This is a genomic window from Isoptericola cucumis (assembly GCF_014635665.1).
Classification (GTDB): domain Bacteria; phylum Actinomycetota; class Actinomycetes; order Actinomycetales; family Cellulomonadaceae; genus Isoptericola; species Isoptericola cucumis.
The window spans coordinates 1-114,243 of the sequence record NZ_BMDG01000014.1; the positions used below are offsets into that span (position 1 = coordinate 1).

Here is a 114,243-nt window from a genome sequence, read left to right on the forward strand (position 1 = left end):
GGGGTGGGTGCGGTCGGGGTGGGTGCGGTCAGCCGGAGGCCGCGAGCCGCGCGACCTCCGCGACGGCGGGCACGGCCTCCTGCGCCCCTCGGCGGGTCACCGCCAGGGCGCCGGCGGCGGCGGCGAGCCGGGCCGCGTCGGGCAGGCTCCGGCCCTGGGCGAGGCCGGCGGCGAGCACGCCGCAGTAGGTGTCGCCCGCGCCGGTGGTGTCGACGGCGCGGACGGAGAACGCCGGCACGCGTACGGCCGGCTGGCCACGACGGGCGACCAGGCTGCCCGCGCCGCCGAGGGTCACGACGACCGCCGGGACGCGCTCGAGCAGCCCCGCGGCGAGCGCCTCGGGGCCGCCGCCCGCCGCCCGGCCGCTCGGGCCGCTCAGGTCCGCCGCCTCGTGCTCGTTGACGACGAGCACGTCGACGGCTGCCCACAGCGCGTCGGGCAGCGATCGGGACGGCGCCGCGTTGAGCACCAGGAGGGCGCCCGGCCGCCGCGCGGCGGCCGCCGCCAGGACGACCTCGACCGGGACCTCCAGCTGGGCGAGCACGACGTCCGCCGCGGCGATCCGCCGCTCCTGCGGTTGCTGGACCTCCAGGTGCGAGTTCGCGCCGGGGGCGACGACGATCGCGTTCTCGCCGTCGGGCGACACGGTGATGAGCGCCGTGCCGGTGGGCACGTCGACGCGCCAGACCAGGTCGGTGCGCACGCCCGAGCGCTGCAGCGACGCGAAGAGCAGCTCGGCCGACTCGTCCCGGCCGACGGCGCCCACGAACGTGGTCTCCGCTCCCCCGGCCCGCGCGGCGCCGACGGCCTGGTTGGCGCCCTTGCCGCCGGGGCTGCGGCGCAGGTCGCCGCCGAGGATCGTCTCGCCGCCGGCCGGGTGGCGCGGCACGGCGACGACGAGGTCGACGTTCGCCGACCCGACCACGACCACCCGTCCGTCGCTCACGACCGGCCTCCCTCGTGCGTCGGCCCGGTGCCCGGGACGCCTCCCGGGTGCTCCGCGTGCGCGAGGCTCACCGTCCGGGCGGCGAGGTCCGCGATGCGCCGCTCGCCCCCCGGCAGCGACGTCGCGATCCGCCCGTCGAGCGGCGCGGTCCACGCCTCGCCGATCCCGGCGACGCCGCGCAGCGCGCCCACGACCCCGCCGACGGTGGCCGCCGCGGAGTCCGTGTCCCAGCCTGCCGTCACCGCGACGGAGACGCTCGTGGTGAAGTCCCCGCGCCCGGCGGACAGGGCGTAGGCGACGACGGCCGCGTTGTGCAGGACGTGCACCCAGTGCAGGTCGCCGTAGGCGGCGTGCAGCCGGTCCAGGTCGGCACGCACGGCCGCCTCGCCGCCGTCGGACGCGGCGCCGAGGTCGCGGCCCAGGGCCAGGGCGCCCGCCAGGCGGCTGCCCGGGGGCACGACGGCGCCGGCCGCGTCGAGCACCTGCTCGACGTCGTCGCACACCGTCGCCGCGGAGGCGAGCCCCGCGGCCCACATCGCCCCGTACACACCGTTGCGGGTGTGGCTCAGCCGGGCGTCGGTCCACGCCAACCGGGCCGCCTCCCGCACGTCGCCGGGGGTGACCCAGCCGAGGACGTCGGTGCGGATGAGGGCCCCGATCCACTCCCGGAAGGGATTGTGGTGCGTCGCCGTCTCGGGCACGGGCCGCGCGTCGAGGACGTTGCGGTACGCCGCGCGCTCGGCCGTGAACGACCGCCCGGCCGGCATCAGGTCGAGCCAGAGCTGGGCGACGTCGTCCGTCGTGAAGTCCCGCCCGCGGGCGGTGAGCAGCTCGAGCGCGAGGATCGGGTAGTTGAGGTCGTCGTCCTCGGGCATCCCGTCGATGTTCTCCTCGAGGGACGTCGGGGCCGAGCGGCGGTTCCACGGCCACCGGGCGGCGACGTCGTCGGGCAGCCCGACGGCGGTGAACCACCGGTCCAGGGGCCAGCGGCCGGTGGCGCGCAGGATCTCCTCGATGCCCTCGCGCGGGATCTTCTCGACGGGCTTGCCGAGCAGGCAGCCGGCGGCCCGGCCCGTCCAGGCGCCGAGCACGCGGTCGTGGAGGCCGGCGCCGGGGGCCGGCAGCGGGGGCGCGGGCGCCAGCAGCGCGACGATCGCGTCCCAGTCGTCGGGCTCGTCGGGGGCCGGGGCCGCGGGCCGGGCGTCGAGCTCGTCGAGCAGGGTCCGGGCCAGCGCGCGCAGCGCAGGCGTCGCGGGCACCGGCCCGGCGCCGCTCACCGCGGGCTCCGGGTCTCCCCCGGCGGCCACCCAGCGCTCGCGCACGTCCGCGGTCTCCTTGCCCTCCGCGGCGGACTGCACGAGCTCGTGCGCGAGCAGGTCCTCCGGCTGCGCCCAGGTGAGCCTCATGCCGGCTCCCCCACGGAGTCGCGGCCCGCGTCCGGGACCGCGTCGCCGAGCGCGTCGACGGCCGCGAGGCGCGCGCGGGCCCGGTCGGCGTCGGCGCGCACGATGTCGGCCGCCGCGGACGCCATCAGCCGCCCCGTGGCGCGGACGTCCATCTTGCTCGCCTCCTCGATCTCGTCGAGCCACTGAGTCGGCACGACGCCGCTGCCGCCCAGACCGGCGGCGACCGCGCCCGCCATCACGGCGATGGAGTCGGCGTCGCGCCCGTAGTTGACGGCGGCGAGCACCGACCCGCGATAGTCGCCCCGGTGCGCCAGCAGGAGCCCGAGCGCCACCGGCAGCTCCTCGATCGACTTCGTCCGCGACGGCCGGCGGGCGTCCATCGACATCTGCCGGTACTGCGGGCCGACCGAGTCGAACGGAGCGACGGTCTCGCGCACCATGCGCGCCAGAGCGCGCTCCTCCTCGTCGGTGGTGGGCGGCGTCGTCCAGCCGTCGAAGGCCTCGACGACGGCGTGCAGCGCGGCGGCCGTGCCGTCGTGGGCGACGTCCAGCGCGGCGGCCACCACGTCGTCGAGCGTGGCGCCCGGCGCGACGGCCGCCGCGACCATCGCCGCGAAGACGCCGGCCGCCTCGCGGCCGTAGCTCGCCTGGTGCGCGCCCGTGAGGTCGATCGCCTCGGCGTACGCGCCGCGCGGATCGCCCGGGTTCGCGAGCCCGACGGGCGCGACGTACATCGCAGCTCCGCAGTTCACGACGTTGCCCACGCCCGCCTCGCGCGGGTCGACGTGCCCGTAGTGCAGCCGCGCCACCATCCACTTCTCGGCCAGGAACACGCGCTGCAGCAGCAGCGCCGTCGTCTCCAGCTCGGGGATCCAGCGCGGCTCGCCGATCATCAGCGGCACGAGGTCCTCCGCGACGGCGTAGGCGTCGAGGTGGCTGCGCCGCTTGGCGTACACCTCCACCACCGCCCGGGTCATGAGGGTGTCGTCGGTGATGTGCCCGTCGCCCTTGTGGTACGGCGCGATGGGTCGGGCGTCCCGCCAGTTCGGGTACCAGGGGCCCACGATGCCGGTCACCCGGCCGCCGTGGCGCTCCTCGATCTGCTCGGGGGTCCAGCCCTCGACGGCGCCGCCCAGCGCGTCGCCCACGGCGGCGCCGGTGATCACGGCCACCGATCGGTCGTCCAGCCAGGTCACGGGTCTCTCCTCGTCGTCCTTGCGGGGCGCGCGTCTCGCGCCCCGGGGGCCCGCACCTGATGAACGGGTGCGGGCCGGTCTCGGGTGCGGGCGGCTCGTGCCCGCACCCGGCGTCAGCTCGTGATCTCGTCCCACCCGCTGGTCAGCTGGTCGGCGAGCTCGTCGGCGTCGATCTCCTGCGCGAGGTAGCGCTGGTAGGCGGGGGTGGCCACCGTGTCCTTCCACTGCGCGTACGCGTCCACGAACAGGTACGGCGCCGAGGAGAAGTGCTGGCCCGAGGCCAGGATCGTGTCCCAGCCGTTCTCGTCGCCGAGGTTCTTCCGCATCAGCTCTTGGGCCGAGGTCGTGGCCGGGATGAGGGCGTCCGCCTCGTTCAGAGCCGCGAGGTTCTCCGCCTCCGTGAAGAACTCGATGAACGCGGCCGACTCCTCGACGTGCTCGGAGTCGATGTTGACCGACAGGGTCTGCGGGTTGGCCGCCTGGCCCGAGCCCGCCGGGCCCTCCAGCGGCGGGAGCACCACCCAGTCCATGTCCTTCGGCGCGTCCTTGGCGATGTTCGCCGCCTGGTAGGAGCCCTGCACCGTCATCGCGGTCTGGCCGGCGTAGAAGGACGCGATCGACTCGGAGCCGGACTGCGTGAGGGTGACCGGCAGGATCGACTCGTCCTCGTACGCCATCTGGTCGACGAGCTCCGGCAGGGCCATCTCGCCCTCCCCGACGGTGATCTGCGCGTCGGCGCCGGAGCCGGTGAAGAACTCGCCGCCGAAGCCGGGCGCCATCGTCATGAACGTCGCGGTCGGGCTGGACAGCCCCCAGCCGAGCCCGTAGGTCTCGCCCTTCGTGGTGGCCTTGGCGATCTCGCGCAGCTCGTCCCACGTCATCGTCTCCCCGGTGGGGATGTCGACGCCCGCGTCCTGGAGCAGCTTCTTGTTCGCGAAGACCATGTAGGACTGCAGCTCCGTCGGGTAGGCGACGACCTGGTCGTCCACCGTCACCGAGTCGAGCACGCCTTCGGGGATGTCGGCGCGGCGCTCGTCGGACATGTGCTCCGACAGGTCCGCGAGGTAGCCGTCCCGGGCGAACGGGACGATGCTCGCGGCCTCGTAGTGGATGATGTCCGGCGCGGCGCCGCCGTTGAACTGCGTGATGAGCTTGTCGTAGACGCCGTCCCAGCCGGTCGGGACGATCTCGACCTGCACGTCGGGGTGGGCGTCGTTCCACTCCCCGACGATCTTCTCGGTCGCCTCGATGGCCGCCGGCTGGTCGGACAGCGACTGGAACTCCAGCGTCACGGGGCCGTCGTCCCCGTCGCCGCCGCCCGAGCAGGAGGCGACGAGCAGGGTCGTGACCGTGAGGCATGCGGCGATGGACACTCCACGAGTCTTCATGGGTCTGCCTTTCTCCGGAGGAGGTGGTGGTGGACTGCTGGGGTCGTGCGGAAAGGTGCGGGCAGGTGCGCTGGGCTCAGCCCTTGACGGCGCCGGCCATGAGGCCACCCGTGAGCTTCTTCTGCATGATCGAGAAGAAGACGATGCTGGGGATCGCGGCCAGGAAGGAGCCCGCCGCGAGCGGACCGAGCGCGACCTTGCCCTCGCCGCCGATGAACGAGGTCAGCGTGATCGGCAGGGTGTAGTTCTCGGGCGACTGGAGCAGCACGAGCGCGAAGAAGAACTCGTTCCACGAGGACACGAAGCTGAACATCGCGGTGGCGACGATCCCGGGCGCGAGCAGCGGGAAGACGATCCGGCGCAGCACGGACAGCCGGCTCGCGCCGTCCATCGACCCCGCCTCCTCCAGCTCCGTCGGGATCCCGGCGACGTACCCCTGCAGCATCCACAGCGCGAACGGGAGCGTGTACGTGGTGTGCACCAGGGTCAGGCCGACGAGGCTGTCGGTGAGGTTCATCGTCCGCAGGATGAGGAACAGCGGCAGGATGATGAGGATCACCGGGAAGACCTGGCTCACCAGGATCCAGCCGACGCCGGCGACCCGGAAGGCGCCCTTCAGCCGGGCGAGCACGTACGCCGCCGGCATGGCGATGAGGATCACCAGGGCCGTGGAGGTGAGTGCCACGACCGCGCTGTTCGCGGCCGAGCGCACGAGCCCCTGGCGGGCCAGCGCGTCGGAGTAGTTCTGCCAGTGCCACTCGGACGGCAGCAGGCTCACGGTGAGCGAGTTGAGCTCCCCGGACGACTTCACGGACGCGGAGATCAGCCACAGCAGCGGGAAGCCGAGGAAGACGATGTAGCAGGCCAGCGCCACGTACTGGGCGGGCCGGACCAACGGTCGGGCAACGGTGCGCATCGGCTCAGCCCTTCTGCACGGCGCGGTCGTCACGGAACTGCGACCGCAGGTAGACGGCGAGGAGGAGGACGACCACGACGACCAGGACGACGCCCATGGCGGCCGCGTACCCGATGTTGCGGTTCTTGAACGCCTCGAGGTACGTGAACAGCATCGGCAGCATCGTCCGGCCGCCCGGTCCGCCCTCGGTGAGGACGTAGACCAGCGAGAACGAGTTGAAGTTCCAGATGAAGTTCAGCGACGTGATCGAGGCGACGATCGGCCGCAGGCTCGGCCAGGTGACGGCGGTGAAGCGCCGCCAGGCGCCGGCGCCGTCCATGGACGCGGCCTCGTGCAGCTCGCCGGGGATCTGCTGCAGGCCCGCGAGCAGCGTGACCGTGGTCTGGGGCATGCCCACCCAGACCCCGACCACGATCACCGCGGGCAGCGCGGTGGAGAAGTCGGCGAGCCAGTTGATGTCGTCCGGCAGGCCCAGCGCCCCGAGCAACGCGTTGAGCGGCCCCGCGTTGGGCGAGTAGATCATCTTCCACATGATCGCCACGACGACCGGGGGCATCGCCCACGGGATGAGCGCCAGGACGCGCGTGAGGCTCTGCAGCCGCAGCCCGGAGTTCAGCAGCTGCGCGAGGCCGAGCGCCAGGACGAGCTGCAGGATCGTCACCGAGACGGCCCAGATCATGCCGATCCGGAACGAGTCCCAGAAGAACGAGTTGCCGGCGAGCCGCACGAAGTTGTCGACGCCGACGAACTCGTAGTCCGGGTGGCGCACGAGGCGGGCGTCGGTGAAGGCGAGCGCGATCCCCATGACGAGGGGGGCCACGCTGAGCACGAGGATCGGCAGCAGGGACGGCATCACGAGCGCCGCCGCCTCGCGGCGGCGGGCGCGCTCCATGCCGCCGCGCCGGCGCGTGGGGCGCACGGGCCCGCCCGGGGCGGACGCCGTCGTGGTGGGGGCCGGGGCGGTCATCACGCACCCTCCTTGGTCGGGCCGGTGGTCCCGGCGGTGGACTCGCGCACGAGCAGCCGCGGGCCGATGGCGACGTGCTGCGCCGCGGCCGCGTCGCCGGCGAGCCGGTCGAGCATCAGGCGCGCTGCCGCGCGCCCGCGCTCGGCGGAACCCAGGGACACGCTCGTGAGGCTGGGCTCGTACACCCGGCCGATCTCGGTGTCGTCCATGCCGGTCACCGCGACGTCCGTGGGCACGCCGAGGCCGCGCTCCCGGGCGGCCCGCACGGCGCCGATGGCGAGCAGGTCGTTGGCCGCCACGATCGCGTCGGGGCGGGCCGAGCCGTCCTGGGGGTCCAGCAGCCGCCGCGCCGCGGCGAGGCCGGCGGCGACGGTGAAGTCGTCGGCGAGCGCGCGGGTGCCCGTGCCGTCGCTCCCCTCGCGGCCGGTCGCCGCGTCGAAGCCGCGCTGCCGCGCCCGGCCGGGGGTCGTGTCCAGCGGGCCGTTGAGGAAGGCGATCCGCCGGCGGCCCAGGCCCTGCAGGTGCCGGACCGCCTGGCCGATGCCGCCCGCCGAGTCCGTGGACACCGAGTCGATGCCCTGCTCGTCGAGGGCCCGGCCGATGACGACCACGGGCACGGGGGCGCTGCGGATCTCCTCGACGAGGGCGTCGTCGGTGCGCAGGGGGCTCACGACGAGGCCGTCGACGAACCGGCTCCCGAGGCTCCGCACGAGCTCGCTGGTGGAGTCGACCGTGGGCCCCGTCGACAGGACGACGACGCGGAAGCCGTGCGGCTCGAGGACCTCGTGGATCGCCGTCATCATCTCGACGTAGACGGGGTTGCCGATGTCGGCCACGGCGAACGCGACCTGGAACGTCTTCTTCATCCGCAGCGAGCGTCCGGTCACGTCCGGGCTGTACCCGAGCTCGTCGGCCGCGGCGCGCACGCGCTCGACCATCGCCGGGCTGGCCCCGGTGCCGTGCAGTGCCCGCGACGTCGACGCGAGGGAGACCCCGGCATGGCGGGCCACCTCGATCAACGTGGCGCGTGTTGACGTCACTGTCGTTCCACCTCATCGTCGACGCTGAACTGGAAACGTTTCCAACACGGCCTGACCAGGAACGCTGGAAACGTTTCCGAATGGCGTCAGACTGGCACTCGGCACGATCGGCTGTCAAGCGTCCCGGTCGGGGACGACCGCGGAGGTCAGGCCCCGTGCCCGAGCACGGCGGCGACGAAGGCGCCGACCTCCGCGGACAGCTCGGCGTCCTCTGGCGCGTCGCCCCCGAACCCGCCGTGCGGCATCCCCTCGAAGACGTGCAGCGCGGCGTCCACGCCGGCCGCCCGCAGCCGCCGGTGCATCCGCACGGTGTTCGACAGGAACAGGTCCCGCGTGCCCGACTGCAGGAACGTGGGCGGGAAGCCCGCGAGGTCGCCGAAGAGCGGCGACAGGTACGGGTGGGCGAGGTCGGCCCCGGCGGCGTAGAGCGCGTTGACCTCGCGCAGGCTGCCCAGCGCCAGGTCGTGCGGGGCGTTCGTCGTGAACGAGTCGCCCGACTCCGTGAGGTCCACCTCCGGGGTGAGCAGCACCAGGGCCGCCGGCATCGGCAGGCCCTCGTCCCGCGCGCGCAGCAGCAGGGCGGCCGCCAGGTTCCCGCCCGCCGAGCCGCCGGCGACCACGACCTCGCGGGGCTCGCGCTCGGCCAGCAGGGCCCGGTAGACGGCGAGGGTGTCGTCCAGGGCGGCCGGGAACGGGTGCTCCGGCGGCATCCGGTAGTCCACGCCCCAGGCCACCAGGCCGGTGCGCCCGGCGGTGGCCGCCGCCGACGCGCGGCACACGTCGCCCGCGCCGTACAGGAGCGCCCCGCCGTGCAGGTCCAGGACGACCGGCCCGTGGGGGTCCGCGGCCTCCGGGTGCTGCACGTGCACCGGCACGCCCGCGACGTCCCGCTCCTCGCCGCCCGGCAGGTCGTCACCCACGACGGCGGTGCGGAACCAGTCGTCGACCTCGGCCACGTGCCGGAGCCAGCCCGCCCGGTCGTCGGGGGCCGGGTAGGTGGGCGGCCCGGACGCCGCCCGGGCGTCGCGGAGCCCGGCGAGGTACGTCCGCGCGCCGGCGCTCACGCTGGTGGGCAGCGTCGTCGGCAGGGGCTCGACCGGGACGGGCGCGCCGCCTGCCGCCGCGCCGCTCATCGCGGCCGGCCCGGCGTCCTGACGCCGACCCGCACGGCGCAGTCCCACGACTCCCCCGGCGCCAGGACGGGCGCGCCGCCGTGCGGCCCGTCGCGCTCGGGCCCGACCAGCGGGGCGTTGGCCGGCTCGACCCCCAGCACCCAGGAGCCCCGTGCGGGCCACAGCCACGAGTACAGCCGGGGCATCGTCGACGCCTGCCACTCGACGACGACCTCGGCTCCGCCGGCCTCGGCTCCCCCGTCGGGGCCCGCTCCGGCCAGGCCGGTCGGCGTGACGACGGCGCGGGCCCACCCGTCCGTGGACCGCACCCGCGGGTGCTCGGCGACGACCTGCCCCGCGCCTGCGGCGGCCTCCGGGAACGTCACGGCGTCCCGGCCCGGCGGCAGCGGCTCCGCCGGGACCGGTGCGTCGGCGTCGGCCACCAGCCGCGAGCCCGGCACGAGCACCGCCGCGCCGAGGTTGACGTGGTACAGCAGCGGCACGCCGACGGGCGCGTCGCCGACGTTGCGGACCACGTCGCGCACCTCGACCCACGGCCGCCCGGTGGCGACGACGACCTCCCGGTCCACCACGACCCGCGTGCCGTAGAGCGTGGAGTGCGCGACGGAGCCGGCCACGTGCACCTCGAGCTCGCCGGCCGCGCCGTCACCGCCTGTCGACCGCTCCCGCCACCAGCGCACGTCGTGGGCGGGCGTGACGTGGTGCGTGCCGTGCTGCCCGGCGCCGTCGCGCGGGGACCCGATGTTGTCCGGGCCGCACGTCGCGAGCAGGCCGCCGAGGAAGCGGTCCTCCCAGTCCCGGCCCGGGCCGGGGTCGCGCGGGTGGGGCGAGCGCCACGCGAGCGGGACGCCCGCCCACCAGGCCGCGCCGAGGTCCAGGCCGCGGTCCGGCAGCACGTCCACCGAGACGCCGCCCGCCACCCGCACGACGAGCGCCCGCTCGCCGCCGGCCGTGACCGCCTCGTCCACGGACGCGAGCGCCTCGGGCAGCGCCGCGCGCCCGTCGTCGAGCAGGCGGCCCCAGCCGGTGCCCGCGCCGGCCCCGACGCTCATCGCTCCCGCACCTCGCCGGCCAGCACGTCGTAGGTCCGGCCCTGCACGACGAGGCCCTCCAGGCGGGCGTCCGGGTCGAGGTCGTCGATGCACCCGCCGGCGGTCACGGTCCCGTCGAGGGCCACGTCGACGCCGAAGATGCCGGCGAGCACCAGCTCGCACCACGCGCCGGCCGACGAGCACGACCAGTCGATGATGTAGGGCAGCTGCGGCGGGGTCTTGCGCGCGCCGCCGCCGATCGGGGCGATCGCCTCCTCGACGAAGTGGGCCTGCCCGGGCGGGCCCTGGTTGGCGGTGCGGGCCAGGCCGGGCAGCCACTCGAGCACGGCCTCGGGGTGGCCGAGCGCGATCGCCGCGCGGGCGGAGTCCGCGGGCCACGCCGGGTAGGCGCCGTTCCACTGGTGGTCGGCGCGCAGCGACCAGCCGGCGTCGTCGTCGTGCGGCGAGAGCGCGCGCATCCACGACGGGGTGCGCAGCTCCCGGACGAAGAACTCGACCATGGCGTCGCGCTGGGCGGCGGGCACGTCGTCCGCGATCGTGGTGCCGACGGTGGCGAAGTCGTAGCAGTGCCGCGTCTCGACGAGCGAACCGTCGGGCTGGCGCGCGTGGAAGAAGCCCTCCCCCGGCACCGCCAGGTCGAGGACCTTCGGCAGCAGGTCGGCCGCCTCGGCGCGCAGCCGCGCGGCGTCCTCGGCGCGCCCCTGCAGCTCGCTGATGCTCGCGGCGGTGCGCAGGTTCCACACGTTGGCGGCATTGAGGCTCGCCACCTCGTGCACGTACGAGCTCACGCACTCCAGCAGGTTGTCGACGTCGCCGTAGTCGGCCAGGCCCGACGACGTGCGCAGCCGGTGCCAGGCGGTGGACCAGGCCCGCACCTCGTCGCCCATGGTCGAGGTGCGGCCGTCGGGCGTGGTGACCGGTGCGTCCAGGAGCGTGTGGTCGCCGTGCAGGCGCAGGTAGTCGTGCACGAGGCGGGTCATGGCGTAGTGGTTGACGGAGTACCAGTAGCCGACCGGCCCGCCCGTGAGCCACTCGGTGCCGAAGTGCCGCTCGATGTCGAGCCCCACCCAGTGCTCGACCTGCCGCCGCATCACCTGCGGGTCGAGCAGCGCGTGCACCATCGAGCTCAGCGAGTAGTCCCAGATGAACGTCGTCGTCTGCCAGTAGCGCGGCATGAGGGTGTCGTAGGTGCGCCCCAGCACCGACGCGGGGTTGTCGCGGCGGAACCACAGCACCCCCACGGCTCCCCACCAGTACAGGCGGCGCAGCGCGTCGTCGGTCGTGACGAGGCGGGGCAGGCAGCCGCCGAACTCGGCGTTGTCCGGCGTGAACAGCGCCTCGATCTCGGCGTCCCAGGTGCGCTGCGACGCCGCGACGGCGCCCGGCACGTCGGCGGCGACCCGGTCGAAGGCCGCGAGCGCCTCGGCCTCGGTGCGCGCGACGGTGTGCACGTAGCCGAGCCGCACGGTGCCCCCGCCGGGCACGGCCCGCACCGCCTCGACGACCCGCGTCGACGCGCCGTCGTCGACCCCGGCGCCGTCGGCGTCGAGCAGCCCCTGGACGCTGACGGCCGAGGCGTCCTCGGGCCGGCCGAGGCGGCGGGCCCCCTGCCGCACGAGCGCGTTCTTCGCCTGCGGCGGCGCCCCCTCCAGCCACGGCTCGCCCGCGCAGGTCACCGACGAGTCGAGCCAGGCGCCGACCCGCAGCTCCCGGTCGGTGCCGGTGGTGTCCGTGACCTCGACCTGCACGGCCACGCCCGGCTCCCCGGGCGGGCACACGGTGGTCGTGCGCACCTCCCAGCCGTCGACGACGGTGCGCCGCTCGACCCGGTCGGGTCGCCACCGCACCTCGACGGGCTGCCCGTACGACCGGGCCAGCCGGCCGCCCAGGTAGAGCTGGCCGCTGATGCTGTCCCCCTGGGAGACGGGCGGCACGTTGAGGGAGCGGACCGCGAGGACGTCGTGGTCCACCTGGGCCGTGGCCCAGTGGTTCGTCAGGCCGGGCGGGTTGATCATGTCGTCGAACGGGTCCGTGATCACGTCGGACGCGAGGTCCTCGACCGTCGGGACCGTCGGCGGGGCCGTGACAGCGGCGGTGCTCATCGTGTCGTTCCTCGAATCTGCGTCAGCGTCAGGTGGGGGATGCCAGGTGGGGGATGTCAGGTGGGGGGTGTCAGTAGGGCTCGCCGGCCAGGGCCGCGGGGCGCCCGGTGGCGCGCGGGTCGGCGAACTGCGTGCTCGGCAGCAGCGGGTACCAGTCGGGCCGGCCGGGGTCGCGGTCGTACGGGTAGGGCCCGAGCTCGCGGTAGAGCTCGGCGTACTCCGCCAGCTTGGTGCGGTCGAGCTCGACGCCGAGACCGGGGGCGTCGGGCACGGCGATGCGCCCGTCGCGGTAGGCCATCTTGCCGCCCACGATCACGTCGTCGCGCAGGTGGTGGTAGTGCGCGTCGGCGGCGAACGCGAGGTTCGGCACGACGGCGCCGAGGTGCAGCATGGAGGCGAGCTGGATGCCGAGCTCGCCCGAGGAGTGCACCGCGACGCCGAGCTGGAACGTCTCGGCCACGCCGGCTGCGCGCACGCAGGGCCGGATGCCGCCCCAGAACGTCGTGTCGAGCAGGACGACGTCGACCGCGGGCTGCAGCACGTTCGCGGCGAGCTGCTCGAAGTTCACCACCACGGTGTTGGTGGCGAGCGGGATCCGGGTGTTCTCCCGCAGGCGCCGCATGCCGTTCAGGCCGTAGCAGAAGTCCTCGGCGTAGTCGTTGTCGAGGTCCTCGATCGCGTGGGCGAAGCGGATCGCCTCCTCCACGGACAGGATCCCGTTGGGGTCGTACCGGAACCGGTCGCCCGGCAGGGAGTGCGCGAGCGCGCGGTAGCTCTCGAGCTCGTGGCCGGGGTCGAAGACGCCGCCCTTGAGCTTGTGCACGCGGAAGCCGTGCTCGGCCTTGAGCCGGGCGGCCTCAGCCACGAGCTGGTCGGGGGTGCGCACCTCGCCCGTGCCGTCGGCCGACGGGTACCGGAAGAACAGGTAGGAGGCGAACTCGACCTCGTCGCGCACGGCGCCCCCGAGCAGGGCGTGCACGGGCAGGCCCGTGTGCTTGCCCAGCAGGTCGAGGCACGCGAACTCGATCGCGGCCACGAGCTGGGTCCGGTTGTTGTAGAGGCTGGCCGTGGGGTTGGCCAGCATGAACCGCAGCGCCTCGGTGCGGGCCGGGTCGTGACCCAGCAGGTAGGGCTTGAGCGCCGCGACCGCGGCCTCGGCGCTCTGCCCGCCGCCGCCCATCTCGCCGAGGCCGACCAGGCCGTCCGCCGTCTCGACCTCCACGATCGTGCGCACGAACCTGCCCCAGTGGGCCCCGTTGGAGTGCCGCAGCGGCGCCTCCAGCGGCACCGTCACGGTGGTGGCGCGGACGTCGACGATCCGCATCCCGCTGCCCTTCAGCGCGCTCATGCGTCCGCCTCGGGCAGGGCCGCCGCGAGGCGGGCGCTGAGCCCGCCGTCGACCTTGACGTCGGCGCCGGTGACGAAGGACGCCCGGCCGCCGAGCAGGAACTCGACCACCTCGGCGACCTCCGCCGGCGTCGCGACCCGCCCGAGGGCGTGCGACCGGCCCCACTCGGCGACGACGTCCTCGGCGGGCCGGTCGCCGGCGAACAGGCCGGCCGCCCAGCGCAGCATCGGGGTGTCGACCGACCCGGGGCTGACGCTGTTCACGCGGATGCCGTCGGCGGCGTGGTCGACGGCCATCGCCCGCACCAGCCCCTGGAGCGCCGCCTTGCTCGTCGTGTACGCGGCGACGCCGCTCTGGGTGGCGAACGCCTGCACGGAGCTGACGACCACCACGGCTCCCCCGCCGCCCGCCCGCACGAGCGGGACCATCGTGCGGCAGGTGTGGAACGCCCCGCCGACGTTGACGTCCATCACCTCGGCGTAGGTCGCGACGTCGGTCTCGTCGACGGTGCCGTACCGCTGCACGCCCGCGGCGCAGACGACGCCGTCGAGGGTGCCGTGCTCGGCGCCGACGCGGCGCGCGGCGTCGTCCAGCGCCGCCGGGTCGGCGACGTCGACGGTCACCGGGACGAGCCGGCCCGGGGAGCCGACGTGCCGGGCGGCGGCCGCGTCGAGGGCGGCCGCGTCCCGGTCGAGCCCGACGACGGTGGCGCCGAGCCCCACGAGGAGGTCGGCCACGCCGCCTCCGATGCCGGCGGCCGCGCCGGTGACGACGACCGTCCGGCCCGTCCAGGGCTCTGCGGCGCGACCGGGCGCCGGGGTGTTCAGGTCAGGCATGGTGGTGCTCCAGGGTCGGTGGCGCGGGTCAGTACTGGCCGAGCGCGAGCCCGCGGGTGAACGCGCGCTGGGCGAGGAGGAAGAGGACGACGGTGGGGACGGAGACGATGAGCCCGCCGGCGAGCACGGTCGGCATGGTCGAGCCGCCGTAGGTGCTCTGCAGGGCCGACAGGGCCGTCATGACGGGCCGGGTCTCGGCCGACTGGGTCAGCGTGAGACCGAGCAGCAGGTCGTTCCAGATGAGCGTCGCCTGCAGGATGAAGATGGCGACGAGCGCGGGGCCCGCCATCGGCAGGTAGATGCGCCAGAAGATCCGCCAGGTGGAGGCGCCGTCCATCACGGCGGCCTCGAAGACCTGGTGCGCGACGCCCGCGAAGAAGTTCCGCATGACGAACGCCGCGAACGGCACCGAGATCACGGTGTACACGAGGATCATCCCCGTGCGGGTGTCGTACAGCCCGGTCTCGACGTACCCGAGGAACAGCGGCATGAGCAGCATCTGCATCGGGAACACGGTGGAGGCGAAGATGACCACGAACCAGGCGAACCCGTGCCGCAGGCGCAGCGCGACGATCGCGAACCCGGCCGCGGCGCCGACCACGACGGCGATCGCCGGGGCGGCGACGGCGTAGAGGCCGGTGGAGGCCATGCCCGCGGACAGGTCCCCGCGGGTCCAGGCCGCGACGGCGTTCTCCCACAGCCCGCCGAGCCCCGCCGGGCTCCACACGGACAGGACGCCGTACTGGTCGTTCGTCTTCGCCGCGTTGACGATCATGAGGTAGACGGGTGCGAGCCAGGCGAGGCCCAGCACCACGAGGACGGTCTTGCGCAGCCGGTCGGCCGTCACGGCACCCATCACAGCTCCTTCGCGCCGGACAGCTGGCGGCGCAGGTAGAGGACGGACGCCGCGACCGTGACGACGGTGAGGAAGACCGCGACGGCGGCCCCCAGCCCGTAGTCGTTGTTCACGAACGTCTCCTTGTACATGGTCAGGGCGAGGGTCTCCGACGAGACGCCCGGGCCGCCCTTCGTCATCGCCCAGATGATGTCGAACTGCTTGAGGGACCCGACGATCGACAGCCCCACGACGACCGTCGTCAGCGGCGTGAGCATCGGCCACGTCATCGTGCGGAACATGGTCCAGCCGGAGGCCCCGTCCAGCCGGGCGGCCTCGAGCGGCTCCCTCGGGATGGACTGCAGCCCGATCGTGAACAGCAGGGCGTTGACGCCCGCGCCCTGCCAGGTGGCGGCGCCGATCATCACGAAGGTGTTCAGCGGGGCGTCGAGCAGCCAGCGGGGCGGGTCCGTCACGCCGAGCAGCGCGAGCGCCTCGTCGAGCGCGCCGCCCGTCTGCAGCACGAACGTCCAGATCACGCCGACGGCGACGCCGGAGATCGCGTACGGCAGCAGGAAGGGCAGCCGGTACCAGAACGAGCCCTTGAGCCCGTAGGCGAGCACGGCGACCAGCAGCCCCAGCCCGACCGGCAGCACCAGCGTGCCGACCACCCAGTACACGGTGTTGAGCAGCGAGTTCAGGAAGCCCGCGTCGGTGAGCATCTCGGAGTACTTGGCGAGGCCCACGAGCTCGGGGTCGCCGAGGCCGTTGTACTCCGTGAGGCTCAGGTAGCTGGTCCAGACGAACGGCAGGTACAGCAGCAGCGCGACCACGAGCACGGCCGGCAGCGCGAAGCCGCGCGCGGACCAGCGGTACGTCGGCCGCGGACGACGGGCCGGGCGCGTGGCGCTCGTCGGTCGCCGCGGCGGCGCGACGGTGGCGGTCATGGTGGTCCCTTCTTCCGGCGCCGCCGGGGGCACGGGCTCTGCTGGCCCGGCGACCCCCGGCGGCGCGGTGGTGGTGGTGCGGCCGGGCATCAGCCCTGGTCGGCCCAGTACGTGTCGGCCTCGCCCTGCAGGCGCTGCAGGCCGGGCATCGGGTCGGGCGCGTTGGTGACGAAGTCGCCGAAGATCTCCGTCGAGAGCGTGTAGACGGGCAGCGGGTTCGCCTCGAGGTAGCGCTGCTGGACGGTGGTGTCGTCGGACGTCGCGGCGTCGACCAGCTTCTGCTGCTCCGGGTCGTCGACCTTGACGTGCGGGTTGAACGACACCTCACCACGCTCGTCCGACCACGTCTTCTGCGCCTCGTCGCTCATCCACCAGGCGCTGTAGTCGAGCGCCGCCTGCTCGTTCTCGGACCCCTTGCCGACGCACAGCGGGCCGGTCTCCAGCACCATCTGCCCGCCCGACGCCGGGTTCATGCTCGGCATCGGGAAGATGCCGTAGTCCTCGCCGGACTTGGCCCCCACCTCGGTGAGCTGCCCGCTGAGGAACGTGCCGAAGTAGGCCATCGCCACGTCGCCGTTCTTCAGGAGCGTCTGGGGGTCCGTGGTGACGCCCGGGTCGTTGTAGTACCCGTCGTCGATCATCTGCTTCCACTGGTCCATCACCTCGACGACCTCCGGGTCGAGGTACGAGGCGTCACCCGTCTGCAGCCCCTGGTAGGTGTCCGGGGCGTTCCCGGCCAGCAGGGCCTGGAACCAGGCGAACTCGAAGATGATGTTCATCTGGTGGAAGGGGGTGACGTCGGCGGCCTTGAGCTTCTCGGCGGCCGCCATCAGCTCCTCGAAGGTGGTCGGCACCTCGATGCCGTGGTCCGCGAAGACCTTCTTGTTGTAGTAGACCGCCCAGTAGGCCACGTTCAGCGGCACGCAGTACTGCTTGCCGCCGTACGTGTAGTTGTCCTTCAGGCCCTCGGGCACGAGCCCGTCCGCCTCCGCCTGGGTCCACAGGTCCGTGGTCTCGGCGACCAGGTTCTGGTCCACCAGCTCGCCGAGCGACGGGCCGGTGTGCCAGGTGAACAGGTCGGGCACCTTCTTGGTGCGGAACGACTGCTTGATGAAGCTGTCGTACGCCGTGGTGTCCGAGTAGCCGGTGAAGTCGAGGGTCTTGCCCTCGGCGCCCGACACCTCGTTCATCGCGTCGAAGCTGGGCTCCCAGGCCGCCTTGTCGGTGTAGAAGCCGAGCGTGGCGTCGCCGCCCTCGCCGCCTCCGTCGTCCGCGCTCGAACAGGCCGCGAGGCCGAGGGCGAGGGACGCCGCCGTGGCGCCGGCCAGGATCCGGGTTCTCTTCATGGGTCTCACCTCGTCGTGAAGGGGTGGATGTCGTCGGTCGTGCTGGGTCGTCGGTCGTGCTGGGTCGTCGTGGCTCAGTGCCGGACGTCGAGGGTGATCTCGACGAACCGGGGCCGGTAGATCGAGACGTCCTCGTAGAGGTCGTCCGGGTCCACCGAGTTGACGTTGTAGGTCACCAGGAGCGTGTCGCCGTCGCGCAGCTCCGGGTGCTCGTGGGCGTTGTAGGCGATGACGTCCGGGTTCCCGTAGCTGCCGCCGGCGCCGACCTCGGGCATCCGGTGCACCGTGGCGCCGCCGGTGAAGGGGCCCGTCGGCGAGCAGCTCGTGTACGCCTTGATCTCGCTGCTGAACGGCACCGAGGTGTCCTGCGTGACCAGGAGCCAGCCGTCCCGGTAGGGCGTGACGCTGTACTCGTTGGCGACGCCGGGCAGCACCCGGGCGGAGGCGGCCTCGTCGCGCACCCAGCGCTCGCCGTCCCAGTACCGCCACCGGTCGAGGTCGGCGAGGTCGCCGCCCGGCACCTTGGCGACGTGCATGAACTTCTCGGCACCCCGGTCCTCCACGCCGTAGACGAGCAGGTGCCCGCCGGCGCGCTGGTACCAGGACGCCCACTGGATCCCGGCGCCGTCCGGCAGCGGGCTGGTCTCCTCGACCTGGCCCGTGGCGGTGTCGACGGTCGCCACCGACGACCCGCTCCAGCCCCAGTCCCACGTGCCCTCACCGAAGCGGGCGAACTCGAGCACCCCGACCTGCAGGTCCCCCCGCCGGGTCTCGAGGCCGGCTCCGAACCAGTGCCAGGCCCCGTCCGGGTCCGGTCCCACGATGCTCTCGGGGGCGTCGGGGGTTCCCCCCGTCACCGTCGAGAGCTCGTCGCCGTCCTGCAGGACGATCGAGTTGTTGAGGAACGGCGTGCTCTCCGGACGGGTGCCGTCCGGGTTCACCGGGCCGAGGAACGTGTCGGAGAAGATCCACGCCAGCGACCCGTCGCGCAGCGGCACCGAGTACGTGCTGTCGGCGCCCGTCCAGCCCGCCCCCGAGTCGGCGTACGCGGTGAACGTCTCGGTCAGCGGCGAGGATGCGACGCCGCTCGCCCTGACGGTGGCGCCGTCCAGCGAGCAGGACCCGGCCCCGCCGGCGGTTCCGGCGCCGGCCGCGTGCGCGGCTGCCGGGCCGACGCCGGCGGCCGCGGCACCGGGCGCCGTGAGGGCGCCGCCGCTCAGCGCGATCCCGCAGGCCAGCACGCCCGCGAGGGCTCCCTTGCGTGTCGTGTGCATCGTCATCACTCCGTCGTGATCGTGGTCGTCGTGCGGGTGGTGGTCGTGCGGGTGGTGGTCGTGCGGGTGGTCAGTCCTTCGCCGGGCCGATGGCCCCGGCGACGTCGGTGAGGTGCTCGTGCATCCGCCGCGCCACCTCGTCGGCCTCCCCGGCCGTGATGAGCCGCACGAGCTCCGCGTGCTCCTCGTAGTCGGCGCGCGGGTCGCCGTGCAGCGTGAGGATCCGCCGCTGGTCCTCGGCGTGCAGCAGGAGGATCACGTCGAGCACCTCGGCGACGATGCGGTTGCCCGCCGCGTCGGCGATCGCGCGGTGCAGGTCGACGTTCACCCGCCACAGGCGGTCCTCGCCGGTGGTCAGGCACCGGTGCGCGTCCTGCAGCAGGTCGGCGAGCCGCGCGACCGCCGCCGGCTCGCGCACCGTCGCCGCCTGGTGCGCGATGGCGGGCTCGATCAGCACGCGCGCCTGGACGAGCTCCACGAGGCGCTCGCGGTCGGCGGGCGGCAGGACCGCGTTGGGCAGCACGCTCCGGTTGTAGTTCTCCCCCACGTAGATACCGGAGCCGTGGCGGAACGACAGGATGCCGAGCCCCTCGAGCCGGCGCAGCGCCTCGCGCATGGTGGGGACGGCGACGCCGAACCGCGCGGCCAGGTCGCGCTGCGGGCCGATCCGCTCTCCCGCGACGAGGCCCTCCTCGCCGATCATCCGGATCACGGCCTCGGCCAGGCTCCCGCTGAGCGTGGGGCGCGCGAGGTGCCCGGTCTCCGTCGTCATGGGAAGTGATCTAATCACTTGATCACCAGAATGTGAAGTGGGTCATGACGCGGGGCGCGGACGCGTGGCGGGCTTGTGGGCGAAATCGCGGTCGCCCCGCATCGGACCGACGGACGGCGCCTCTTTCCCAGGGCGGCCACCCCGACCGCCACCGTCCCCGAAAGAGGCACCGCCATGTCCGTCGCCGACCCGGTGCGCCGCACCAGCACCGCACCCGCACCGTCCGCTCCGACCACCGCCCCGGCCCCGACGCCGCCGCTCACCCGCTCGCAGCGCCTGGCCGGGCGGGTCGCCCGGTGGGCCGACACGGCCGTCACCGCGCTGGCCCTGTTCCTCACCCGGTGGTCCGTGCCCGCGCTCCGCGTGGCGCTCGGCCTCGTGTTCCTCGGGTTCGGGGCGCTGAAGCTCTTCCCGGGCGCCAGCCCCGCCGAGACCATCGCCGCACGCACGGTCGAGACGCTTACCCTCGGGCTCGTCCCCGGCGCGGCGGCCGTCGTGCTCACCGCGCTCATGGAGATCTTCATCGGGATCACGCTGGTCAGCGGCCGGCTCCTGAGGCTGGGGCTGCTGGTCCTCGCCGTCGCGATGGTCGGCATCCTGTCCCCCGTCGCGCTGTTCGGCGCCGAGCTGTTCGGCCACGGCGTGACGCTCATGGGCCAGTACGTCCTCAAGGACGTCGTCCTCGTCGCCGGCGCGGCCGTCGTCGCCGCCGTCGCCCTGGGCGCACGGCTGCGGCGCGAGGCCTAGCCCCGGGGAAGCACGCCGTGCGCGAACACGGGAGGGTCGCCGGAGGATCCCCCGTTACCGTGAGGGGCGTGAGCACGCACGCCGACAGCGCCCCCGGCCGCCCGGCCCCCGAGGCCGCCGAGATCCGCGCCCTCGTCGGTCAGCTGCGCCGCCTGGCCCTGACCTACAAGTTCGGCATCGACGAGGTCATGACCAAGATCGGGATCCTGCGCGACGAGTTCCGGCACATGCAGAACTACAACCCCGTCGAGCACGTCGGGTCCCGGCTCAAGTCGCTGGAGTCGATCGTCGCCAAGTGCCGGCGCAAGGGCATCCCGCTCACCCCCGAGGCCGTGCGGGAGCGGATGTTCGACATCGCCGGCGTCCGGGTCACCTGCAGCTTCGTGTCGGACATCTACCGCGTGCGCGACATGCTCGTCGGCCAGTCCGACCTGACGCTCCTCGAGGAGCGCGACTACATCGCCCACCCGAAGGCCAACGGCTACAAGTCGCTGCACCTCATCGTGCAGGTCCCGGTGTACCTCTCGGACCGCGTCGAGGACGTGATCGTCGAGATCCAGCTGCGGACCATCGCCATGGACTTCTGGGCGAGTCTCGAGCACAAGATCTACTACAAGTACTCCCGCGACGTCCCGCGGCACCTGACCGACTCCCTCAAGCTGGCCGCCGACGTCGCCGCCTCGCTGGACAGCTCGATGGAGCGGATCCACGACGAGGTGAAGGCCATCTCGGGCGAGGAGCAGCCGGTCGAGCAGCGCGACGACCTGCTCAGCCCCGAGGAGATGCTGCGCAGCTTCTGGACGTCCGCCGACGCCGCCGACGAGGTCGTCCGCGCCCGGCGCGAGTTCTGACCCGCCAGGGCGGGTGCAGTCAGCCCACCGACCGGCGGTGGCGCTCGGCGAGCTCCTGGTACTCGATCGCGTTGCTGCGCACGCGCTCCGCGCCGGCCTCGTCCAGCTCGCCGCGGACCTTGGCGGGGACGCCGACGGCGAGGTGGCCGGCCGGGACCTCCTGACCCTCGCGCACCAGCGCGCCCGCGGCCACGAACGCCCCCTCGCCCACGACCGCGCCGTTGAGCAGCGTGGCCCCCATGCCGACGAGGCTGCCGTCGTGCACGGTGGCGCCGTGGATGATCGCCCCGTGCCCGACGCCCACGCCGGCGCCGATCCTCGTGGGGACGCCCGTGTCCGTGTGGACCACGCAGTTGTCCTGGATGTTCGAGCCCGCGCCGAGCTCGATCGAGTCCATGTCGCCGCGCAGCACGGCGCCGTAGAAGACGCTCGCGCGCGGGCCGATGCGGACCTGCCCGACGATCGTCGCCGTCGGGGCGATCCACGCCGTGGGGTCGATCTCGGGGATATGACCGTCGAAGGGGAGCACCGTCGCCATGACTCGGGACCCTATCGCGCGCGGGCTGCGCCGGACGCGGGCCGCAGGCGCAGGCCCAGCAGGTACAGCTCGCAGCCGAGGCACAGACCCACGACCGCGTTGAGCGCGGCGGCCACGAAGGCGATCCCCGCCGCCCACGGCACCGCCACGAGCACCCCCGCCAGGCCGAGCGCCACCCCGACACCCGTCACGACCAGCCCCACGACCTGCGCGAAACGCGGCGGGCGCGGGTCCTCCAGGTCGGCCGCCGGCCCCAGCCGCGGGCGCACCAGCGCCCTGAAGAGCCACCCCTGCACGGTGCCCTGCGCCCCGCGCACGGCACCCAGCAGGAACCCCGCCGACACGACGGCGAGGAGCACGAGCCCGGCGGTCGTCGCCCCGAGCAGCACGACGACGGCGAGCAGCACCGCGGTGAGACCCGCTCCGACGCGCGGCCCGCGGGGGTCGATACCCGGCGGCGCCGGCCGTGCCGAGGTCGGGGGTGTCGCGTGCTCGTGGGTCATGCGCTGCTCCTCGGTCGCTTCGTCTCGGGTGGGCATTCGTGCGTAGGGCTCAGGCCCGCGCGACCGCGTCGACGGCGTCGAGCGCGCGTCGCGCCTGGGCCACCGTCATCGCCCCGCTGCTGCGCGCCGACTCGGCGCCGGCGGGGTCGAGCACGAGCACGGTGGGTGTGGTCAGGACGGCGAGCTCGCGCGTCAGGCCGAGGTGCTCCTCCACGTCGAGCTCGTGGTGCACCACGCCGTCCGCCCCGCCGGCGACGTCGGCCAGCGCCCGCGCCGTCGCCCGGCACGGCGCGCACACCCGGGCGCTGAGCTGGACGAACGTGGCCCGCTCACCGAGCGTGACGCCGTGCGCCGCCCAGTCGACGTCGCCGTTCCGCCGCACGGTGCGCACGCGGCCCTGCCGCGAGCGCCACACCAGGCCCAGGACGGCCGTGAGCAGCACCAGTGCGGCCAGCACCGCCGGCTGTGCGGCCACGCGTCGCCCCTCCGGTCCGTGGGACAGGTCCCGGGCCATCTTCGTCCGCCCCGCCGCGCGGGTCGACGGGGCGACCGGATGGCGGACAGGCGTGGGCACCGTCAGCGGCCGAAGAGCCGCGCGAGGAAGCCGCTCGGGCGGACGTCCTCGTGGCCGGGGCAGCGCCGGTTCGCGGGGACCGTGCGCATGACGTCGTCGACGTGCCGGCCGCAGCCGGTCCAGGTCGTCTTGCCGCAGGTCGTGCAGGTGGCGGGTTGGCACATGGGTGGTTCCTTCGTTCGGGGACGGGCGGGGTCGGGCGGGGACGGTCAGGCGAGCATGAGGAAGAGCTTCTCCAGCTCCCCGGTGGTGAGGCCCTGCTCGGCCTCCGCCGCGTCGGGGTCGCGCACGCAGTCCTTCATCGCCGTCGCGACGATGGCGAAGCCGGCACGGTCGAGGGCGCTCGTCGCGGCGGCGAGCTGGGTGACGACGTCGCGGCACGGCTTGTCCGCCTCGACGGCGGCGATGACGCCGTCGAGCTGGCCCCGCGCGCGGCGCAGGCGGTTGAGGATGCGGCGCTGGGCGTCGGCGTCGTGCGTCGCCGCGGCGGGCGTCGTGGCGGGCGTCGTGGCGGGCGTCGTGGCGGGCGTCGTGGCGGGCGTGGGCGTGGCTGGCGTGGTGGTCATGGCGCGTTCCTTCGTGGGTGCGGCGAAAGGTGGGCAGGTCGTCGTCAGGCGGGCCCGTCCGCGGTGAGGAGCTCGGCGGCGCGGGGCCCGAGCGCGGCACGCAGGGTGAGGGTCCCGCCGGAGAGGGACGCCGAGTCGAGACCCGACTGGGTGAGCACGCGGTGCGCGATCGCGGACCGGACGCCCGAGGCGCACAGGACGCGCACGGGCCGGCCGGCCGCCTCGGCCCGCACCTCCGCGAGCCGTTCGCGCAGCTCGGTGTGCGGGACGTTGAGGGCGCCGGGCAGGTGCCCGGTGACGAACTCCGCCTTGCTCCGCACGTCGAGCACGAGGGCGCCGGAGAGCACGGCGTCGACGTCCTGGGCGTACCAGAGCCGCAGGGTGCCGTCGAGGACGTTCTGGGCCAGCATGCCGGCGAGGTTCACGGGGTCCTTCGCCTGCCCGTACGGCGGCGAGTACGCCAGGTCGAGGTCGATGAGGTCGCCGGCGGTCATCCCGGCGCGGATCGCCGTGGCGAGCACGTCGATCCGCTTGTCGACCCCGTCGGCGCCCACGGCCTGCGCCCCGAGCAGCCGCCCGTCGTCGGCGCCGAGGTGGAGCAGCAGGTGGACCTGGCCGGCGCCCGGGAAGTAGCCGGCGTGCTGGTTCGGGTGCAGGTGCACCGTCCGGTAGGCGATGCCGGCGGTCTCGAGCGCGGCGCGGTTCGCGCCGGTCAGCGCCGCGGTGAGCGAGCCCACCCGCACGATGGCGGTGCCCACCGGGTCGGGGATCGGCCGGGCGGTGCCGGGCCGCAGGATGTCGTCGGCGACGAGGCGTCCCGCGCGGTTGGCCGGGCCGGCCAGCGCGACGGGGCGGCGGGCGCCCGTGACCGGGTCGGTGCTGACCGTGGCGTCGCCGACCGCCCACACGCCCGGCACGGACGTGCGCCCGTGCGCATCGACGACGACGGCGCCGCGCTCGCACGCCACGCCGGCAGCCTCGAAGACGGACGTGTCGGGCCGCACCCCGGTGGCCAGGACGACCAGGTCCGCGGCGAGCCGGGTGCCGTCCGCGAGGACGACGGTGTCGCGCTCCGCCTCGTGGACGACGGACTCCGCAGCGACGCCGGTGTGCACCGCCACGCCCAGCCGGCGCAGCTCGTCGGCGACGAGCTGCGCCAGCTCGTCCTCGAAGGGCGGCAGCGGGTGCGGGGCGAGCTCGACGACGGCGACCTCCAGGCCCTGCTGCGCCAGCGCCTCGGCGGCCTCGACGCCGATGAACCCGGCGCCGAGCACGACGGCGTGGCGGGCGCCGTCGCGCACCGCCCCGCGCAGCTCGAGGGCGTCCGGGACCGTCCGCAGCGTGCGCACGCGCGGGGAGTCCAGCCCCGGCAGGGGCGGCCGCGACGCCTGGGCGCCCGGCGCCAGGACGAGGGCGTCGTAGGCGACCTGCTCGGTCCCGGCCGTCCTGCGCACGGTGACGGTGCGCGCCCGGGGGTCCAGGCCGACCACGTCGTGCCCGGTCCGCACGTCGAGGGCGAGGGCGGCGCGCAGCGACTCCGGGGTCTGGACCAGCAGGGCGGCCGGGTCGGTGATCTCGCCGCCCACGTAGTAGGGCAGCCCGCAGTTCGCGTACGAGACGTGCTCGCCGCGCTCGAGGACGACGATCTCGGCGGTCTCGTCGAGGCGGCGTGCGCGGGCGGCCGCGCTCATGCCGCCGGCGACGCCTCCGACGACGACGATCCGCTTCGGGCCGGTGCCCGCTGCCGGGCGGTCGGACGGGGGGTTCTCTGTCGTAGCCACGCGACCACTATACCCCCGGGGGTATCTGCTGCCGCGCACGATCCCGCGGGAACCTCCTCGACAGCGACCGGGACGACGACGTGGGTCAGACGGCGCAGCCCTGGAGACCCGCGACGACGTACGGCAGGTAGACCGCGGCGCTCACCGCGCCGAGGATCAGCAGGTGCGCGGCAGCCACCAGGGCCGGCAGCGCGCCGACGACGCCCCCGACGGGCCGCACCAGGTGCCGGATGCGCTCGGGGCCGGCGGCGTGCAGCGCGCCGACGACGGGCCGGGGTCCCGCGAGCGAGGCCCGCTCGCCGAGCTTCAGCAGCGCCCCGACGAGCGCCGTGGTCCCGGCACGGCGCCGGGCCTGGTCGTCGGCGGCGATCTCCAGGTAGTGGCCCAGCGCACCCTCGACCGCCGCGATCAACGGGACCCACCGCAGGTGCCGGGCGACGCTCGCCACCACCGAGGTCGCCAGGTGGTGGCGCTGGGCCAGGTGGGCGCCCTCGTGCGCCAGGACGGCGGCGAGCTCGTCACTCTCGAGGAGGCGCAGCGCACCCTGTGACACCGCGACGCCCCCGTGCTTCGCAGGGAAGGCCAGCGCGAACGGGCGCGGGTCATCGACGACGAGCACCCGGTGGCCGAGCAGCGTGCGAGGGACCGCGCCGTCGAGCACGAGCGCGGCCGCGTCGCGGGAGCGTCGCGCGTGCCGCCGCAGCCCGCCAAGGATCCCGGTGACCAGCAGCGCCGCGGCGGCGGCGGGCAGGAAGACCAGGACCGCCGTCGGCACGCCCGTGTCCACCACGACGGCCGAGAACGGGTTGGCCGCGGCCAGGCACCGCTGACAGACGGCGGCCGCGCCCGCGGGCAGCAGCGCCGGCCCGGAGATCACCCAGGCCAGCACCGGCCCGAGCGCGAGCAGCGTGCCGAGCCAGACGACGACCGCACCTCCCAGCAGCGCGACCGCCAGGCGGGGCACCCGGACGAGCGCGGGCGCCGCCTGGCGCAGCAGCCACGGCCCGAGCAGCGCGGCGACCAGCAGGCCCGCCACCAGCAGCGCGACGACCGGCAGCGCGGTCACGGCGACCGCCCCGGCTCGCGGCGCGCCAGGTACTCGCGCAGCAGGTCGAGGTCGTCGTCGGGCATCGACTCGACGAAGTGCAGGATCGACGCGGCCCGGTCGCGACTGGCCTCGAGGACGTGCCCCATGAGGTCCGCGTCGTGCTCCTGGCGGCTGACGCGGGCGGCGTAGCGCGTCGACCGGCCCTGGCGGTCCACGGTCACGAGCCGCTTGCGGCCGAGATGCGTCAGCACGGTGGCGATGGTGGTGTACGCGGGGTCGGTCGGCAGGCGCTCGATGACCTCGCGGACCGTGGCGTCCCCGTGGTCCCACAGCACGTCCATCACCTGCGCCTCGAGCGCGCCGAGCCGCGGCGGCCCGTGGCGGTCCGCCCCCGGCGCGCTCATCGGGACGCCCCCACGGGCCGCGGGGCCGAGGCGGGTGCGCCTGCCGGCGGCACCGGGCACGCGACCTGCCCCTGCAGCCGCCACAGCAGGGCGGCTCCCGTCAGCACGAGCGCCGCGAGAGCCAGGAACGGCTGCACCGGGGCGAACCAGGTGACGGCCCCCGCGTACCCGAGCGCCAGCAGCGCGAGCTTGTTGCACACCGGGCACCCGACCGCGAACCACACCAGGACCCCGCCCGCGAGCCCCATCCGGCTCGACTGCGCCCCGTCGGCGTCCGTGCCGCGCACGTAGGTGGCCGCGAGCATGCCCGACAGCACCGACGTGACGAGCCACACGGGGTAGTTCCACCAGACGGGCGGGATCTCGCGGGCGAAGAACGGGTTCGGGATCAGGACGGTCGCCATGCCGACGAGCACGGCCACCGCCAGCCCGGACCCGAGCGCGACGAGCACCTGCCGGGCAGTCCAGCCCCGCAGCGCGCGCACGGCCAGGGCGGGACGCAGGCCGCGCAGCGGCCACGGGACGCGACGCAGGGATGACATGGCGCCACTATGGCACACGCCGACTATCCGTCGTAGTCGACTATGACGCATAGTCGACTATGCGTCATAGTAGGCACCGGCCCGCCGACCGTGGAGACGCCCGGGCGCGCGCAGGCCGAGGAAGCGAGGACCCCATGCCCCCCGACACCCACCGCCGGCCGGCGCCGGCGTGGCTGCTCCCCACCGCGGTGACCGCCGTCGTCGCCGCGCTCGTCGTGGTGGTCGTGCTGCTCAACCGCGACTCCGGCGCCCCGCCGGACGCGGCCGGCGCTCCCCCGGCGGGCCCCGGCGCGCCCGCCGAGGTCCAGCAGCCGCAGCAGCCGGACCTCACCGACGTCGAGCGCCGCGACGACGCCGACCTGCTGGCGGCGGGACCGACCGACGCCCCGGTGGCCCTCGTCGTCTTCTCCGACTACCAGTGCCCGTTCTGCGCGACGTGGAGCGAGGAGACCCTGCCGCTGATGATGGAGCACGTCGAGGCCGGTGACCTGCGCATCGAGTGGCGCGACGTGAACGTGTTCGGGGACGCCTCCGAGCGCGCCGCGCGGGCCTCCTACGCCGCGGCCCTCCAGGGGAAGTTCTGGGAGTACCACGACGCGCTGTTCGCCGGCGGCCACCCCCGCCCCGAGAAGGACCTGAGCGACGACGCGCTCGTCGCGCTGGCGGGCGACCTCGGGCTGGACACCGCCCGGTTCGCCGACGACCTCGGGTCCGACGAGACGGCCCGGCAGATCGCGAGCAACGCCCAGGAGGGCCTCGACCTCGGGGCCTACTCGACCCCGGTGTTCGTGCTGGGAGGCCGGCCCATCGTCGGCGCCCAGCCCTCCCAGGTGTTCCTGGACGCGTTCGACGCGGCCCTCGCCGAGGCACGGTAGCGATGGACGTCGGACTGGTCAGCGCCTTCCTCGGTGGCGCGCTCGCCCTGCTGAGCCCCTGCGCCGCGCTCCTGCTGCCGGCGTTCTTCGCCTCCACGGTCGGATCGGGGCCCCGGCTGCTGCTGCACGGCGGCGTCTTCTACCTCGGGCTCCTGCTGGTGCTGGTCCCGCTCGGCGTCGGGGCCGGCGCCGTCGGCGAGCTGTTCGTGGCCCACCGGCAGGCGGTCGTGCTCGTCTCGTCGGTCCTGCTGGTCGCGCTGGGCGCCGTCCAGGCGCTCGGGTTCGGCTTCGACCCCGCCCGCCTGCTGCCCGGCAGCGCCGGGCTGCAGTCCCGGGCCGCGGCGCGCACGGGCCTGGTCAAGACCCTGCTGCTCGGCGCCGTCAGCGGCACGGCCGGCTTCTGCGCGGGGCCGATCCTCGGCGCCGTCCTGACGCTGGCGGCCGCGCGCGGCGACAGCCTCTCCGCCGGCGTGCTGCTCGCCGTCTACGGCGCGGGCATGGTCGTGCCCCTGGTGCTCGTCGCCGCGTCATGGGGGCGTCTGGGCGAGCGGGGCAGGCGCGTCCTGCGCGGGCGGTCGTTCACCGTCCTCGGGCGCGAGCTGCACACGACGTCGGTCGTCACGGGCGTGCTCGTCATGGGGGTCGGCGTGCTGTTCTGGACCACCAACGGGCTCGTCGGCGCGCCCGAGCTCCTGCCGCTCGGCGCGCAGGCGTGGCTCCAGGGGGCCGCGGGGCTCCTGGCCGACCCGCTGCTGGACGTCCTCGCGGTCCTCGCCGTCGCCGCCGCCGTGCTGGCCGGCTGGGCGGTCCGCCGGCGGCGGGCCGCCGGTCGCACCGCGGCCGACGGGCACGGTCGGGCGGCCGGCCCCGGGACGGAGACGTCGTGAACCGCCGCGCCGGCGCGCGCCTGGCCGCCCTCCTGGCCGTCGCCCTCCTCCTCGCCGGGTGCGGGCCGGTTGCGCCCGAACCGGCCGCGCCCGAGCCGGACCGGACCCCGTCGGCCGGTGACACCGCGGTCCGCGAGGCCGACTCGGCCCGGCTGCAGCTACCTACGCCGTTCGAGGGGGCGCGGCTCGTCGACCCCGGCTGGGAGGTGCCGCCCCAGCACGCGGACGGGACGTTCCTGGCCGCCGCCGAGAAGGACGGCGTCCTCCGGTTCACCGCCGTCGACCCCCACGGCGACGTGCGGTGGCGGGCGGAGCGCCCCGTCAGCTGCACGGGCTTCGTCGTCACCGAGGACGCGCGGGGCCGTGCGGTCGCCGTCCTCACCGACACGGCGTCCACCGACGACGCCCTGGCCGGCACCACGGCGACCGCCTACGACCTCGCCACCGGCGAGGAGCTGTGGGGCCCCGTCGACGTGCCCGGGCCGCACCAGGGCCCCGGCCTCGTCTTCGCACGGCCGAGCACGGACCCCATGGGCGAGCCCGGGCCCCGCACCGTCCTGGACCCGACCACGGGGCGCGTCGCCGTGGCCGAGGGCCACCGCGGCGGGGACCGCGTGATCGGCGAGCACGACGGCACCGTCCTCCTCGTCGAGGGGGCCGCGCTCGTCGCGCGGGACACCGCCGGCGGGGACGCGCTCTGGCGGCTGGGGCTCGACGACCACGGCTGGACCGCCGGGTCGATCCAGCCGTCCACGAACGACCCGCAGGTCGCCGGGCGCGCCCTGGTCGAGACGTCGCCCACCACCGGCGCGCTGCTGGACCTGCGCGACGGCACCGTGCTCGACGACACCGCCCGCGACGCCCTCGACGACCCCGTCACGGGGACCCGCGTCACCCTCCAGGAGTCCGGGATCCAGGCGCGCGCCCCCGAAGGCCGCCCGCTGTGGTCCGTCTCGACCGGGCGGGACACCACCCTCGCGGCCGTCGAGGACGTCCTGCTCTTCGTGCGCGAGGGGGACGCCGTCCGCGTCCACAACGCCGTCACGGGCGAGGTCGCCCAGGGGTACCCGCCGGACGGCAGCGGCCGCATCGTCGTCCCCACACGGGTCGCCGGCGACGGAGCGACCGTCGTCCAGGACGGGCGGCGCTATCTCCTCGCGGCGCGCGAGGGCGACGAGTCGGGCGACGTCCCCGAGGGCTGACGGGCGGCGGGCGGAGTGCCGGGCTCACCTCCTCGGCCCGGTCGCGTCGCCTCACCCGCTCAGGTCGGACGGTTCCCGGAAGGCGCGGCGACGGGCGTGCTCGTGCAGACGGTCGAGCGTCGCGAGCTGTCGCTCGACCCGCTGCGCGAGATCTCCGAACGTGACGGGGTCGAGGCCGAGCTCGTCGGCGTGCTCCTCGAGCGTCTGCCAGCCGCCGAGCTTGCCCACCACCGCCGAGCGCATGAGCTCGACCTCCAGCACCACCGACATCGGCGAGCGGGTCGCCACGCGCCCGTTGAGCTTCAGCCGCCCGAGACGTTCCGCGATCCCCGCCAGCAGCCGGCGGGGCCGGCGGCGAGGCAGGCCGAGCACCTCCACGAGCCCCCGGTAGAGCTCCCGCTCGGCGCGGATCTGCTCCGCCAGCTCGACGAGCTCGGCGTGCAGCGGCAGGTCGCCGTAGTCGCCGACCATGCGTTCCACGCGGCCGAGACCAGCCGTCGCGCCGGCGAGGTGGTCGGCCACGTACAGCCCCAGCAGGTCCCGGTCCACCCGCGCGGGCACGGCCGCGCCGCGGCCCCGGACCGGCACCAGTCCCTCGTCCGCGGGCCGGGTCGCCGACGGCCGCAGCGGTGCCGAGCCGAGCCCCCGGCCCTCCGCCATCCCGCGGACCACCTCCGCGAGCGCCTCGTCCGCCGTGTGCCGTGGCGCCCAGTCGAGCTCCGACTCGGCACGGGCGGTGTCCATGACGGGGACCGCCATCCCCATGTCGAGCCAGCCCGGGTCGGACGCCACGACGCGCGCGTCGTAGGCGAGCGAGTGCGCCACCCGCACGACACGGGGAGGCAGCTCGACGACCCGGCCGTGGTCGACCACCTGCGCGACGTCCCGGCTGCGCAGGACGTCGCGCGCCGCCACGTTGAACGCACCGCCGGCCCGGCGCTTCAGCACCCGCAGGTAGGCGTCCGCGGCGTCGTCGGCGTGCACGGCCTGCAGGCGCAGCCCGGCCGGAACCGGAAGGGTCGCAAGGCGCCCGTGACGCAGCAGCCGCACCGGCAGGACCCGCCCGACGAACAGCCGCACCACCTCGGCCCCGGCGTCGCCCTGGAAGACCAGTGCCGTGCGCATCCGTGCGACGACGACCTCCGGGTGGTCCCGCTCGAGCTCGTCGAGCACCCGCTCCTGGGCCGCCTTGTCCACGCTGTAGTGCGACGTGGGGATGCCGCCGGCGGGCCAGTCCTCGCGGCGCGGCACGTCGTCGTCGACCGGTGAGTAGGCGCCCACCGACGAGGCGACGACCAGGTGCGGCACGCCGGCGCGCACCACCGCCCGGGCGACACGCCAGGTGCCCTCGACGTTGACCGTGCGCAGCAGGTCCCGGTCGCGGTTGGGCTGGACCAGCCAGGCGAGGTGCACCACGGCGTCCGCACCGCGGAACAGGGTCGTGAGGCGCGCGACCACGTCGTCCTGGGCGCCCGCCAGGTCGAGCAGCGCCCACGCGGCACGGCGGAAGGGCTCGGCGGCCCGGTCGGGCAGCCGCCGGGCGACGCCCAGGACGGAGGTGGTCGCCGGATCGGCGGCCAGGGACCGGAGCAGGGCGGAGCCGATGTTCCCGGACTGTCCGACGACCACGATGCGCATGCCTCACGGTGGCACCGGCGCCCGATGCACGCAGGACCGGCGGCCCGGGACAGGGCCGCGCGGCCCGGCGGGCGTGCATGTCGCGCCCCGCCCAGACTCGGCAGATGGCAAGCCCCGACACCCGGCCCCCCGGCCTGCGCCGGGCCGTCACCGGCCCCCTGCTGTACCTGTTCATCCTCGGTGACGTGCTCGGGGCGGGCGTCTACGCCCTCATCGGGGAGATGGCGGGGGCCGCGGGCGGGCTGGTCTGGCTGTCGTTCGCGGTCGCGCTGGCCATGGCGCTGCTCACCGCCTTCTCCTACGCCGAGCTGGTCACCAAGTACCCCCAGGCAGGAGGGTCGGCGGTGTACGCCGAGAAGGCGTTCCGCAGCCCGCTGGTCGCGTTCCTGGTCGGGTTCAGCATGCTGTCCGCCGGCGTGGTGAGCGCGGCCGGACTCTCCCTCGCGTTCACCGGCGAGTACCTGACCGCGTTCCTCGACGTGCCACAGGTGCCGGCCGCCCTCGTCTTCCTCCTGGTGGTCGCGCTCGTCAACGCGTGGGGCATCAAGGAGTCGCTGCGCGCGAACGTCGTGATGACGGTGATCGAGTCCGCCGGGCTGGTGCTCGTCATCGTCCTGGGCGCGTGGGTGATCGGGCGCGGCGACGCCGATCTCGGCGGGGCGTTCACCCCGCCCGAGGACACGACCGTCGGGCTCGCCGTGCTGGGGAGCGCGCTGGTCGCGTTCTACTCGTTCGTCGGCTTCGAGACCTCCGCCAACCTGGCGGAGGAGGTTCGCGACGTGTCCCGCGTCTACCCGCGCGCCCTGTTCGGCGCGCTCGCCACCGCCGGCGTGGTCTACATGCTGCTCGGCTTCGTCGCTCCGGCCGTCGTCCCACCCTCCGAGCTCGCCGGCTCCTCGGGGCCGCTCCTGGAGGTCGTGCGCGCCGCGGGGTTCGTCGCGCCCGACCTGTTCGCCGTCGTCGCGCTGGTCGCCGTCGCCAACGGCGCCCTCCTGACGATGATCATGGCGAGCCGGCTCACCTACGGCATGGCCCGGCTGCGGCTGCTGCCGGCACCGCTCGGCCGGGTGCTGCCGCGTCGCCGGACGCCGGGCGTCGCGATCGCGGTGACCACCGCCCTCGCCGCCCTGCTCGCCGCGACCGGGGAGCTGGTCGACCTCGCCTCGACCGTCGTGCTCCTCCTGCTCTTCGTGTTCCTCTCCACCAACGTCGCCGTGCTCGTGCTGCGCCGGGACCACGTCGACCACGACCACTTCCGGTCCCCCACCGTGGTCCCGGTGCTCGCCGTCGGCTCCTGCCTGGTGCTCCTGACGCAGCAGGAGGCGCAGCACTGGGTGCTCGCGGGCGTGCTGCTCGCCGTCGGGGCCGCCGTGCACCTCGTCACCCGGTGGACGGCGCGTCGCACCCCCGGACCACCGCCGAGCCGCTGAACCCTCCGGGCGCCGGCAGGACGCAAGAAGGCCCCCGGCCTGCATGCCTGCAGGTCGGGGGCCTTCTGTCACGGGTGGGCGATACTGGGTTCGAACCAGTGACCTCTTCGGTGTGAACGAAGCGCGCTACCACTGCGCCAATCGCCCGGTGCGTGGACGATATTAGCCACACAACACCCGGTGACTCAAACCAGCACCCCCGCGTGTGGCGCATCCGACGCCGCACGTCACCGCGCGGACGGGATCACGGGTCGAGCCGGTCCCGGCACAGCTTCTCGAACAGCTCCCGCGCCGCGGCGGACAGCTCGCCGACCGGCACGTCCGCGCCGTCGAGCCAGGTCACCGGCTGCACGTTGCGCCCCGACGACGTCAGCAGCAGCTGCGCCTCCCCCAGCGCCACCTCGTCGAGCACGGTGAAGGGCAGCTCGTCGGGCTCCGCCTCGCGCACGGGCAGGCCCGCCTCGGCGCCCCACTCCAGCAGGAGCGCCCGCGTGATCCCGGCGAGACAGCCCGCTTCCAGCGGAGGCGTCACGAGCTCGCCGCCGCGCTCGACGAAGACGTTCGAGCCCGTGCCCTCGCACAGCTGGCCCACGGTGTTGGCGAAGATCGACTCGTCGCCGCCCTTGCTCACGGCGTCCGCGAGCGCCACGACGTTCTCGGCGTACGACGTGGTCTTGAGCCCGGCCACCGCCGAGTGCTCGTTGCGGGTCCACGGCGAGCGGGCCGAGCGCGAGGTGGGCGCCATCGCGCTCTCCTGCGCGGCGACGACCACGGTCTGGGCGCCGGGCGTCCGGCCCGAGCCGAGCGGGCCGACCCCAGCGGTGACGGTGATCCGCAGCCGGCCGTCGAAGGGCCCGCCGCCGCGGACGGCCTCGTCGAGCACGGCGGTCACGCCGTCCCGGACCTTCTGCTCGTCGGGCGACTCCAGCCCGAGGCCGCGGGCCGACCGCCCGAGGCGCGCGAGGTGGCGCGTCAGCGCGAACGCCTGCCCGTCGAAGACGGTGCACGTCTCGAAGACGCCGTCGCCCACGGTGATGCCGTGGTCCACCGCGCTCAGCGCACCCTGCCCTTGCTCCACGAGCCGGCCGTCGGCCCAGATCACCATCGTCATGCGGCCAGTGTGCCCGAATCCGCCGGCGTTCGGGCCCTCATCCCCGGCCGTCACGGGTCGTGCTCAGCGCCGGTAGGTCAGGTGGGTGACCTCGGGCGTGCGACGTACGTGCGTCGCCGTCAGCCCGCGCGGCCCGACGCCGTCGAAGATCCGCACCCCGCCCCGGACGCCGAGGACGACCGGTGCCACGTGCAGCCGCAGCTCGTCGATCAGCCCCGCGTCGAGGAACTCGTTGATCGTCGTCGCCCCGCCGGCGACGGAGACGTTCCGCTCCCCCGCCGCCTCGCGCGCCCGCTCGAGGGCGGCCTCCGGGCCGCCGGTGACGAAGTGGAACGTCGTGCCGCCGTCCATCTCGAGCGGCTCGCGCTCGTGGTGCGTCAGCACGAACACGGGCGCGTGGTACGGCGGGTCGTCGCCCCACCAGCCCTTCCAGTCGAGGTCCCAGTCCCCGCGTCCCGGGGTGAACATGTTGCGCCCCATGACGAAGGCGCCCGCGTCGACGATGGCGGCGACCTCGTCGGCGTGGTCGTCGCCGTGGTCGAACATCCAGGCGTGCAGCTTCTCCCCGCCGCCGACGCCGTCGCCGAACGGCTGGTCGAGCGACTGGTGCGGCCCGGCGGAGAAGCCGTCGAGGGAAATACCGAGGTCACAGGTCACGATGCTCATGCCGGGTAGACGGGCGCCGGACGCCGGACTCATCGCGGCGGGCGGTCCGGCGCCGGCGGGCGGCCCGGGAGGGCTGTCACGCGCCGTCGTAGGTGCCGAACGACCAGATGTTGCCCTCGGGGTCGGTCACGGCGGCCGTGCGCCCGTACGGCTCGTCGTGCGGGGCCTGCAGCGAGGCCCCGCCGGCGGCCGTGGCCGCGTCGTGCGCACGGTCGACGTCGTCGGTCATCAGGTAGGCGGACCCGGTGCCGGGCTGCTTCGGCCAGGTCGGCCGTTCTCCGGCGTACGAGCCGAACATGACGCCACCACCGGCGGGCCAGAGGTACTCGGCGTGGGCGACGTTCGACGGGTCGCCGTCCTCGCGATAGACCTCGTGCTCGGTGAAGCCCACGGCCCGCAGCCAGGTCATCGCCGTCTCGGCGTCGCGGTACGTCAGCGTCGCCCACAGTCCCACGGTCATGGTGGTGCTCCTTCGTCGCGGTTTTCTCGGTCGTCACCACCCTGGAGTGCCGTCGACCGGGACGTCTTGAACGAACGGGAACTCCTCGCGCACCCAGGTGCTCGGGGTGCACCCGGCCAGCGCCGCCCAGTCCCGGGTCATGTGGGCGTGGTCGGCGTACCCGGTGACGGCGGCGACGTCCGCGAGCGTGCCCCGCCGGTCCCGGACCGCGAGCACCAGTGCCTGCCGCGAGCGCGCCAGCCTGGCCACGCGCCGCAGGTCGCCCGGGGACAGACCGCACTCGGCGCGCACCAGGTCCTGCAGGCGCCGGCGGCTGTACCCGACGTCCGCCGCCGTCTCGGCCACGCGGGCACCGCGGGTGAGGCGGGCGAGCGCTCGGCCGACCTCGGCCCGCGCGGCCGGCTCGCCCCGGCGCGCGAGCGCGTCGAGGAGGGCACGGGCCGTGGTGGCGACGGCGTCCCCGGGGGCGTACGCGAGCGCCTCCGGAAGGTGCCGCAGCCCCGGGTCGACCTCGTCCAGGGTGGCGAGCTGCCCCGCGAGCTCTCCCGAGGGCAGGCCGAGGAGGGCGCGTGCCCCGGCGACCGTGAGGTGGACGCTCACGCCGTGCTGGCGCCCGTCGTGGTGGATCGTGGCCGCCCGGGTGTGGAGGCCCGACACGCACGACCACTCCCGCCTGCGCGAGGCCGGCCGGCCCGCCCACTCGACGTCGAGCGGCTGGTCGAGCGGGAGCTCGAGGGTGACCTCCGGCCCGGGAAGCCCGCGGTGGATCCCTGGGGCGCCCACGTCGACGTCGTACGCCACGATCGCGGTGACGTACGGCGCGAGCGCACGGGGCACCGGCGAGACGGCCACGCTGCCACGCTACGCGCGGCGCGGACCGCTCGCGCCGAGGCCGGCGCGACCCCCAGGACCTACGGGCGGCCCTCGTGCGACGCGAGCCCCACCAGCCGGGCGGCCTTCAGCTCCGTCTCCGCCCACTCGGCGGCGGGGTCGCTGCCCCAGGTGATCCCGGCGCCGGTGCCGAAGCGCAGCACGCCGGCTCCGGGGCTCTCTTCGCTCCACCAGAAGGTGCGGATCCCGACGGCCAGCTCGGCGCGCCCGGCGTCGGCGTCGACCCACCCCACGGCCCCGCAGTACGGGCCTCGCGGGACCGGCTCGAGCTCGGCGACGAGACGCAGCGCCGCCGACTTGGGCGCCCCCGACACCGAGCCCGGCGGGAACGTCGCCGCCAGCACCCGCCGCCACAGGTCGGGCGCCCGCCCGGTCCCGGAGCCGGACACGGAGCCCGCGAGGATCCCCCGCACCCGGGAGACCAGGTGCACCAGGCCGGGGTGCTCCTCGACGGCGAGCAGGTCGGTCACCGCGACGGAGCCGGGCCGGCACACGCGCTGCAGGTCGTTGCGCACGAGGTCGGTGATCATGACGTTCTCGGCGCGGTCCTTGCCGGTGAGGCCGTCCACCGTGCGGGCGGTCCCCTTGATCGGCCCCGACGCGAGCGCGTCGCCGTCGAGCGACAGGTACACCTCGGGCGAGGCGCTCACCACCCAGACCGGGTCCAGCCCGGAAGACGCCGGCACGTGCACCGCGGCCGCGTAGGGCGCGGGGTTGCCGACGGCGAGGCGCGCGGCGAGCGCGGCGGCGTCGGGCTCGACGGCCCCCGCGGGCGTGGTCGTCGCGGGCAGGGGCGCCGACAGCACCCGGCACACGTTGACCTGGTACACCTCGCCCGCACGCACCTGGTCGCGCACGCGCGAGACGGCGCGTTGATACGTCTCGCGGTCCATCGAGCTGCGCCACGCCGTCGGTGCCGGACCGCGCCACCGCCCCGCGTCGTCGTCCGGCGCCGCCGGGCCCACCTCGGCGAACCGCCAGGCCCGGGCCCGGCCGGGTCGCCCCCCGACGTCGCCGTCGACGCCGAGCGGCGCCTCGAAGTCGGCGACGACGAACCAGGTCCCGCCGGCGGCGAGGCGTTCGGGCTCGCGCAACAGGTCCACGCACTCCACGGCGTGGCGCGCGCGACGCCCCGCGAACGTGGCCCAGGACGGGGCCCGTGTGATCGGCTGCTGCACAGCAGCACGCTAGACGCTGCGACGCCGCGCCCCGCACGGGGAGGCGATTGGACGGACCGGAAGGCGTCCACTAATGTTTGGGGCGCGCCGAAACGCCGGTCACCGCAGGGTGGCCAGGTTCGGTCGCGCGGATGTGGCTCAGTTGGTAGAGCATCACCTTGCCAAGGTGAGGGTCGCGGGTTCGAGTCCCGTCATCCGCTCGGAGGCCCAACTCTCTGATCGACTCGTCACGAGCGTCGGGAGAGCACGTCTCAAGGTGGGTTGGCCGAGAGGCGAGGCAGCGGCCTGCAAAGCCGTATACACGGGTTCGAATCCCGTACCCACCTCGCAGCACGGGCGATTGGCGCAGCGGTAGCGCGCTTCCCTGACACGGAAGAGGTCACTGGTTCGATCCCAGTATCGCCCACCACCACGAAGGCCCCGGACCCTGGTCCGGGGCCTTCGTCGTCCCCGTGGACACCACCCCTCCGGTGCCGTGCGCACGGCACCGTCCTGGCGTCGCAGGTCACAGGCCCGCGATTGGACCTTCTCGCCTCTGGTCCAGTAATGTTCCTCAGGCGCCGGGAGCGCAGGGGAAGCCCGAAGGACCCGGTCGCGCGGATGTGGCTCAGTTGGTAGAGCATCACCTTGCCAAGGTGAGGGTCGCGGGTTCGAGTCCCGTCATCCGCTCAGTGCTCTGCACCCCTCGGAGCAGGGGCGCAGCAGCCGTACGGGCGATTGGCGCAGCGGTAGCGCGCTTCCCTGACACGGAAGAGGTCACTGGTTCGATCCCAGTATCGCCCACCACCACGAAGGCCCCGGACCCCGGTCCGGGGCCTTCGTCGTCCGGCCGGGCGTCGGCACCTCGGCGTACCGTCGAAGACATGTGCCGCAACATCACCACGCTGCGCGGGCTCGAGCCCGCCGCCACCGACGAAGAGATCCAGGCCGCCGCCGAGCAGTTCGTGCGGAAGGTCACGGGGGTGCAGCGCTCGGCGAGCGCACCCACCCGGGAACCCTGCGAGCGCGCGACCGCGGAGATCGCCGCGATCGTCACCCGCCTGCTCGACGAGCTCCCCGCCCGGCGCCAACCGCCCAAGACCGTGCCGCCCCTGCGGCGCGAGGAGGTCCAGGCCCGGATCGCCGCGCGGCAGGCCGCGCGCGAGGAGCACGAGCGGATGCACGAGCTCGGGATCGCCCACTCGCACTGACTCCCCACCGGTCACGGACGTCTCAGCCGTTAGGCTCGCCCGCGTGAGTTCCGCACGCGACGACACCGTCGGCCCCGTCTCCGCGACGATGCACCGCGCGAAGGCGCACGCCAGAGCCGCGCACGTCACGGTCGGGCAGGTCCGGCACGACGCGGGCGGCGGCACCCAGATCGACTGCTCCTGCGGGATGGTGCTGACCAACGGGCCGGAGTGGTCGCTCGACGAGCACATCCGGCTGCACCGGGCGGAGGCCCGCTACGTCGCGCTGAGCCGGGTCGCCCCCGCGGGTATGCCGCGCCTCGTCCCGGTCGGCGCCGACCGGCTGCCCCGCTGACCACGCCGACGGCGGTCGCGGGCCGGGCCGGTCGGGCCGGTCACAGCTCGTCGGGATCGTCCCACGACACCCCGCTCGACGCCTCGATCGGGTCGAGCTCCTGTGCCGTCAGCGACGTGGGCGCCTTGCTCGCGTCTCCCCCGGGCCGCGGGTCCGGGTGCGGGTCGCCCGCGGCGTGCCGGCGCGGCGCGATCCGCGCCTGGGACGCGATGGACTCCTCGAGCTCCTGACCCCACCGCTCCGGCTCGCGCGCGGACCCCCCGTCCGTCGTCGCCGACGAGGTACCAGGGGTCTCAGGGCTGCTCATGTACCAGAAGTAGCAGGCGGCGGGTCGACACGCCCTCGCTTGGCACACTTTTTTATCGCCACGAGGTCCCCTCATTCCCGGGACCGGTCCTCCACGACGGACAGCTGCCCGCGTGGCTAGAGTGTCGGCCGTGACCGCTGCCGATCCGGGCCTCGAGGTACCGCAGGAGCTGGGCCCTCCGCCGCCCGCCCCGCGCGCCCGGGACCGGTGGCCGGGAGCGCGACCGCTGGTCTGGGCGCCGCGCGCGCGGACGGTCGAGGTGGTCCTCCCCCACGCCGACGGCACGCAGGACCGCCGGCCCATGCGCCTCGTCGGGGCCCACGAGCCCGGGTACTGGCGCGCCGACCAGGAGCTCGACGACGGGACGGACTACTACTTCTCCGTCGATCACGCCGCTCCGGTCCCCGACCCGTGCAGCCCGCACCTGCCGGGCGGCCTCACGGGGCCCAGCCGGGTCCTGGGCCGGGACTTCGGCTGGACCGACCACGACTGGCACGGACGCGACCTGTCTCGGGCTCCCCTGCTGCACGTCGACGTCGCGACGTTCACCCCGGCCGGCACCCTCGACGCGGCCGCGCAGCTGCTCGACGACGTCGCCGCGACCGGTGTCGCCGGCGTCGAGCTGTCCCCCGTCTCGGCCTTCGACCCCGCCCGCGGACCGGCGGCCGGTGTCCGGCTCTTCGCGGTGCACGGGCCCTACGGCGGCCCGCAGGCGCTCCAGCGGTTCGTCGACGCCGCGCACGGCGCGGGCCTCGCCGTCGTCCTGGACCTCCCCCACCGCTGGGCCGTGGCCGACGACCTGGGCCTGCACGCCTTCGGCCCGTACGCCGTCGGGTCGCGCATCGGGCCACGCACGGGCGCCCGCCCCGGCCCCGCCGGGACCGACAGCCCTCGGATCAACCTCGACGGCGCGGGGAGCCGCGGCCCCCGCGACTTCCTCGTCGCCGACGCCGAGCGCTGGCTGTGCGACTTCCACGTCGACGGCCTGCTGCTCGACATCGAGGCGCTCGTCGACCGCTCCCCCGTCCCGTTCCTCACCGAGCTGGGCGAACGGGTCCACGCCCTGAGCGAGCGCCTGGGGCGCCCGTTGACCCTGCTCACCGACGGGCCCGGCCGCAGCGACCGGCTCATCACCGTCGTGCACGGCATCCTCGGCGCGCCCGGCGACGCCGGGCGGGTCGAGGACCTGCACCGCCTCGCACAGCTCGTCTTCCCCGCCGCGCCGGCGTGGCGGCCGCCGAGCCACCGCCGCGCCCGGCGGGCCGCCCAGCGGGCCGCGTCCGTGCTCGTCGAGGACCTCACGCGGCTCCCGGCCGCCGCCCGGGCCGTGCCGTGGTCCCACGACACCGTCCGGCCGGCGCCGACGACCGACGACGACCGCGCCTGCCTCCTCACGTTCGCCCTGCTCGCAGGCACGCCGCCGGTGCTGGACACCGAGCACGTCCCGGTCGGGCTCGACGATCCCGCGTCCCGGCGGCTCGTCGCCTGGACCGGCGCCCTGGTGGACCTGCGGCCCGAGGTGACGGCCGAGCTCGACGTCGAGGTCGAGATCCACACCGAGGGCGAGGTCCTCCTGTGCCGCCGGGGGTCCGCGGCGATCGCGCTCGCCACGGGCGCGTCGCCGGCCGTCCTCGACCTGGGCGCGCTCCCGTCGCACCTGGGCCCGTGGCGGCCCGTGGCCGCCTGGGACCCGGACGGGGTCCGGCACGAGGACGGACGGCTCACGCTGCCCCCACGGGCTCCCGTGGTGCTCCAGGCCTCGGACCGGGCCTGACCGGCGCGCGCGTCGCCACACGGACGACGCGGACGACCACGACGGCCGGCTACGCGGTGAGCCGGCGCCCCTCCTCGGCCAGCGCGCCGAGGCGCGAGAGCGCGCGGTAGTACTTCTTGCGGTAGCCGCCGCGGAGCATCTCGGGCGTGAACAGGTGCTGGCGCGCGTCGCCCCCCACGTCGCTCAGCAGCACGGGGACGTCGCGGTCGTAGAGCCGGTCCACCAGCACGACGAGCCGCAGCGCCACCTCCTGCCGGGTCACCGGGCGCACCCCGGTGAGCGCCAGGAGCTCCACGCCGTCGAGCAGCGCGCCGTACCGGCTCGGGTGCACGGTGGCCAGGTGCGTGAGGAGGTCGTCGAACTCGTCCAGCACGGCGCCGGGCCGCGCGGCGGCGGCCGCGGCGACGACGTCCGCGCCCAGCGGCGTCGTCTCGGTGACCACCGCGCGGTGCCGGTAGTCCTCGCCGTCGACGCGGAGCACCTCGAAGCGGGCCGAGAGCGCCTGGATCTCGCGCAGGAAGTCCTCGGCGGCGAACCGCCCCTCCCCGAGCGCGTCGGGCAGCGTGTTCGACGTCGCGGCGAGCGCGACGCCGCGGTCGGCCAGCTCGCGCAGCAGCCTCGACATCAGCACCGTGTCGCCCGGGTCGTCGAGCTCGAACTCGTCGATGCACACCAGCCTGCGCGTGGCCAGCGCCTCGACGGTGGGCAGGAAGCCGAGCGCCCCGACCAGGTTCGTGTACTCGACGAACGTGCCGTAGGCGACGGACCCGGCCCCGGCGTCGTGCGTCACCGCGTGGGCCAGGGAGGTGAGCAGGTGGGTCTTGCCGACACCGAACCCGCCGTCCATGTACACCGCGGGGGCGGGACGCCGGCGCCCCAGCAGGGCGCGCAGCCCGCCGCCGGTGCGCGCGGTCACCTCGCCGGCGACCTGCTCGAGGCGGGCCAGCGTGGACGCCTGGCTGGGGTGCGCGGGGTCGGCCCGGTAGGTGCTGAAGCGCGCGCGGGCGAAGTGCCGGGGCGGGACCAGGTCGGCCAGCAGCCGCTCGGGCGAGACGGCGGGCCGCACGGACGTCAGCGAGCTGACGCCGCCGCCGGCCTCGGCGGGGGCCCCGGCGGAGGCGTCGGCGGGGGCCCCGGACGGGCTGGTCGCGGGTGTCGGCACGGTCTCCTCGGGCGCGGAACCTGTCGCGCCGGTCTCGTCCTGCGTGAGCGTCACGACCGACAAGGCTACGCCGCGTCGTTACCCTGACCGCTGTGAGTTCCGCCACCGCACCGCTCGACATCGTCGTCCCCGCCCACGAGCACCTCGCCCCGGACGCCGCCGAGCGTCGCCTCGTGGCGCTCTACGGGCCCGGCGCGGCGGGGACGCCCGTCGGCCGGCCCCGCCCCCGGGTGCTCGCCAACATGGTCGCGACCGTCGACGGCGGGGCGTGGGGCCCGGACCACCTGTCCGGCTCCATCAACGACGAGGCCGACTGGCGCGTGTTCCGGGTGCTGCGCGCGCTGGCCGACGTCGTGCTGATCGGGGCGGGCACGGCGCGGGCCGAGGGGTACACGGCGCTCGGCCGGCCCGCGGGGATCGCGGCGGCGACCGGGCGCGCCCCGCTGGAGCTCGCCCTGGTGTCCCGGTCGGGGCGGGTCCCGGTGGCGCTGGCGGACGCCGAGCGGCCGCCGTTCGTCCTCACCGGCGCCGCCGGCGCCCAGGTCGCCGCGGACGCCCTGCCCGCCGACCGCGTGATCGCCGTGCCGGGGCCCGGCGACCCCGAGGACGTCGACCTGGCCGCGGGCCTGGAGGCGCTCGGCGGCCGCGGGCTCGGGCAGGTGCTGTGCGAGGGCGGGCCGCACCTGCTCGACGGGATGCTGCACGCGGGGCTCGTCGACGAGCTGTGCATCACGACCAGCCCGACGCTGGTGGGGCCCGGGCCCGGCCGGATCGTCGCGGCCACCGTGCCCGGGCCGGCGTCCGCGCCCCGCCCCGCACGGCTCGCGCACCTGCTGCACGCTCCCGCCACAGGGACGTTGCTCGCCCGGTGGGTCCTACGCGGCGCCGACGAGTAGCGTGCTGCCATGGCGACGACCATCATCCTCACCGAAGACGCGCTCACCGATGCCGACGTGCAGCACATCCAGGGTCTGCAGGTCGACCCGCCCGAGAGGTACCGGGTGCTGGTCCCCGAGGACACCGACGCCAACGTCGTGGCCGCGATCATCGACCACCTGTGGACCGGCGAGCTGCGGGAGGCCGGCGAGGACCTCGTCGGCCGGGAGCCGACCGAGGAGCAGGCGAAGGCCACCGCCACCGAGCGGCTCGAGCGCTCCCTCGAGCTCCTGCGCGCCGCCGGCGCCGTGGCCGACGGCCACGTGACGCAGGAGGACCCCCTGCCGGCGCTCACCGCGGCCGTCGCCGCCGAGGGCGGGCCCGAGGGCGTGCAGGGGGTCGTGGTGGTCACCTACCCGCACGTCGTCGCCGACACGCTGCGGCGCGACTGGGCCTCCCGGGCCCGCGAGGAGCTCCGCGCGCCCGTGCTGCACCTGTACGCGGGCACCAGCGCGATCGGCGACTGACCCGCCCGGCGTCGAGACGCAGATCGGGGTGAGCCCTTGCCAGGACTCACCCCGATCTCACGGCTCGACCTCCCGGTCAGAAGCCGGTGCCGGTGGGCTGAGGGTACCAGCGCCGGAACTTGCGCACCTGGTTGACCTTGGCCGCGGCGACGTACGCGCGCCGCTTGGCCCCGCCGTCGCCGGCCCAGTAGGCCAGCGGGTGCACGCTGTCGGGCGCCAGCCGCTTCACGGTCGCCGCCAGCCGCGGCTCGCGCACGTAGTGCAGCAGCAGGCGCGTGGGCACGACCGAGTACAGCACCTCGGCCGTGACGACGACGGGCTCGAGCGCGACGTCGTCCACGTGGTCCGCCACGACGAACCGGGCCACGTTCGCCCCGGCCGCGGTGACGTAGTAGTTGTTGCGACCGATCCGGGGGTTGACCTCGAAGAACGCGAACCGGCCGTCGCGCGGGTCGACCTTGACGTCGAAGTTCGCGAACCCGCGGTAGCCGGTGGCCTCGAGGAACGCCTTCGCCTGGGCGAACATCTCCCCCAGGTCGCCGGTGATCATCGCCGCCGGGTTGCCGAGGCCGTTCGGGGTGTGCTCCTCGAGCAGCACGTGCGCGCCGGCCATGAGGGTGACGACGCCCCGCCGGTCCACGTACGCCGTGATCGACCGCATCTGCGTGTCGTCACCGGGCACCAGCTCCTGCGCGACGAACCGCCCGCGGAACCCGGCCGCGCGCAGCCGGTCCCACAGGTCGTCGAGCTCGGCCTGCGTCGCGATCTCGAAGACCTTGCGCTTGCCGGGGAACTCCACGTCCTGGTAGTCGGCGCTCGAGGCGGCCTTCGCGATCAAGGGCCACCCGACGTCGACGGGCGCCGGCCGCCACTGCGGGTCGCCGGCTCCCGCGAAGTCCTGCACCACCGTGCGCGGCACCGCGATGCCGACCTTCTCGGCGACCTCCGCGAACGTCGCCTTGTCGGCGATCTGGTCGAGCAGCTCCTCGTCGAGGAACGGCACGACGTAGCCGGCGGCTTCCAGCTCGCCCCGGTGCCGCACGACGGTGCGCACCAGCCAGTCGGAGTTGGCCAGCAGCACGAGCCGGCGACCGGGGTCGGCGGCGAGGGCCTCGGCCGCGACGCGCAGCGCCGCGTCGACGAGCTGACGCGCGTCGTGGCTGTCCTCGACGGTCACGTTGCGCAGGATGCGCGAGTCGGCGATCGGCCCGGGCACGAGCCCGGAGATCACCGTGGACGTCACCCCGTACTGCTCGTGGAACGCCCGCGCGAACGCGTACACGCCGATGTCCCCGCCGAGGATCACGGGGAGCAGCTCGGCCCGCGGCTCGGCCGCGCGGCTCATGCCCGCACCTCGCCGGTCGCGGCGGTCGGCGTGTTCGTGGCGTGCACCCGGCGCAGCTCCTCCAGCGGGTAGTACGTGCGGTACTTGCGCACGTGGTTGACCAGCGCGGAAAGGACGTACGCCCGGCGCCGCGGCGAGGCGTCCGCGGAGTACTTCAGCGGGTGCACGGTGCGGCCCGACCTCATCAGCTCCCGGACGCGCCTGTTCAGGTCGGGGTCCAGGACGTAGCGCCGCAGCAGCGCGTGCGGCACGACGGCGTAGAGCACCTCGGTCTCGGCGGTGACGGGCTCGCGGCGCACGCCGTGCACCACGTCGTCCACGAGCACCTCGGTGGGGTTCTGCCCGCCCGCGGTGAGGTAGTAGTTGTTCCGCCCGATGCGCGGGTTCTGCTCGAAGAACTTGTACACGCCGTCGCGCGGGTCGAGCTTGACGTCGAAGTTCGCGAACCCGCGCCACCCCGTGTGCTCGAGGATCCGCTGCGCCGCGTCGAGGATCGGGTCGATCCGCTCGACGATCATCGCCGACGGGTTGCCGCGCGCCGCCGGCGTGCGCTCTTCGAGCAGCACGCGGGCCGAGCAGCGCAGGGTGACCCGACCGCTCGTGTCCGCGTAGGCGGTGACCGACCGCATCTGCGTGTCGTCGCCCGGGATCATCTCCTGCACGAGGAACCGGCCGCGGAAGCCGGCGTCGCGCAGGGAGATCATGAGGCGGTCGAGCTCGCCGGGCGTCGCGATCTCGAAGATCTTCTTCTTCCCCGGGAACGTCACGCCGTGGTAGTCCGCGCTGGAGGCGGGCTTGGCGATCACCGGGAAGTCGAAGCCGACGGGCGCCGGCTCCCAGCCGGGGGCGTCCGCGGCCGCGAAGTCCTGGATCACCGTGCCGGGCGTCGGGATGCCGAGCTCGGCGCAGACCGCCGCGAACTCGGCCTTGTCCGAGATCCGGTCGATGAGCGGGGCGTCGGCGAACGGCAGCACGTACGCGGGCTCGAGCCTGCTGCGGCGCTCCACCAGGTCGCGCACGACCCAGTCCATGTTGGTGAGCAGCACGAGCCGCTCCTGGCCGTTGCCCTGGGCGCCGGCCGCGGCCTGGCGCTGGGCGGCGAACCGCTCCAGGGTGGCGACGATGTCGTCCGGGTCGCTGCCCGACAGGACCGTGTCGATGATGCCGGAGTGGGCGATCGGGCCGGGCTCGGCGAAGGCGACGACCGTGGTCCGCACGCCGTAGCGCTCGTGGAACGAGCGCGCCAGCGCGTACACGCCGATGTCCGAGCCGACGATGACGGGGTGGAAGCCGGGGGCGGCCGCGGCCGCCCCCGGGGTGGTGGCGCTCACGGGTGCGGTCATGCCTCCTGCTCGGTGCGGTCGCCCGACCACTCGGTGTGGAACACGCCGTCGCGGTCGGTGCGCCGGTAGGTGTGGGCACCGAAGAAGTCGCGCTGCGCCTGGATGAGCGCGGCGGGCAGGCGCTGGGCCCGCACGCCGTCGTAGTAGGCGAGGGACGACGAGAACGCCGGCGTCGGCACGCCGTTGAGGGCAGCCCGGGACACCACGCGCCGCCAGGCGGGCAGGCCGTTCGCCACGGCCCCGGTGAAGTACTCGTCGGCGAGCAGCAGCGGCAGCGCCGCGTCGCGCTCGTACGCCTCGGTGATCCGGTTGAGGAAGCGCGCGCGGATGATGCAGCCGCCGCGCCAGATGCGGGCCATCGCGCCCCGGTCGACGTCCCAGCCGTACTCGGCGGACGCGGCCGCGATCTGGTCGAAGCCCTGCGAGTAGGCGACGACCTTCGACGCGTACAGGGCGAGGCGCACGTCCTCGACGAACGCGTCGCGGTCGGCGACCTCCCACGTACCGGCGGCCGCCGGCAGCGCAGCGGCGCCCGCCTCGCGCTGGGGCACGGAGCCCGACAGGGCGCGCGCGAACGTCGCCTCGGCGATGCCGGTGATCGGCACGCCCAGGTCGAGGCCGTTCTGCACGGTCCAGCGCCCGGTGCCCTTCTGCTCCGCCTGGTCGAGCACGATGTCGACGAAGGCCTGGCCCGTGGCGGCGTCGACGTGCTGCAGCACGTCGGCCGTGATCTCGATGAGGAACGACTCGAGGTCGCCCGAGTTCCACTCGGAGAAGATCTCGCCGATCTCCGCGGCCGAGGCTCCGAGCCCCTGCTTGAGCAGGTCGTAGGCCTCGGCGATGAGCTGCATGTCGGCGTACTCGATGCCGTTGTGCACCATCTTGACGAAGTGCCCGGCGCCGTTCGGCCCCACGTAGGTGCAGCAGGGCGTGCCGTCGACCTTCGCCGAGATCGCCTCGAGGATCGGGCCGAGGGACTCGTAGGACTCGCGGGTGCCGCCCGGCATGATCGACGGGCCGTTGAGCGCGCCCTCCTCGCCGCCGGAGACCCCGGTGCCGACGAAGTGCAGGCCGCGGGCGGCGAGCGCCTCCTCGCGGCGGATGGTGTCCGGGAAGTGCGCGTTGCCGGCGTCGACGACGATGTCGCCGGTCTCCAGCAGCGGCAGCAGCTCGTCGATCACGGCGTCGGTGGCCGCGCCGGCCTTGACCATGATCACGACCTTGCGCGGCCGGGCGAGCGACGCCACGAAGTCCGCCATCGACTCGGACGGCACGAAGTCGCCCTCGTGCCCGGCCTCGTCGATCAGCGACTGCGTCTTGGCGTAGCTGCGGTTGTGCACGGCGACGGTGTAACCGTGGCGCGCGAAGTTGCGCGCCAGGTTGCGCCCCATCACCGCCAGGCCGGTGACGCCGATCTGGGCACGAGCTGTCATCGTTATCCTGCTTCCCTCGGGGTCGGAGGGGGCACGGCGGACGCGACGTGCGAGCGCGCTGCACGCTCGGTGCACGCACCTCCACGCGCCGTCCGCGGGCCCCGGGAGCCTCGACCAGCGTAGTCGGCGCCGGGCGCGGGGGCGGACGGATCATCACGATCCGGACACGACCGGCGCCCCGCGCCGCGTCGTGCCTCGTCCGGCGCCCCGGCGGCCGTACGGTGGCTGGCGTGACCGGTGAGCACACCGGGGACCGTCGTGAGGTCCCCGCCCCGTTCGCGGCCGCCCTCGCGTCGCTGCGCGAGCGCCGGCTGCGCGGCGACGTGCACCTCGCCGAGATCCCCGGCCCCAGCCGGATCGCCCCCTGGTCGGTCGCGCTCGAGGGCGACGTCGTGTCCCCGGACGTCTCCGACGGCCCCGCCGGCGACACGGACGCGGGCGAGGTCGCCACCGGCCGGTTCGTCGTCCTGCACGACCCGGACGGCCAGGAGACGTGGCAGGGCACCTTCCGCGTCGTGACGCTCGTGCGGGCCACGCTCGAGCCCGAGCTGGCCGCCGACCCGCTGCTCGCCGACGTCGCCTGGTCGTGGGTCACCGAGACACTCGAGGCGTCCCCCGCCGGCGCGCACGCTCTCGGCGGCACCGTGACCCGGGTGCTGTCGCAGAGCTTCGGCGCGCTCGGCTCCACGCCGGACGCCGTGGACCTCGAGATCCGTGCGTCGTGGACGCCCGAGGACACCGACCTCGGCGCGCACCTCGCCGTCTGGGCGGACCTCATGACCACCGCCGGCGGCGTGCCGCCGCTCCCCGACGGCGTCACCGCACTGCCGTCGCGGCCGCGCAGCGCCCCGTGATTCGCCCCGTGAGCGCGCCCGTGAGGCGCCCGGCGACCGCGCCCGCGAGGGGCGCCGCGACCGGCCAGGACACGCGTGCCGCCGGCGACGACCTCGTACCCTGGCCCTCATGAGCTCTACCCTCCCGCCGACCGCGCCCGACACCGTCCCGCTCACCGAACCCGCGGACGGCGTCGGCGACGTGGTGGGCACGGCGTCCGCCCTCGCACGGGTGGTGGAGCGGTTCGCCGCCGGGACGGGGCCGGTGGCCGCGGACGCCGAGCGCGCCTCCGGGTACCGGTACGGCCAGGCCACCTACCTCGTGCAGGTGCGTCGCGAGGGCGCCGGCACGGCGCTGATCGACCCGGTGCCGCTGCCCGACCTCTCGGCGCTCGGCGAGGCCGTCGGCGACGCCGAGTGGGTGCTGCACGCCGCGTCCCAGGACCTCCCGGGCCTCGGGGAGCACGGCCTGCGCCCGGCCCGCGTCTTCGACACGGAGCTCGCGGCCCGGCTGCTCGGCATGGAGCGGGTCGGCCTGGCCGCCGTCGTCGCGGAGGTGCTCGGGCTCGGTCTCGCGAAGGAGCACTCGGCCGTCGACTGGTCCACGCGGCCGCTGCCCACCGACTGGCTGCGGTACGCCGCGCTGGACGTCGAGGTGCTGGTCGAGCTGCGCGACCGGCTGGCCGACCGGCTCGAGGCCGCGGGCAAGACGGAGTGGGCCGCCCAGGAGTTCGAGGCCGTGCGCACGGCGCCGCCGCCCGCCCCCCGGCCCGAGCCGTGGCGCCGCACGTCGGGCACCCACACCCTGCGCGACCGGCGCCAGCTCGCCGTGGTGCGCAGCCTCTGGCTCGCCCGCGACGCCAGCGCGCGGGCACGGGACGTCTCCCCCGGGCGCGTGCTGCCGGACCGGGCGATCGTGGCCGCCGCACGCGCGCTGCCGCGCACGGCGGGCCAGCTGGTCACCCTGCCCGAGTTCACCGGCAAGGCCACGCGCCGCCGGGCCGCCGTGTGGCAGCGCGCCGTCGACGAGGCGATGGCGCTGCCCGAGGACCGGCTGCCCAGCCAGCGCGGCCCGCGGTCCGACGGCCCGCCCCAGCCCCGCACGTGGGCGGACCGAGACCCGGTCGCAGCGCGTCGGCTGGCCGCCGCCCGCGAGCTCGTCGCCGAGCTCTCCGAGGAGCTGTCGGTGCCCGTGGAGAACCTGCTGCAGCCCGACGCGCTGCGGCGTCTGTGCTGGACGCCGCCCGAGCCCGCGGGGGCCGACGAGATCGCCGAGTTCCTGCAGGGACGCGCGGCGCGCCCGTGGCAGGTCGACCTGCTCGCGCCGCGGCTCGCGGCCGCCTTCGCCGACCTCTGACGACACGGGCGGCCCCGCCCGGCCACGATGGTGATACCCGGTCTCAGGGTGGTCTACTCTTTTACCGGTACTCGCGGTAGCGTGTACCGCGGTGCGAGGCCGTCAGACCACGGCCGCACCGCGCAGAGCGGCGTCGCTCGTCGGACGCCGAAGTCCCGACCATCGCAAGCGGATGGAGCTGCCACGAACATGTCCAGCGAGACGGCCGGCGAGTCGGCCACCGAGAACTCCGCCGGGGCCTCCCCCGGCGCCACCAGGAACCCGGCCCGCCGCGCGCTGCGCGACGTCGTGTTCGTCGAGGGCGTCCGGACGCCGTTCGGCAAGGCGCGGCCCGACGGCCTGTTCGCCGAGACCCGTGCCGACGACCTCGTCGTCAAGGCCGTGCGCGAGCTGCTGCGCCGCCACCCGGAGCTGCCGGGCGAGCGGGTCGACGAGGTCGCGATCGCCGCCACCACCCAGCAGGGCGACCAGGGCCTCACCCTGGGCCGCACGGTCGGCATGCTCGCCGGCCTGCCCCAGACCGTCCCCGGCTTCGCCATCGACCGCATGTGCGCGGGCGCGATGACCGCCGTGACGACCACCGCCGCGGGCATCGCGACCGGCAGCGCGGACGTCGTCGTCGCGGGCGGCGTCGAGCACATGGGCCGCCACCCCATGGGGTTCGACGCCGACCCCAACCCGCGCTTCCTCTCGGAGCGGCTCGTCGACCCCGAGGCCCTCAACATGGGGGTCACGGCGGAGAACCTGCACGACAAGTTCCCGCACCTGACCAAGGAGCGCGCGGACGCCTACGCCGTGGGCAGCCAGGCCAAGTACGCCAAGGCCCTCGCGAACGGCGACATCGGCGCGGAGATCGTGCCGGTGGCCGTGCGGTCGGTCGAGCAGGGCTGGGGCCTGGCCACCGCCGACGAGCTCCCCCGCCCGAGCACCACCGTCGAGGGCATCGCGAACCTCAAGACGCCGTTCCGCCCGGGCGGCCGGGTCACCGCCGGCAACGCCTCCCCGCTGACCGACGGCGCCACCGCGGCCCTGCTCGCGTCGGGCGACGTGGCCGCCGAGCTCGGTCTGCCCGTCGGCATGCGGATGGTCGCGTCGGCCTTCGCCGGCGTCGACCCGTCGATCATGGGCTACGGCCCCGTGCCCGCCACGGACAAGGCCCTCGCCCAGGCGGGCCTGACCATCGACGACATCGGCCTGTTCGAGATCAACGAGGCCTTCGCCGTCCAGGTGCTCAGCTTCCTCGACCACTACGGGATCGCGGACGACGACGAGCGCGTGAACCCCTACGGCGGCGCGATCGCGGTGGGCCACCCGCTGGCCAGCTCGGGCGTGCGGCTGATGATGCAGCTCGCCCACCAGTTCGCCGCCCGTCCCGAGGTGCGCTACGGCATCACGACCATGTGCGTCGGCCTCGGCCAGGGCGGCACCGTGATCTGGGAGAACCCGCACCACGCCGACTACTCGGGCCACACGGAGGGCTGACACGATGACCACCACCACTGACGTCCGCGCCGAGCGCGTCACGCACTCCCGCGTGCGCGACGTCGAGCTCCCGGGCGGCGCGGGCACCCTCGCGCTGGTCACCCTGGACAACGGCCTCGACCACACCAAGCCGAGCACCCTCGGACCCGAGGGCATGGCCGAGCTCACCGCCGCGCTCACCGCGCTGCGCGAGCGCGCGGGCCGCGGCGAGATCGCCGCGGTCGGCGTCACCGGCAAGCCGTACTTCCTCGCGGCCGGCGCCGACCTGCTGCAGGTCTCGACGGTCACCTCCCACGACCAGGCGCTCGAGCTCGGCCGCTCCGGCCACGCCGCGTACGAGCTCCTGCACACGATGGGCGTGCCGACGTTCGCGTTCGTCAACGGGCTGGCCCTCGGGGGCGGCCTCGAGGTCGCGCTCAACTGCGACTACCGCACCGTGGCGTCCGACGCGCCCGCGCTCGGCCTGCCGGAGACCGGCCTCGGCCTGGTGCCCGGCTGGGGCGGCGCCTACCTCGTGCCCCGCCTCGTCGGCATCGAGAAGGCGGTCGACGTCGTCCTCACCCGGCCGGCCGCGCAGAAGCCGTTCAAGCCGCGCGAGGCCCTGGAGATCGGCCTGGTCGACGCGATGTTCGACGCCGCCGACTACCTCGAGCAGTCGCTCGCGTGGGCCGCACGCGTGCTGCGCGGCGAGACGTCGGTCCCCCGCCGCGAGCTCGACCCGCAGCCCGTCTGGGACGCCGTCGTCGCGGCCACCCGCCAGCAGCTCGACGCCGTCGTGGCGGGCTCGCGCCCGGCCCCGTACCGCGCGCTGGACCTCCTGGCCGCCGCCCGCACGGCGACCCGCGCCGAGGCCTTCGCCGCGGAGGACCAGGCCCTGGCCGACCTCATCATGTCCGACGAGATGCGCGCGAGCGTCTACGCGTTCCAGCTCGTCTCGGGCGGCAAGAAGCCCGTGGGCGCGCCGGACAGGTCGCTCGCCAGGCCGGTCACCCGTGTCGGCATCGTCGGCGCGGGCCTCATGGCCGCGCAGATCGCCCTGCTCGTCTCGCAGCGCCTCGGGGTCCCGGTCGTCATGCGCGACCTCGACACCGAGCGCGTGGCGAAGGGCCTCGGGTACGTCAAGGCCACCACGGACAAGCTCGTGGCCCGCGGCCGGATGACCCCCGAGGCCGCGGCCCGGATCGCCGCGAGCGTCACCGGCACCACCGAGATCGGCGACCTCGCCTCGTGCGACGTCGTGATCGAGGCCGTCACCGAGGTCATGGGCCTCAAGAAGAAGGTCTTCGCCGAGCTCGAGGGCATCGTCTCGCCCGAGACCGTCCTCGCGACCAACACGTCCGCGCTGTCCGTGACGGAGATGGCGTCCGACCTCGCGCACCCCGAGCGCGTCGTGGGCATCCACTTCTTCAACCCCGTGGCCCAGATGCCGCTGGTCGAGGTGGTGCAGGCCGCCGAGACCTCCGACGAGGCGCTGGCCACGGCGTTCGCCATCACCAAGAAGCTGCGCAAGACGGCGGTGCTCGTCGCGGACCGCCCGGGCTTCGTCGTCAACCGGCTGCTCGTGCTCGTCATGGGCAAGGTCGTCGAGGCGATCGAGAACGGCACGTCCGTCGAGGTGGCGGACACGGCCCTCGCGCCGCTCGGCCTCCCGATGCCGACCTTCGAGCTCTTCGACCTCGTGGGGCCGGCCGTGGGCCTGCACGTGCTCACGTCGCTGCGCGAGGACCTGGGCGACCGGTTCCCGACGTCGCCCGGCCTGGAGCGCCTGGTGGCCGACGGGACCCGCGTCGTGCTGGACCGTCCCGCCCCCGGGCTGCCCAAGCCCGTGGACCCGTCGATCCAGGCGGTCTTCGGCGAGGCCCTCGCCGCGGGCGCCACGGGCCGCCACGGCACCCCGGTGCTCGACGCGGCCGGCGTCCTGGACTCCGTGCTCACGGCCCTGACCGTCGAGGTCGGCCACATGCTCGACGAGGGCGTGGTCGCCGGGCCCCAGCAGATCGACCTGTGCATGATCCTGGGCGCCGGGTGGGGCTTCCACACCGGCGGCATCACGCCGTACCTGGACCGCGCGGGCTGCTCCGAGAAGGTCCTGGGCCGTCGCATCCTGCCCGACGGCGCCGCGAACGTCCCCGAGAGCGTCGCCTGACGACGACCACCTGACACCCTCCTCCTCGGGGCACGTGGCCGGGCACCCGCCCGCCACGCGTCCGACGGCCGGTCCTCGCCCGAGGGCCGGCCGTCGGCGTGTGAGACTGCCCCCATGAAGCGGACCATGGGTGTCGAGGAGGAGTTCCTGCTCGTCGGGGCGGACGGCCACCCGGTGGCCAAGGCGTCCGAGGCGCTGGAGTCCTCCGACGCGCCGGACCGGTCGCAGGGCACGCACGGCACGGGCGCGGGCGGGCTCGAGACCGAGTTCATGGAGGAGCAGCTCGAGACGGCCACCCACCCGCGGCGCGAGCTGTCCGACCTGGCCGACCAGATCCGCGCCGGGCGCGAGCGCGCCCAGGCCGCCGCCGACCGGGTCGGCGCCCGGGTGGCGGCGCTCGCCACGTCCCCGTTCCCGTTCGAGGGCACCACGGTGGCACGGGTGCGCTACCTCGAAGCGCGCGCGAGGTTCGGCCTCACGGCACGCGAACAGCTCACCAGCGGCTGCCACGTGCACGTCTCGGTCGACGACGACGCCGAGGGGGTCGCCGTGCTGGACCGCATCGGTCCCTGGCTGTCGGTCCTGCTCGCGCTCAGCGCCAACTCGCCCTTCTGGCAGGGCGGCGACTCGGGGTTCGCCAGCTACCGCTCGCAGGTATGGGCCCGCTGGCCCACGTCCGGCCCGACCCGCACCTTCGGCTCGCCGGAGGCCTACCACGAGGCGGTCGACGCGCTGGTCGCCACCGGCACCATCCTCGACCAGAACATGGTGTACTTCGACGCCCGGCTCTCCTCGCGCTATCCGACCGTGGAGATCCGTATCGCCGACGTCTGCCTCGACGCCGACAGCGCGACCCTCCTCGCGGGGCTCGCACGGGCGCTCGTCGAGACGGCGGCGCGGGACGCCGCGGCCGGGCGCCCCGCTCCCCTGCTGCGTACCGAGCTGCTGCGCACCGCCGCGTGGCGGGCCGGCCGCTCGGGCCTGGCCGACGACCTGCTCTCCCCGCTCACGTGGCGGCCCCTGCCCGCGCACGACGTCGTCGGGCAGCTCGTCGCGCACGTGCGCGAGGCCCTGGCCGACGCCGGCGACCTCGACACGGTCACCGAGCTCCTCGGCCGCCTGTGGGCCGCCGGCGACGGCGCGACGCGCCAGCGCGGCTGGCTCGCGGACGGCGACGGCGACCTGCGCCGCGTCGTGGAGCGCGCCGTCGCCGTCACGCACGCCTGACGTCGTCGTGGTCGCGCGGGGCGGGGACGGACGGGTCAGTCGTCCCAGCCCATGCGGAGCACCTCGAACGCGGTCGCGTGCCGGGTGCCGAACGCCTCGCCCGTGGCGGTGGTCATGCCGCCGAGGAACTCCGCGGGGTCGAAGCCGTCCCAGCCGAGCCCGTCCAGGTAGGCCGCGTGGGCGCGCAGCGAGGCGACGCCCGCGTCGAACGTCGCGGTGACGTCCACCGCGTGCGCGGCGTCCGGCGACCCGGACACCCACACCTGCCGCACGCCGCCCCACGGCTCGAGCCCCTCGGCCTCGAGCTGGTCGGTGAAGACCCACCGGTTCCCCGCGTCACGCACGGCGTCGACGACCGCGCGCCCCGTCGCCATGTGGTCCGCCTGGTTGAGCATCCCACCGGGGAACGTCTCGCGGTAGTTCCCCGTGATGACGACCTCGGGCCGGTGCCGGCGGATCGCGCCCGCGACCGCGCGGCGCAGCGGGAGCCCGTACTCGAGGAGGCCGTCGGGGAAGCCGAGGAACTCGACCTCGGCGACGCCGACCGCCCGCGCGGACGCGACCTGCTCCGCCTCGCGCACGCGCCGCGCCTCGTCGGGGTGCATGCCGTCGATGCCGGCCTCGCCGCTGGTGACCATGACGTAGGCGACCTGCTTGCCCTGCCCGGTCCAGCGGGCGACCGCCGCCGCGGCGCCGAACTCCATGTCGTCCGGGTGCGCGACGACCGCGAGCGCCGTGGCCCAGTCCTCGTCCAGCGGGCGCAGCGCTTCCGGGCCCTGCGGGTCTCCGTCTCCGGGCGTGGTCGGGGTGCTCGGCGTCGTCGGCGTGGTCATGACGGCCACGCTAGCGGCTCGGTGCTCGGCTCGGTGCTCGACTCGGTGCTCGACTCAATAGGTCGTGAGACCGCGGGCGCGGAAGACCTCGCGCACCGCCTCGGTCGCCGCCGGCGTCGGCGGCGGGGTGTCGGCGAGCTCGTACGTGCGGCCGAGCTCGGCCCACTTGTCGCGGGCCATCTGGTGGAAGGGCAGCACCTCGACCCGTTCCACGGTGCCGGGGCGCTCCGCCTCGATCTCCGCCGCGTGGTCGGCCACCCGCTCGACGTTGCGGGGGTCGTCCGTCAGGCCGGGGACCAGCACGAAGCGCACCCAGACCTTGACCCCGAGCTCCGCGAGCCGCCGCCCGAACCGCAGCGTCGGGGCGAGGGACCGCCCCGTGGTGCGGCGGTAGGTCTCCTCGTCGCCCGCCTTGATGTCGAGCAGCACGAGGTCGGTGTCCGCGAGCATCGCGTCGGTCGCGTTCGCCCCCAGGAACCCGGAGGTGTCCAGGCAGGTGTGCACGCCCAGCTCCTTGGCCCCGCGCAGGACGCGCGCCGCGAAGGCCGGCTGCATGAGCACCTCGCCGCCCGAGAGCGTGAGGCCGCCGCCGGTCGCGGCGAAGACGCCGCGGTACCGCCCCACCCGCGCCAGCAGCTCGTCGGCGAGCACGGGCTCGCCGTCCTTCATCGCCAGCGTGTCCGGGTTGTGGCAGTACCGGCAGCGCAGGGGGCAGCCGTTGAGGAACACGGTCAGGCGCGTCCCCGGACCGTCGACGGCGGTCACGAGCTCCCACGAGTGGACGGAGCCGAGCTCGCCCGAGCGCATCAGCGCGAGGCGCTCGGTCCGCTCCATGTCGGCGGTCGCGACCGTCTCGATGCCCCGCAGCCCGGCGCCGGCCCGGCGGCAGGCGGAGGGGGCGTCCAGCGTCGCCGGGCCGGCAGTCATCTACAGCTCCCCGTGGAAGGTGCGGGACAGCACGTCGAGCTGCTGCTCGCGCGTGAGCCGCACGAAGTTCACCGCGTAGCCCGACACGCGGATCGTCAGCTGCGGGTACTTCTCGGGGTGCTCCATGGCGTCGGTGAGCGTCTCGCGCACGAGCACGTTGACGTTCATGTGGTAGCCGCCCGCGCCGAAGGAGGCGTCGAGCAGGCCGACCAGGTTGGCCACCTGCTCGCCGCGGGTGCGGCCGAGGCCGGCGGGCACGACGGTGTTCGTCAGCGAGATGCCGTCCTGCGCCTCGCCGTACGGGAGCTTGGCCACCGACAGGGCGGACGCGAGCATGCCGTGCGTGTCCCGCCCGTTCATCGGGTTGGCGCCGGGCGAGAACGGCTCCCCCGCCCGGCGGCCGTCCGGGGTGTTCCCGGTGGCCTTGCCGTACACCACGTTCGACGTGATCGTCAGCACCGACTGGGTGGGCACCGCGTCGCGGTACGTCGGGTGCGAGCGGACCTTCGCCATGAACGACTCGACCAGCTCGACGGCGATGGCGTCCACCCGGTCGTCGTCGTTGCCGTACGCCGGCCAGTCGCCCTCGGTCTCGTAGTCGACGACGACGCCCCGCTCGTCGAACACCGGCGTCACGGTCGCGTACCGGACGGCCGACAGCGAGTCGGCGGCCACGGCCAGGCCCGCGATGCCGCACGCCATGGTGCGCAGCACGTCCTTGTCGTGCAGCGCCATCTCGATCCGTTCGTACGCGTACTTGTCGTGCGACCAGTGGATGCAGTTGAGCGCCTCGACGTAGGTCGCGGCGAGCCAGTCCATCGTCCGGTCGAACCGGGCGCGCACGTCGTCGTAGTCGAGCGGGAGGCCGGGGCTGACGGCCGGGAACGCGGGCGAGACCTGCTTGCCCGTCACCTCGTCGCGGCCGCCGTTGATGGCGTACAGCAGCGCCTTGGCGAGGTTGACCCGCGCGCCGAAGAACTGCATCTGCTTGCCGATCGCCATGGGCGACACGCAGCAGGCGATGCCCGCGTCGTCGCCCCAGGCGGGCCGGATCTCGTCGTCGGACTCGTACTGCACCGCGGACGTGTCGATCGACACCCGGGCGCAGAAGTCCTTGAACCCCCGCGGGAGGCGGTCGCTCCAGAACACCGTCATGTTCGGCTCGGGCGCCGGGCCGAGGTTGTACAGGGTCTGCAGCATGCGGAACGAGTTCTTCGTGACGAGCGGCCGCCCGTCGTCGCCCATGCCGCCGATGGTCTCGGTGACCCAGGTGGGGTCGCCGGAGAACAGCGCGTCGTACTCGGGGGTGCGCAGGAAGCGCACGATGCGCAGCTTGATGACGAAGTCGTCCATGAGCTCCTGCGCCTGCGACTCGTCCAGGAGCCCGGCCCGCAGGTCGCGCTCCAGGTAGACGTCGAGGAAGGTCGACGTCCGGCCGAGCGACATCGCCGCGCCGTTCTGCTCCTTGACCGCGGCGAGGAAGCCGAAGTACAGCCACTGGACCGCCTCGCGGGCGGTGGTCGCGGGGCCCGAGATGTCGTGCCCGTACGACGCCGCCATCTCCTTGAGCTCCGCCAGCGCGCGCAGCTGCTCGGCGTGCTCCTCGCGCTCTCGGGCGACCTTCTCGCTGAACGGCTCGGTGTCGAGCACGAGCTTGTCGTGCCGCTTCGCCTCGATGAGGCGGTCGACGCCGTACAGGGCCACACGCCGGTAGTCGCCGATGATGCGGCCGCGGCCGTACGCGTCGGGCAGGCCGGTGATGAGGTGCGAGCTGCGCGCGGCGCGCACCGACGGCGGGTAGACGTCGAAGACGCCCTGGTTGTGGGTCTTGCGGTAGGTGGTGAAGACCTTCTCCAGGTCCTCGTCGACGGGGTACCCGTAGGTCTTCAGCGCGCCGGCGACCATGCGCCAGCCGCCGTTCGGCATGATCGCGCGCTTCAGCGGCGCGTCGGTCTGCAGGCCCACGACGAGCTCGGCGTCTGCGTCGATGTAGCCCGGGCCGTGCGCGGTGATGCCGGCCGGCGTGTGCGGGTCGACGTCGTGGACACCCTTGGCCCGCTCCTCGGGGAACATCGCCGAGAGCTTGGCCCACACCCCGGTGGTGCGTGCGGTCGGGCCCGCGAGGAACGCCGCGTCCCCCTCGTAGGGCGTGTAGTTGCGCTGGATGAAGTCCCGCACGTCGATGCCGTCGCACCAGGATCCCGGGGTGAACCCGGCCCAGGCGGTGGTCGTGGTGGGTGCCGCGTCGTCGGTCATGTGGCCCTCCTTGAGGTCTGACCACATCCTATTCGTGAAGGACTTCACAAGCGATGCCGGGGCGCTGTGACGTTGCAGACACGCCCCTCGACGGGTCAGTCGACGACGGCCCCCTGCGGCGAGGCGGCGAGCGCGATCGCCTCGCGCGTCGTCGGCGCGACGACGTCGGGCCGGTCGGGGCCGTCCCACGCCTGGCCGTGCGACACCCAGGCGGTGCGGGTGCCCGCGGCGCGGCCGACCGCGACGTCGGCGTGCGCGGCGTCGCCGACCATCCAGACGCGGCGTCGGTCCGCGTCGGCGGCGCCGAGCCACTCCAGGGCGATCTCCACGATCCGGGGGTCGGGCTTCGCGACGCCCTCCTCCCCCGAGACGACGATCGCGTCCACGTGCGGCTCGATCCCGCAGCGCGCGACCTTGCCGCGCTGCTGCGCCGACGTCCCGTTGGTGACGACCGCGACCCGGTGCCCGGCGTCGCGCAGCACGTCGAGCGAGAACAGGACGCCCTCGTAGGGGCGCACGTGCTCCAGGATCCCGGCGCGGAACCGCTCGATCGCGGCGGGGAGGTCGTCGTCCCAGCCGAGGCGGTCGACGATCACCCGCGCCAGCGCCTCCTTGGACCCGTGGCCGCCCTCGTCCGCGGCGACGATCGCGGCGAGGTCGTCGCCGTCGCCGCCCGCGTCGGCGACGGCGGCCGACGCCCAGGCGCCGAACGCCTCCGCGCGGCCCACGAGCGTGTTGTCGAGGTCGAAGAGCCAGATCACCCGGCCGACCGTACCCGCGCACGGGACCCGTCCGGCGGCGCGTCTCATCGCGCCGACGGCGTCCGCACCCTCGACCCGCGTCAGCGCCCGGCAGGCTCCCACCACCGCAGGTGCCCCGCCGCCTCCGCCGCCGGCTCGAGGATCTCCCACGCCTCGGCGACCCGGCCGCGGTCGAACCGCCAGATGTCCACCCCGGTGACCGCGGGCCCGCCGGGCAGGCGGCGCACGGAGTGCATGACGACGTGGTCACCGTCGGCCAGCAGGTGCCGGACGTCCACCTGCACGCCGCGGGCCTCTGCCACCGTCTGCCGGACGGCGGCGACCCACTCGTCCCGGCCCCGCGACGTCCCGTCGGGGCGATGGTGCACGAAGCTCTTGTCGAGGACGGGCTCGAGCGCCCCGACGTCGCCCGCCCCGAACACCACGCCGAGCACCCGCCGCACGGTGCTGACGTTCGTCTCCCCGGCGCTGCCGGTGGTCGTGCCCTGCGTGGTCGTGCCTTGCGTGGTCGTGTCCTGTGTGGTCATGACAGCCACCGTCCCTCCGACTCCTGCCCGCTGTCGATGAAACGCCATGTCATGGCGCACCGCGCCGGCACGGTCTAGCGTCGACGTCCGTGCACACGGTCGGGGAGCTGCTGAGATCCTGGCGGCGCCGACGGCGCCTGAGCCAGCTGGACCTGGCCATCGCCGCCGACGTCTCGCCCCGGCACGTCAGCCTGGTCGAGACCGGCAGGTCCCGTCCGAGCGCAGCGATGATCCTGCGGCTCGCGGACCACCTCGACGTCCCCCTGCGCGACCGCAACCGCCTCCTGCTCACGGCGGGCTTCGCCCCGCGCTTCCCGGAGCGGCCCCTCGACGACGACGAGCTGGTCGCGGCGCACCGCGCCGTGGCGCGGGTGATCCGCGCGCACGAGCCGTACCCGGCGGTCGTCGTCGACGGCCGCTGGGACGTGATCATGACCAACCGCGCCGTCGAGCCGTTCTTCGCCCACGCCTCCCCCGACCTGCTGCGCCCGCCGGTCAACCTGGTGCGCCTCGGCCTCGACCCGCGCGGCCTCGCCCCGCTGGTCGTCAACCTGGCGGACGTGCGGGCCATGTTCCGGTCCCGGGTCGGCCGCCAGCTCGCCGCCGCACCCGACCCCGCGCTCACGGCGCTCTACGAGGAGCTGCTCGGGCCGGGCGCCGACGAGCCGCCGGCCCCGGGTGTCGAGTCCGACGTCGCGATCCCGATGCACCTGCGGGTCGACGGCCGCGAGCTGCGGCTCTTCTCGACCCTCACGACCTTCGGCACCCCGCGAGACGTCACCCTCGAGGAGATCGCGGTCGAGATGTACTACCCGGCCGACGCGGAGACCGCCGCGTACTTCGAGGCGGACGGCCCGCCCGGGGGCACCTAGTCGCGGGCCAGGGCTGCGAGCGCGGCACGCACCGCGTCCTCGGCGCGCATGCGCTGCGCCGTCATCACCTGGTCGCGGCTCGCGTGGTCGAGGAAGCTCTTCGACACCCCGCGGTGCACGAACGGCGTCCGCACGCCCTGGTCCGCCGCGCGCTGCGCGACCGTGGCTCCGACGCCACCGTCGGCGAGGCCGTCCTCCAGGGTGAGCACCAGGTCGTGCTCCCCGGCGAGCTTGACGAGCGCCTCCGGCACGGGCAGCACCCAGGTCGGGGCGACGACGTCCACCTCGAGTCCGTGCGCGGCCAGCGACTCCCCGGCCGCGAGCGCGGCGCCCGCCATCGACCCCACGCCGACGACGAGGACCCGCCTGCCGGCTGCTGCGCCCTCGCCCGGAGTGTGGCGCGCGACGACGTCCACCCCGTCGAGCGACTCGAGGGCGTCGATCGGGTCGGTGAGCGCACCCTTGGGGTAGCGCACCACGGTAGGGGCGTCGTCGACGTCCACCGCCGCGCGCAGCGCGGAGCGCAGCGTCGCCTCGTCGCGCGGGGCGGCCAGGCGCAGGCCGGGCACGATCCGCAGCATCGCCATGTCCCACATGCCGTTGTGGCTGGCGCCGTCGTCGCCGGTGACGCCCGCCCGGTCGAGGACGAACGTCACGCCCGCGGAGTGCAGCGCCACGTCCATGAGGACCTGGTCGAACGCGCGGTTGAGGAACGTGGCGTAGACGGCCACGACCGGATGCAGGCCCGCGAACGCCATGCCTGCCGCGGACGTCGCGGCGTGCTGCTCCGCGATGCCGACGTCGAACGTGCGGTCGGGGAACTCCTTCGCGAACGGGGCGAGGCCCACCGGGTTCAGCATGGCCGCCGTGATCCCGACGACGTCGGGCCGGCGGCGGCCGATCTGGACGATCTCGTCGGCGAAGACCTTGGTCCAGCCGAACCGCGAGGGCGCGACGGGCAGCCCGGTCTCCGGGTGGATGGCCCCGACGGAGTGGAACCGGTCGGCGATGTCCTCCTCGGCCGGCGTGTAGCCGCGACCCTTCTCCGTGATGGCGTGCACGATCACCGGGCCGCCGTAGGCTCTGGCGCGGCGCAGGGCGTGCTCCATGGCGACCTCGTCGTGCCCGTCGACCGGGCCGACGTACTTCAGGCCCAGGTCCTCGAACATGCCCTGCGGCGCGACGACGTCCTTGAGGCCCTTCTTCAGCCCGTGCAGCCAGTCGTAGGCGAACCGGCCGGGGGCACCCGTGCGCCGCAGCGTGCGCTTGCCCCAGTCGAGGAACGCCTCGTACCCGCGGGTGGTGCGCAGCGTGTCGAGGTGATGGGCGACGCCGCCGATCGTGGGCGAGTACGAGCGCCCGTTGTCGTTGACGACGATCACCAGGCGGCAGTCGTCGGCCGCGGCGATGTTGTTCAGCGCCTCCCAGGCCATGCCGCCGGTCAGCGCCCCGTCGCCGATGACGGCGACGACGTGCCGGTCGCGGCGGCCGGCCACCCGGTTGGCCTTGGCGATGCCGTCCGCCCAGGACAGGGCGGTCGAGGCGTGCGAGTTCTCGACGACGTCGTGCTCGGACTCGGCGCGCGACGGGTAGCCCGACATGCCGCCGCGCTTGCGCAGCGCCGAGAAGTCCTGCCGCCCGGTGAGCAGCTTGTGCACGTAGGACTGGTGGCCGGTGTCGAAGACGAACGTGTCCCGCGGCGAGGAGAACACCCGGTGCATCGCGATCGTCAGCTCGACGACGCCCAGGTTGGGACCGAGGTGTCCCCCGGTGCGCGAGACCTGGTCGACCAGGAACGCCCGGACCTCCCCGGCGAGCTGTGTCGTCTGCGCCGGCGTCAGCCGGCGCACGTCCTCGGGCGAGCGAATACCGCTCAGCAGACCCATGCGTTCCTCCCCGTTCATAGCCACACCACAATAGGCGCTCGCCGGGACCTCGCCGTCCAGGAACACGGTAGGTTCGAGGCTGTGCGCTTTCTCGACGGGCAGCAGCCCACCACCGACCTCACCTACGGCGACGTCTTCATGGTCCCGTCCCGCTCGGACGTGACCAGCCGCTTCGACGTCGACCTGTCCTCGGACGACGGCACCGGCACCACCATCCCCGTGGTCGTGTCCAACATGACGGCCGTCGCCGGCCGCCGCATGGCCGAGACCGTCGCCCGCCGTGGCGGCATCACGATCATCCCGCAGGACATCCCGGCCGACGTCGTGGCCGACGTCGTGGCCGGTGTGAAGTCCAAGGACCCGGTGATCGAGACGCCCGTCGTGGTCGACCCCGCCGACACGGTCTCGACCGTCCTGACGCTGCTCGGCAAGCGGGCGCACGGGGCCGCCGTCGTGGTCGCGGACGGGCGCCCGGTGGGCGTCGTCACGGAGCACGACTGCCTGGAGGTCGACCGGTTCGCCCAGGTGCACCAGGTGATGGCCGCCGACCTCGTCACCCTCGACGCGGCCCGGATCGAGGCCGACGGGCTCGAGGCGACGTTCGAGCAGATGCACGCGGCGAAGATCCACCTCGCGCCCGTGGTGCGCGACGGCGTGCTCGCCGGGCTGCTGACCCGCAAGGGCGCTGTGCGCTCCACCGTCTACTCCCCCGCGCTGGACCCGGCCGGGCGGCTGCGCGTCGGCGCTGCGGTCGGCATCAACGGCGACGTGGCGGCGAAGGCCCGCGAGCTCCTCGACGCCGGCGTCGACGTCCTCGTCGTCGACACCGCGCACGGCCACCAGGACACGATGCTGCGGGCCCTGGACGCGATCGCGTCCGTGCGCGCGGACCACCCGCAGGTGCCGGTCGTGGCGGGCAACGTCGTGACGGCCGACGGCGTGCGCGACCTGGTCGCGGCCGGCGCGGACATCCTCAAGGTCGGCGTCGGCCCCGGCGCCATGTGCACCACCCGGATGCAGACCGCCGTCGGGCGCCCGCAGTTCTCCGCCGTCCTGGAGTGCGCGGCGGCCGCGCGCGAGCTCGGCAAGCACGTGTGGGCCGACGGCGGGGTGCGGCACCCGCGGGACGTCGCGCTGGCCCTCGCCGCGGGCGCGTCCCAGGTGATGATCGGGTCGTGGTTCGCCGGGACGTACGAGTCCCCGGGCGACCTGCACGACGACGGCACCGGCCGGCTGTACAAGGACTCCTTCGGCATGGCATCGGCCCGCGCCGTGGCCGCCCGCACCGCCGGCGGATCCGCCTTCGGCCGTGCGCGCAAGGCGCTCTACGAGGAGGGCATCTCGACCGGCAAGATGTACCTGGACCCGCGCCGCCCCGGCGTCGAGGACCTGCTGGACGAGATCACCTCGGGCCTGCGCTCGAGCTGCACCTACGCGGGCGCCCGTACCCTCGCCGAGTTCCACGAGCGCGCGCTCGTGGGCGTGCAGTCCGCCGCGGGCTACGCCGAGGGGATGCCGGTCGCCACGAGCTGGTGACCGCCGCCCCACCTGCGCCGAGCACAACCTGGGGGTCGCCATCCGGCCGGATGGCGACCCCCAGGTTGTGCTCGGCGCCGGAGGTCAGTGCACCTCGACGACCGTCAGGGTCGTCGTGGCCCGCGTGAGCGCCACGTACAGGTCGCGCTCCCCGCACGAGCGGGCGGCCACGATGCCGTCCGGATCGGCCACGACGACGGCGTCGAACTCGAGCCCGCGCGCCTGCGAGACCGGCACCAGCCGCACGACGTCACCGTCCGCGCCACCGTCCGCGGCCCCATGGACCCCGAGTGCCGTCTCGAGGTCGCCCAGGGCGGCGTCGGCAGCGAGCACGCCGACCAGGCCGCCCGGCACGTCGGCCCTCGCGGCCTCGACCTCGCGGACGACGGCGCCGGCGAGGTCGCCCCGGGGCGCCGTCGCGCGCCGCGGCTCCTCGCCCCGGCGCACCGCGACGCTCGCCGGCTGTGCCGGGGCGATCCGTGCGAGGACCGGGCGGGCGACGTCGAGGATCTCGGCGGTGGTGCGGTAGCTCACGGTCAGCGTCCGCACCTGGGCGCGCCGCCACAGGTCGGGACCGACGACGTCGGCCCACGCCACACCCTCCGTCGTCGGCCCCGCCTGCGCCAGGTCGCCCACGACCGTCAGCGAGCGCGACGGGCACCGGCGCAGCACCGCCCGCCACTGCATCGGCGTCACCTCCTGGGCCTCGTCCACCACCACGTGCCCGTAGGTGCGCGGCGGCGGGCCGTCGAGCAGCTCCCCGGCCTCGTCCAGCAACGGCAGGTGCGCCTCGGTCCGCGGGCCGGCCGCGGCCCGCGCCAGGACCGCACGCTCCTCGTCGGTCCCGCCCGGCAGCACGCCCGGCGCCGCCGCCCGCTCGAGCGCGGCCGCCACCACCTGACCGGGCTCCAGCCGCGGCCAGAACGTTTCGACGGCCCGGTCCAGCACCGCGCCGCCGAGCAGGTCCTCGCGCAAGGCGTCGGGGTCCATCTCGTCCAGGGCGTCCGACCCCGACAGCGGCTCCAGCCCGAGGCTGCGCAGGCCGCCGGCCGCGATCGCGTCGAGATCACGCCCCGTCATGGCCTCGACCTCGGCGTCGATGCGCTCGAGGGTCTCGCGGGCGTCGACCTGGACCGCGTCGACGATCGCCTCCGCCACCTCCTCGAGGAAGACCGCGCGCCCGCCGTGGTGCGGCAGCCCCGCGTCCTGGGCGCGGGTGCGGGCGCCGGCGAGCACGTCCGGCGCCAGGCGCACCTCGTCGCCCCCGACCCGCACCACGAGACCGCCCGAGAGGCCGGCGTCCGGCGCCTGCCGCGCACGGACCGCGTCGGCGAGCACGCGGGCGAGGTCCGCCCGTCCCGCCACCCGCGCGAGCACGGGGTCTGCCGGTCCGGCAGCACCCGCCGGGGCCGCGCCGCCCACCAGCGCAGTCGGCGTGCTCAGCACCACGTCGTTCTCCCCCAGCGACGGCAGCACCTGCCCGATGTAGTCGAGGAACCGGGCGTTCGGGCCGAGCACCAGCACCCCGTCGTCCGCCACGCCGTCGAACGCGGCGAGCACGTAGGCCGCCCGGTGCAGCGCCACGACCGTCTTGCCCGTGCCGGGCCCGCCCTCCACGACCAGGACCCCGCGGTGCGGCGAGCGCACGATCTCGTCCTGCTCCGACTGCAGCGTGGCGACGACCTCCCGCATCCGGCCCGTGCGCCGCGCCGTGAGCGCCGCGTGCAGCGGGCCGTCCCCGACGACGTCGTCAGGGCCCGGCGCGCTGCCGTCCAGGACCTCGTCCGTGACGTCGGTGACCCGGCGCCCGTCGACGGTGAGGTGGCGCCGACGGCGCAGGCCCAGCGGGTGCACGGGGGTCGCCGCATAGAACGGTCGGGCGGCGTCCGCCCGCCAGTCCACCAGCAGCGGCGTCGTGCCGCCGTCGTCGCCGTCCTCGTCCTGCAGGCCGAGCCGGCCGACGTGCAGCACCCGGCCGTCGGCGGCGTCGATCCGCCCGAAGCACAGCGCGTGCCCCGCGGTGTCCAGGGCCTGCAGACGACGGGAGAGCAGGCGGACGCGGGCCTCGCGCTGGTGCATCACGGTGGTGTCGTCCGAACGGTCCCGCAGCGCGCGGTCCAGCTCGGCACGCAGATGAGCGGTGTCGGCGTCGACCCGCTCGTGCATTCGACGCACCGCCTCCTGCTCGGTCTCGATCTGACGGGCGGCCTGCGACGTACGGGCGTCGAGCTGCGGCAAGGATGCTCCTCGGGGCGAAGGGAGGGAACCGCCGCGCGGGCGGCGGCCCGGACCACAACGCCCGCCGCCGCAGAATCGTTCCCACCCGACCACCCAGGTCGTCCCCACCCGACCACCCAGGTCGTTCCCACCCGACCACCCAGGTCGTCCCCGGCGGGTAATCTGCCCGGGTGACCTCCCTCCCGACGGCCTCCGCCCGCGCGCAGCTCGCCGGCCTGGCCACGGACCCGACCTTCCCCGGCCCGTGGCCGTACGCCCGGGGCGCGACGGACCTGGCCGATGCACGTCCGGCGGCCGTCCTCGTCCTCTTCGGCGTCCTTGACGACCTCGACGCGGACCACGACGCCCAGGCCCTCGCCGTCGCGCAGGACCTCGACGTGCTGCTGCTGGCCCGCGCGACGACGCTGCGCTCGCACGCGGGACAGGTCGCCTTCCCCGGCGGGCGGGCGGAGGACGGCGAGGGCCCCGTCGAGGCCGCCCTGCGCGAGGCCACCGAGGAGACCGGGCTCGACGCGAGCGGCGTCGACGTCCTCGGCACGTTCGCCGAGCTGCCGATGCCGGCGAGCAACCACCGGGTGACTCCCGTGCTCGGATGGTGGGACCGACCGACACCGGTCGGCGTGGTGGACCCTGCGGAGTCGGCGCACGTCTTCCGCGCGCCGGTGGCCGACCTGCTCGACCCCGAACGGCGCGTGACGACGGTGCTGCGCCGCGGCGGCGAGACGTGGCGCGGTCCGGGCTTCCAGATCACCGACGGCGAGGTCACCCACCTGGTGTGGGGGTTCACGGCGGGCATCCTCGAGGCGATGTTCGACCACCTCGGCTGGACCGAGGAGTGGGACCGCGGCCGCGAGCTCGAGCTATGACGCCGACCCGCGCCCGCGCCCGCACCCGCACCCGCACCCGCACCCGGCGGGGATGATGGTCCCCGTGCCCGCCGCCGAGATCGACGTCGACGTCCCCCTCACCCGCGCCCTGCTCGCCGAACAGCACCCGGACCTCCTCGCCGGGGTCGACGGCGACGGGCTGCGCGTCGTGGCGAACGGCTGGGACAACGTCATGGTGCGTCTCGGCGACGACCTCGCGGTGCGGCTGCCCCGGCGCGCGCTGGCGGCGCCGCTCGTGGAGCACGAGCAGCAGGCCCTGCCCGCGCTCGTCGACCGGCTGCGTGCCGCGGCCCCCGATGTCCTCGTCCCGGCGCCCCTGCGCGTGGGGCGGCCGAGCGACGCGCTCGGATACCCCTGGGCGTGGAACGTCGTGCCGTGGGTGGACGGGGTCAGCGCCGAGAGCACCCCCGTGGCGGCCCGCACGGCGTGGGCACGCGCCTTCGGCCGCATCCTCGCCGCCCTGCACGTGCCGGCTCCCGACGACGCACCACCGAACCCGGTGCGCGGCGTCCCGCTGCTACAGCGGGCCGAGGCGTCGGAAGACACCGCACTCGACGAGCGCCTCCGCGCCGCACCGGCTGAGGTGCGCGCGGGGGCGCGACGGCTCTGGGGCCGCGCCCTGAACGCGCCCGTCCACGACGGCCCGCCGGTGTGGCTGCACGGCGACCCGCACCCCGCCAACCTTGTGGTCGCCCCGGGTCTCGACGGGCGGCCGGACCGCCTGGCCGCCGTCGTGGACTGGGGCGACGTCACCTCCGGTGACCCCGCCTCCGATCTCGGCGCGCTCTGGCTGTGCTTCGACGCCGCCGGTCGCGCGGCCTGCAGGGCCACGATCCAGGAGCACGCGAACGACGGCCGCGGGTGGGACGACGCCACCTGGTCCCGCGCGGCGGGCTGGTCCCTGCTGTACGCGACGAACATGCTCGCCCACCCGGACCTGCACCCCCGCATGGTGCCGATCGGCCGGCACGCGCTCACCGCGCTGCTGGCCCCGGACGTCCGGGAGCTAGCGTCCGAGTGATCGATCTGCTGCGCGCCCGCGAGGGCGGGCCGGGCTAGGGCCGCGGAGGGCCGGGCGCCGACGAACCCTCGGGGCCGGGCGCCGACGCCCCGGCCGCGACGAGGGCGCCGCGCACGGCCCGGCGGGCCCGGTCGTACGCCGCCGGGTCCGCCAGGAGCACCGACGCGAGGTCGGCGCGGTCGAGCGCGGCGTCGATCGAGAACACGAGCTGCTCGGCGTCGGCGCCTTCGGCGAGCTCCCTGCGCTCCACGGACTCCCGCACCAGACGCACCAGATAGACGTCCCAGTCGCGCAGCGCCGCCACGACGGCGTCCCGCACGGGGCCGGGCGTCCGCGCGTCGAGCTCGGTGGCCGCGGACCGGAAGAAGCAGCCGCCCTCGAAGATGCGGTCGCGGGAGTAGTCCAGCCACGCCAGCACGGTGCGCCACAGCCGGGCGAGCCCCGGCTCCTCGTCCAGCGCGGGCAGCACCACCGCCGAGCGGAAGACCTCGCGCGCGTGCGCCACCACCGCGAGCTGCAGCCCCTCCTTGGAGCCGAAGAGGCCGGCGATCCCGCTCTTGTTGACGGGCACGACGGCCGCGAGGCTGCCGAACGTGAGCCCGTCGAGGCCGTCTACCGACGCGGCGTGCACGGCCCGGTCGAGGACGGCGCGGCGGCTGCGGTCGCCGCGCAAGCGGCGGCCGTCGGTGGGGGCGGGGGCGGACGTGCTCATGCGGACGAGTGTACGACCGTTCGTTCGGTGATACTGTGCGAACGATCGTACAGTTACCCGCTCCTGGAGGTCGTCGTGCCCTACGTCCCCACCGCCGTCAGCACGGGCTTTCGCGTGCTGTCCGCCGTCGCTCCCCCGCTCGCCGTCCGCCTCGCCACCCGCGTCTTCTGGCGCTTCGGCCCGCCCACGCCGGTGCGCCCCGCCGACCGCGCGGTGCACGATCGCGCCGAGCGCGGCACGGTCGCCGTCGGCGACGAGCGCGTCGCCACCTACCGCTGGGGCGACCCCGCCGCCCCGACGGCCCTCCTCGCCCACGGCTGGAAGAGCCGGGCGTCCCGGTTCGCGGGGCTCGTCACGGCCCTCGAGGATGCCGGCTTCGCCGTGGTGTCGTTCGACGGCATCGCCCACGGCGACTCGACCGGCCACCGGATGTCCGCCCTCGACCAGATGGCGGCGATCCGCGCCGTGCACGACGCCGAGGGCCCGTTCACCGCCGTCGTCGGGCACTCCCTCGGCGGCCTCGCGGCCGGCCTGGCGCTGCACGACGGATTCCCGGCCGACCGGTTCGTCTCGGTGTCCACGATGACGGGCTTCGACGCGATCGCCGAGTCCTTCCTGCGGCTCGTGGGGATGCCACCGCGCCTGCACGAACGGTTCTGCGACCACGTCGAGCGCACCTTCCCCGGCGGAGTGCGCGACGTCCGCGCGCGGATCGACCTGGTCGCGCACCCCGTCCCGGCGCACGTCCCGACGCTCTTCGTCCACGACGACGACGACCGGATGTCCCGGCCCGACGGGGCGCGCCTGCTGCACGCCGCCGTGCCCGGGAGCGAGCTCATGGTCACCCGGGGTCTCGGCCACAACCGGATCCTCGACGACCCCGACGTTCTGGCGGCCGTCGTCGCCCACGTCACGGCGCCGCTGCCCCTGACCGTGAGGCGGTGACCGGGCGGGCCGGGTCGACGTCCTGACGGGCGCGGGCGTCGACGCGGGCCCTCGCCGGCGAGCGCTCCTGCGTCGTGCACCACGTGCTGGCAGCCACGCGGTCCTTCGGGTTCGTCGCCGCGGGCCTGGCCACGCCGGCGCAGCAATCGAGGTGGATCTGCTCACGACGCCGCCGACGGCGATGTACGTCCCGTCGGCGAGGTGGCAGAGCGCGGAACGCCCGGCGCCGGCGCGACGGGATCTCCCGGCCCACGCGGTGGATCCACGCTGTCCCGACGGTCGACCGCGGTGGGCAGGAGCTGGGTCGCCAGCGAATGAGCGGTGGCCGCCAGCGTCTCGACATCCATCCCGGCGCGGCCCATGAACGTCAAGCCCTGCTGCGTGGCCAGCAGCGCCCGGGCGAGGCCGGAGGGGTCGACAGAGGCGCTCAGGTCGCCCTCCACCTGAGCCCGTCGCACACCCTCGGCCAGCACCGCCGTGATCCCCTCGTAGGCTCGCCGCGCCTCCGCGGCGACGACAGGATCGGCGGAAGCCAGCTCGGTGGTGCTGTTGGCGAGCAGACACCCGCGCCGGGCAGCCCTGCCGGCGGGATCGCCCACCGGCAGCATCACGAACGAGCGCAGCGCGTCCACCGCGCGCGGAGCCGAGTCGATCGATCCACGCACCGCATGGTCGAGCGATGCCACGTACCGGCGCAGCACCCGGAGGAAGAGCTCGTGCTTGTCCCCGAAGGCGGCGTAGAGACTGCCCTTGCCCAGGCCGCTGACCCGCATGAGGTCCTGGAGCGACGTCGCCGCGTAGCCCGCGTTCCAGAACTGGTCACGAACGGAACACAGCACCGCGTCCTCATCGAACTGCCGTGGCCTTGCCATCGCCCCACCGTACCAATTCTTGACCGATCGGTCCACCATGAATATCGTGGACCGCGCGGTCAACAACTGGTCCCCACGCCATGCAACCGCCGGCCACCCGCCCACTCCGGCGGTTCACGCACCACATCGCAGAGGACGACTTCTCATGGGTCAGCTCACCGACAAGACAGCTTTGGTCACCGGCGCGAGCACAGGCATCGGATTCGCCACGGCGGAACGGTTCGTCGCCGAGGGCGCGCGCGTCTACCTCACCGGACGCCGAAAGCAGGTGCTCGACGCCGCGGCCCACACGCTGGGCGACAAGGCGATCGCGATCCAGAACGACGTCTCCGATCTGGATGACCTCGACAGGCTGTTCGCACGGATCGCCGCGGACGGGAATCGCCTCGACATACTCTTCGCGAACGCCGGCGGCGGCGAAGCGAGACAGCCCCTCGCCTCGCTCACTCCCGAGGCCTTCGACCACACCTTCGGGATCAACCTGCGCGGCACCGTCTTCACGGTCCAGAAGGCGCTCCCGCTGCTGAACGACGGCGGGAGCATCGTGCTCACCGGGTCCAGCTCGGCGCACCGCGGTATCGCCGGCTTCGGGGTCTACTCCGCCACCAAGGCGGCCATCAGGCAGCTCGGCCGGGTCTGGGCCGCCGAGCTCGCGCACCGCGGCCTGCGCGTCAACACGATGGTGCCCGGCCCCACCGACACCCCGGGGCTCCGCGGCCTCGCCGAGACCCCGGAGCAGGCGGGCGCGTTCCTCGACGAGATGGAGAGCAGCATACCCCTGCGACGCGCCGCCGATCCGGCCGAGATCGCCAACGCCGTCCTCTTCCTGGCATCGGATCAGTCCAGCTTCATCACGGGCAGCGAGCTGTTCGTGGACGGCGGCGAGGTCCAGGTCTTCCCCTGACCGGAAGGGCGCAGGGCGGCCTCCATCCCCCGCGTTTCCCTGCCGCCTCGCTGGGACGGGGACACGAGTGCGGCGGAGCGTCGCGATCGGCGTTCTGGCGACGCGCCTGCCCGCCGCCCCCTGAGCACGACGGCGAGCACGACGGCGCCCCGCCGCTCCGCACGGGAGGGACGGGGCGCCGTGTCTCGCTGGTCGAGCCTGTCGAGACCCGGGTCTCGACAGGCTCGACCGACGACGTATCGACCGACGACGTCAGGAGACGAGCGAGCGCAGCACGTACTGCAACATGCTCCCGCTACACGGTAGTTGGCAGGACATTGCACAATCAGCCTTGCGCGGCGCGATATTGGTGCCAGGACGGCTGCAGAGGCGAGAATATATCGGCCACGAGCGTATATCTCGCCGATTCTTCCTACCGCTACCGAAGCACGTTGCCCACTCGGGGATGCTACGGACGACATGCTTCGATAGCGGTACTCGCGACCACGATCCGACGATGATCCAGAGGTCGGCGTCTCAGCTCAGCAGGTGAGTCCTCGAGACGGTCTACGAGAGAGCACGAGCCATGTGATCTCGGCGTCGAACCCGTGCACCTGAACTTCGACCAGGGGCTGTCCGGGAAGAGGCGGAAGTGGCAGGAACTGGATGTCGCGCTAAGGGCGCTGCTGCCCGACAACGTGCACGTCGTGACCAAGTCTGGCGCGAGACGGCACGTTGATCGCGGTATGCCTGGGCTCGCCGCCGGCCGAAGGGCTGGACGAGGATGATGACGCTGCCGGCGCGGTCGTCGAGCGGCCCTCGCCCACGCGCAAGGAGATCCCATGGGAACCTTCACCCCGCGAGTGATGCGGCTGCTCTCCGACGAGCTGACGGCGACGTCGATGCGCGAGATCAACGCGCTGTTCGACGACCGGGGCATCGCGCTCGGCCCGCCGCAGCCGCGCGAGAACGATGAGAGCGTCCGACGAGAACTCATGCGCCGGTACCTCGTGACGCTCGATCTGGATGACCCTACCGATGCTCAGCGGCTCACCGCCGTCTTCAGCGACGTGCTGCAGAAGATCATCCACAGCAGCGCGACCGTCAGGGACAACAACGATCGGCTGCGCGACAAGTGGATCCGGATCTTGCGCGAGGACGGCTTCGACGTCGACGAGATCACCGACACCGTGCGACTCAACGGAGCCGCGGCCGGAGCGCGCCTTACCGAGCACGCGCTCAACGCCCTCCCCGATCCGCAGTCCATCCAAGATCACCTGCACAGGCTCGGCGACAGCGTCGACATGGATCCCCGGCTCGCGGTGAGCACCGCCAAAGCGCTGATCGAGTCCACCGCCAAGTGCGTGCTCACCGCCCGCGGGCAGAGCTACGCCCGTGCGGCAAAAGTGCCGACCCTGGTGAACGCCGCACAGGAATCGCTCGGACTCGCCCCCAAGTCAGTAGGCGACGAGGACCGCGCGCTCCGCCAGGCACTGCAGTCCCTGGTCACTCTCACCCAGAGCGTGACCGAGCTCAGGAACAGCGTCGGCATCGACCACGGGGCCGAGGAGGTGCCGAGATGGGTGCGTCCGCGGCATGCCCGCCTGGTCGTCGGCGCGGCCCAGGTCTGGTGCCAGCTCATGCTCGAGACGCTCGCTGATCCCGATGCACCCTGGCGTCGTTCGACATCCTGACCCCGGCCACCGCTGACTTCACCCGCTCAGCGCGTCGGCAGGTCACGCCATACTGGCAGCGTGAAGGAGACCACTGGGGCCGATGACGGCTCGGCGAGACGCGGCTGCACTCGCCTTGGGTGGCATGACGGTTCCTCCCTCATCCGTCCCGGCCGCCGTAGAGTCGATCGCAGGGAACGCTCCCGTTCCCGGATCAATCCCCAGGAGGCATCGCATGTCAGAGCTGGATCGACTGCTGACCGCCGATCGCGCTCCCGCCTGCTCCTCCCATCTACCCTGTGCGTTTTGAGCGTTTGACGACGTAGAATGAAGTCATGGCTGGAGCGATCGCGCATGACAAGGCACCGCAGCTGCGCGAAGCGGTGGACGAGGCGCTCCGCGGAGCGCCCGAGATCACGGACAGCGCCCGGGCGGCGTTCGCCCGGCTGCTCGACGTGCTCGAGTCCAGCGACGACGCGGTCGTGTTCCCGGCCGACGCGACGATCTCCACGAGCCAGGCGGCCGCGCTGCTCGGCGTCAGCCGGATGACCGTGGTGCGACTGGTCGACCGCGGCGAACTGGGAGCGGAGACCAGCGCCGTGCACCGGCGGATCCCGGTGTCCGAGCTGGCTCGCTACCAGGCGGAGACTCGGACGCGGAGGCGCTCCGCGATGGCCGAGCTCGCTGGTGACGTCACCGAGGCCACTCCTGCCGACCAGGTGATCGAGTCCCGGTGAGCGACGCTACAGCGGGGAGCATCCGAGCCGCCGTCCTCGACGCGTGCTCACTGGTTCCGATCAGACTGGCGACGACGCTGCTGTGGCTCGCCGAAGCAGGGGTCTTCGAGCCCCTCTGGTCGGACCAGATCCTCGACGAGGTGCAACGCAACCTCCCCAAGCTTGGCATCAGCGAGGAGAAGGCCAAGCACCGCGTGCGCACGATGCGCGACGCCTTCGGAGCAGCCGCGCTCGTCGACGACTTCGACCACCTGATCGATGACCTGACCTGCGACCCGAAGGACCGTCACGTGCTCGCGGCCGCGGTGCGGGCCGAGGCCGACACGCTGGTGACCTTCAACCTCAAGGACTTCCCGCCGGATTCCACGAGCGGCCGACAGATCGACGTCGTCCACCCCGACGCGTTCCTGACCGGCCTTCTCGCCGAGGACCCGATCAGGGTCGTCGAGGCCCTGAGCCGGGGCAGCGCCGACCTGAGGAACCCGGCGCAGACCGCCACCGAGTTCCTCGCCTCGCTGACCGCGACGGTGCCGATCTTCGCCAACCTGGCCGCCGACCAGGTCCGCTCCGTCGACGAGAGCCCCGACGCACCCTCCTCGCCGATCACGGCGCTCGTGAGCGCCGACCAGGACGAGGCCGTGGCCGCGTTCGGCGAGGCCGGAGACCTGACCGACCCCGCACAGGTCGTGCTCCAGTGGTGGACGGCGCTCGACGCAGAACCCGAGGTGGCGCGCGAGCTCACCTTCGCACCCCGCGCGTGGGGCGACTACCAGTGGGCCGTCGACATGCTCGCCGACAAGTCGCTCGCGTCACGGGTGATCAGCGCCGTCGACGAATCGGACCAGATCGCATTCATGCGCTTCATCCCCGAGGTCGCCGCCACCGCGCGGGCGTTCGCCGCCTACGCGACGACCGTCACATTCCTCACCCTGGTCAGGCTCGACGACGGTACATGGCGGGTGTGGGGCCTCGGCCCGGCGCTCCTGGCCGCAAGGGACATCATCGGCGACGCATAGATCAGGGATGCCGCCGCCGAGCTCGTGCACAGGGCTGGTCCCTCGCCCAGAGCGTCACCGAACTCAGGAACAGCGTCGGCATCGACCACGGAGCCGAGGAGGTGCTCAGGTGGGTGTGTCCGCGGCATGCCCGCCTCGTCGTCGGCGCGGCCCAGGTCTGGTGCCCGCTCGTGCTCGAGACGCTCGCCGACCCCGAAGCTCCCTGGCGTCGCGCGGAGAGCTGATTTCCGAAATCGTCGGACGCTGTCGAGCTGACTGCCACGCTTCCTCCCCCGCCCGTCGAAGGTCCCTAAGGGCTTGGCAGCGCTACGCGAACGGACGGCCAGGGACCAAGCGCTCCGACCGGTGGCGATGGAAGGAGGACGATGGAACGCACGCGCCCCGCCAGGCCGAAGCCTGACGGGGCGCGTTCTGTGGGACTCTAGAGCCGCTACCGAAGCATGCGGCTCGAGCAGCCGGACAGCCTCGTGTCCGAGCAGATCACTTGCTACCGACAAGTTGCCGAAGCACGTACTGCAGGATGCCGCCGTTGCGGTAGTAGTCCGCCTCGCCCGGCGTGTCGATGCGCACGACGGCGTCGAACTCGACGGCAGAGCCGTCCGCCTTGGTGGCGGTGACCTTCACCGTCTCGGGGGTCGTGCCCTCGTTGAGCGCGGTGACCCCGGCGACGTCGAACGTCTCCGTGCCGTCCAGGCCGAGCGACCCGGCCGACTCCCCGGCGGGGAACTGCAGCGGCAGCACGCCCATCCCGATGAGGTTGGAGCGGTGGATGCGCTCGAACGACTCGGTGATGACCGCCTTGACGCCCAGGAGCGCGGTGCCCTTGGCCGCCCAGTCGCGCGACGAGCCGGAGCCGTACTCCTTGCCGCCGAGCACGACGAGCGGGGTGCCGGCCGCCGCGTAGTCCTGCGCCGCGTCGTAGATGGTGTCCTGGGCGTTCTTCACGAAGTTGAACGTGTAGCCGCCCTCGACGCCGTCCAGCAGCTGGTTCTTGAGGCGGATGTTCGCGAACGTGCCGCGGATCATGACCTCGTGGTTCCCGCGGCGCGAGCCGTAGGAGTTGAAGTCACGACGCCCGATGCCGTGCTCGGCCAGGTACACCCCGGCCGGGCTGTCCGCCTTGATGGCGCCCGCCGGCGAGATGTGGTCGGTCGTGACCGAGTCGCCGAGCTTCGCCAGGACCCGCGCCCCGGAGATGTCCGCGACCGGCTCCGGCTGCGCGCCCATGCCCTCGAAGTACGGGGGCTTGCGCACGTACGTGGACTCGGGGTCCCAGGAGAAGGTGTCGCCCTCGGGGGTCTCGAGCGCCCGCCACCGGTCGTCGCCGGTGAACACGTCGGCGTAGTCCTTGGTGAACATGCCGCGGTCGATCGACGAGTCGATCGTGGCCTGGACCTCCTCCGGCGTGGGCCAGATGTCCCGCAGGAAGATCGGGTGGCCGGCCTCGTCACGACCCAGCGGGTCGGACTCGAAGTCGAACTCCATGGTGCCCGCCAGCGCGTACGCGATGACCAGCGGCGGCGACGCGAGGTAGTTCATCTTCACGTCGGGGTTGATGCGCCCCTCGAAGTTGCGGTTGCCCGACAGCACCGAGACGACCGACAGGTCGTGCTCGTTGACGGCCTCCGAGATCTTCTCGTCCAGCGGGCCGGAGTTGCCGATGCAGGTGGCGCAGCCGTAGCCGACCAGGTGGAAGCCGAGCTTCTCCAGGTACGGCCACATGCCGGCCTTCTCGTAGTAGTTCGTCACGACCTGCGAGCCCGGCGCCATGGACGTCTTGACCCACGGCTTGGACTCCAGGCCCTTCTCGACGGCCTTCTTCGCCAGGAGCGCCGCCGCGAGCATGACCGACGGGTTCGACGTGTTGGTGCACGAGGTGATCGAGGCGATCGCGACGGCACCGTGGAACAGGTCGAACTCCTTGCCCTCGCTGTCCGTCACCGGCACGGTGCGGCGCACCTGGGCGTGGGTCGACGGCGAGTCGGAGGCCGGGAAGGACTCCTTCTCGGCCTCGTCCACGGAGTCGATGACCTCGGACGCGTAGTTCGGCAGGTCGCGGGCGAACGCAGCCTTGGCGTGCGACAGCTCGATCCGATCCTGCGGGCGCTTCGGGCCGGCGATGGACGGCACGACCGTGCCGAGGTCCAGCTCGAGATACTCGGAGAACTTCGGCTCGACGTAGGTCTCGGCGCTCGGGTCCAGCCACAGCCCCTGCTCCTTGGCGTACGCCTCGACGAGCGCGACCTGCTCGTCGCTGCGGCCGGTGAGGCGCAGGTAGTCCAGCGTGACGCCGTCGATCGGGAAGATCGCGGCGGTCGAGCCGAACTCGGGGCTCATGTTGCCGATGGTGGCGCGGTTCGCGAGCGGCACCTGGGCGACGCCCTCGCCGTAGAACTCGACGAACTTCCCGACCACGCCGTGCTGGCGCAGCATCTGGGTGATCGTGAGCACGACGTCGGTCGCGGTCACGCCGGCGGGGATGGAGCCGGAGAGCTTGAAGCCCACGACACGCGGGATGAGCATCGACACGGGCTGGCCGAGCATGGCCGCCTCGGCCTCGATGCCGCCGACGCCCCAGCCGAGCACGCCCAGGCCGTTGACCATGGTGGTGTGCGAGTCGGTGCCGACGCAGGTGTCGGGATACGCACGAAGCACCGGCGCAGCACCGTCCACGGAGACCTCGCGCGTCATGATCGTGCGGGCCAGGTACTCGATGTTCACCTGGTGGACGATGCCGGTGCCCGGGGGGACGACCTTGAAGTCGTCGAACGCCGTCTGGCCCCAGCGCAGGAACTGGTAGCGCTCGTGGTTGCGCTGGTACTCGAACTCGACGTTGCGGGTGAACGCGTCCGCGCGGCCGGCGACGTCGATCTGCACCGAGTGGTCGATGACCATCTCGGCGGGCGCCAGCGGGTTGATCCGCTTCGGGTCGCCGCCGAGCTCGGCGACGGCCTCGCGCATGGTGGCGAGGTCGACGACGCAGGGCACGCCCGTGAAGTCCTGCATGATGACGCGCGCCGGCGTGAACTGGATCTCCGTGTCGGGCTGCGCGTCCGGGTCCCAGGACGCGAGGGCGCGCACGTGGTCGGCCGTGATGTTGGCGCCGTCCTCGGTGCGCAGGAGGTTCTCGGTGAGGATCTTGAGGGAGTACGGGAGGCGCTCCGCGCCCTCCACGGCGGCCAGGCGGAAGATCTCGTACGACTTCCCGCCGACCTCCAGCGTTCCCTTCGATCCGAACGTGTCGACGCTGCTCACTGCGGCTCCTTCTACGGGGCTGTCGGCGCGGACACCGCGACCGTGCTGCGACGAGGCTGCGACGAGACGGTCCGACGCCGTGGTGGTTCCGGGGGGCTCCGCCCAGCGTACGCACGCGCCGCCGGGCTACGCCCAGCATAGCCCATATATCTTGACGTCAAGATACTTCGCGGACGGTGCCCTCGGGCCGGGGGCCCGACCGCCCTCGGGAACACCGCAGGTCGCCGGGTCGTTGAGGCCCTGTCGCCCACCGGAAGGATGCTCGATGCCGACCGCCTCCCCCGCCACGCTCCCCGCCGCACCCCGCACGCTCCCGCCCCTGACCGCGCAGGCCGACCTGCTCGTCTCGCGCGGCGTCGTCGGACCCGACGTGCTCGCGCCCGACGCGCTGCGGTCCGCCGCCGCCGGGCTCGAGGCGACCGCACCCGACGGGGCGCTCCTGGTCGTCCACCCCCGCCTGCTGCCGCCGTCCGCGCTCGCCGGCCACCTGCGGCGCACGGCCACGGTGCGCCGCCGACCGGTGGAACGCGCCGGCTTCGTCGTGGTGGACATGCCGGACGTCGACGAGTTCGCGCCGGTGCCCGGCGTCGACGTGCCCGACGCCGACGTCTACGCCGTCGCCGCGCCGGACCGCGGGGACGACATGGCGAACTGGTCGCCCGAGGAGGCGGCGCCCGAGATCGCCGGCCGCGGCAGCAGCCCGCTCACCCTCGCCGAGGGCATCCACTGGGCGCTCCAGGCGCCAGCGGCCCTGGAGCGCAACCTGTGCTTCATGACGATCGGGTCGCGCCTGCGACGCGCGGACGGGACCTACGACGCGCGCACCCCGGCCGTCTGGATCTCGAACGGCACCGGGCGGGACGGCAGCGAGCGCCGCGGCGCGCCGAAGGTGGGCTGGTGCTGGTGGCGCAACCGCCACACGTGGCTGGGTTTCGCGTCGACGTCGGCGCGGACCTCCTGACCGCGGGCCACCGTCAGCGGACCTCCAGCTCCACGTCGATCCGGGCCGGGTCGACACCGCCGGGCACCGCGACCACGCTCGTGGTGTAGACGAGGTCGGCCGTGCACGGGCCGTCGTCGTCGCTGTCCAGCACGACGGTCACGACGTCGCCGTCGGCGCTCACCTCCCGCGGCAGCAGCGGGCACGACGAGCTCCCCGCCGCGTAGACGGCGAGCTTCCCGTCGTCCCCGAGCACCCAGCCGGGTCGCGCGCCGCCCAGGTCCGCCTCGACGCCGCCGGGCAGCCCCTGGTAGGTCGCGAGCACGAGCCGCTCCGGCGGCCTCGCGACGAGCGCGACCACGACCGCCAGCGCCACCACGGCGGCCACGACCGCCAGCCGCAACGGCAGCCATCGCCGGGTGCCACGCCGCCTGTCCACCTGCCGACCGTAGCCCAGCGACCGCCCGGCCGGACGCCCCGGCCGGGGCCCGCCGAGGGTGGCACGCGCTCAGCGGTCCAGGACCGCGACCGCCTCGACGTGGTGCGTGTGCGGGAACAGGTCGAAGGCCCGCAGGCCGGTGAGCCCGTAGCCGTGGGACGCGAGGTACGCGACGTCGCGGGCCAGCGCCGCGGGGTCGCACGCCACGTAGACCACGCGTGCGGGGCCGCGCGCGGCGACGGCGTCCACGACGGCCCGGCCTGCCCCGGCGCGCGGCGGGTCGAGCACGACGGCGTCGGCACGGCCCACGGCCGATCCGCCGGCGTCGCCGTCGGCGAGCACCCGGTCGACGGCCCCGAGGTGCAGCTCGACCCCGGGCAGGTCGTGCGCGTTGCGTCGCGCGTCCTTCACCGCGCGGGCGTCGCCCTCGACGGCGACGACCCGGCCGGCGGCGCCCACGGCGGCGGCGAGCGGCAGGGTGAACAGGCCGGCACCGGAGTACAGGTCGAGCACCTGCGCGCCGTCCACGTCGCCGAGCGCCGCGAGGACCGCGTCCACCAGGACGCCGGGCGCCTCCCGGTGCACCTGCCAGAAGCCGTCCGCGGAGACCCGGTACCGGAAGTCGCGGCCGTCGCCGAGGTGCAGCGCCTCGGTCACGGCACGGCGGGCGTTGGGGCGGGTGTCCGCGCGCCCGCGCCGCCAGGGGGTGCCGTCGACGAGCAGCACCGGGTCGGCGCCACCGGCCGGGGCGACGAGCTCCAGGCGCGCGCCCGGTGTCCACCGGCGGGTCCAGACGCCCTCCGCCTCGGCGAGGTCGGCGACGTCCTGGGTGGCGAGGGGCATCGCCGTCAGCGGCTCGACGTCGTGCGAGCGGAACCGGCGCATGCCCGCGCGGCCCTCGGCGTCGGCGACCAGCTCGATGCGGGTGCGGTACCCGAGGCCCCCGCGCTCGACGTCGCCCGGCGCGGCCTCGACCTCGACCTCCCGGTCCAGCTTCGCGAGCCGCGACAGCTGCTCCGCGAGGACGGCTGCCTTCCAGGCCCGCTGGGCGCCCAGCTCGACGTGCGCGAGCTCGGCGCCGCCGACTCCCCCGGGGCCGGCCTGGGGCCACGCCGACGGGACGCGGTCGGCGGACGGCTCGAGCACCTCGACGGCGTCGGCCCGCCAGAACCGGGACCCCGTCTCCGTCACCCGCGCGACGACACGCTCCCCGGGCAGCGTGTGACGGACGAAGACGACGCGCCCGTCGAGACGCGCGACGCAGTGCCCGCCGTGCGCGACCGGGCCGATCTCGAGCTCGACCTCACGGCCGACCTCCGGGTCGACGACGTCGGGGCGGGGGCGCGGGGCGGGACGGCCGGAGCGACCTGGGCGGGTGCGTGGGCCGGGATGGCGCTGTCGAGGCATGGGCACCATTCTCCCCTGCCGGCGCGCCGGCCGCCGCCACGGGGCCGGGTGGCCCGGAGGAGCCGGAGCCCTCAGTACCGGCGTCCGCCCGGCGAGTACGTGGGGCCCTCGAGGCCGGTCTGTCCCGCGCTCGACGACAGCTGCCACGGCACCGACGCGACGACGACGCCCGGCGTGAACAGCAGGCGTCCCTTGAGCCGCAGCGCGGACTGGTTGTGCAGCAGCTGCTCCCACCAGTGCCCGACGACGTACTCGGGGATGTAGACGACCACGAGGTCGCGCGGCGACTCCCGTCGCACGGAACGTACGTACTTGAGGATCGGCCGGGTGATCTCGCGGAACGGCGAGTCCAGCACGCGCAGCGGCACGGGCAGGTCGAGGGACTCCCAGCGCGCCCGCAGGTCGTCGATCTCGTCGGGGTCGACCCCGACGGTGACGGCCTCCAGCATCGACGGCCGCGACGCGCGCGCGTACGCCAGGGCGCGCATCGTCGGCTTGTGGACCTTGGACACGAGCACGATGGCGTGCACGCGGCTCGGCAGGGCGCGCGCGGCCGACAGGTCGTCCAGGGCCAGCTCGTCGCGCACCCGCTCGTAGTGCGAGCGGATGGCACGCATCAGCACGAAGAGGCCGGCCATCGCGACCACCGTGATCCACGCCCCGTGGCCGAACTTGGTGACGAGCACGATGAGCAGGACGGCGGCGGTCATGACGAAGCCCACGCCGTTGACGACGCGCGACCGCTTCATCCGCGACCGCTCGCGCGGCGACGGCTCGGTGCGCAGCGCCCGTGTCCAGTGCCGCAGCATCCCCAGCTGCGACAGCGTGAAGGAGACGAAGACGCCCACGATGTACAGCTGGATCAGCCGCGTGACCTCCGCGTCGAACGCCACCACGAGGACGACGGCACCCACCGCGAGCGTGAGGATGCCGTTCGAGAACGCGAGCCGGTCGCCGCGCGTGTGCAGCTGCCGCGGCAGGTAGCCGTCCTTGGCGAGGCGCGAGCCGAGCGCCGGGAAGCCGTGGAAGGCCGTGTTCGCCGCCAGCAGCAGGACGAGCACCGTGACGACGACGATGACCGAGACGATCACCGGCACGCCCGCGAACACCACCTCCGCGAGCTGACCGAGCACGGGGTGCTGGGTGTAGGACTCGGGCACCGGCCCGCCGTCCAGGGTCAGCTGCGTGCCCGGGTCCTGGACGAAGCGCACGCCCGTCGCGCGGGCCAGCAGCAGGATCGTCATGAGCATCGCCGCGCTGATGATCCCGAGCAGCGCCAGGGTCGCCGCCGCGTTGCGCGCCCGCGGCTTGCGGAACGCGGGGACCCCGCTGTTGATCGCCTCGACGCCGGTCAGCGCGACGGCACCCGAGGCGAACGCGCGCGCCACCAGGAACGCCCCCGCCACGCCGACCAGGCCCTGCTCGAACCCGGCCGCGGGCACCACGTCGTACGCCGCGCTCTCGGCATCGGGGAGCGTGCCGCTCAGGTACCGGACCGCGCCGACCACGGCCAGCAGCCCCATGATGCCCATGAAGCAGTACACGAGGACGGCGAAGACCCGCCCCGACTCGCGCACCCCGCGCAGGTTGAAGAGCGTGACCACCAGGACGAGCGCCACCGCGACCACGGTCTCGTTGCCGCGCAGCGCCGGCACGACGGTGGCGCCGTACTGGGCCGCCGAGGAGATCGAGACGGCGACGGTCAGCACGTAGTCGACCATGAGCGCGGACGCCACGCCGACGCCGGCAGAGCGACCGAGGTTGGTCGTCGCGATCTCGTAGTCGCCGCCTCCCGAGGGGTAGGCGCGCACGTTCTGCCGGTAGGAGGCGACCACCACGACGAGGACCACGACGACCACCAGGCCGACCCACGGCGAGATCGCGGTGGCGGTGACGCCGGCGATCGCCAGCATCAGCAGGATCTCGTCGGGCGCGTACGCCATCGACGACAGGGCGTCCGACGCGAAGACCGGCAGCGCCAGCCGCTTGCTCAGGGAACGACGCTCCGCGCTCTCGCTCCGGATGGGGCGGCCGAGCAGGAGCCTCTTGGCCACGTCCGCGATGTCCGACACGTCGACCCATGCTAGGCCCGCGCGGTCACGGCGGCGCGATCGGTATAGCGTTTCGCTCGTGCACTTCGTGATCATGGGCTGTGGCCGTGTCGGCGCCACCCTCGCGCAGACGATCGGGTCGCACGGCCACTCGGTGGCCGTCATCGACCAGAACCCCGACTCGTTCCGGCGCCTCGCGGCCGACTTCTCGGGCCAGAAGGTCACGGGGGTCGGCTTCGACCGCGACACGCTGACCCAGGCGGGCATCGAGGACGCGTACGGGTTCGCCGCGGTGTCCGACGGCGACAACTCGAACGTGCTCGCCGCCCGCGTGGCGCGCGAGACGTACGGTGTGGAGAACGTGGTCGCCCGCATCTACGACCCGCACCGCGCGGAGATCTACCAGCGGCTCGGCATCCCGACGGTCGCCACCGTGCGCTGGACGGCGGACCAGGTGCTGCGCCGCATGCTGCCGCTCGGCGCCACCGACGAGTACCGCGACCCGTCGGGACAGGTGCGCCTCGCCCAGGTCGACTACCACCCCGGGTGGGCCGGGACGACGGTGCGCCGCATCGAGCAGGTCTCGGGCGCCCGGGTCGCGTTCCTGTCCCGGTACACCGACGGGCTGCTGCCCACCGCCGACACCGTCCTGCAGGAGAACGACGTGCTCCACGTGCTGATGCGGGGCGACGACGCCGCCGCGGTCGAGCGGACGCTCACCCACGCCCCGCGCGAGGAGGAGGACTGATGCGCGTCGTGATCGCCGGGGCCGGCTCGGTGGGGCGCTCCATCGCCCGTGAGCTGCTCGCGCACGAGCACGAGGTCGTCCTCGTGGACAAGAGCCCCGCGGCCATGCGCGTCGCCCAGGTGCCCGAGGCGGAGTGGCTCCTCGCCGATGCCTGCGAGCTGGGCTCGCTCGAGGACGCGCAGGTCACGGACGCCGACGTCGTCGTCGGCGCGACCGGCGACGACAAGGTCAACCTCGTGTTCTCGCTGCTGTGCAAGACGGAGTTCGGGGTGCCCCGCACCGTCGCGCGCGTGAACAACCCCAAGAACGAGTGGATGTTCGACGGCTCGTGGGGCGTCGACGTGGCCGTCTCCACCCCGCGGATCATGACGTCGATGGTCGAGGAGGCCGTCGCCGTCGGCGACCTGGTGCGGATCTTCACCTTCCGCCAGTCCCGCGCCGACCTGGTGGAGGTCACGCTGCCTGCCGACTCCGTCCTCGTCGGGCGCCGCGTCGGCTCCGTGACCTGGCCGCGGGACACCGTGCTGGCGTGCGTCGTGCGCGGCTCGATGCCGATCGCCCCCAGCGTCGACGACACCCTCGAGACCGGCGACGAGCTGCTGCTCGTCGTCGGCGGCGAGGGCGACCACGACGACCTGCAGCGGCTGCTCGTCGAGGGCGACGGGCACGACGACCGCGCGGACGAGCCCGTCGACGCCCCCGTGGCCGCGGCCGCGGACGAGCAGGAAGCCGCCGCGGACCGGCCGGAGCACGCCGGCGACGCCGAGCCGCGGGACGGCTGAGCGGGGCTCAGCGATCGGGGTCGGTGGCCTCCAGCGCCGGGCGCGCGCCGGCCGCGCCGTCGTCGGCGGGCTCGTCGGGGCTGGCGGGGGCACCGTCGTGCGCGCCCCGGACCACGGCCCAGGTGAGCCACAGGACCAGTCCCCACAGCGGCACTCCCAGGACCAGGTGCGCCGTGCCCAGCCAGCCGATGTCCCCGGCGAAGTAGAGCGGCACCTTCACCGCGAGCCGGATCCCGAAGAGCCCGGCCCAGAACCACGTCGCCAGGGTGTACCGGCGCACGAGGTCGGGGTCGCGACGCCAGGCGACCAGGCCCGCGAACGGGCTCGGTCCCGCGTCGTCCCCGGTGGTGCCCGGTTCCGTGGTGCCCGGTTCCGTGGTGCCCGGTTCCGTGCTGCCCTGCTCCGTGCTCGCGGACGCCGGGCGGCCCGCCTGCTCGGCGAAGCCGGTCCGCAGCGCCTCGACGACGAGCCCGACCAGCGGCCACCGCGCGACGAGCGACACCAGGATGACCGCGAGGTAGATCGCGTTGGTCCACAGCCCCCACGCGTAGAAGTTCTGCGCCTCCCCCGAGCGCCAGGCCCAGAACACGCCGACGCCGATGCCCAGCAGCCCGCCGAGCGCCTGCGTCACCGGGGTGCGCTGCGCGAGCCGTACGGCCAGCGCCACCAGCGCCGCGCCCACGGAGGCGACGAGCGACCAGGTGAGGTCGGACGTGACCACGAAGACGACGACGAACAGCAGACCCGGCAGCACGGCCTCCACGACGCCGCGCACGCCGCCCACGGCCGCGCCCAGGGAGAACGACTCGGCGGTGACCGCCCGCACGCCCTGCCCGGAGCGGCCGGGGGCGTCGCCTGCCGGGCGGCTCACTCGGCGCCCTTCGCGCGCAGCTCGTAGCGGGGGTTGAACATGGTGCGCCGACCGTCGACGTCGCACACCAGGCCCTCGACCCGGATGCGGCGGCCGGGCTCCACGCCCGCGATGGTGCGTCGGCCCAGCCACACGAGGTCGAGCGCGCCGGAGCCGTCGTACAGCTCGGCCTCCACGGTCGGCGTGCCCTCGCGGGGCCGCAGGACGACGGACCTCAGGACGCCCGCGACGCTCGCGCGCCTGCGGTCGCCCAGCTCGGACACCGGGACGCAGCCACGGTTGCCGGCCGCCTCGTGGCGCTCCTCGTCGGCCGCCACCTCGTCGGCGGAGGCGAGGGCACGCCGGACGGCGGTACGCAGGGACATCGGTGCTCCCGACTCAGCGGATCTCGGTGATCTCCGGCCCGCGCTCGAGCGGGTCGAAGGAGGGCGCGGCGGGAGCCGCGCCCTCGGGGCCGCCGGCCTCGGCGCGGGCGGCGTCCGGGCCGCCCGGCCGTGCCTTGGCGGGCATGGTGAGGGTGAGCAGGTCGCGCGGCGGGCGCGGGTTGGCGTCGCGCACGACCACCACGTTGGCGAACACGGACTCCAGCGCCTTGGCGGCCTCCGCGTCCACGGCGGCACGGCCCGAGATCACCCCGCGCAGGAACCACCGCGGGCCGTCGACACCGACGAACCTCGCCGGTCGCACGGCCGGCGCGCCGTCGGGGCCGGTCGCGGGGATGCGGGCGATGAGCTCGCGCCCGAACGTGCCCGGGACGTCGTCGACCGTGCCGCCCTGGCGGGTGATCGAGCCGGCGATCTCGGTGCGCACCTCGTCCCAGATGCCCTCCGAGCGGGGCGCGGCGAACGCCTGCACCTGCAGCCCGGAGCCTCCGAGGGTGGCGGAGACGCCGGTGACCTTCTGCGTCTTCTTGTCGATCTCCATGCGCAGCTCGAGCCCCGGGAGCACGGGCAGCCAGATGGCGCCCAGGTCCACGCGGGGACCCATGCTGGTCACCTGCTTCGCGTCGAAGGGCCCGCGCTCGGGTCGCTCGGCCGCGCCGTCGGCCGTGGTGGCGACGTCGCCGCCCGCCGGCTCCTCGACGGGCGCGGTCGCCCGGGCGTCGTCAGCCGCCTTCTTCGACGCGTTGCGCCGGAACAGCCCCACGGAGGGCCTCCTTCGTCTCGATCGTGCACTCGTGGCGGCGCCCGGGACCGGGCACACCTCTTGTCTCCACACTAGACCCGCTGCGGGGCCGTGCCGCCTCCCGCCGACGCCCGTCGGCGGGCCGCCGGCGACCGCCCCGCGACGAGGGCTCAGCCCTGCGCCCAGCCTCCGCTGGACCCGAACCCGCCCGACCCGCGGTGCGACCCGGGCAGCGACGTGGCCGCGAGGAAGCGCGCCCGCTCGACCCGCTGCACGACCAGCTGCGCCACCCGGTCCCCGCGGCGCAGGGTCACCGGGTTCTCGGTGTCGGTGTTCAGCAGCACGACCTTGATCTCCCCGCGGTAGCCGGCGTCGATCGTGCCGGGCGCGTTGACGACCGTCAGCCCGTGCTTGGCCGCCAGGCCGGAGCGCGGGTGCACGAAGGCCGCGTACCCGTCGGGCAGCGCGATCGCGACGCCGGTGGGGACGGTGCGCCGGCCCTGCGGCGGGATCTCGACGTCGACGGTGGTCACCAGGTCCGCCCCGGCGTCGCCGGGGTGGGCGTAGGACGGCGGCTCGATGCCGTCGTCCAGGACGGTGACGAGCACGTCCACGGTGCTGCCGGAGTGGGTCACGGGCTGGCTCGCGGTGTCAGGCACCCCGGCAGCGTAGCCGACGGCCGGGGCCTGCGCCGGACCCTCCGGGCGGCTGGGATGATGGGTCCATGAGCACGCCGCGCCCCCCGCAGCCGACCCCCGCCGACGACACGAGCCACCCGGTCGCCCCCGCCTTCCGGGAGCGGCTGGTGCCCGGTCCGGCGGCGTGGTGCGGCGCGGCGGGGCTCGGGGTCATCGTGGGCGTCACGCTGTGGCCGCTGGCCCACCAGGCGGCCTTCGCGTTCGGGCTCGTCGCGGCCGTCGCGACGCTGGTGGCCCTCATCGCGACGGCGCCGGTGGTCGAGGTGTCGGACGGCGCCCTGCGCGCCGGCCGGGCGCGCGTCCCGCTCGACGTGCTCGGCGAGGTCACGCCGATGGCCAGCCCGGCCGAGATGCGCACCGCCCTCGGCCCGGCGCTCGACGCCCGCGCGTACGTGTGCCTGCGTGCCTGGGCACGCACCGGCGTTCAGGTCGAGCTGCACGACCCGCTCGACCCCACCCCCTACTGGCTGGTGTCGACGCGTCGCCCCGCCGAGCTCGCGGCGGCCCTGCGGCGCGGCGAGGCACAGGCCGGTGGGACGACGAAGGCCGTCACGCCGGAGACGTGACGGCCTGGTACGCCGTCCCGCGGGTGCCGCGGGTGGGGTCGACGGGTGCGCTCAGGCGGCGCACTCCGTGCAGACCATCTGGCCCTTCTTCTGGTAGGCCAGCTGGCTGCGGTGGTGGACGAGGAAGCAGCTCGTGCAGGTGAACTCGTCGGCCTGCCGGGGCAGCACGCGCACCGCGAGCTCCTCGCCGGACAGGTCGGCGCCCGGGAGCTCGAAGCCTTCCGCGGCCTCGGTCTCGTCCTCGTCGACGACCCCCGACGACTTGTCGGAACGACGCGCCTGGAGCTCCTGGATCGAGTCCTGCTCCACATCCTCGTCGGTCTTGCGGGGGGCGTCGTAGTCGGTTGCCATCGGTGTGGTCACGCTCCGTGGTGTCGTGGTCGGTACGCGCTACTAATGCTTGGCGACCAGGTTTTGTTCCCGGTCGGCCCACGGATTCTGCACCATTTCCCTCAGGTACGCGACATGTTCTGCTGTCAGGCCCGTCACACTCCCCTGACCTGCGCAGATGCCGCCTGGAAGCGTGCGTCGTCGACCATTTCCGCGGGAGTGCTGACGCAGTTTCACCCAGGGCGAATCGCGCCAACGGTGTTGCGGCGCCGCACGCCACGAATCGCTCAGTCCGTGAACGTTTCTTCCACCGTGTCGGCACCGGCGTCCTCGAGCAGCCGCACGAGGTCACCCTGGACCGGCGCGGGGCCCGCGACCGTCATCGCGGTGCCCGCCGGAGCGCCGCGCAGGCCGGTGACCACAGCGCCCGCCTCGGTGGCCACCAGGGCGCCGGCGGCGAGGTCCCACGGGTTGAGGCCGCGCTCGTAGTAGAGGTCGAGGGCACCCTCCCCCACGAGGCACAGGTCGATGGCCGCGGCGCCCAGCCGGCGGATGTCGCGCACCCGCGGCAGCACCTGCGTCAGGACGCGCGCCTGGCCGGCGCGGCGGGCGGGCGAGTAGCCGAAGCCCGTGCCGACCAGCGACGTGGCGAGGCTCGCCGGGGAGCCGGCCCGCACGGGCCGCCCGTCGCGCTCGGCGCCGCCGCCGCTGGCCGCGGTCCACGTGCGCCCGTCGACCACGGAGTGCACGCATCCGGCGAGGGCCGTCCAGCGCGCGGGGTCCGGCGGGCCGGCGACGACGGCGACGGAGACCGCGAACGACGCGACGCCGTACAGGTAGTTCACGGTGCCGTCGATGGGGTCCAGCACCCAGGTCAGGCCCGAGGTGCCCGGGACGTCGTCGCCCTCCTCGCCCAGGATCGCGTCGTCGGGGCGCTCGGCGGCGATGCGGGCCCGGAGCAGCTCCTCCGAGGCGCGGTCCATGGCCGTCACGGGGTCGACCTCGCTCGACTTCGTGGCCGCCACCACGACGCGCTCGGGGCTCTGCTCGCGCACGAGCGCCCCTGCCTCGAGGGCGAGCCGGCGCGCCAGCTCGCGCAGCGTCTCGACGTCCACCCCGGCGGGGGCGCCGTCGAGGGCGGGCGCGGGCCCGCCGTCCTGGCCGGCGCGGCGGCCGTCGCGCCGGTCGTCGCGCTGGTCGTCGAGGGCGTCGGGCACGGCGGGCTCAGGCTGGTCGCTCACGGTGCCATCCTGCCTCACCCCGGCGCCGGGCGGCCGGGCGGACCGGCCCAATCGGCGGCACACCGACGCGCCTGCGCTGCGGTACCGCGCGCGGGTGGCACTCTCGATCTGGCGGCACCGCTGCCGCGGACCGGTTCGAGTCAGGTCGACGGCGTCCGCGGGTGCGACCCAGAGGGAGGAAGCATGGCCGAGCTCGAGCTCGCGAGACTGCACGAGGACGGTGAGCACCTGGTCCTGCGCGCGCCCGACGGCGCGGAGCACATGCTGCCGATCACGGAGGCGCTGCGTGCTGCCGTGCGGCGGGACCGGCCGCGCGCCGAGGCGCTCCAGGCCCAGGCGGCCATGCGCCCGCGCGACGTGCAGGCGCGGTTGCGCGCGGGCGCCAGCGTCGAGGAGCTGGCGGCCGAGTCCGGGCTGCCCGAGGACCACGTGCGCCGTTACGAGTGGCCGGTGGTGGCCGAGCGCGACCACGTGGTCAGCCAGGTGCGCGGCCACCGGCTGGCGGGCGACGGCGAGCCCGTGACGCTCGGCGAGGTCGCCGACACCCGGCTCGTCGCGCGCGGCGTCGGCAAGGACGAGGCCCGCTGGTCCGCCCGGCGCGACGGCTCGGCGCCGTGGGTCGTCGAGGTCCGGTTCTGGGCCGGCGACCGGGACCGCTCGGCACGCTGGACGTACGACCCCAAGGCGCGCGTCGTCACCCCGCTCGACGACGAGGCCCGCTGGCTCGGTCAGCCGGACGACCCCGTGTCGCCGGAGATGCTCGGGGTGCCGTCGGTGCTCGGCCGCTCCGGGGGCTCGCCCCGCACCGCCGCCGACCCGCACCAGGACGCCACCGCGCTCCTCCTGGACGACCTCGCCGGCCGGCGCGGCCAGCGCACGGGGACGCGCGGGCGCCGCTCCGACGGCGCGGCCGACGCGGCCCGCACCTCCGGCGCCCCGTCGGAGGGTGCCCGCCCGCTGCCCGAGCCCCTCCCCCTGGGTCTGGTCCCGGCACCCGCTCAGGCGCGCCCGCCCGTCCCGACCTCCGCCCACCAGGACCACGACGGAGCCCACGAGAAGCGGCGCGACGAGCGCGACGAGCGTCACGAGGACGGCCACGGCGACGACCGGCCGGCCGAGGGCCCCGCCGCGACGGCCAGCGTCGTCGACCTGGGTTCCCGGCGCGCCGGGAACCGGGCACCCGACGGGCGCGCCGGACACCCGTCCGGCAGCCGCCGATCGCCGGACGCCTCCGCGCCCCCTGCGCCCTCTGCGACCCCTGCAGCGTCGGCGTCTTCGACGGGCGACGTCGCCGACGCCGAGGTCCCCGCGCCCAGCACGCCGCCGTCCGGCGCCCCGGGGCCGCAGCCGTCGGCGCCGCCCGCCGGCAAGACCACCGGCCGGCGACCCGGCCGCAAGGGGCGCCCGCAGGTGCCGAGCTGGGACGAGATCGTCTTCGGCGGCGGCCGCCCGTCGTCCTGACCGACCGGCCCCCTCCCTGACCGGCCGCCCGCCCGCCCGCCCTCAGGACGTCACAGGTCGAGCACCGGGTCCCCCGCCGACCGGCGGCGCGCGACGTCCGACGTCATCCGCCGCATGTGGTGACGGCGGCAGAGCACCTCGTACGCCACCTGCGCGCCGTCAGGGGTGCCGGCCACGTCCCCGACGACCACCTGCTCGCCCTCGACGACCATGATGCCGTCCACGGTGCGGGCGTTGTGCGTGGCCCGGGCGCCGCACCAGCACAGCGACCGCACCTGCAGCTCCTCCACGCGGTCGGCCAGCTCGATGAGCCGCGCCGCCCCGGGGAACAGCCGGGTGCGGAAGTCGGTGGTGATCCCGAAGGCGAACACGTCGATCTCGACCTCGTCCACCAGGCGGGCGAGCTGCTCCACCTGCGCGGGCGAGTAGAACTGCGCCTCGTCGCACACGAGGTAGTCGACGAGGCGGCCCGACTGGCGCTCGGTGGCCACCACCTCCCACAGGTCGGTGGAGTCGGTGACCTCCCGCGCGTCCACCTCCAGGCCGAGCCGCGACGACAGCCGGGACGTCCCTGCCCTGTCGTCCCGCGTGAAGATCAGCCCCGTGCGCCCCCGGGCCGCGTGGTTGTGGTCGGTCTGCAGCGCCAGCGTCGACTTGCCGCTGTCCATGGTCCCGGAGAAGAAGACGAGCTCGGCCATGGGCGGAATCCTGTCAGACGCCGGGCACTACTGGCCCACGCGCCCGTCGATGCACTCGCGCAGCAGGTCGGCGTGGCCGCAGTGCCGGGCGTACTCCTCGACGTGGCTCAGCAGGAGCTCCCGCAGCTGGATCTCGCCGCCCGGGGTCGCCCCGAGGTCGGAGTGCCCGGCGTTCGTGGCCCCGAGGTCGTCGATCGACGCGACCATCCGGTCGGTGGCGGCCATCTCCGCGCGCCAGCGGTCGAAGGCGTCCGCCACGACGGCAGGGTCGGCGACGGCGCCGTCCCAGTCGGCGTCCCGGTCGGCCTCGGTGCGGTACAGCCAGGGGGCGTCCTCGCCGGTCATGATCCGGCGGACGTGCCGCTCGTCCTCGGTGAGGTGCCGCACCAGGCCGAGCAGGGACATGGTGGACGGCGGCACGGACCGGCGGGCGAGCTGCTCGGCGTCCAGTCCGGCGCACTTCATCTCGACCGTCAGCCGGTACGACCGCAGCGAGTCCAGCAGGAGGGCGCGCTCGTCGACGACGCCCTCGACTCCGTCCTCACCGTCGGCACCGCCGCGCTCGCGCGGGTCGTCGTCCGGGTCCACCCACATGTCGGGGTAGACCGTCGCCTGGGTCCACCGCTCGCCGGGCCGGGTCGACCGCTCGCCCGGCGTGCTCTCCTCGCGCTCCATGCCAGGAGCGTCGCACCCGGCGCCCGTCGTCGCCACGGGATTCGGGCGGCGGGCCGGACGGGCCGGTGCGCCTACGCCTGCGCGACGAGCAGCGGCACGACCATCTCCGCGGGCGTCAGCGAGCCGTGGACGCCGGGCATCTCCCGGGCGCCCGACGGGTGCAGCCGCGAGTCCACGACGGTCGCCGCGCCGCGCGCCGCGACCAGCACGTCCCCGACCGCGGGCAGCACGTGCTCGGCGACCGGGCCCAGCCAGCCGTCCGCGACCGCCTCGTCGCGCAGCACGACGAGCGCGTCGTCGCCGAGCACGCCCGCCCAGCGCCCGGCGACGTCGCGGGGGTCGGCCCCGTCCTGGACGTACACGTGCGTCGCGCGCGGCTCGCCGCCGAGCAGCGCGACGCCGCGCGCGAGCTCCGGGCTGGTGGCGACGTCGTGCTGGCGGTACCGGTCCGCCGCGACCTGGCCGTGGTCCGCCGTCACCACCACGAGGGTGCCGCGCGGCACGGACCGCACCAGCCGGCGCAGCTCGGCGTCCGCAGCCTCCAGCGCGTCGCCCCACTGCCACGAGTCGGGCCCGTCGTGGTGCCCGACCTTGTCGACCGTGCCGTGGTAGAGGTACACGAGGCCGGGGTCCCGCAGCGCCCGGACCGCGGCGTCCACCTGGTCCGCGAGGGACTCGGCCGGCACGTACCGCGGCCCGCGCAGGGCGGCGCGGGTCATCCCGGAGCCGTCGAACTTGGCCGGCCCCGGCGCGGTCACGCGCACCCCCGCCGCCGCGACGGTCTCCAGGACCGTGGGCTCGCGCTGCAGGTCGCGGGGGTCCTGGCGCACGGGCGCGGAGAGCTTCGGCCCCGGCCGGTACGGGTCGGACTGCTCGCTCCACGAGATCGTCGTGATCAGCCCGCCCGTCGCCGCGTTGCGCTGGGTGTACCCGAGCAGCCCGGTGCGCCCGGGGGACGTCCCGGTGCCGAGCGTGGCGAGGGCGGCGGCCGTCGTCGACGGGAAGCTCGACAGCAGCGAGCGCCCGTCGGCCAGCAGGGAGCGCAGGAACGGCGCGTGCCCGCCGCGCTCGGCGAGGTTGTGCAGGCCCAGCCCGTCCACCAGCACCACCACGACGCGGTCGCAGCCCGCCGGCAGGCCGAGGGCGGGCGCGCACTCGGCGCTCACCAGCCCGGTCGAGGTGCGCACGTCCACCCCGAGCGTGCCGGCCACCGCGGGCAGCACGGCCGCGAGCGAGCCGGTCCCGTACGACGGCGCGAGCAGGTCGTCGGGCAGCGTCACGACTGCGGTCATCGGCGCGAGCGCCCGCCCGCCCCGGTCGCGGCGGACAGCGTGCGGGCGAACGCGACCGCACGGCGCACGGCGTCGCGCCCCTCGGCGGCCCCGCTCACGCGCACGACGACGTCGTCGGGCGTCAGCTGGCCCGTCAGGCCGTGGTCGGCCTCGCAGCTCGGGTCGGGGCACTGCGCGGGCTCGAGGTCGATGCGCGCCACGGCGCCCCACCCGATGGCGAGCGTCAGCTCGGAGGCGCTGTCCCCCCGGTGGTGCTGCGCGGGCTCGTCGACGACGTGCGTGAGGGCCACCGACCGCACCTCCCCCAGCGGGACGGCCTCGGTGGTCGCGGCCGCCGACGACGGGTGGGCGGCGTCGCCCTCGTGGTCGTCGACATGGGCGGCGACGAACCGGGTCGGCGTCAGGGCGAGGACGGTGAGGTGACGGCGCACCGCGTCGTCGAACGTCGTCTCCGCCTGCACGAGGTGGGCGACCACCGGCTCGTCCGCCAGGGCGACGTCGAGGACGTCGTCGACCAGCTCGGGGTAGTACCCGGCCCGGCGCACGTCGGTGGAGAGTTCGTCGCGGAGGTTCTCGGCTGTCACGTTCGGCACCCGGGCATCATCCCACCCGCCCGCGCCGGGTGACCAGCACGCGTACGTCACCCGGAGGCCTCACCCCGGCAGCGCCCGGCGCAGGGCGTCCGCGCGCTGCTGCGCCGGCCGCAGGCGCACGCTCGCGTGCAGCACGCTCGCCCCCGCCGGGCCCACGACCACGGGGTACAGCTCGAGGGCGGCCAGCTCCGGCAGGTCGTCGGCCATCACCGACACGCGGGCCAGGACGTCCTCCAGCGCGGCCGTGTCCGCGGGCGGGGCCCCGCCGTACCCGAACAGCCGCGGCGCCGCGCGCACCGAGCGCACCATGCCCGCCACGTCCACGTCGGTCAGCGGCGGCACGCCGTGCGCGACGTCGTCCAGCAGGTCCGTGGCGTCGCCGGCCAGGCCGAACGACACCATGGGCCCGAAGAGCAGGTCCTCGGCGGAGCGCACCACGCACGCGACCCCGACCGGCGCCATGCTCTGGACGTCCATGAGCGGGTCCGGGTCGCCGAGCGCGGCGGTGGTGACCTCGCGCATGCGCTCCACGTCCGCGCGCAGCTCGGCGGGGTCGTCGATGTCGAGGCGCACGCCGCCGAGGTCCGCGCGGTGGCGCAGCGCCGCCGACGCGGTCTTGAGCGCCACCGGCCACCCGAGCTCGTCGGCGGCGGCGACGGCCTCGTCCCCCGTGCGCACCCGGCGGGAGCGCCGCAGCTCGAGGCCGTAGCACGCCAGCAGGTCGGCGACCTGGTCCTGGTCCAGCTCGCGGCCGCGCCGCCCGCCGCCGTCGCCCGGCGCGCTCCCGGCGGCCAGCCAGCCCTCGACGAGCCGGCGCGCCCTGCGGGAGTCGACGCCGTCGGGACGCACGTGCGTGCCGTGCTCCTCCGTGCGCCACCGGGCGTACGTCACGACCTTCGCCAGCGCGGCCACCGCGTCCTCGGGCGTGGAGAAGGCGGGGATCCGCACCGGCGTGCCGTCGGGCGCGGTCGCCGCCAGCTCGTCGGGCAGCCCGCTGAGGCCGAGCATGGACGCGACCGTCGTGCGGCCGGTGCGCGCCGCCGCCTCCGCGACGGCCCGGGCCACGGCGCCGGTGCGCGGCACGACCACGGGCACGTCGACCGCGACGACCACGTCGCACGAGCCGGGGGCGTACAGCGCGTCCACCACCCGGGTGATCTCGTCGTCCGACACGTCGGGCGGCAGGAAGTCGGAGGACGCGGCGACGACGAGCCCCGCGGCGGCCGCCGCCTCCGCGACCAGGGCCGCGAGCGCGGCGGACGACGCGAGCACCCCGACCCGGCCTCCCGCGGGCAGGGGCTGGTGGGCCAGCACCTGCGCCACGTCCATGAGCTGGTGGGTGTTCTCGGCGCGGATCACGCCCGACTGGCGGATCATCTCGTCGAGCAGCCGGCGCGGGGCGTGCGTGGCGCGCACGGCGTGCCCCGGCGGCACGACCTGGCCCGAGCGCCCGGCGATGACGACCACCACCGGCTTGACGGCCGCGAGCCGCCGCGCCACCCGGGAGAACTTGCGCGGGTTGCCGATCGACTCGAGGTAGAGGCACACGACGGCGGTACGGGGGTCCTCCTGCCAGTACTGCATGAGGTCGTTGCCCGACACGTCGGCCCGGTGCCCGGAGGACACGAGGGCCGAGACGCCCAGCCCGCGGCGCTGGAGGGTCGCGGTGAGCGTGACGGCGGCGGGCGCGGACTGGCAGAACAGGCCGACGACGCCGGGGCGCGGCGGGTGCGCCGCCAGGCTGGCGTGCAGGCGCGCGCCGGGCGTGGTGGTGAGCAGCCCGAACGACGCAGGCCCTACGACGCGCATCCCGGCCGTGTGCGCCGCCCGGACCAGCTCCCGCTGGCGCGCCAGCCCGTCGGGGCCGGTCTCGGCGTACCCCGCCGCGAGGACGACGACGCCGCGGACCCCGTGCCCGCCCAGGCGCCGCACCGCGGCCACGGCGTCGGCCGGGGGCACCGCCAGCATCGCGAGCTGCACGCCTGCCGGCCCGTCGTCCGCCCCGTCCGGGTCCCCCGGCGCGGAGAGCTCCGAGTGCTCGTCCAGCTCGTCCCACGAGGCGAGCGTCCGGACGCCGGCGGGCACCGGCCCCGGGGCCCCGAGCACGACGAGCTCGGTGTCCCCGGGGTCGGCGGCCGCGGCGTCGAGCACGCGCTGGGCCAGGTGGTGCTCGCTCGTCGGCGGCCCGTCGCCCGGGGAGCCGGGGCCGACCAGGAGCACGCGGCGGGCGGAGAGCAGCCCCTGCATGGAGCGGGCCTCGGCCCGGTGCTCGCGGTCGGCCATCACCTCGCGGGACCGCTCGGTGGCCTCGAGGTCGAAGGACACCGTGACGACGCCGTCGTCGAGCTGCTGGGTCAGCGCGTAGCCCGCCTCCCGGAAGACGCCCAGCATGGAGGAGTTCTGCGGCAGCACCTCCGCGGTGAACTGCAGCACACCCCGCTCGCGGGCGGCGGCGGCCACGTGCTCGAGCAGCACGGAGCCGAGCCCCTTGCCCTGCACCGCGTCGGCGATGTTGAAGGCGACCTCGGCCTCGGCCGGGGTGATCCGGTCGTAGCGCGCGACGCCGATGACGTCGTCCCGCGGCGCACCGTCGTCGTCCTCGCCCGGGCGCACGGCCACGAGCGCGACCCGGTCGCGGTGGTCGACGTGGGTGAGCCGGTCCAGCTCCCGCTCGGTGAGGCGCCGCACGGGCGCGAAGAAGCGGAAGTAGGCCGACCGTTCGGACTGCCCGGTCTGGAAGCGCTGGATCGCCTCGGCGTCGTCGGGCCGGATGGGGCGCACGTGCGTGGTCGTCCCGTCGCGCAGCACGACGTCGGCCTCCCACGCGACGGGGTAGGCCGCGGGCGGCGTGGGGTCGGCTGACTCGTCGGCTCCGTCCACGCTGGCAGGCTATCCGGGGCACCTTGCCCGGGGCGACCCGTCCGGGCCGCGACCCGTGGTCCGTCGCCGCACGTCAGAACCCCAGCTTGCGCAGCCACAGCAGCAGCTCGTCCTCGCGCGCCCCCGCCCGCTCGGGGCTCCAGGTCCCCAGGACCCGGGTGTCCACCACCCCGCCGTCACGGAGGTAGACCACCCGGTCGGCCCGAGCGGCGCAGCCGGGGTCGTGCGTCACCATCACGACCGTCGTCCCGCCGGCGTGCACGTGGGTCAGCGCGTCCATGACCTCGGCCGACATGCTGCTGTTCAGCGCGCCCGTCGGCTCGTCGGCGAACACCACCGACGGCTCGCACGCCAGCGCGCGGCAGATCGAGGCACGCTGCAGCTGCCCGCCCGAGACCTGGGTGATGCCGTGGTGGGCCACGTGCGCGATCCCGAACCGCTCCAGGAGCGCGTCGACGCGGGCCACGGCGGCGGCCTTCTCCTTCGGGACCGCCTTGAGGGCGGGCAGGAGCACGTTGTCCCGGACCGTGAGGTTCCGCAGGAAGTACGCCTCCTGGAAGACGAACCCCGTCTCGTGCAGCCGGACCCGGCTCGTCTCCGCGTCGCCCAGGGCCGTGAGGTCCCGCCCCCGCAGGGTGACGGTCCCGCCCGACGGTCGGTCCATCCCGCTGACGGTGTACAGGAGGGTCGACTTGCCCGACCCGGAGGCACCCATCACGACGAGGAACTCGCCCTCGCGCACCGTCAGGTCGATGCCGTCGAGCACCCGGGTCGGCGGGTCGGTGGAGGAGAAGGTCTTGGTCAGGTCCCGCGCTTCCAGGACGGTGTCGTGCGACATGGGTGTTCCTCTCGTGGTCGTCGTCAGGTTCGTCGTGGTCCTCGTCGTGGTGCTCGTCGTCATGAACGCAGCCACGCGCTCGTGTCGGCGCGACGCAGCCGCGCGGTGAGGGCGACCGCCGCGAGGCCGGCGGCGGAGACCAGCAGCAGCGGGTAGGCCAGGTAGACGAGCCACGGGTCCGGGACGAGGTCCAGCCGCGCAAGGCCCAGGTTCGCCGACGCCATGACCCCGCCGACGACCAGCTCCCCCGCCGTCGCGGCGACCAGGAGCCCCAGCGCCGTCCCGAGGGCCGCCGCCGCCAGGGTCTTGGCCCGCACCTGGGCGACGATCTCCCGCCGGGAGAAGCCGACGGCGGACAGGATGCCCCTCGTGCGGCGCTCCCTGGTCAGGCGGAGCTTGAGGAACAGGCTCGTGATGAGCAGCGCGACCCCCACGCCGAAGGCGAGGGACGCCGCCGCGGCGTTCCGCAGGGCGCCGGTCATGGTCGCCATCGTCTGCCGGGTGTACTCCTCGGTCGGGACCACGGCGGCGTCCGGGTAGCGCTCGGCGTACTCCGCCGCGACCGCCGCGGGGTCCGCGCCGGGGGCGGTGCTCGCGTGGATCGCGTAGCCGGCCGCCCCGGTCACGTCCGCCACGGGTGTCGTCGCCGGCATCTTCGCGGTGTCCCCGCCCGAGGTGATGTCCTGGTAGACGCCGCTGACGACGGCCGTGGTCGTCGCGCCGTCCTGGCGCAGGGTCAGCTCGTCCCCAGGCCCGACCCCGAACTTCTGCGCGTTCAGCGTCGACAGCGCGACCTGCCCGGCTGCCGGCAGCTCGCCGTCCAGGAGCTCGATCGTGCCCGCGTGGTCGCCGACGTCGACGCGCAGGGTCGCCCACCCGTCCTCGCTCGGCGACTCGTACAGCACCTCGGCGAAGGCGCGCACGTCGGTCAGCCGGTCGTCGCCGGCCATGTCCGACAGCACGTCGTCGCGCAGCCCGTCGACGTCGTCCGTGAACCTCAGGTCGGCCAGCACGTCGCTGCGCGGCATGCCCATGTTCGTGAGGAAGCGGGGGCTCTCGAGGGTGTTGAGCAAGGACGTCGGGAGCACCACGAGCAGGGTCGCCAGGAGGAACACGACGGGGACCAGCGCCCACTGGCCGGCGTCCGACCTCAGGTCCGCCAGGGCGAGCCGGACGTCGACCTTGCCGGTACGCCCGGCGGCGAGGCCGCCCCGTCGCAGGCGCCGGGCCTGGCGCCGCGCGCGGCGCGCCGTCTGCCGCTCGCCGAGGATGCTGCCGTGCACCAGCGCGTCCACGACCTCGACCTTGCGGACGGCCCGCAGGATGCCGCGGCAGATCGCCACGACGACGACGTAGACGAGAGCCAGCGCGCCCAGCGGCACGAGGACCGTCGTGAGCTCCCACGGCGCCGCCGCGTAGCTCACCTCCATGCGTCGCGTGAGGAGCGTCGTCGCGGCGACGGCGAGCCCGCCGCCCACGACGCACGCGAGCGCCGTCATGACCCGGTACTTCGCCAGGTACAGGCCGGAGATCTCGGCGTCCCGGATGCCGATCGCCTTCATCGCGCCGATCTCGCGCACCTCGTCCTCCAGCGCGCCGCGGATCACGAAGCGCAGGTTGAGCAGCGCGATCGCGACCAGGACCCCGCTGGCGAACATCAGCGCCACGGCCACCAGCCCGTCGCTCAGCGCGTTGATGAGGCGGATCATCGGGTACGTGACCTCCTCGCCGTTCTTCGGCAGCGCCGGGTCCGCCTGGTAGGCCCGCTGGAGCCCGCCCAGGTCGGCCTGGTGGGTCACCCGGTACTCGGCGATGATCTCGGGGGCGCCACCGCCGCCCGCCTCGAGCGCCGCGTGGTCCGCCTCCGAGACCAGGAACCGGGTGGCCGGGGACAGCGACGAGGCCATCTGCGAGTCGCGCACGAACCCCTCGACGCGCAGGGGGACCGCCCCGTCGTCCGTCGTGACCTCGAGCTCGTCGCCGACCCGCAGGTCGAACCGCTGCTGGTACGCGACCGGGACGTAGACCTCGCCCTCGGACGGGCGTGGGACGGCCCCGGACTCGTCGAGCAGGAAGTCGAGCTCGGCGTTCTGCGTCACGAAGAGGTTGTCGACCAGGCTGTCCGCCAGGTCGCCCGCCTCCTGGGTGCCGGGGCGCTGCCAGGCGACGGCGGCACCGTCGAACCCGATCATCTCCTCGACGACCCACGCGTCGATCTCCGGGTGCTCGGCGGCGAACGACTCGAGCGCCGCCCGGTCGTACTCCCCCACGTGCATCTGCAGGAAGTGCGGCGGCTTCGCCTGCTCGAAGAGCCGGTCGATCGACCCGAAGACGCGCTCGACGACCATGGCGCCGGTGGCCATGAGGAAGGCGCTCAGGACCAGGACCACCGCGAGGGCGACGTCGACGCCTGCGTTCTTGCGCAGGTCGCCCGCGGCGTACCGTGCTGCCAGTGAACGGCTCATGCCTCGACGGTGCGCCGCGGCGGCGACGCACGGAATCGGGGACAGCCCGGACGGCGCCCCTGTTCGACCCTGGAGCGCCCCTGACCGGTACGCGCCCTCGGCTCGGGGTCGCGGGGTGTCAGGGTCCGGACGAGCGCGCGCCGGCGACCGATCGGCGCCAGGCCGCCACGGCCATGGCCACGCAGAGGGCGAACCAGAGGTCGAGGCCGACGAACGCGCCCTGCCGGTGCCACCCGTCGGCGGCGACGTACGTCACGAAGAGCGCCACCGGCGCGAGCGCCGTCGCCGTCCACCACCACGCCGAACACCGACCGGCCACGGCGGCGTCCGGAGCGAACCGCGCGGCGTAGGAGGTGGGCGACCCGAACTCCTGCTGCAACGACCGACCCGCGTCAGCGGCGTGCCGCACCGCCTCGTCCACCACGGCCCGCACCCGCGCCTCGGGCACAGGTCGTGAACCAGCTCGGGCACCGTGGTCGGGACGTCCGGCCTGGTCGCTGGCACCCCCTCGGCGCGCCACGCGGCCTGCCGCTCGGTCGCCCACGCGGCGGCGTCGCCGAAGAGCTCGCGGGCCGGCTCCCCGCTCTCCCGCACCACCGGACGAGCCCGGCGAGCGCCTGGCGCGCCAGCGGCCCGCGCACGTCATCCAGCGCGAACCGCACCGCGGCGCTGCGGGGCCAGTCCTCGTCGGCGCCGTCCCCGCGCGCGTCGCGGAACGACGCGGCGACCTCGTCCAGCGTCGGCGGCGTCTCCTCAACGGTCATCAGCGGTCCCCTCCGGTTCGTTCGCGTCCGGTCAGCGTGGAGGTCCGACGGCCCGGCACGGCCTGCCTGCGCCGCCGGCCGCCCGGGTGGCGCTACCCTGCTCTCGAACGCCAGTACGGCAGCCGCCCGGAGCCGCCGACCCTCCTCGGCCGGCGTCGGACCTCCGCAGCACACACGACCACGACCACCGATCAGGAGCCGCACCGCATGGCGCGCAAGACCAGCGCACCCGTCGCCGACGAGCCGTTCGACGAGAAGATCGTCGACATCGACGTCGCGGCGGAGATGGAGTCCTCGTTCCTCGAGTACGCGTACTCCGTCATCTACAGCCGCGCCCTGCCCGACGCACGGGACGGGCTCAAGCCGGTGCACCGGCGGATCCTGTACATGATGGCCGACATGGGCCTGCGGCCCGACCGCGCGCACGTGAAGTCCTCCCGCGTGGTCGGCGAGGTGATGGGCAAGCTCCACCCGCACGGCGACACCGCGATCTACGACGCGCTGGTGCGCCTCGCGCAGGACTTCTCCATGCGTCTGCCGCTGATCGACGGGCACGGGAACTTCGGCTCGCTCGACGACGGCCCGGCCGCGCCCCGGTACACCGAGGCCCGCCTCGCACCGCCGTCGACGGCGATGACCGCCGGTCTCGACGAGGACGTCGTCGACTTCGTCCCCAACTACGACAACAAGCTCACCCAGCCGTCGGTGCTGCCGTCGGCCATCCCGAACCTGCTCGTCAACGGGGCGTCCGGCATCGCCGTCGGCATGGCCACCAACATGGCGCCGCACAACCTCGTCGAGGTCGTCGCGGCCGCGCAGCACCTCATCTCCCACCCCGATGCCACGCTCGACGACCTCACCCGCTTCGTGCCCGGGCCGGACCTGCCCACGGGCGGCAAGATCATCGGCCTCGACGGCGTGCGCGACGCGTACCGCACGGGCCGCGGGTCCTTCCGCACCCGCGCGACGGCCCGCGTGGAGAACGTCACGCCGCGCCGCAAGGGGATCGTCGTCACGGAGCTCCCCTACGGCGTCGGCCCCGAGAAGGTGATCGAGAAGATCGCCGACGGGGTCAAGAGCAAGAAGATCCAGGGCGTCACGAACGTCCAGGACCTCACCGACCGCAGCCACGGCATGCGCCTGGTGATCGAGGTCAAGACCGGCTTCGACCCGGACGCCGTCCTGGAGCAGCTGTACCGCGCCACCCCGTTGGAGGACTCCTTCGGCATGAACAACGTCGCGCTGGTCGACGGCCAGCCGCGCACGCTCGGCCTGCTCGAGCTGCTGCGCGTCTGGGTCGACCACCGCATCGACGTGGTGCGGCGGCGCTCGACCTACCGCCTCGACCGGCGTCGCGAGCGGCTCCACCTCGTCGAGGGCCTGCTGCTGGCGATCGTCGACATCGACGAGGTCATCCAGGTCATCCGCACCTCGGACGACGCGGGGGCGGCCCGCGAGCGCCTCATGGGCGTCTTCGACCTGTCGGAGGCCCAGGCCACCTACATCCTCGACCTGCAGCTGCGCCGGCTGACGAAGTTCTCGCGCATCGAGCTGGAGAAGGAGCAGTCGGAGCTGGAGCGGGAGATCGCCGAGCTCACCGAGATCCTTGCCGACGACGCACGCCTGCGCGGGGTGGTGAGCGCCGAGATGGCCGAGGTCGCGCGGATCTACGGCACGCCGCGCCGCACGGTGCTGCTGGACTCGGCGGGCGGCGCCACCGCGCCCGCCGCGACCAACGGCCGCAGCAAGTCGCCCGCGATCAGCCTGGAGATCGCCGACTCCCCCACCCGGGTGCTGCTGTCGGCGACCGGCCTGCTCGCGCGCACGTCCGGCGAGGAGGCCGACGCCCCGCTGGAGCGGGACGGACGCCGGCACTCGCACGACGCCGTGCGCGGCGACGTCGCGGCGAGCACGCGCGGTCACGTCGGCGTGGTCACCTCGGCGGGCGTGCTGCACCGGGTCTCGGTCCTCGAGCTGCCCTCGCTCCCCCCGACGGGCGGCTCCCCCTCGTTGTCCGGGGGCATCCCGTTCGGCGAGCTGGTCGCGCTGCGCCCGCAGGAGCAGGCCCTCGCCGTGGTCTCGCTGGGCGAGGACGCACCGACCGTGGCGCTCGGCACCGCCCACGGCGTCGTCAAGCGGGTCGCCCCGGGCGACGCCCCGAGCAACCGGGACGAGTGGGACGTCATCTCGCTCAAGGACGGCGACCGCGTCGTGGGCGCCGCCCCCGTGGGCGAGGGCGACGAGCTCGTCTTCGTGGCCTCCGACGCGAGCCTGCTGCACTTCGACGCCTCGGCCGTGCGGCCGCAGGGCCGGGCCGCCGCCGGCATGGCCGGGATCCGCCTCGGGTCGGGGCAGCACGTCGTGTTCTTCGGCGTCGCCCGCGCCGCCACCCGCGACCTGCACACCGTCGTGACGGTGGCGGGCGTGTCCGGTGCCCTGCCGGGCACGGGTGCCGCATCGGCGAAGGTGACGCCGTACGAGCTCTACCCCGGCAAGGGGCGCGGCACCGGCGGCGTCCGGGCGCACCGCTTCCTCAAGGGCGAGGACGGCCTCGTCCTCGCGTGGGTGGGCGAGGGCCCGGCGCGGGCCGTCGGCTCCGGCGGGCAGCCGGTCGAGCTGCCCGAGCCCACCGACCGCCGCGACGGCTCGGGCCAGCCGCTCGCGGCACCCGTCGCCGCGATCGGCTGACGACGTCCGGTCTCCCCGCCCCTGCCCGACCGTGGTTACCCGACCGCCGCCGCGATCGCCTCACCCAGGTCGACCGGCCGGGTGAACATCGGCCAGTGGCCGGTGGGCAGGTCGACGATCTCGTAGTTGCGGTGACGTGCCAGCTCGGCCATGTACGGGTGGCCCTGGGCCATGAGGTCGCGCAGCACGCTCCCGGGCATCTCGCACGCGATCACCGTGGACGGGATGTCCAGCCGGCGGTCGCCGGGGCCGAGCCGGTGCGGCTCGCGGACGGTGCCGGCCGGCTGCGGCAGCGCGCGGGCGCGGAACTGCGCCCGCAGCGCGTCGGTGAGGCCGACCAGGTCCGCCTCCTCCAGCTGGTCCCAGGCGGGCAGGTCGTGGCCCACCACGTCGGCCGGCAGGTCCGCGTCGACCGCATGCCCGTCGGCCATCGGCCCGGAGTCCACGTACACGACGTGCGCCACCCGGTCCGGCCGAGCGTCCGAGGCGGCATAGACCAGACCACCACCGGCGGAGTGCCCCGCGAGCGCCACGGGCGCGGCACCCGGGACCGCGTCGATCGCGGCGACCACGGCGGCGACGTGGTCGGCCAGGTGGACCTCCGAGCGGTCGGCCTCGGCCGACTCCATGCCGGGCAGGGTGAGCGCACGGGGGGTGTGGCCGGCGGCCTCCAGCACGGGCACGACGTCGTCCCATGCCGAGGCGTCCAGCCAGAATCCGGGTACCAGGATGATGTCCATCCCTCGAACCTAGGTGTGGCCACCGACACACCTCTTGCTTGGATGGCGGGCATGCCCGCCCAGCCGACGACCGACATCGACATCGACATCGACTACGAGTTCTCCACCGATCCGGCGCGGATCGACGCCGCGCGCGTGCACACGCTCCTGGCCGAGCACGCGTACTGGGCCGACGGCCGGACCCGCGCGACCCAGGACGCGGCGATGGCCGGGTCCCGGAACTACGCCATGGTCGCGCGCGCCACGGGCGAGCTCGTCGCCTACGCCAGGGTCGTCACCGACGGCGCCACCTTCGCCTGGCTCGCGGACGTCATCGTCGATCCCGAGCACCGCAACCGCGGCCTGGGCACCGCCGTCGTGGCCGGAGCGATCGCGGACCTCGAGCCGCTCGGCCTGAAGCGCGTCCTGCTCAAGGCGTCCGACGACGGTCGCGTCGTCTACGAGCGGCTCGGCTTCCGCCCGCTGGACGACCCCGCCCCGTGGATGGAGCGGCCGCGCCGGTCGTGAGCACCGGTCGTGAGCACCGGTCGTGAGCACCGGTCGTGAGGCGGCTCAGTCGCGGCGCGCGAGCACCCCGGCGACGATCAGCGCCTGCCCGGCGACGTAGGTGAGCATCACCCAGAAGCCGGAGGCCGGCGGCGCGAACCAGTCGGTGAAGGCGCCCAGGCCGATCATCGCGTCCGACACGAGGAAGACCACCCCGCCGATCCCGGCGAGCAGGTGGACGCCCGTCGCCAGCACCGCCATCGTCCCCAGGCAGAGCGCGTAGACGACGACGGCGGCCAGGAGCGGGCCGGGCGCGCCGGGCGCGCACGCCCCGACGATCGCCACCGCGACCAGTCCGTACGCCGCGAGCGCGGCGGGGCGGCGCGCCAGGGACTGGGACCGGTAGGGCCAGAACGCCGCGGCGTACGCGACCTGCGCGACGAGGAACCCGGCGACCATCGCGAGGAAGGCGGCGTCGCCGGTGAAGAAGGCCGGCGCCGTGTCCCCCACCCAGGAGAAGCACAGGGCCACCAGCACCGCCCGCACGAGCCGTGGGCGCGGCGCGGCGCTCGCGCACCACAGCACCGCCGCCAGGAGCGGCATGAGCCCCCACTGGGTGACCCGCGCCAGGTCCGGCGCCTCGGCCACCTGGGCCACGAGGTGGAGCACGGTCAGCATGGCCAGCGCGACGGCCACGCCGCGCGACGTCGGGGTCGGCAGGAGTCGCACGGGCTCCGCCGCGCCCACGGGGGTGGCGGCGCCCGGGGATCCGGGATGAACGGCGTCGGTCACGCCGGGCAGCCTAACGCCCGGCAGCCGTGCCCCCGGAACCCGAACCGCGACCCGACCGAACCAGCCCGGGCCGGCCTCACCCTCGCCGGATCACCCCGAGCACGATGAGCGCCTGCCCGACCGCGTACGGGGCGACGACCAGCAGGTCGTAGGACCCCGCAGGGAGGCCGGCCGCCCACGGGACCCCGGCCGCGCTCAGGCCGAGCAGCCCGTAGGAGACGACCAGCAGCGCGGCACCCGCGGCACTCGCCCGGCCCACGCCCGCGGCGAGCACCGCCGTCGCCACCAGCGGCAGCCCGTAGCCCGCGACCGACAGGACCGTCGCGACCCCTCCCGCGCCCGGGACCGCGGGCAGCACGACGGCAGCGACCGCCCCGACCACCAGCACGTACGCGACGCCGTACACCGCCGGAAGCAGCCGCCTGCGCCCCGCGACCGCGTCCCGGCGGTACGGCCAGAAGGCGACGACGTAGGTCACCTGCGCGCCGGCGAACGACACCGCCGTCGCGACCCACGACCACCGCGGGTCGACGAGCCCGGGCAGCAGGTCGCCCAGCGCCGACAGGACGAGGGCGAGCAGCACGAGGCGCACCGTCCGCGACCGCGGCGCCGACGTCGCGGCCAGGAGCGTGAGCGCGAGCAACGGCATGAGCAGCGACTGGGCCACCTGGGCGACGGGGAAGGTGGGCACCACGACGACGCTCCCCGCGGGGGCCAGGACCAGCGGGCCCGGCAGCAGCCGTGCCGCCAGGTCCACCAGGAGCACCACCACGAAGAGTGCCGCCGCCACCTGGGCGCCGGCGGTGGGCAGCACCTTGCGCCGCCACCAGCGGAACCGGTCGAGGACGCCGCGCGGCGCACCGACGTCGACCACGTCCGGGGGCCCAGCACCGGGAGGCACCGCACCGGCGGGCGCGGCGGCCGGACGGGCGTCGTCGGTCACAGCCGCAGCGTAGCGACGGCTCGGCGGTCCGGCCCTTGTGCCGCGCGTCCCCAGCGGGTGAAGTCCCGTGCCCGGCGCGGGCGCCTCAGAGCTCGATGGTGCGCAGGTGCGACCCGTGGCTCTTGACGTAGCCCAGGCTGGCGTACAGACCGTGCGCGCCGCTCGGGTTCTGCGTGTCGACGTCGAGGCCCGCACGGTGCATGCCGTCCGCCGCGAACGCCCGCATCGCCGCCGCGAGCAGCGCGACCGCGATCCTGCGCCCCCGGTAGGCCCGGCGCACCCCGAGGATCTCGGTGTACCCGAACGGGTAGCCGCGCACCGCGAAGTCCTCCGTGTACCGCGCGGCGACGTGGTAGCCCACGACGAACGGTTCGCCGCGGCGCAGCGCGGCGGCGCTGTCGGCGTCCGTGGCCGGGTCGGCGAGCAGGGCCGCGACGTCCGGGTCGGGATCCACGACGACGAACGACCACTCGGGCGCGAACGTCGACCGGCCCGTGCGCCACTGCTCGCGCGTCATGGGCTGGCTGCCCCAGTGGTCGCGGAAGGCGTCGTTGTGCGCGAGGCGGGCCGGCTCGTCGTGCTCGTCGGCGATCGGCACGAGCCGCAGCCCGCCGTCGAGGGTGACGTCGGGCAGCGGCGCACCGTCGCGCAGGTCGCGCTCGAGCTCGGCGTAGTAGCGCCGCGGGGTGAACCCGGCCCGCTCGTAGAGCCGCAGCGCCGCAGCCGGCTTGTCGTCCTCGACGAAGACGGCGAGCCGCCCGGGCACCTCCTTGCCGGACGCTGCCAACACCTGTCGCGCGCGGGCGACCTGCCAGGCGAAGAGCTCGCGCCCGATGCCGCGCCCGCGCAGCTGCGGGTGCACCGCCCCGAACAGGAAGGCCCGCACGATGCGGGTGTCGCCCGGCATGCTGTCGACGTACCCGTACGCGCGCAGGTCGCCGGCGGCGTCGAAGCCCAGCAGCGAGTCGGTGGCGAGCCGGCGCCACGGCGCGTCGAACAGCTCGGTCACCTCGGCGAGGGTCTCGCGGTACGGCTCGCGGTCGGCCTCGGCGACGGCGTTCTTGAGCGCGAGCAGCGCGGGCGCGTCGGAGCGCTCGGCCGGGCGCCAGGCGAGCCCGCCCGCGGTGACCGCCGGCAGCGTGGCGGGCGGGGCGGCGCGCTCGGCGATCGGCGCGAGCGGGAGCCGCGGGGCCGCGTCGTCGTCGGTGGTGATCACCCGGCCACGCTAGGTCTCACGTGCCGTACGCCGCACCCTCATTTCGCCCGCCACGACTACGCTGCACGGGTGACCACGACGCTCGACCTCGCCGCCGCCGACACCCGCGCCACCGCCCTCGCCGAGGCCATGCGCACGCGCGTGGTGGTCGCCGACGGCGCGATGGGCACGATGATCCAGGCCGCCGACCCGACCCTGGACGACTACGAGGGGCATGAGGGCTGCAACGAGGTCCTCAACGTCTCCCGGCCGGACATCATCTCGGCCGTCCACGACGCGTACCTCGAGGTCGGGGTGGACGCGATCGAGACCAACACGTTCGGCGCCAACTGGTCGAACCTGTCGGACTACGGCATCGACGACCGTATCCGCGAGCTCGCCCGGGCCGGCGCGGCCCTGGCCCGCTCCCGCGCCGACGCGTTCGCGACGCCGGACCACCCGCGCTGGGTGCTGGGGTCCATGGGGCCCGGCACCAAGCTGCCCAGCCTCGGCCACACTACGTACGCCCACCTGCGGGCGACCTTCGCCGAGCAGGCGGCCGGGCTGCTCGAGGGCGGCGCCGACGCGCTGCTCGTCGAGACCAGCCAGGACCTGCTGCAGACCAAGGCCGCCGTCACCGGCTGCCACGACGCCCTCGCCGAGACCGGCCGCCAGGTACCGGTGATCGCCTCGGTGACGGTCGAGACGACGGGCACCATGCTCATGGGCTCGGAGATCGGGGCGGCCCTCACCGCGCTGCAGGCGGTCGGTGTGGACGCCATCGGTCTCAACTGCGCCACCGGCCCGGACCAGATGAGCGAGCACCTGCGGCACCTGGCCCAGCACGCCGAGGTCCCGGTGACCTGCATGCCGAACGCCGGCCTGCCGGAGCTGGGACCGGACGGTGCCGTCTACCCGCTGTCGCCGGAGGAGCTCGCGGCCGCGCACACGCAGTTCGTCACCGAGTTCGGCCTCGGCCTCGTGGGCGGCTGCTGCGGCACGACGCCGGAGCACCTGCGCCAGGTGGTCGAGGCGGTCCGCGGGCGCCAGCTGCCGGAGCGCCACCCGGTGCGGGAGAACGGCGTCGCGTCCCTGTACTCGCACACCGACCTGCGCCAGGACACGTCGTACCTGGCGATCGGCGAGCGCACCAACGCCAACGGCTCCAAGGCGTTCCGGGAGGCGATGCTCGAGGCCCGGTGGGACGACGTCGTCGACATCGCCCGGGCGCAGACGCGCGACGGCGCGCACCTGCTGGACGTCTGCGTCGACTACGTCGGCCGCGACGGCGTCGCGGACGTGCGCGAGGTGGTCTCCCGGCTCGCGTCGGCGTCGACGCTGCCGCTCGTGATCGACTCGACCGAGCCCGCGGTCATCCAGGCCGGCCTGGAGCTCGTCGGCGGCCGCGCCGTCGTGAACTCGGTGAACTTCGAGGACGGCGACGGCGCGGACTCCCGGTTCGGGAAGATCATGCCGCTCGTGCGCGAGCACGGCGCCGCCGTCGTCGCGCTGACCATCGACGAGGAGGGCCAGGCACGCACCGCCGCCAAGAAGGTCGAGATCGCGTCGCGCCTCATCGAGCAGCTGACCCGCGACTGGGGCATGCGCGTCGACGACATCATCGTCGACGCCCTGACCTTCCCCGTCGCGACCGGGCAGGAGGAGACGCGGCGCGACGCCATCGAGACGATCGAGGCGATCCGCGAGATCACGACCCGCTACCCGGGGGTGCACACCACGCTCGGCGTCTCCAACGTCTCGTTCGGGCTGAACCCGGCCGCGCGGGCCGTGCTGAACTCCGTGTTCCTGCACGAGGCGACCAAGGCGGGGCTCGACTCCGCCATCGTGCACGCCGCCAAGATCCTGCCGCGCACCGCCATCGACGACGCCCAGTGGGAGGCCGCCGAGGACCTGGTGTGGGACCGGCGCACCTACGACGCCGAGGGCAACCTCACGCACGACCCGCTGTCCCACCTGCTCGAGCTGTTCTCCGGCGTGGACGCGACGGCGCTGCGCGACCAGCGCGCCGCCGAGCTCGCCGCGCTGCCCGTGGGCGAGCGGCTGGAGCGGCGCATCATCGACGGCGCGCGCAAGGGGCTCGAGGAGGACATCGACCAGGCCCTGTCCGACGGCACGAAGGCGCTCGACATCGTCAACACCCACCTGCTGGGCGGGATGAAGGTGGTGGGCGAGCTGTTCGGCTCCGGGCAGATGCAGCTGCCGTTCGTGCTGCAGTCCGCCGAGGTGATGAAGTCGGCCGTCGCCCTGCTCGAGCCGCACATGGAGAAGGTGGAGGGCGGCGAGGAGCGCTCGAAGGGCACGGTCGTGCTCGCCACGGTGCGCGGCGACGTGCACGACATCGGCAAGAACCTCGTCGACATCATCCTCACGAACAACGGCTACACGGTCGTCAACATCGGCATCAAGCAGCCGGTGACGGCGATGATCGAGGCCGCCGAGCAGCACGACGCCGACGTCATCGGCATGTCCGGGCTGCTCGTGAAGTCGACGGTCGTGATGAAGGAGAACCTCGCCGAGCTCGTCTCGCGCGGCCTGGACCAGCGCTGGCCGGTGCTGCTCGGCGGCGCGGCCCTCACGCGCACGTTCGTCGAGGACGACCTGGCGGGCGCGTTCCCGGGCACGGTCCGGTACGCCAAGGACGCCTTCGAGGGCCTGCGCCTCATGGAGCCGCTGGTGGCGATCGCGCGCGGCGCCGACCCCGAGTCGGTGGGCCTCCCCGCACTGCGCAAGCGCCGCCACGGCGTCGTCACCGTGGACGAGACCCCGGACGAGGAGCTGCCGGCACGCTCCGACGTCGCCGCCGACAACCCGGTGCCGACGCCGCCCTTCTGGGGCACGCGCGTCGTCAAGGGCATCCAGCTCGCCGACTACGCGGCCTTCCTCGACGAGCGCGCGACCTTCATGGGCCAGTGGGGCCTCAAGCCCGGCCGTGGTGACGACGGTGCCTCCTACGACGAGCTCGTCGAAACCGAGGGCCGGCCGCGGCTCGCGGAGTGGCTCGAGCGCATCCGCACCGACCAGATCATGGACCCCACGGTCGTCTACGGGTACTTCCCGGTCTGGTCCGAGGGCGACGACGTCGTGGTCGCGCACCACGGCCCGGGCATGCCGGGCGGGGTGGGTGAGCTGGGGGCGCCCGACGGCGGTTCCGGCGGCGAGCCGGGCACCGAGCGGTTGCGGTTCCGCTTCCCGCGCCAGCGCCGCGACCGCCACCTGTGCCTGGCGGACTTCGTGCGGCCCCGGTCGTTCGTCGAGGAGACCGGCCGCTTCGACGTGCTGCCCGTGCAGCTCGTGACCGTCGGCGACGCCGTCTCCGGGCACACCGCGACGCTCTTCGAGGCGAACAAGTACCGCGAGTACATGGAGCTGCACGGCCTGTCCGTGCAGCTGACCGAGGCGCTGGCGGAGTTCTGGCACTCCCGCGTGCGCGACGAGCTGGGCTTCGCGGGCGAGGAGCCCGACGACGTCGAGGGGCTGTTCAAGCTCCAGTACCGCGGGGCCCGCATGTCGCTCGGCTACCCCGCCTGCCCGGACATGGAGGACCGCCGCAAGGTCGTCGAGCTGCTGCGCCCCGAGCGCGTGGGCGTCACCCTCTCCGACGAGCTGCAGCTGCACCCCGAGCAGTCCACCGACGCGTTCGTCTTCCACCACCCGGAGGCGAAGTACTTCTCCGTGTGACGTTCAGGTGCCCTGGTCGACGCCGCCCTGGGTGGCCGTGACCTGCGGGGATACCCGGAGGGCCACGGATCCAGCCGTCGCTGGACGGACCTCAGCGTACCGAATTCGTGCGCAAAGTGAGTCACAAAGACGGTCTCGGCGCCGCGCAACGGGCACTTTGCCGTCCGGAACGCTCTGACCTGCGGCGATACTGTTCGGAACTGCACGAATTGCGCACGAAATGGAGGTTGGCCTGCGCGTTCATCGCCCGTTGGCTCTGTCGGTGAGTCCGGTCGGCTCGTGAGTTCCAGTTTGCCGGTCAGTGCCCCGGCAGCCGGAGAAAGAGGGCGGATCGTCCGCGTACCTCGCGCGCCATGGTCACCGCGTGCCGCTCGTTGAGGGAGGATCGCCACATGGCCCGATCCATCCCCGCGCGTGTGAAGCCGAGTGTGCTTCGGTGGGCGCGGCGGACCATCGACCTGACCGAGGTCGCCGCCTCGCGGAAGATCGGTGTCGACGAAGAGCGTCTTGCCGCATGGGAGTCGGGGGACGAGTCGCCGACGATCGTCCAGCTTCGCAAGGCCTCCGAGGTGTACAAGCGTCCGCTCGCCGTGTTCTTCCTCGCGGAGCCGCCGACCGACTTCGACACACTCCGCGACTTCCGGCGGCTCGACGGAGCCGACAAGGGCGTGTGGTCCCCTGCCCTGCATGACGAGTTTCGTCGCGCGCACGAACAGCGGGAGACGCTCCTCGAGCTCGCCGAGATCGACGACGTCGAGCCGGCAGCCGATTGGCGGATCAACCCGATCCCGGAGGCAGACGACGCGATCGCGAGCGCGGGCCGGGATCGGCTCCTCGCCGTCGGTCCGCTCTCGCTCCCCGTGACCGGGGACAAGCCATACGATCACCTCAACACGTGGGTTGCCGCCCTGGAAGCGTCCGGCGTCCTCGTCATGGCAACTTCTGGCGGGCGCGTCCCCATCCATGAGATGCGCGCCTTCTCGCTCTACTTCGACTCGATCCCGGTGATCGTGGTCAACGGGGCGGATAGCCCGCGAGGACGGCTCTTCTCCCTCTTGCACGAGTACGCGCACCTCCTGCTCCACTCCGAGGGGCTCTGCGACGTGATCACCGATCGGCGCGCGACGACGCCGGTCCGACAACTCGAAGCACAGTGCAACGCTCTGGCGGCGTCCATGCTCATGCCGAGGGAGGCCGTCCTCACGCAGCCACTCGTCCAGAGCCACCGTGCCGAGGGCTCTCCCTGGACGTACGGAGACCTTCGTCGCGCGGCTGCCCCATTCGGGGTGAGCGCGGAGGCGTTCCTCCGGCGTCTGGTCACCCTGGGGCACGTGTCCGAGAGGTTCTACGCCGAGAGTCGCGAGGAGTTCCTCCGCGCCTACGAGGCCGATGCCGCTCGGGAGCGCGCCGGAGGGGGCAACTGGTATCGCAACACGGTCCGAGACAAAGGGAAGGGCTTCGTCCGCCTCGTAACCGACGCCCACAAGCGCCGCGCGATCGATACCTACACCGCCACGACCTTTCTCGACGTGAAGGCGAGCCAGATGGCCCGTCTCGCGCAGGAAGCGACGCTCTCGAACGCGGAGGCGGTGTAGGCCGTGGAGTCCTTCTACTCGTTCGACACGAGCGTGTTCATCAACGGGCGCCGGGATCTGCTTCCCCCGGCGACCTTCCCGAGCGTCTGGCAACGGGTGGAGGGCATGATCGCCGACGGCGCGATCCGAGCTGTGGACGAGGTCGAGCGAGAACTAGCGAAGCGCGAGGGCGACGCCGTGCACTCGTGGGCGAAAGACCAGGCCGACCTCTTCGTGGACCTCGAAGAGGACATCCAGACCGCGACGTCGTGGGTCCTCACCTCGCACCCGAAGCTCCTCGGGAACGCCAAGGGGCGGAACGGGGCCGACCCTTTTGTGATCGGGCTCGCCGTTGCTCGCGACGGGGTCGTCGTCACTCAGGAGACCCAGGGCAGCCTCGCGAAGCCGAAGATACCGAGCGTCTGCGAAGCGATGAACGTCCGCTGCCTGACCCTGGTGGAGTTCATCACCGAGCAGGGCTGGAGCTTTTAGCCTTCCGGCGACAGCAGCTGCACCACCGCCGCAGGTCCGTCGTTTGGGTAGATGAAAGTCTGCAGCCGCATTCAGACGTTGAACTGTACAAACCCTTCTTGACCTGCGGCTTCCTTCAGTTCGTCGGCTGCCGGGGAACCACTGGGGAATCAGGGTCCACGGTGTGCCTCCGCCGAGGCGAGGGATCGGTTGGACCCGACG

At 74.4% G+C, this 114,243-nt stretch carries 103 protein-coding genes and 6 tRNA genes; 40 read left to right on the forward strand and 69 right to left on the reverse strand.

What is annotated here, in order from left to right; all coding sequences use genetic code 11:
- Window positions 1-28: 28 nt before the first annotated feature.
- The 17 genes from IEW03_RS17615 to IEW03_RS17695 form a co-directional block, all read right to left on the reverse strand.
- A complete protein-coding gene (locus tag IEW03_RS17615; protein ID WP_188525025.1) occupies window positions 29-946 on the reverse strand; it encodes a ribokinase in 918 nt (305 codons plus the stop codon).
- Complete coding sequence (locus tag IEW03_RS17620; protein WP_188525026.1) at window positions 943-2,352, reverse strand: ADP-ribosylglycohydrolase family protein; 1,410 nt, start codon at window positions 2,350-2,352, stop codon at window positions 943-945. The genes IEW03_RS17615 and IEW03_RS17620 overlap by 4 nt, the downstream gene beginning before the upstream one ends.
- Window positions 2,349-3,548: an ADP-ribosylglycohydrolase family protein gene (locus IEW03_RS17625; RefSeq protein WP_188525027.1), complete on the reverse strand. Its 1,200-nt coding sequence runs from the start codon at window positions 3,546-3,548 to the stop codon at window positions 2,349-2,351. The genes IEW03_RS17620 and IEW03_RS17625 overlap by 4 nt, the downstream gene beginning before the upstream one ends.
- A gap of 113 nt (window positions 3,549-3,661) precedes the next feature.
- On the reverse strand, window positions 3,662-4,921 hold the full coding sequence (locus IEW03_RS17630) for an ABC transporter substrate-binding protein (protein WP_229738406.1): 1,260 nt from the start codon (window positions 4,919-4,921) through the stop codon (window positions 3,662-3,664).
- Between the two features lie 91 nt (window positions 4,922-5,012).
- A complete protein-coding gene (locus IEW03_RS17635) occupies window positions 5,013-5,852 on the reverse strand; it encodes a carbohydrate ABC transporter permease (RefSeq protein ID WP_188525029.1) in 840 nt (279 codons plus the stop codon).
- A gap of 4 nt (window positions 5,853-5,856) precedes the next feature.
- Entirely contained in the window at window positions 5,857-6,819 is a 963-nt protein-coding gene (locus tag IEW03_RS17640; protein ID WP_188525030.1) for a carbohydrate ABC transporter permease, read from the reverse strand.
- Window positions 6,819-7,859, reverse strand: a complete 1,041-nt coding sequence (locus IEW03_RS17645) for a LacI family DNA-binding transcriptional regulator (protein ID WP_188525031.1) — start codon at window positions 7,857-7,859, stop codon at window positions 6,819-6,821. Before IEW03_RS17645 ends, IEW03_RS17640 begins: the two co-directional genes overlap by 1 nt.
- A 146-nt stretch (window positions 7,860-8,005) precedes the next feature.
- A complete protein-coding gene (locus tag IEW03_RS17650) occupies window positions 8,006-8,992 on the reverse strand; it encodes an alpha/beta hydrolase (protein WP_188525032.1) in 987 nt (328 codons plus the stop codon).
- Window positions 8,989-10,044 carry a DUF4432 family protein gene (locus IEW03_RS17655; RefSeq protein ID WP_188525033.1) on the reverse strand — a complete coding sequence of 352 codons (1,056 nt, stop codon included), beginning with the start codon at window positions 10,042-10,044 and terminating at the stop codon, window positions 8,989-8,991. The genes IEW03_RS17650 and IEW03_RS17655 overlap by 4 nt, the downstream gene beginning before the upstream one ends.
- Entirely contained in the window at window positions 10,041-12,146 is a 2,106-nt protein-coding gene (locus IEW03_RS17660; RefSeq protein WP_188525034.1) for a hypothetical protein, read from the reverse strand. Before IEW03_RS17660 ends, IEW03_RS17655 begins: the two co-directional genes overlap by 4 nt.
- Window positions 12,147-12,216: 70 nt before the next feature.
- The gene (locus IEW03_RS17665; RefSeq protein ID WP_229738407.1) at window positions 12,217-13,494 is read right to left on the reverse strand and encodes an enolase C-terminal domain-like protein; all 1,278 of its coding nucleotides are present in this window, start codon (window positions 13,492-13,494) and stop codon (window positions 12,217-12,219) included.
- Window positions 13,491-14,330 (reverse strand): SDR family oxidoreductase, encoded by an 840-nt coding sequence (locus tag IEW03_RS17670; protein WP_188525035.1) that lies wholly within the window; start codon window positions 14,328-14,330, stop codon window positions 13,491-13,493. The genes IEW03_RS17665 and IEW03_RS17670 overlap by 4 nt, the downstream gene beginning before the upstream one ends.
- 28 nt (window positions 14,331-14,358) lie before the next feature.
- Window positions 14,359-15,186 carry a carbohydrate ABC transporter permease gene (locus tag IEW03_RS17675; RefSeq protein WP_188525036.1) on the reverse strand — a complete coding sequence of 276 codons (828 nt, stop codon included), beginning with the start codon at window positions 15,184-15,186 and terminating at the stop codon, window positions 14,359-14,361.
- On the reverse strand, window positions 15,186-16,112 hold the full coding sequence (locus IEW03_RS17680) for a carbohydrate ABC transporter permease (RefSeq protein ID WP_188525037.1): 927 nt from the start codon (window positions 16,110-16,112) through the stop codon (window positions 15,186-15,188). The genes IEW03_RS17675 and IEW03_RS17680 overlap by 1 nt, the downstream gene beginning before the upstream one ends.
- Before the next feature lie 89 nt (window positions 16,113-16,201).
- Window positions 16,202-17,458 carry an ABC transporter substrate-binding protein gene (locus IEW03_RS17685; protein WP_188525038.1) on the reverse strand — a complete coding sequence of 419 codons (1,257 nt, stop codon included), beginning with the start codon at window positions 17,456-17,458 and terminating at the stop codon, window positions 16,202-16,204.
- A 74-nt stretch (window positions 17,459-17,532) separates the two neighbouring features.
- Complete coding sequence (locus IEW03_RS17690; RefSeq protein ID WP_229738408.1) at window positions 17,533-18,732, reverse strand: DUF5005 domain-containing protein; 1,200 nt, start codon at window positions 18,730-18,732, stop codon at window positions 17,533-17,535.
- A gap of 70 nt (window positions 18,733-18,802) precedes the next feature.
- Window positions 18,803-19,504 (reverse strand): FadR/GntR family transcriptional regulator, encoded by a 702-nt coding sequence (locus IEW03_RS17695; protein WP_188525040.1) that lies wholly within the window; start codon window positions 19,502-19,504, stop codon window positions 18,803-18,805.
- Between the two features lie 174 nt (window positions 19,505-19,678).
- Here IEW03_RS17695 and IEW03_RS17700 point away from each other — a divergent pair, with 174 nt between their 5' ends.
- Together IEW03_RS17700 and IEW03_RS17705 are read left to right on the forward strand one after the other, a co-directional pair.
- Window positions 19,679-20,251, forward strand: a complete 573-nt coding sequence (locus IEW03_RS17700) for a DoxX family membrane protein (protein ID WP_188525041.1) — start codon at window positions 19,679-19,681, stop codon at window positions 20,249-20,251.
- 68 nt (window positions 20,252-20,319) lie between these two features.
- A complete protein-coding gene (locus IEW03_RS17705; protein ID WP_229738409.1) occupies window positions 20,320-21,102 on the forward strand; it encodes a GTP pyrophosphokinase in 783 nt (260 codons plus the stop codon).
- Window positions 21,103-21,121: 19 nt separating this feature from the next.
- Here IEW03_RS17705 and IEW03_RS17710 read toward each other — a convergent pair whose 3' ends face one another.
- From IEW03_RS17710 to IEW03_RS17750, 9 genes are all read right to left on the reverse strand, one after another.
- The gene (locus tag IEW03_RS17710) at window positions 21,122-21,640 is read right to left on the reverse strand and encodes a gamma carbonic anhydrase family protein (RefSeq protein WP_188525042.1); all 519 of its coding nucleotides are present in this window, start codon (window positions 21,638-21,640) and stop codon (window positions 21,122-21,124) included.
- Window positions 21,641-21,651: 11 nt separating this feature from the next.
- Entirely contained in the window at window positions 21,652-22,143 is a 492-nt protein-coding gene (locus IEW03_RS17715) for a DUF4395 domain-containing protein (RefSeq protein ID WP_188525043.1), read from the reverse strand.
- A gap of 49 nt (window positions 22,144-22,192) precedes the next feature.
- Window positions 22,193-22,618, reverse strand: coding sequence for a thioredoxin family protein (locus tag IEW03_RS17720; RefSeq protein ID WP_229738410.1), 426 nt, complete (start codon window positions 22,616-22,618; stop codon window positions 22,193-22,195).
- A 101-nt stretch (window positions 22,619-22,719) separates the two neighbouring features.
- A complete protein-coding gene (locus IEW03_RS17725; protein WP_188525045.1) occupies window positions 22,720-22,881 on the reverse strand; it encodes a DUF8730 family Cys-rich protein in 162 nt (53 codons plus the stop codon).
- A 45-nt stretch (window positions 22,882-22,926) separates the two neighbouring features.
- On the reverse strand, window positions 22,927-23,283 hold the full coding sequence (locus IEW03_RS17730; protein ID WP_188525046.1) for a metal-sensitive transcriptional regulator: 357 nt from the start codon (window positions 23,281-23,283) through the stop codon (window positions 22,927-22,929).
- A 44-nt stretch (window positions 23,284-23,327) separates the two neighbouring features.
- On the reverse strand, window positions 23,328-25,064 hold the full coding sequence (locus tag IEW03_RS17735; protein WP_268236106.1) for an FAD-dependent oxidoreductase: 1,737 nt from the start codon (window positions 25,062-25,064) through the stop codon (window positions 23,328-23,330).
- Window positions 25,065-25,149: 85 nt separating this feature from the next.
- Window positions 25,150-26,130: a M56 family metallopeptidase gene (locus IEW03_RS17740; protein WP_188525047.1), complete on the reverse strand. Its 981-nt coding sequence runs from the start codon at window positions 26,128-26,130 to the stop codon at window positions 25,150-25,152.
- Window positions 26,127-26,516: a BlaI/MecI/CopY family transcriptional regulator gene (locus IEW03_RS17745; protein WP_188525048.1), complete on the reverse strand. Its 390-nt coding sequence runs from the start codon at window positions 26,514-26,516 to the stop codon at window positions 26,127-26,129. Before IEW03_RS17745 ends, IEW03_RS17740 begins: the two co-directional genes overlap by 4 nt.
- Window positions 26,513-27,058, reverse strand: a complete 546-nt coding sequence (locus IEW03_RS17750; protein ID WP_188525049.1) for a hypothetical protein — start codon at window positions 27,056-27,058, stop codon at window positions 26,513-26,515. The genes IEW03_RS17745 and IEW03_RS17750 overlap by 4 nt, the downstream gene beginning before the upstream one ends.
- Window positions 27,059-27,192: 134 nt before the next feature.
- Here IEW03_RS17750 and IEW03_RS17755 point away from each other — a divergent pair, with 134 nt between their 5' ends.
- Genes IEW03_RS17755 through IEW03_RS17765 form a run of 3 tightly spaced genes read left to right on the forward strand, consistent with a single transcriptional unit; the run spans window position 27,193 to window position 30,022 of the window.
- Complete coding sequence (locus IEW03_RS17755; RefSeq protein ID WP_188525050.1) at window positions 27,193-27,933, forward strand: DsbA family protein; 741 nt, start codon at window positions 27,193-27,195, stop codon at window positions 27,931-27,933.
- A 2-nt stretch (window positions 27,934-27,935) separates the two neighbouring features.
- Entirely contained in the window at window positions 27,936-28,820 is an 885-nt protein-coding gene (locus tag IEW03_RS17760) for a cytochrome c biogenesis CcdA family protein (protein WP_188525051.1), read from the forward strand.
- On the forward strand, window positions 28,817-30,022 hold the full coding sequence (locus tag IEW03_RS17765; protein ID WP_188525052.1) for a hypothetical protein: 1,206 nt from the start codon (window positions 28,817-28,819) through the stop codon (window positions 30,020-30,022). The genes IEW03_RS17760 and IEW03_RS17765 overlap by 4 nt, the downstream gene beginning before the upstream one ends.
- A gap of 51 nt (window positions 30,023-30,073) precedes the next feature.
- Here IEW03_RS17765 and IEW03_RS17770 read toward each other — a convergent pair whose 3' ends face one another.
- Window positions 30,074-31,660: an NAD-dependent epimerase/dehydratase family protein gene (locus tag IEW03_RS17770; protein ID WP_188525053.1), complete on the reverse strand. Its 1,587-nt coding sequence runs from the start codon at window positions 31,658-31,660 to the stop codon at window positions 30,074-30,076.
- Between the two features lie 104 nt (window positions 31,661-31,764).
- Here IEW03_RS17770 and IEW03_RS17775 point away from each other — a divergent pair, with 104 nt between their 5' ends.
- Entirely contained in the window at window positions 31,765-33,090 is a 1,326-nt protein-coding gene (locus IEW03_RS17775) for an APC family permease (RefSeq protein WP_188525054.1), read from the forward strand.
- 75 nt (window positions 33,091-33,165) lie between these two features.
- On the opposite strand, the gene IEW03_RS17780 is transcribed toward IEW03_RS17775, so the two are convergent.
- The 6 genes from IEW03_RS17780 to IEW03_RS17805 form a co-directional block, all read right to left on the reverse strand.
- A tRNA-Val gene (locus IEW03_RS17780) sits at window positions 33,166-33,237 on the reverse strand.
- A gap of 97 nt (window positions 33,238-33,334) precedes the next feature.
- Entirely contained in the window at window positions 33,335-34,201 is an 867-nt protein-coding gene (locus IEW03_RS17785; protein ID WP_229738411.1) for an aminotransferase class IV, read from the reverse strand.
- A gap of 63 nt (window positions 34,202-34,264) precedes the next feature.
- A complete protein-coding gene (locus IEW03_RS17790; RefSeq protein WP_188525055.1) occupies window positions 34,265-34,867 on the reverse strand; it encodes a dihydrofolate reductase family protein in 603 nt (200 codons plus the stop codon).
- A 76-nt stretch (window positions 34,868-34,943) separates the two neighbouring features.
- Complete coding sequence (locus IEW03_RS17795; RefSeq protein ID WP_188525056.1) at window positions 34,944-35,327, reverse strand: VOC family protein; 384 nt, start codon at window positions 35,325-35,327, stop codon at window positions 34,944-34,946.
- 33 nt (window positions 35,328-35,360) lie between these two features.
- Window positions 35,361-36,179 (reverse strand): helix-turn-helix domain-containing protein, encoded by an 819-nt coding sequence (locus tag IEW03_RS17800; protein ID WP_229738412.1) that lies wholly within the window; start codon window positions 36,177-36,179, stop codon window positions 35,361-35,363.
- A gap of 59 nt (window positions 36,180-36,238) precedes the next feature.
- Window positions 36,239-37,384 (reverse strand): chorismate-binding protein, encoded by a 1,146-nt coding sequence (locus IEW03_RS17805; RefSeq protein WP_188525117.1) that lies wholly within the window; start codon window positions 37,382-37,384, stop codon window positions 36,239-36,241.
- A gap of 139 nt (window positions 37,385-37,523) precedes the next feature.
- On the opposite strand from IEW03_RS17805, the gene IEW03_RS17810 reads away from it, so the two are divergent.
- The 7 genes from IEW03_RS17810 to IEW03_RS17840 all read left to right on the forward strand — a co-directional run bounded on the left by IEW03_RS17810 (window position 37,524) and on the right by IEW03_RS17840 (window position 38,920).
- Window positions 37,524-37,596: transfer RNA gene (locus tag IEW03_RS17810), tRNA-Gly, on the forward strand.
- Between the two features lie 55 nt (window positions 37,597-37,651).
- A tRNA-Cys gene (locus IEW03_RS17815) sits at window positions 37,652-37,722 on the forward strand.
- Between the two features lie 8 nt (window positions 37,723-37,730).
- Window positions 37,731-37,805 (forward strand) — tRNA-Val (locus IEW03_RS17820).
- A gap of 187 nt (window positions 37,806-37,992) precedes the next feature.
- Window positions 37,993-38,065 (forward strand) — tRNA-Gly (locus tag IEW03_RS17825).
- Window positions 38,066-38,107: 42 nt separating this feature from the next.
- A tRNA-Val gene (locus IEW03_RS17830) sits at window positions 38,108-38,182 on the forward strand.
- A 77-nt stretch (window positions 38,183-38,259) separates the two neighbouring features.
- Window positions 38,260-38,586: a DUF2277 domain-containing protein gene (locus tag IEW03_RS17835; RefSeq protein ID WP_188525057.1), complete on the forward strand. Its 327-nt coding sequence runs from the start codon at window positions 38,260-38,262 to the stop codon at window positions 38,584-38,586.
- A gap of 43 nt (window positions 38,587-38,629) precedes the next feature.
- On the forward strand, window positions 38,630-38,920 hold the full coding sequence (locus IEW03_RS17840; protein ID WP_371870638.1) for a hypothetical protein: 291 nt from the start codon (window positions 38,630-38,632) through the stop codon (window positions 38,918-38,920).
- Between the two features lie 40 nt (window positions 38,921-38,960).
- On the opposite strand, the gene IEW03_RS17845 is transcribed toward IEW03_RS17840, so the two are convergent.
- Complete coding sequence (locus IEW03_RS17845; protein ID WP_188525058.1) at window positions 38,961-39,227, reverse strand: hypothetical protein; 267 nt, start codon at window positions 39,225-39,227, stop codon at window positions 38,961-38,963.
- 130 nt (window positions 39,228-39,357) lie between these two features.
- Here IEW03_RS17845 and IEW03_RS17850 point away from each other — a divergent pair, with 130 nt between their 5' ends.
- Window positions 39,358-41,001, forward strand: coding sequence for an alpha-amylase family protein (locus IEW03_RS17850; RefSeq protein WP_188525059.1), 1,644 nt, complete (start codon window positions 39,358-39,360; stop codon window positions 40,999-41,001).
- Between the two features lie 49 nt (window positions 41,002-41,050).
- On the opposite strand, the gene zapE is transcribed toward IEW03_RS17850, so the two are convergent.
- Entirely contained in the window at window positions 41,051-42,163 is a 1,113-nt protein-coding gene (zapE, locus tag IEW03_RS17855) for a cell division protein ZapE (RefSeq protein ID WP_188525119.1), read from the reverse strand.
- A gap of 92 nt (window positions 42,164-42,255) precedes the next feature.
- On the opposite strand from zapE, the gene IEW03_RS17860 reads away from it, so the two are divergent.
- Window positions 42,256-43,059: a dihydrofolate reductase family protein gene (locus tag IEW03_RS17860; RefSeq protein WP_188525060.1), complete on the forward strand. Its 804-nt coding sequence runs from the start codon at window positions 42,256-42,258 to the stop codon at window positions 43,057-43,059.
- A gap of 9 nt (window positions 43,060-43,068) precedes the next feature.
- Window positions 43,069-43,566, forward strand: a complete 498-nt coding sequence (locus IEW03_RS17865; protein WP_188525061.1) for a hypothetical protein — start codon at window positions 43,069-43,071, stop codon at window positions 43,564-43,566.
- A 76-nt stretch (window positions 43,567-43,642) separates the two neighbouring features.
- On the opposite strand, the gene IEW03_RS17870 is transcribed toward IEW03_RS17865, so the two are convergent.
- The 3 genes from IEW03_RS17870 to gnd are packed head-to-tail and all read right to left on the reverse strand — an operon-like array spanning window position 43,643 to window position 47,687.
- A complete protein-coding gene (locus IEW03_RS17870) occupies window positions 43,643-44,911 on the reverse strand; it encodes a carboxylate--amine ligase (protein WP_188525062.1) in 1,269 nt (422 codons plus the stop codon).
- Window positions 44,908-46,254, reverse strand: coding sequence for a carboxylate--amine ligase (locus IEW03_RS17875; RefSeq protein ID WP_188525063.1), 1,347 nt, complete (start codon window positions 46,252-46,254; stop codon window positions 44,908-44,910). The genes IEW03_RS17870 and IEW03_RS17875 overlap by 4 nt, the downstream gene beginning before the upstream one ends.
- Window positions 46,251-47,687, reverse strand: a complete 1,437-nt coding sequence (gene gnd, locus IEW03_RS17880) for an NADP-dependent phosphogluconate dehydrogenase (RefSeq protein WP_188525064.1) — start codon at window positions 47,685-47,687, stop codon at window positions 46,251-46,253. The genes IEW03_RS17875 and gnd overlap by 4 nt, the downstream gene beginning before the upstream one ends.
- 230 nt (window positions 47,688-47,917) lie before the next feature.
- Here gnd and IEW03_RS17885 point away from each other — a divergent pair, with 230 nt between their 5' ends.
- From IEW03_RS17885 to IEW03_RS17905, 5 genes are all read left to right on the forward strand, one after another.
- Window positions 47,918-48,541 (forward strand): DUF3000 domain-containing protein, encoded by a 624-nt coding sequence (locus IEW03_RS17885; RefSeq protein ID WP_188525065.1) that lies wholly within the window; start codon window positions 47,918-47,920, stop codon window positions 48,539-48,541.
- Between the two features lie 109 nt (window positions 48,542-48,650).
- Window positions 48,651-49,877: an HRDC domain-containing protein gene (locus tag IEW03_RS17890; protein WP_188525066.1), complete on the forward strand. Its 1,227-nt coding sequence runs from the start codon at window positions 48,651-48,653 to the stop codon at window positions 49,875-49,877.
- Between the two features lie 189 nt (window positions 49,878-50,066).
- Window positions 50,067-51,359 (forward strand): thiolase family protein, encoded by a 1,293-nt coding sequence (locus IEW03_RS17895; protein WP_188525067.1) that lies wholly within the window; start codon window positions 50,067-50,069, stop codon window positions 51,357-51,359.
- A gap of 4 nt (window positions 51,360-51,363) precedes the next feature.
- Window positions 51,364-53,505, forward strand: coding sequence for a 3-hydroxyacyl-CoA dehydrogenase NAD-binding domain-containing protein (locus IEW03_RS17900; protein ID WP_188525068.1), 2,142 nt, complete (start codon window positions 51,364-51,366; stop codon window positions 53,503-53,505).
- Between the two features lie 114 nt (window positions 53,506-53,619).
- Window positions 53,620-54,732, forward strand: a complete 1,113-nt coding sequence (locus tag IEW03_RS17905; protein ID WP_229738413.1) for a carboxylate-amine ligase — start codon at window positions 53,620-53,622, stop codon at window positions 54,730-54,732.
- Window positions 54,733-54,767: 35 nt separating this feature from the next.
- On the opposite strand, the gene IEW03_RS17910 is transcribed toward IEW03_RS17905, so the two are convergent.
- The 5 genes from IEW03_RS17910 to IEW03_RS17930 form a co-directional block, all read right to left on the reverse strand.
- Window positions 54,768-55,565 (reverse strand): PIG-L deacetylase family protein, encoded by a 798-nt coding sequence (locus IEW03_RS17910; RefSeq protein ID WP_188525069.1) that lies wholly within the window; start codon window positions 55,563-55,565, stop codon window positions 54,768-54,770.
- A 54-nt stretch (window positions 55,566-55,619) separates the two neighbouring features.
- A complete protein-coding gene (pflA, locus tag IEW03_RS17915) occupies window positions 55,620-56,492 on the reverse strand; it encodes a pyruvate formate-lyase-activating protein (protein ID WP_188525070.1) in 873 nt (290 codons plus the stop codon).
- A complete protein-coding gene (pflB, locus tag IEW03_RS17920; RefSeq protein ID WP_188525071.1) occupies window positions 56,493-58,748 on the reverse strand; it encodes a formate C-acetyltransferase in 2,256 nt (751 codons plus the stop codon).
- 95 nt (window positions 58,749-58,843) lie between these two features.
- On the reverse strand, window positions 58,844-59,509 hold the full coding sequence (locus IEW03_RS17925) for an HAD family hydrolase (protein ID WP_188525072.1): 666 nt from the start codon (window positions 59,507-59,509) through the stop codon (window positions 58,844-58,846).
- Between the two features lie 80 nt (window positions 59,510-59,589).
- Window positions 59,590-60,036 carry a nuclear transport factor 2 family protein gene (locus tag IEW03_RS17930; RefSeq protein ID WP_188525073.1) on the reverse strand — a complete coding sequence of 149 codons (447 nt, stop codon included), beginning with the start codon at window positions 60,034-60,036 and terminating at the stop codon, window positions 59,590-59,592.
- 89 nt (window positions 60,037-60,125) lie between these two features.
- Here IEW03_RS17930 and IEW03_RS17935 point away from each other — a divergent pair, with 89 nt between their 5' ends.
- Window positions 60,126-60,908 carry an MmyB family transcriptional regulator gene (locus IEW03_RS17935; RefSeq protein ID WP_188525074.1) on the forward strand — a complete coding sequence of 261 codons (783 nt, stop codon included), beginning with the start codon at window positions 60,126-60,128 and terminating at the stop codon, window positions 60,906-60,908.
- Here the strand turns inward: IEW03_RS17935 and dxs are convergent.
- A complete protein-coding gene (gene dxs / locus IEW03_RS17940; protein ID WP_188525075.1) occupies window positions 60,905-62,794 on the reverse strand; it encodes a 1-deoxy-D-xylulose-5-phosphate synthase in 1,890 nt (629 codons plus the stop codon). The genes IEW03_RS17935 and dxs overlap by 4 nt on opposite strands.
- Before the next feature lie 81 nt (window positions 62,795-62,875).
- On the opposite strand from dxs, the gene guaB1 reads away from it, so the two are divergent.
- Window positions 62,876-64,330 (forward strand): GMP reductase, encoded by a 1,455-nt coding sequence (gene guaB1 / locus IEW03_RS17945; protein ID WP_188525076.1) that lies wholly within the window; start codon window positions 62,876-62,878, stop codon window positions 64,328-64,330.
- An 84-nt stretch (window positions 64,331-64,414) separates the two neighbouring features.
- Here guaB1 and IEW03_RS17950 read toward each other — a convergent pair whose 3' ends face one another.
- Window positions 64,415-66,568: a HelD family protein gene (locus tag IEW03_RS17950; protein ID WP_229738414.1), complete on the reverse strand. Its 2,154-nt coding sequence runs from the start codon at window positions 66,566-66,568 to the stop codon at window positions 64,415-64,417.
- Window positions 66,569-66,738: 170 nt separating this feature from the next.
- Here IEW03_RS17950 and IEW03_RS17955 point away from each other — a divergent pair, with 170 nt between their 5' ends.
- Both IEW03_RS17955 and IEW03_RS17960 read left to right on the forward strand, forming a co-directional pair.
- Window positions 66,739-67,434: an NUDIX hydrolase gene (locus IEW03_RS17955; RefSeq protein ID WP_188525077.1), complete on the forward strand. Its 696-nt coding sequence runs from the start codon at window positions 66,739-66,741 to the stop codon at window positions 67,432-67,434.
- 55 nt (window positions 67,435-67,489) lie between these two features.
- Window positions 67,490-68,476: an aminoglycoside phosphotransferase family protein gene (locus IEW03_RS17960; RefSeq protein ID WP_229738421.1), complete on the forward strand. Its 987-nt coding sequence runs from the start codon at window positions 67,490-67,492 to the stop codon at window positions 68,474-68,476.
- A gap of 34 nt (window positions 68,477-68,510) precedes the next feature.
- Here IEW03_RS17960 and IEW03_RS17965 read toward each other — a convergent pair whose 3' ends face one another.
- Complete coding sequence (locus IEW03_RS17965) at window positions 68,511-69,188, reverse strand: TetR/AcrR family transcriptional regulator (protein WP_188525079.1); 678 nt, start codon at window positions 69,186-69,188, stop codon at window positions 68,511-68,513.
- 75 nt (window positions 69,189-69,263) lie between these two features.
- Here IEW03_RS17965 and IEW03_RS17970 point away from each other — a divergent pair, with 75 nt between their 5' ends.
- Window positions 69,264-70,133 carry an alpha/beta fold hydrolase gene (locus IEW03_RS17970; RefSeq protein ID WP_188525080.1) on the forward strand — a complete coding sequence of 290 codons (870 nt, stop codon included), beginning with the start codon at window positions 69,264-69,266 and terminating at the stop codon, window positions 70,131-70,133.
- Between the two features lie 161 nt (window positions 70,134-70,294).
- Here IEW03_RS17970 and IEW03_RS17975 read toward each other — a convergent pair whose 3' ends face one another.
- Complete coding sequence (locus IEW03_RS17975) at window positions 70,295-71,005, reverse strand: TetR/AcrR family transcriptional regulator (RefSeq protein WP_188525081.1); 711 nt, start codon at window positions 71,003-71,005, stop codon at window positions 70,295-70,297.
- Window positions 71,006-71,051: 46 nt separating this feature from the next.
- Here IEW03_RS17975 and IEW03_RS17980 point away from each other — a divergent pair, with 46 nt between their 5' ends.
- The 4 genes from IEW03_RS17980 to IEW03_RS17995 all read left to right on the forward strand — a co-directional run bounded on the left by IEW03_RS17980 (window position 71,052) and on the right by IEW03_RS17995 (window position 75,314).
- Window positions 71,052-71,909 carry an SDR family NAD(P)-dependent oxidoreductase gene (locus IEW03_RS17980; RefSeq protein ID WP_229738415.1) on the forward strand — a complete coding sequence of 286 codons (858 nt, stop codon included), beginning with the start codon at window positions 71,052-71,054 and terminating at the stop codon, window positions 71,907-71,909.
- Window positions 71,910-72,730: 821 nt separating this feature from the next.
- Window positions 72,731-73,582 carry an abortive infection family protein gene (locus IEW03_RS17985; protein ID WP_188525082.1) on the forward strand — a complete coding sequence of 284 codons (852 nt, stop codon included), beginning with the start codon at window positions 72,731-72,733 and terminating at the stop codon, window positions 73,580-73,582.
- A gap of 314 nt (window positions 73,583-73,896) precedes the next feature.
- Entirely contained in the window at window positions 73,897-74,298 is a 402-nt protein-coding gene (locus IEW03_RS17990) for a helix-turn-helix domain-containing protein (protein WP_188525083.1), read from the forward strand.
- Window positions 74,295-75,314 (forward strand): PIN domain-containing protein, encoded by a 1,020-nt coding sequence (locus IEW03_RS17995; protein ID WP_188525084.1) that lies wholly within the window; start codon window positions 74,295-74,297, stop codon window positions 75,312-75,314. Before IEW03_RS17990 ends, IEW03_RS17995 begins: the two co-directional genes overlap by 4 nt.
- Window positions 75,315-75,794: 480 nt before the next feature.
- On the opposite strand, the gene acnA is transcribed toward IEW03_RS17995, so the two are convergent.
- Complete coding sequence (gene acnA / locus IEW03_RS18005; protein WP_188525086.1) at window positions 75,795-78,569, reverse strand: aconitate hydratase AcnA; 2,775 nt, start codon at window positions 78,567-78,569, stop codon at window positions 75,795-75,797.
- Between the two features lie 265 nt (window positions 78,570-78,834).
- Between acnA and IEW03_RS18010 the strand changes: the two genes are divergently transcribed.
- Complete coding sequence (locus tag IEW03_RS18010) at window positions 78,835-79,530, forward strand: DUF5701 family protein (RefSeq protein ID WP_188525087.1); 696 nt, start codon at window positions 78,835-78,837, stop codon at window positions 79,528-79,530.
- A 13-nt stretch (window positions 79,531-79,543) separates the two neighbouring features.
- On the opposite strand, the gene IEW03_RS18015 is transcribed toward IEW03_RS18010, so the two are convergent.
- The 3 genes from IEW03_RS18015 to IEW03_RS18025 all read right to left on the reverse strand — a co-directional run bounded on the left by IEW03_RS18015 (window position 79,544) and on the right by IEW03_RS18025 (window position 83,427).
- A complete protein-coding gene (locus IEW03_RS18015) occupies window positions 79,544-79,948 on the reverse strand; it encodes a hypothetical protein (protein ID WP_188525088.1) in 405 nt (134 codons plus the stop codon).
- A gap of 69 nt (window positions 79,949-80,017) precedes the next feature.
- Window positions 80,018-81,355 (reverse strand): class I SAM-dependent RNA methyltransferase, encoded by a 1,338-nt coding sequence (locus tag IEW03_RS18020; RefSeq protein ID WP_371870639.1) that lies wholly within the window; start codon window positions 81,353-81,355, stop codon window positions 80,018-80,020.
- Window positions 81,356-81,426: 71 nt separating this feature from the next.
- Window positions 81,427-83,427 carry an APC family permease gene (locus IEW03_RS18025; protein ID WP_188525090.1) on the reverse strand — a complete coding sequence of 667 codons (2,001 nt, stop codon included), beginning with the start codon at window positions 83,425-83,427 and terminating at the stop codon, window positions 81,427-81,429.
- 73 nt (window positions 83,428-83,500) lie between these two features.
- Between IEW03_RS18025 and IEW03_RS18030 the strand changes: the two genes are divergently transcribed.
- The gene (locus IEW03_RS18030) at window positions 83,501-84,154 is read left to right on the forward strand and encodes a potassium channel family protein (RefSeq protein WP_188525123.1); all 654 of its coding nucleotides are present in this window, start codon (window positions 83,501-83,503) and stop codon (window positions 84,152-84,154) included.
- A complete protein-coding gene (locus IEW03_RS18035; protein ID WP_188525091.1) occupies window positions 84,154-84,936 on the forward strand; it encodes a potassium channel family protein in 783 nt (260 codons plus the stop codon). The genes IEW03_RS18030 and IEW03_RS18035 overlap by 1 nt, the downstream gene beginning before the upstream one ends.
- A gap of 7 nt (window positions 84,937-84,943) precedes the next feature.
- Here IEW03_RS18035 and IEW03_RS18040 read toward each other — a convergent pair whose 3' ends face one another.
- The 4 genes from IEW03_RS18040 to dut all read right to left on the reverse strand — a co-directional run bounded on the left by IEW03_RS18040 (window position 84,944) and on the right by dut (window position 87,591).
- The gene (locus IEW03_RS18040) at window positions 84,944-85,807 is read right to left on the reverse strand and encodes a DUF3159 domain-containing protein (protein ID WP_229738416.1); all 864 of its coding nucleotides are present in this window, start codon (window positions 85,805-85,807) and stop codon (window positions 84,944-84,946) included.
- Window positions 85,804-86,172, reverse strand: coding sequence for an OB-fold nucleic acid binding domain-containing protein (locus tag IEW03_RS18045; RefSeq protein ID WP_188525092.1), 369 nt, complete (start codon window positions 86,170-86,172; stop codon window positions 85,804-85,806). Before IEW03_RS18045 ends, IEW03_RS18040 begins: the two co-directional genes overlap by 4 nt.
- A gap of 13 nt (window positions 86,173-86,185) precedes the next feature.
- A complete protein-coding gene (locus IEW03_RS18050; protein ID WP_188525093.1) occupies window positions 86,186-86,953 on the reverse strand; it encodes a DUF3710 domain-containing protein in 768 nt (255 codons plus the stop codon).
- A 149-nt stretch (window positions 86,954-87,102) separates the two neighbouring features.
- Window positions 87,103-87,591 (reverse strand): dUTP diphosphatase, encoded by a 489-nt coding sequence (dut, locus tag IEW03_RS18055; protein ID WP_188525094.1) that lies wholly within the window; start codon window positions 87,589-87,591, stop codon window positions 87,103-87,105.
- Window positions 87,592-87,656: 65 nt separating this feature from the next.
- Here dut and IEW03_RS18060 point away from each other — a divergent pair, with 65 nt between their 5' ends.
- Window positions 87,657-88,196, forward strand: a complete 540-nt coding sequence (locus IEW03_RS18060; RefSeq protein ID WP_188525095.1) for a DUF3093 domain-containing protein — start codon at window positions 87,657-87,659, stop codon at window positions 88,194-88,196.
- A 51-nt stretch (window positions 88,197-88,247) separates the two neighbouring features.
- Here the strand turns inward: IEW03_RS18060 and IEW03_RS18065 are convergent, their stop codons facing one another.
- On the reverse strand, window positions 88,248-88,547 hold the full coding sequence (locus IEW03_RS18065; RefSeq protein ID WP_188525096.1) for a DUF4193 domain-containing protein: 300 nt from the start codon (window positions 88,545-88,547) through the stop codon (window positions 88,248-88,250).
- Between the two features lie 266 nt (window positions 88,548-88,813).
- Entirely contained in the window at window positions 88,814-89,641 is an 828-nt protein-coding gene (locus IEW03_RS18070) for an inositol monophosphatase family protein (RefSeq protein WP_188525125.1), read from the reverse strand.
- Window positions 89,642-89,950: 309 nt separating this feature from the next.
- On the opposite strand from IEW03_RS18070, the gene sepH reads away from it, so the two are divergent.
- Window positions 89,951-91,228, forward strand: a complete 1,278-nt coding sequence (gene sepH / locus IEW03_RS18075) for a septation protein SepH (protein ID WP_188525097.1) — start codon at window positions 89,951-89,953, stop codon at window positions 91,226-91,228.
- 50 nt (window positions 91,229-91,278) lie between these two features.
- On the opposite strand, the gene IEW03_RS18080 is transcribed toward sepH, so the two are convergent.
- The 8 genes from IEW03_RS18080 to IEW03_RS18115 form a co-directional block, all read right to left on the reverse strand.
- A complete protein-coding gene (locus tag IEW03_RS18080; RefSeq protein ID WP_188525098.1) occupies window positions 91,279-91,926 on the reverse strand; it encodes a thymidine kinase in 648 nt (215 codons plus the stop codon).
- Between the two features lie 27 nt (window positions 91,927-91,953).
- A complete protein-coding gene (locus tag IEW03_RS18085; RefSeq protein WP_229738417.1) occupies window positions 91,954-92,601 on the reverse strand; it encodes a DinB family protein in 648 nt (215 codons plus the stop codon).
- Between the two features lie 71 nt (window positions 92,602-92,672).
- Window positions 92,673-93,893, reverse strand: coding sequence for an alkaline phosphatase family protein (locus tag IEW03_RS18090; protein WP_188525099.1), 1,221 nt, complete (start codon window positions 93,891-93,893; stop codon window positions 92,673-92,675).
- A complete protein-coding gene (locus tag IEW03_RS18095) occupies window positions 93,890-94,486 on the reverse strand; it encodes a DUF5998 family protein (RefSeq protein ID WP_188525100.1) in 597 nt (198 codons plus the stop codon). The genes IEW03_RS18090 and IEW03_RS18095 overlap by 4 nt, the downstream gene beginning before the upstream one ends.
- 60 nt (window positions 94,487-94,546) lie before the next feature.
- On the reverse strand, window positions 94,547-97,366 hold the full coding sequence (locus tag IEW03_RS18100) for a GNAT family N-acetyltransferase (RefSeq protein ID WP_188525101.1): 2,820 nt from the start codon (window positions 97,364-97,366) through the stop codon (window positions 94,547-94,549).
- Window positions 97,367-97,439: 73 nt separating this feature from the next.
- Entirely contained in the window at window positions 97,440-98,204 is a 765-nt protein-coding gene (locus IEW03_RS18105) for an ABC transporter ATP-binding protein (protein ID WP_188525102.1), read from the reverse strand.
- Between the two features lie 59 nt (window positions 98,205-98,263).
- Entirely contained in the window at window positions 98,264-100,669 is a 2,406-nt protein-coding gene (locus IEW03_RS18110; RefSeq protein ID WP_188525103.1) for an FtsX-like permease family protein, read from the reverse strand.
- A 118-nt stretch (window positions 100,670-100,787) separates the two neighbouring features.
- Complete coding sequence (locus IEW03_RS18115) at window positions 100,788-101,117, reverse strand: hypothetical protein (RefSeq protein WP_188525104.1); 330 nt, start codon at window positions 101,115-101,117, stop codon at window positions 100,788-100,790.
- Window positions 101,118-101,640: 523 nt separating this feature from the next.
- On the opposite strand from IEW03_RS18115, the gene IEW03_RS18120 reads away from it, so the two are divergent.
- On the forward strand, window positions 101,641-104,121 hold the full coding sequence (locus tag IEW03_RS18120) for a DNA gyrase/topoisomerase IV subunit A (protein ID WP_188525105.1): 2,481 nt from the start codon (window positions 101,641-101,643) through the stop codon (window positions 104,119-104,121).
- Window positions 104,122-104,156: 35 nt separating this feature from the next.
- Here IEW03_RS18120 and IEW03_RS18125 read toward each other — a convergent pair whose 3' ends face one another.
- Window positions 104,157-104,861, reverse strand: a complete 705-nt coding sequence (locus IEW03_RS18125; protein WP_188525106.1) for an alpha/beta fold hydrolase — start codon at window positions 104,859-104,861, stop codon at window positions 104,157-104,159.
- A gap of 51 nt (window positions 104,862-104,912) precedes the next feature.
- Here IEW03_RS18125 and IEW03_RS18130 point away from each other — a divergent pair, with 51 nt between their 5' ends.
- Complete coding sequence (locus IEW03_RS18130) at window positions 104,913-105,368, forward strand: GNAT family N-acetyltransferase (RefSeq protein WP_188525107.1); 456 nt, start codon at window positions 104,913-104,915, stop codon at window positions 105,366-105,368.
- 45 nt (window positions 105,369-105,413) lie between these two features.
- Here IEW03_RS18130 and IEW03_RS18135 read toward each other — a convergent pair whose 3' ends face one another.
- The 3 genes from IEW03_RS18135 to IEW03_RS18145 all read right to left on the reverse strand — a co-directional run bounded on the left by IEW03_RS18135 (window position 105,414) and on the right by IEW03_RS18145 (window position 108,298).
- On the reverse strand, window positions 105,414-106,139 hold the full coding sequence (locus IEW03_RS18135; RefSeq protein WP_229738418.1) for a lysoplasmalogenase: 726 nt from the start codon (window positions 106,137-106,139) through the stop codon (window positions 105,414-105,416).
- 76 nt (window positions 106,140-106,215) lie between these two features.
- Complete coding sequence (locus tag IEW03_RS18140) at window positions 106,216-107,082, reverse strand: lysoplasmalogenase family protein (RefSeq protein WP_188525108.1); 867 nt, start codon at window positions 107,080-107,082, stop codon at window positions 106,216-106,218.
- 85 nt (window positions 107,083-107,167) lie between these two features.
- Complete coding sequence (locus IEW03_RS18145; RefSeq protein WP_229738419.1) at window positions 107,168-108,298, reverse strand: GNAT family N-acetyltransferase; 1,131 nt, start codon at window positions 108,296-108,298, stop codon at window positions 107,168-107,170.
- 129 nt (window positions 108,299-108,427) lie between these two features.
- Here IEW03_RS18145 and metH point away from each other — a divergent pair, with 129 nt between their 5' ends.
- The 3 genes from metH to IEW03_RS18160 all read left to right on the forward strand — a co-directional run bounded on the left by metH (window position 108,428) and on the right by IEW03_RS18160 (window position 114,042).
- Entirely contained in the window at window positions 108,428-111,976 is a 3,549-nt protein-coding gene (gene metH / locus IEW03_RS18150) for a methionine synthase (RefSeq protein ID WP_188525129.1), read from the forward strand.
- Between the two features lie 392 nt (window positions 111,977-112,368).
- Window positions 112,369-113,571, forward strand: a complete 1,203-nt coding sequence (locus IEW03_RS18155; protein ID WP_188525109.1) for an XRE family transcriptional regulator — start codon at window positions 112,369-112,371, stop codon at window positions 113,569-113,571.
- 3 nt (window positions 113,572-113,574) lie between these two features.
- On the forward strand, window positions 113,575-114,042 hold the full coding sequence (locus IEW03_RS18160; RefSeq protein WP_188525110.1) for a DUF4411 family protein: 468 nt from the start codon (window positions 113,575-113,577) through the stop codon (window positions 114,040-114,042).
- Window positions 114,043-114,243: the final 201 nt, after the last annotated feature.

Coding starts and splice junctions, on each gene's coding strand:
- IEW03_RS17875 (WP_188525063.1), bottom strand. CDS start 46,254: ATGACCGCACCCGTGAGCGCCACCACCCCGGGGGCGGCCGCGGCCGCC.
- IEW03_RS17715 (WP_188525043.1), bottom strand. CDS start 22,143: ATGACCCACGAGCACGCGACACCCCCGACCTCGGCACGGCCGGCGCCG.
- IEW03_RS17835 (WP_188525057.1), top strand. CDS start 38,260: ATGTGCCGCAACATCACCACGCTGCGCGGGCTCGAGCCCGCCGCCACC.
- IEW03_RS18110 (WP_188525103.1), bottom strand. CDS start 100,669: ATGAGCCGTTCACTGGCAGCACGGTACGCCGCGGGCGACCTGCGCAAG.
- IEW03_RS17660 (WP_188525034.1), bottom strand. CDS start 12,146: ATGAGCACCGCCGCTGTCACGGCCCCGCCGACGGTCCCGACGGTCGAG.
- IEW03_RS17690 (WP_229738408.1), bottom strand. CDS start 18,732: ATGCACACGACACGCAAGGGAGCCCTCGCGGGCGTGCTGGCCTGCGGG.
- IEW03_RS18020 (WP_371870639.1), bottom strand. CDS start 81,355: ATGCCTCGACAGCGCCATCCCGGCCCACGCACCCGCCCAGGTCGCTCC.
- IEW03_RS17775 (WP_188525054.1), top strand. CDS start 31,765: ATGGCAAGCCCCGACACCCGGCCCCCCGGCCTGCGCCGGGCCGTCACC.
- IEW03_RS17730 (WP_188525046.1), bottom strand. CDS start 23,283: ATGACCACCACGCCAGCCACGCCCACGCCCGCCACGACGCCCGCCACG.
- IEW03_RS18035 (WP_188525091.1), top strand. CDS start 84,154: ATGCGCGTCGTGATCGCCGGGGCCGGCTCGGTGGGGCGCTCCATCGCC.
- IEW03_RS17680 (WP_188525037.1), bottom strand. CDS start 16,112: ATGACCGCCACCGTCGCGCCGCCGCGGCGACCGACGAGCGCCACGCGC.
- IEW03_RS17965 (WP_188525079.1), bottom strand. CDS start 69,188: ATGAGCACGTCCGCCCCCGCCCCCACCGACGGCCGCCGCTTGCGCGGC.
- IEW03_RS17845 (WP_188525058.1), bottom strand. CDS start 39,227: ATGAGCAGCCCTGAGACCCCTGGTACCTCGTCGGCGACGACGGACGGG.
- IEW03_RS18065 (WP_188525096.1), bottom strand. CDS start 88,547: ATGGCAACCGACTACGACGCCCCCCGCAAGACCGACGAGGATGTGGAG.
- IEW03_RS17910 (WP_188525069.1), bottom strand. CDS start 55,565: ATGACCACGCCGACGACGCCGAGCACCCCGACCACGCCCGGAGACGGA.
- IEW03_RS17670 (WP_188525035.1), bottom strand. CDS start 14,330: ATGCCTGACCTGAACACCCCGGCGCCCGGTCGCGCCGCAGAGCCCTGG.
- IEW03_RS17865 (WP_188525061.1), top strand. CDS start 43,069: ATGGCGACGACCATCATCCTCACCGAAGACGCGCTCACCGATGCCGAC.
- IEW03_RS18130 (WP_188525107.1), top strand. CDS start 104,913: ATGCCCGCCCAGCCGACGACCGACATCGACATCGACATCGACTACGAG.
- IEW03_RS18085 (WP_229738417.1), bottom strand. CDS start 92,601: ATGGAGCGCGAGGAGAGCACGCCGGGCGAGCGGTCGACCCGGCCCGGC.
- IEW03_RS18060 (WP_188525095.1), top strand. CDS start 87,657: ATGAGCACGCCGCGCCCCCCGCAGCCGACCCCCGCCGACGACACGAGC.
- IEW03_RS17785 (WP_229738411.1), bottom strand. CDS start 34,201: ATGACGATGGTGATCTGGGCCGACGGCCGGCTCGTGGAGCAAGGGCAG.
- IEW03_RS17650 (WP_188525032.1), bottom strand. CDS start 8,992: ATGAGCGGCGCGGCGGCAGGCGGCGCGCCCGTCCCGGTCGAGCCCCTG.
- IEW03_RS17685 (WP_188525038.1), bottom strand. CDS start 17,458: ATGAAGAGAACCCGGATCCTGGCCGGCGCCACGGCGGCGTCCCTCGCC.
- IEW03_RS17960 (WP_229738421.1), top strand. CDS start 67,490: ATGGTCCCCGTGCCCGCCGCCGAGATCGACGTCGACGTCCCCCTCACC.
- IEW03_RS18105 (WP_188525102.1), bottom strand. CDS start 98,204: ATGTCGCACGACACCGTCCTGGAAGCGCGGGACCTGACCAAGACCTTC.
- IEW03_RS18080 (WP_188525098.1), bottom strand. CDS start 91,926: ATGGCCGAGCTCGTCTTCTTCTCCGGGACCATGGACAGCGGCAAGTCG.
- IEW03_RS17975 (WP_188525081.1), bottom strand. CDS start 71,005: ATGGCAAGGCCACGGCAGTTCGATGAGGACGCGGTGCTGTGTTCCGTT.
- IEW03_RS17755 (WP_188525050.1), top strand. CDS start 27,193: ATGCCCCCCGACACCCACCGCCGGCCGGCGCCGGCGTGGCTGCTCCCC.
- IEW03_RS18125 (WP_188525106.1), bottom strand. CDS start 104,861: ATGGACATCATCCTGGTACCCGGATTCTGGCTGGACGCCTCGGCATGG.
- IEW03_RS17905 (WP_229738413.1), top strand. CDS start 53,620: ATGAAGCGGACCATGGGTGTCGAGGAGGAGTTCCTGCTCGTCGGGGCG.
- IEW03_RS17725 (WP_188525045.1), bottom strand. CDS start 22,881: ATGTGCCAACCCGCCACCTGCACGACCTGCGGCAAGACGACCTGGACC.
- IEW03_RS18155 (WP_188525109.1), top strand. CDS start 112,369: ATGGCCCGATCCATCCCCGCGCGTGTGAAGCCGAGTGTGCTTCGGTGG.
- dxs (WP_188525075.1), bottom strand. CDS start 62,794: ATGGGTCTGCTGAGCGGTATTCGCTCGCCCGAGGACGTGCGCCGGCTG.
- IEW03_RS17760 (WP_188525051.1), top strand. CDS start 27,936: ATGGACGTCGGACTGGTCAGCGCCTTCCTCGGTGGCGCGCTCGCCCTG.
- IEW03_RS18010 (WP_188525087.1), top strand. CDS start 78,835: ATGCCGACCGCCTCCCCCGCCACGCTCCCCGCCGCACCCCGCACGCTC.
- IEW03_RS17750 (WP_188525049.1), bottom strand. CDS start 27,058: ATGTCATCCCTGCGTCGCGTCCCGTGGCCGCTGCGCGGCCTGCGTCCC.
- sepH (WP_188525097.1), top strand. CDS start 89,951: ATGGCCGAGCTCGAGCTCGCGAGACTGCACGAGGACGGTGAGCACCTG.
- IEW03_RS17695 (WP_188525040.1), bottom strand. CDS start 19,504: ATGACGACGGAGACCGGGCACCTCGCGCGCCCCACGCTCAGCGGGAGC.
- IEW03_RS17895 (WP_188525067.1), top strand. CDS start 50,067: ATGTCCAGCGAGACGGCCGGCGAGTCGGCCACCGAGAACTCCGCCGGG.
- IEW03_RS17990 (WP_188525083.1), top strand. CDS start 73,897: ATGGCTGGAGCGATCGCGCATGACAAGGCACCGCAGCTGCGCGAAGCG.
- IEW03_RS17745 (WP_188525048.1), bottom strand. CDS start 26,516: ATGAGCGCGCCGGGGGCGGACCGCCACGGGCCGCCGCGGCTCGGCGCG.
- IEW03_RS17790 (WP_188525055.1), bottom strand. CDS start 34,867: ATGAGCATCGTGACCTGTGACCTCGGTATTTCCCTCGACGGCTTCTCC.
- pflB (WP_188525071.1), bottom strand. CDS start 58,748: ATGACCGACGACGCGGCACCCACCACGACCACCGCCTGGGCCGGGTTC.
- IEW03_RS17870 (WP_188525062.1), bottom strand. CDS start 44,911: ATGAGCCGCGCGGCCGAGCCGCGGGCCGAGCTGCTCCCCGTGATCCTC.
- IEW03_RS18090 (WP_188525099.1), bottom strand. CDS start 93,893: ATGACCGCAGTCGTGACGCTGCCCGACGACCTGCTCGCGCCGTCGTAC.
- IEW03_RS17700 (WP_188525041.1), top strand. CDS start 19,679: ATGTCCGTCGCCGACCCGGTGCGCCGCACCAGCACCGCACCCGCACCG.
- pflA (WP_188525070.1), bottom strand. CDS start 56,492: ATGACTGCCGGCCCGGCGACGCTGGACGCCCCCTCCGCCTGCCGCCGG.
- metH (WP_188525129.1), top strand. CDS start 108,428: ATGCGCACGCGCGTGGTGGTCGCCGACGGCGCGATGGGCACGATGATC.
- IEW03_RS17640 (WP_188525030.1), bottom strand. CDS start 6,819: ATGACCGCCCCGGCCCCCACCACGACGGCGTCCGCCCCGGGCGGGCCC.
- IEW03_RS17620 (WP_188525026.1), bottom strand. CDS start 2,352: ATGAGGCTCACCTGGGCGCAGCCGGAGGACCTGCTCGCGCACGAGCTC.
- IEW03_RS18030 (WP_188525123.1), top strand. CDS start 83,501: ATGGGCTGTGGCCGTGTCGGCGCCACCCTCGCGCAGACGATCGGGTCG.
- IEW03_RS17930 (WP_188525073.1), bottom strand. CDS start 60,036: ATGACCACACAGGACACGACCACGCAAGGCACGACCACGCAGGGCACG.
- IEW03_RS18120 (WP_188525105.1), top strand. CDS start 101,641: ATGGCGCGCAAGACCAGCGCACCCGTCGCCGACGAGCCGTTCGACGAG.
- IEW03_RS17675 (WP_188525036.1), bottom strand. CDS start 15,186: ATGGGTGCCGTGACGGCCGACCGGCTGCGCAAGACCGTCCTCGTGGTG.
- IEW03_RS17770 (WP_188525053.1), bottom strand. CDS start 31,660: ATGCGCATCGTGGTCGTCGGACAGTCCGGGAACATCGGCTCCGCCCTG.
- IEW03_RS17635 (WP_188525029.1), bottom strand. CDS start 5,852: ATGCGCACCGTTGCCCGACCGTTGGTCCGGCCCGCCCAGTACGTGGCG.
- IEW03_RS17890 (WP_188525066.1), top strand. CDS start 48,651: ATGAGCTCTACCCTCCCGCCGACCGCGCCCGACACCGTCCCGCTCACC.
- IEW03_RS17665 (WP_229738407.1), bottom strand. CDS start 13,494: ATGAGCGCGCTGAAGGGCAGCGGGATGCGGATCGTCGACGTCCGCGCC.
- IEW03_RS17795 (WP_188525056.1), bottom strand. CDS start 35,327: ATGACCGTGGGACTGTGGGCGACGCTGACGTACCGCGACGCCGAGACG.
- IEW03_RS17985 (WP_188525082.1), top strand. CDS start 72,731: ATGGGAACCTTCACCCCGCGAGTGATGCGGCTGCTCTCCGACGAGCTG.
- IEW03_RS18045 (WP_188525092.1), bottom strand. CDS start 86,172: ATGTCCCTGCGTACCGCCGTCCGGCGTGCCCTCGCCTCCGCCGACGAG.
- gnd (WP_188525064.1), bottom strand. CDS start 47,687: ATGACAGCTCGTGCCCAGATCGGCGTCACCGGCCTGGCGGTGATGGGG.
- IEW03_RS17710 (WP_188525042.1), bottom strand. CDS start 21,640: ATGGCGACGGTGCTCCCCTTCGACGGTCATATCCCCGAGATCGACCCC.
- IEW03_RS17900 (WP_188525068.1), top strand. CDS start 51,364: ATGACCACCACCACTGACGTCCGCGCCGAGCGCGTCACGCACTCCCGC.
- IEW03_RS17655 (WP_188525033.1), bottom strand. CDS start 10,044: ATGAGCGTCGGGGCCGGCGCGGGCACCGGCTGGGGCCGCCTGCTCGAC.